Here is an 83934-nt window from a genome sequence, read left to right on the forward strand (position 1 = left end):
GGACAAGGTCAGCGCACCGGACCTGATCTATCCGCACTGGCACCAGGCCAATGCGGTCTCCAGCCGCTTCAGCGAGCCGGACCTCGCCCTGCACCGTCCGGCCAGGTGACCGGCGAGCAGTGCCGTAGCGCCTCTTGAGGAGCCGCATGGCACGAAGGGGCGGGTCCCTCCTCGGGAGGATCGCGCACAGCCGACCTACACGTCGTCGGCATGCAGCCGTGTCACACCGGTCGTAGCCTTTTCAAGAGCGCGTCGCTCAGGAACAAGCAAGTGGTGCGACCTGGATACCGGCGTTCGGTCCGTTTACCGGAGTCCCTCGGTGCCGACACGCTCTTCGACCGGTCGGCACGGAGTCCCTCGGTGCCGACACGCTCTTCGACCGGTCGGCGGAACAGCGATGCCGCCCATTCTCTCCAGGAGCAACGCCATGCCCGAGTTCCACCACAACATGTTCGAGCACGAGGGCGTCCGGATCCATTACGTGACCGCAGGCGAACCGCCGTCCAAAGGCGGAGACGACAAAACCGTCGTGCTCATCCACGGCTGGCCCCAGACCTGGTGGCAATGGCGCCACATCATGGAGCCGCTGCACTCCGACGGCTGGTTCGTCGTGGCCCCCGACGTCCGCGGCGCCGGCGGGTCCTCGAAGCCCGAGGGCGGCTACGACAAACAGACGATGGCGGGTGACATCAGGGCGCTGCTGCGTCACCTCGGCGTGCGGAAGCCGATCACCATCGTGAGCCACGACCTCGGGATGCTCGTCGGCTACGCCTACGCCACCCTCTGGCCGGACGAGGTCGAGCGCCTCATGGTCTCGGAAGCCCCCATCCCGGGCACCGAGGGATACGAAAGCGCTGTGGCGACGACCGGCTACAGCAAGAACAGGATCTGGCACTTCCACCTGCACGGAGCCGCGGACAACGCCGCCGAGATGCTCATCGCCGGCCACGAGTTCCCGTACCTGCGCTCGTTCTACGTCAGGCTGAGTGCGAACCCCGACGCCATTTCGCTCGCGGACGCGGAACGCTACGTCGCCGACTACACACAGCCAGGAGCCATGCGGGCGGGCATCGAACTGTTCAGGGCGTTCGAGAAGGACGCCGAGGACAACCGGCGCATCCTGACGGAGAAGGGCAAGATCAAGATGCCCGTGCTGGGACTCGGAGGGACAGCCAGCTTCTTCCTCCCCATAGCGGAGAAGATGCTCTCGGAGGTAGCCGAAAAGGTCACCGTCCGGCCCGTCGAGGACTCGGGCCACTGGTTGGCCGAGGAGCAGCCGGAAAAACTCCTGGAGCGCCTGCGCGAATGGTTCCAGGAGACTGGTGGGTGACGACCTCGACCGGCGGAGGCTGCGGGTGATCGGACTGACCTGCTCCGGATGAGGCGCGCCGGCCGTATCGGCCGTCGGCGATCGGCACACATGCTTCCACGTGCTGCTCGCCGAGACCCGCAACCGTCAGTGGCCTCTACCGCTGCGGCTGTGTGCGGAGCCCGTCGAGGATGAGCGCGAGCATGCGGGGCGACCGGTCCTCGGGGCCGGAAGCGGCACGCCACAGCGCCCCGGTGAGCTGGAGGAAGTCGCCGGGGTCGGCGTCCGTGCGGATGCTTCCGTCCTTCTTGCCGGCGTCGAGCAGCTGGGTGATCGCGGCGATGACCGGCCCGTAACTCTGCTCGCTCATCGCCTGGTGGGCGCCGGGGCTGAGCGCGTCGCCGAGGCCGTGCTTCCTGCGCATCGCTTCGACGAGGTCGGTCGTCCAGTGGCGGAGCGCTTCGAGGGGCGGCATCCCGGCGAGCAGCTCCGGCACGCTGCCGGTGATGCGTTCGACCTCGTCCTGGTAGACGGCGAGGGCGAGTGCCTCGCGCGTGGGGAAGTTGCGGTACAGGGTGCCCGGGCCGACCCCGGCGCGCTGGGCGATCTGATTCATCGACGCGCTGCCGTCCTCCGCGAGCGCCTCGCGGGCGGCCTGGAGGATGCGCGCCCTGTTCTCGCGGGCGTCCGAACGGACCACGGGACCTCACCTTGCTAAGCGGAGAGTTCTCCACTACGTTATGCGGAGACCTCTCCGCTTACTTTAGAGGAGCACTGTGCGCTACATCAAGCTGGGCACCACCGGCCTGGACGTGTCACCGATCGCGATCGGCGCGATGACCTACGGCGAGCCCTACCGGGGCCACCCCGTCTGGTCGAAGGGTGAGGAAGAGGCGCGCCCGCTCATCAAGCACGCGCTGGAGGCGGGGATCAACTTCTTCGACACCGCGAACATGTACTCGAACGGGTCGAGCGAGGAGATCCTCGGCCGGGCGCTCAAGGACTTCGCCGACCGGGACACCGTGGTGATCGCCACCAAGCTGCGCCATCCGATGCGCCCGGGACCGAACGGACGGGGACTGTCGCGTAAGGCGGTCATGACCGAGGTCGACCACTCGCTGCGCCGCCTCGGCACCGACTACATCGACCTCTACCAGATTCACCGCAACGACCACTCCACCCCGTGGGAGGAGACGCTCGAGGCACTCGGCGACCTCGTGAAAGCCGGCAAGGTCCGCTACCTCGGCGCCTCGTCCATGCACGCCTGGGAGTTCGCGAAGGCACTGCACCTGCAGAAGCAGCACGGCTGGGCGCGGTTCGTGTCGATGCAGAACCACTACAACCTCCTCGCCCGGGAGGAGGAGCGGGAGATGATCCCGTTGTGCCTGGACGAGGGTGTCGGCACCCTCGTCTGGTCTCCGCTGGCCCGAGGCCGTCTCGCCCGCGCGTGGGACGACGCCCGCTCGACGGTGCGCTCCGAGACGGACGGCGCGTACGCGGACCTGCTCTACTCGCCCGAGCAGGAGGCTTCCAACCACGCGATCCTCGACGCGGTCGGGCAGGTGGCCGACGCCCACGGCGTCAGCCGTGCACAGGTCGCGCTCGCCTGGCTGCGACGCCGGCCGGTCGTCACCGCGCCGCTGGTCGGCGCCGGCTCGATCCGGCAGATCGACGAGGCCGTTGCCTCCCTCGACATCGAGCTGACCGACGACGAGGTGCGCGCCCTGGAAGCCCCGTACACGCCGCGGTACGACTGGCAGGGCGTCTCGGACGAGGCCGAACTGGAGGCCATCCGCAGGCGCGTCCCCGGCATGTCCCTCTGATGAACCCGGTCGGCAACGGCCGGATCGTCTTCCACACCCTCGGTGCGCGGGCAGTCGTGCTCGCCGGCAGCGTCACGGCGGTCGCCGTCGGAGCCGGCGGAGCCCGCGTCGGCCTCGGCACGCGCCGGTCGGTCACGAGCATCGCACTCGGCACCGCGGGACTGCCGGCCTTCCCCCTCTTCACGGCCGACGCCCTCACCGGCCGGATCCGGAACACCGGCATGCTCGAACGCGCCGTCATCTACCCGGTCACGAGCAGCCGCGCCCTCCCCGGTAGCAGCCTGGCAATCGCCCGACGAGCCGCGGCACCCGTACCGACCGTCCTCGACCCACGAACCACCAGCTGAGGAGACACACATGACACGAGTACTGGTCACCGGAGGAACCGGGTTCATCGGCAGCTGGTGCGTCCTCGCCCTGCTCGACGCCGGCCACACGGTTCGCACCACCGTCCGCGACCTGGGCCGCGAACCGGTGTTGCGCTCCTGGCTGCGCGCGGCCGCGACCTTCGACGACGACCGTCTCACCGTCGTACGCGCCGACCTCGAACACCCCGACGGCTGGGAAGCCGCCGTCGACGACTGCGACTTCGTCCTCCACGTCGCCTCACCCACCTTGCGCCGCACCCCGGCGACCGACGACGAACTTATCGTCCCCGCCCGGGAAGGCGTCCTGCGGGTACTGCGCGCCGCCCGAGATGCGGGCGTCCGGCGCACCGTCCTCACCAGCGCCTTCGGCGCCGTCGGCATCGGACACCCGCAACGCTCGACCCCCTTCACCGAGGAGGACTGGACCAACGTCGATGCCGATATCCCGCCCTACCAGCGCTCGAAAACCGTCGCCGAGCGCGCTGCCTGGCAGTTCGTCAGGGAAGAAGGGGGAGACATGGAACTGGCCGCCGTCCACCCCGTGGGCGTCCTCGGCCCCCTCCTCGGTCCCGACGACCCGCCTTCGCTGCGCCTGGTGCGCAGGATGCTCGAAGGAAAGATGCCCGCCTGCCCGCCTTTCGCCATGGGCTACGTCGACGTCCGCGACGTCGCCGACCTGCACCTGCGCGCCATGACCGATCCGGCAGCCGCCGGCGAACGCTTCCTCGCCGTGGCGGGGCGAAGCCTGCGCGTCATCGACATCGCCCGCATACTCCGTGACCGCCTGGGCGAACGCGCCGAGAAGGCCCCGACCCGCGAACTGCCCGTCTGGCTCACCCGCGCCCTGGCCACGGTGAACCCGGAACTACGTCTTCTCAAGCACCAACTCGGCCGCGACCTCGACGCCACCGCCGCCAAGGCGGAGAAGCTCCTCGACTGGAAGGCACGCCCCATCGAGGACACGATCGCGGACACAGCCGAAAGCATCCTCAGCCACAGCCTTGGAAAGTGACCGGCCGTGCACCGGACAGCGGGCGGGCGGTGGCGAAGGGGTTTCGGCAGCGGGGTGGCCGGGGGCCGGTGAGCGGTCACCGAGCCCACCGGTTCGGCGGGAGCGGCGGCGATCCGTCCGACGAGCGGTACGGCGACCGGCGCCTCGCCCCCGCCGCCCAGGCCGGGCGTCCACGAGGGCCTCCCGGCCCGCGGCGACGGGGGGACGAGGCAGCGGTGACGGGGCCGGCGTCCGGCGGGACGGCCATCAGTGGTCACCGAGGTACGTCATGTCACCGGGCCCCGCCCCCGCGGATTCGGGTCGTAGGCGGCCTCGGCGGCTATGTCCCGGAGGCACCACGCCGCCGTGAGCAGTTCCCGGTGGGTGGTGTAGAGCGCGTTGACGCCGAAGCGCAGCAGATCGGGGGCCCGCATGTCCGCGATCACGCCGCGGTCGGCGAGCGCCCGGGTCAGGGCGTGGGCGTGGGGGTGGCGCAGGGAGACCTGACTGCCGCGGCGGCCGGGGTCGGAGGGGGTGACGGAGGCGAAACCCAAGGGGGTGAGGAGTTCGTCGGCGCAGCGCAGGAGGAACCCGGTCAGGGACAGGCTCTTGGCGCGGACCTCGGCGAGGTCCACACCGTCGTAGACGGTCAGGGCCGCCTCGAGGGCGAGCAGGGACAGGATCGGGGGAGTGCCGATACGGGCCCGGGCGATGCCGGGGGCGGGGGCGTAGTCCCGGCCCAGCCCGAAGGGGTCGGCGTGCCCGGTCCAGCCCGGCACCGGGGTGCGCAGGTCCCGGTGGTGGCGGTGTGCCACGTACAGGTAGGCCGGGGCGCCGGGGCCTCCGGAGAGGAACTTGTAGCCGCATCCGACGGCGAGATCGACACCGAGGGCGTCGAGTTCGACCGGCAGGGCCCCGGCCGCGTGGCACAGGTCCCACAGGACCAGCGCGCCGGCGCGGTGCGCGTCCTGCGTCACGCCCCGCATGTCGTACAGCTCCCCGGTGCGGAAGTCGACGGGCGAGTAGCTGACGACGGCCACCCGGTCCCCCTCCGTCCTGAGGAAGCCGGACAGGTCGGCCGGCGAAACCCGCAGAACCTCCAGGCCGCGGCGTTCGGCGACGGCGGCGGCCACATAGCGGTCCGTGGGGAAGTGGTCGGGATCGGTGACCAGCAGGGCGCGGTCCGGTCGGAGCGAGGCGGCGGCGTGGAGGGCGGTGTGAAGCTGCACGCTGGTGGAGTCACCCGCCACCGTCTGGCCCGGCGCGGCCCCGATCAGCGCGCCGATGGCGTCGCCCACCCGCAACGGCGCCTCCCACCAGCCATTGCCGTTCCAGGAGCCGATCAGGTCGGTACCCCACTGCCGGGTCACGACGTCGGTGAGGACCGGCGGGACGGCGGCGGGCAGCGGGCCCAGGGAGTTGCCGTCGAGGTAGACGACGTCCGGGGGGAGCAGGAAGCGGTCGCGCAGGTGAGCCAGCGGGTCGTCGGCGTCGAGGCGCGCGGCGACCTCGGTCAGGTCGGTCGTCGGCATGGTGGTCATCGGTGCGCGGGCTCCTCGTGCGCCGGGCCGGGGCACCGGGCGGGGAAGGACGCCGCCATCTCCCGGAGGGTGTCGGCGACGGCACGGGCGCCGGGCGCGCCCGGTTCGATGAGGGTGTAGTGGCCGGTGCCGGGCAGGACGACCGTGGTGAGGTCGCGGTGCACGGCCGCGTAGTCGGTGAACTGGCTGAGGGGGACCTCCTCGTCGGCGGCGCCGTGCAGCAGGACCGTGGGCACCCCGGTGGTGCCGGCGTCGCGGAGCAGGGTCAGGGGGTCGACCTCGGCCATCCGCTCCTCGAAGTGCTCCGCCCCGCCCAGCAGTTGCAGAGCGGCACCGTTGCTGAGGTCGTCGCGGCGGGTGGCGGCGAGGTCGGTGAGGGGGGCCAGGGCGAGCACGCCGGTCGGCAGGGTGCGCGTGTGCCAGCGCGAGCCGGCCGGCAGCAGACCGCGGGCGGCACACCACAGGGCCAGGTGTCCGCCCGAGCAGTGGCCCGCCAGCACGTACGGCCGCCCCTGCGGAAGGGTGTCGACGATCCGGGCGACGTCGTCGAAGGTCTCCGGATAGCCGCCCGCGCCTCCGGAGCGACGGAAGCCGGGCAGCAGGACGTCGAAGCCCTGCTCGGCGAGGTAGGCGGCGAAGGGGGTCAGGTGCATGCGGTCGTAGCGCCAGTAGCCGCCGTGCAGCAGGATCACCAGCGGGGCGCCGGGAGTGTCCGAGGGCCAGGCGTCGTAGACCTGGTGGGGATGGTCGCCGTAGCGGCCGTGCACCGGTGCGAGGACCGGCTTCAGGCTCAGTACCCGCTGCTCCTCCTCGGCCGCGAAGGCGGAGATGACCCTAGATGTCACCGCGCACCTCCCACAGCTCGGGGAAGACCGGGCGGGCGGCGCGCTGCTCCAGCCAGGCCAGTCCCGCGGAGCCCGCGCTGCCGGGCTTCGCGCCCATCGCGCGGCGCACCACCAGGACGTGTTCGAAACGCCAGCGGGTGACGAGCTCGGCGATGTCGGTGAGCAGTTCGCCCAGTGCCAGGTGCGGGTGGTGCTGTGGTCCGGCGTAGATCTCCCGCCACATCTGCACCACCCCGGGGTCGGAAGTGTAGGGGCCGGTCACGTCCCGCTCGCGGACGTGCAGCGGTACGTGCAGACCCTGGCGGTGCAGGAAGGCCAGCACCTCGTCGTAGAGGGTCGGTTCGCGGTAGGTCTCGCCGAGCGCCTCGTGGACGGCCGGGTCGCCCCGGTGTGCGCGCAGCAGGCCGGCGGACTTGTCGCCGAGGAGGAACTCCATGTGCCGGTACATCGCCGACTGGAATCCCGACGCCTTGCCGAACGCGGCCCGGAAACCGTTGAACTGGTACGGCGTCAGCGCGGCGATGGGCGCCCAGGCGCCGTTGAGCGCCGTCAGAGCCCGGCGGCTGCGGACGAGCGCGTCCATGGCCGCGCGCAGATCGTCCTTCGCGAAGGCCACCCGTGCGGTGCGCCACTCGTGCACGATCAAGGTGAACCACAGCTCCATCACCTGGGTGGTGACGAGGAAACCCATCTCGTCCGGCGCGTCGGTGAGCGGGTGCTGCATGGAGTTGAGGACGGAGGCGTGCACATAGCTGTCGTAGGGGCTCGCGCCGGTGAAGGGCTGGGTCAGGACGTCGTCCGTGACCGGCTCGGCGAGAGCGGTCGTGCGGTCGTTCATCGCATCTCCTGTGCTGCGGCCGTGAGGTGGGACGGCCGCGTGAGGGTGCCGCGGATGGCGGGGGAGGGGTTCGGGAACCGGCCGGAGCCGGAGCCGGAGGCGGGGGTCACACGCCGAGGTGGGCTCCGCCGGAGGCGTCGATCCACTGACCGGTCACCCAGCGGGCGTCGTCGCTCGCGACGAAGGAGACCACGTCGGCGATGTCCACGGGCTGGCCGAGCCGGCTGAAGGCGGATGCCTCGGAGTACCTGCGGCGGATCTCCGGGACGGCGAGCGTGGGGTTGATCTCCGTCTCGGTGTAGCCGGGGGCGACGGCGTTGACGGTGATGCCCCGGGGCCCCAGCTCCTGGGCGAGGGCGAGGGTGAGGTAGTCCAGGGCGGCCTTGGTCATGGTGTACGAGACGATGGCGGGGAACGCGACGCGGGTGGCCACGGAGGAGATGTTGATGATCCGACCGCCGTCCCGCAGCCGGTCGAGGCCGCGCTGGACGATGAAGAACGGTGCCTTGGTGTTGATCGCGAACACCCGGTCGTAGTCGGCCTCGGTCACGTCGGCGATGCGGCGCGGGACGGTGATGCCCGCGTTGTTGACGAGGATGTCGAGGCCGCCGTCCAGGCCCCGGTCGGAAAGGACCCGGTCGAAGGCGGACCAGAGGGTGTCGGCGTCGCCGGGCACTCCGAGTTCGGCGTGCACGGCGACGGCGCGGCCTCCGTCGGCCTCGATCTCCTTGACGGTCCGCTCGGCGGCGCTCGCGTCGTGGCCGTAGTGCACGGCCACCAGTGCGCCGTCCTGGGCGAGGCGACGGCTGATGGCCCGGCCGATTCCCCTGCTGCCTCCGGTGACCAGGGCGGTCTTTCCCGCGAGGCGGGCGGTGGTGCTCAACGTGCGTCTCCTTCGGTGCGTGCTGGCGGGGTGTGGTGGTCGTGGGCGGGTGCCCTGAGTCGAACGCCGGGCGGGCGTCATGCGTCGAAGTCGACGACCACCTCGGCGGAGTCCGGCCGTGCCCGGCACACGAGCGTGTAGCCCTCGGCGCGGTCGCGGTCGTCCAGAGCGTGCTGGCGGTCGGCTCGTACCCGTCCGGACAGGACCTTGGCGCGGCAGCTGCCGCACACACCTTCGCGGCAGGCGTACGGCACGTCCGGGTGCGCGCGCAGCAGGGCGTCCAGGATCACCGCGTCCTGCGGTTCGACGGTGGTCCGCCGGCGGACCCCGTCGAGCAAGGCGGTCACACGGCTCGTCCCGGCGGCCGGGGCCGGCCGCCGGGCCGGTGCGGGGCCGGCGGAGGGGGGAGTGGAACCGGAGGTGAACGACTCCCAGCGCACGAGGGCCGGATCGGCACCTCGGCCGTCCAGGAACCGCCGTACGGTGGTGATCATCCCCGGTGGTCCGCACAGGGCGAACGTGGTGTCCCCGGCGGGCTGGGCGCCGATGACGGTGAGCAGGCGGGACAGCTTGCCCGCGTCCACCCGTCCGCGCAACGGCCCGCCGGTGTCCTGCTCGTCGCGGGTGAGGACGTACAGGACGGTGAAGCGGTCGAGGAACATGTCCTTGAGGGCGGCCAGTTCGTCGGCGAGCAGGGCCTGCGCGGCGGTCGGGACGGAGTGGAGGAGGGACACCCGGCAGGTGGCGTCCCGGCGCAGGGCGTCGGCGGCCAGCGCGGCCAGCGGGGTGATGCCGGAGCCGCCGGCGATCAGGACGTGGTGGGCGCCGGGCAGCTCGGGCAGGGCGAAGTGGCCCGCGGGGGCGGACAGTTCGAGCCGGTCGCCGGGTGCGAGACGGCGGACCGCGTGGGCCCCGAATCCGTCCGGGGCACCGCGTTTGATCACCAGGCGGAGGGCCGAGGTGTCGTGCGGGGGCGGGCACAGCGAGTAGGCGCGGCGCAGTTCGCCGTCGGCGCGGCGGTGGCGTACGACGACGTGCCGGCCGGGCTGGTGGGCGAAGACCTCGCGCAGGCCGGCGGGCACCTCCAGGGTGACGGCCACGGCGTCCGAGGTCAGATGGCACACTTCGCTGACCGTGGCGGGGTGCCAGCGGGTACGCGTGCCCCGGCGCACGCCCCGTTCGGCGGACGTCTCCTGCCCGGCGGGCGGTGGGGTGGCGGTGGTGTTCACGGTGTGCCTCACAGCGCGGTCAGGTGGGGGAAGGGTTCGCGGCACACCGTGCACCACAGCACCGACTGGCAGCGGGACGGGCCGAAGGGGCTGTGCGGCCGGGTGGCGCGCGAACCGCAGTGCGGGCAGGCGACGGCGCCCAGCTCCACGGCGACCGGGCCGCCGCCCGCCGCGGGCACCGGCGGGGCGATGCCGTGGGCGGCGAGGGTGCGCAGTCCGCGAGGGGTGATGCGGTCGGTCGTCCAGGGCGGGGACAGCACCTGCCGCACCCGGCCGTCCGGGTGGCCGCAGTCGGCCAGGACCCCGCGGACGGCGGCGGTCATCGCGGGCAGTGCGGGGCAGCCCAGGTAGGTGGGGGTGATCTCCACCTCCAGGATCCCGTCGGGCCCCGGACCGACGGAGCCCACCACCCCCAGGTCGCCGAGGCCGATCACGGGCAGTTCGGGATCGGGCAGCGCCTCCACCCGCCTGCGTACCTCCTCCGCGGCGAGGGGCGCCGCGGCCCGTGCGGTGTCGTTCACCAGGTTCCCCCGGGGAACTGCCGGCGCACCGACTGCAGTTCCCCGATCAGATCGGTGAACTCCTCGGTGTGCAGACCCGAACGGCCGCCCCGGGCCCGCCAGGAGGGGACGGGCACGGTGAGCCCCGCCCCGGTGACGACCTCGGTGACGCGCTGCTCCCACACCGGGCGCAGTGGCGCGGGCGAGGGCACCGTGCCGGCGGCGGCCAGGCGCCGCACGAGGTCGTCCTCGTCGAAGAGTTCGGCGGTGTAGGGCCACACCCGCTCCAGCCCCCGCTGCATCCGGCGCGCGCTCTCGGCCGTGCCGCCGCCCAGCCGGCGGACCCAGCGGTCGGCGTGCAGCCGGTGGAAGGCGACCTCCTTGACCGCCCGCGCGCCGAAGGCGGCGAGTTCGCGGTCCGGGCAGCCGGCGAGAGCCTCGTAGTGCAGGGACGCGTAGTGGGTGTACGCGAGCTGGCGGGCGACGGTCACCGCGAAGTCGCCGTTGGGCAGCTCTGTCAGCAGGGTGTTGGTGAAGTCGCGCTCGTGGCGGGTGAACGCGAGGTCGTCCTCGGTGCGGCCGGTCCCGTCGAGCCGCCCGGCGAGGGTCAGGAGGGTGCGGGCGTGGCCGATCAGGTCCAGGGCGATGTTGGACAGGGCCAGGTCTTCCTCGATCATGGGCGCGCGTGTGATCCACTGGCACAGCCGCTGCCCGAGCACGAGGGCGTCGTCACCCAGGCGCAGCAGGTAGGTGGCGAGGCCGGTGTCCGCCGGGGCGTGTGGGGCGCGGGCCGGGCGACCGGGTGCGCCCACCCCGGGGGTGGCACCGGGCGAGGCCGGTTCCGGCCGGTGGTCCGCCGCGCGGTCCACCCGCTCGTCACTGGTCGTGGTCACCTTCCGACCCCTCCTCGGTCAGCGGCGGGAAGTGTTCGGGATACCGGTACGGCTTGCCGTGGGTGCCCGCGAAGTACGGGTCGCGTTCGTCCGGGGAGACCGCGTGCACGGCGTCCGAACGCACCACCCACAGCGACAGCGGGTCGCCGCGGCGCGTGTACAGGTCGCGGGCGACCGCCAGCGCCGCGTCCGGACCGGCGGCGCGCACCGAGCCCACGTGCTGGTGGGCCAGGCCCCGCCGGGCCCGCAGGAAGACCTCCCAGGACGCGGGCGCGCCCTCGTCGCGGTTCATGCGCGTTCCTCCTGCGCCTGTCGGGGGACCGCCGGGCCGGAGGCGTCCGCGGACGCACCCGCCTCCTCACGGGCGGCGTACGCGGTGGCGGCCTCCCGTACCCAGGCGCCGTCCTCGTGCGCGGTCCTTCGGTGGTCGATGCGGCGGCGCGCCCAGTGGGTGTCGTCGCCCAGGGCCGTGCGGTAGGTGTCCCAGTCGATGGGGGTGAAGTCGTAGTGGCCGCGTTCCTCGTTCCAGCGGATGGCCGGGTCGGGCAGCGTCAGGCCCAGGCGCTCGGCCTGCGGGACGCACTGGTCGACGAAGCGCTGGCGCAGTTCGTCGTTGGTGTGGCGCTTGATCCCCCAGGCCATCGCGCGGCGGGAGACGGCGGCCCCGAGCGCGGCGGTCCGGGCGTCGGCCCCGCCCGCCTCGGTGTCGGGCGGGCCGAACATCAGCGCCACGGCCGGCAGCCACCAGCGGTCCACCGCGTCCTGCGCCATCGCCTTCTGCTCGGGCGTGCCCTCGCACAGCGCCCGCATCAGGTCGTACCCCTGGCGCACGTGGAAGGCCTCCTCCTGGCAGACGCGGCGCATCGCCCGCGCGTACGGTCCGTAGGAGGTGCGGCACAGGGGGGCCTGGTTGATGACGGCGGCGCCGTCGGTCAGCCAGGCGATGGCTCCGGTGTCCGCCCAGGTCAGCGCCGGGTGGTTGAAGGTGGCCGAGGCGCGCTGGCGGCCCAGGTGCAGGGCGTCGAGCAGGTCGGCGCGGTCCACGCCCAGGGTCTCGGCGGCGGAGTACAGGTACAGGCCGTGGCCGGCCTCGTCCTGGACCTTGGCGATGAGCACCGACTTGCGGTGCAGCGACGGGGCCCGGGTCAGCCATGCTCCCTCGGGCTGCATGCCGATGATCTCGGAGTGGGCGTGCTGGGCGATCTGACGGATCAGCATGCGGCGGTAACCGTCGGGCATCCAGTCGCGCGGCTCGATCGTCCCGCCCTGGGCTATCAGCGCCTCGAAGCGCGTGAGCGGCTCCTCCTGCCCGGCCTCCCCGGTGACGGCCGTCGGCGCGCTCACCCGGCACCGCCCGTGCGAGCGAGGTTCGCCGCGACGGTGGGGCGCACGGGGCGTCCCGCCGCGGACCGGACCCGTACCGGCTGCCTGGGCACGTGCATCACTCCCTGGTTCGGGGCCCGCCCGGTGCGTCCCACAGCAGCACGGAACGCACCGGGCGGAGCAGGTGTCTTCGTCCCGGTAAGGAGGCCGGGCGGGCGGCCCCGCTATCCCTGCCGCCCGCGACTCGACGCGTGACAAAGCTCACGGGCGCCCCGGGGAGTGCGGGCGGCCGCGACCGCCTCTTGAGGGGGTGACAGTCCAGTCCGCACGACGGCGGCCGGCATGCCGCGGCGAAAGGGGAACCCATGAGCACCATCAGGGAGTTGCTGGTCGAACTCACCGGCACCGCCGAGTACGCGGACGCGGTCGGCGACGACGTCGACCTCGCCGCCAGCGGCATCGACTCCGGTGACCTGGTGCGTCTGGTGCTGCTCGTCGAGCAGCGCCTCGGTGTGGAGATCACGGCGGAGGACATGGAGAAGCTGCACACGATCGCCGACTACGAGCGGTTCGTGGCCGAGCGCTCCGCCGCCGGTGCCGCCGGCGGTGCGTGATGTGGCTGACGCAGCTGCTGGAGCGCAACCGGCAGTGCTTCCCCGACCGGACCGCGCTGGTGGACGAGCAACGCAGCGTCACCTGGGCGGAGTTCCACGACCGCACGGCCGAACTCGCCCACGGCCTCGCGGAGCTGGGCATCGGGCGCGGTGACCGGGTGGCCGTGCTGTCCAAGGACCGCATCGAGGTCCTGGAGAGCTACTTCGCGCTCGCGCGTCTGGGCGCGCTGTTCGTCCCGCTGAACCACAGCCTGGCCGAGCCCGAGGTCGCCGGCATCGTCGAGCGCGTCGGCGCGGTGGCGGTGCTCGGCGAGTCGGACCTGCTGGACCGCCACACCCGGCTGCCGGAGTCGGTGCGCGTCCGGATGGCGCTGGACAAGCCCGCCTTCGCGGCGCTGGGCACCCTGGCGCCCGAGCGGGAGCTGCCGCAGGTCGCCGACACCGACCCGGTCGCCGTACTGCACACCTCGGCGACCACAGGACAGGCCAAGGGCGTCACCGTCGACAGCGGCTCGTTCCGGGCGATCGCCCTGGGCTGGCTGGTCATGGCCCGGCCCGGCGACGACATCGTCATGGTCAACTGCTGCCCGCTGTACCACGGCAGCATGGTCGTCTCGCTCACGTACATGGCGGCCGGCGCCACCGTCGTGCTGATGCCCGGCTTCACCCCGCAGCGGGCGCTGACCGCGGTGGAACGCCACCACGCCACACACATGTGGTTGGTCCCGCAGATGCTGCGGTTCATGCTCCAGGCCAAGGCCGCGCAGCGCACCGATCTCTCCTCGCTGCGGGAGATCCTCTACGGCGCCGCGCCCATGCCGCTGGACGTGTACGCCGAGGCGGTGGAGCGGCTGGGCTGCGGCTTCCGGCAGGTGTACGGCATGACCGAGGTCGGCGGCCCCTTCGTCACCCTCGGCCCCGACGAGCACCCCGCTCCCGGGGACGTCACCGCCCGCATCCCCTGCGGGCGGGTCGTGCCGGGCATGTCGGCCCGCGCCGTCGACCGGGACGGACGGGAGGTACCGCGCGGCGAGATCGGCGAGATCGTGGTGCGCGGGCCCGGCGTCATGCAGGGCTACTGGAACGACCCGCGGGCCACCCGCGAGATCACCCTCGACGGCTGGATCAGGACGGGCGACCTCGGTTTCGTCGACGACGAGGGCCGCATCAGCCTGGTGGACCGGACCAAGGACGTCATCATCCGCGCGGGCCAGAACGTCTACCCGTCGGAGATCGAACGTGCCCTGATGACCCACCCGGCCGTCCACGACGCGGCGGTCGTCGGCACGCCCGACGAGGACTACGGCGAGGTGCCGCTGGCCTACGTCGTCCCGGAGCCGGGCGCGGACGTGAGCCCGGCCGAGCTGCTGGGCCACGTCGCCCGGCTGCTCGCGCCCTACAAACGCCCGCGGTACGTGGAACTCATCGAGCAGGTGCCGCGCAACCCCGCCGGGAAGATCATCAAGAAGTTGCTGCGGGGCTGACGGTGGGCGGCGGTGCGCGGAGCGCGGCCCCTTGACCGGCCCCGGCGGGTCCGCCCGGGGCCGGGGCGCGGACCTCGGCGGGCCGGGGTCTTACGGCCGTACGGCCCCCGGCGTTCCCGCCGCGGCGTCCGGCTCCCTTCACGGCCGGCGGCCCGGGGCCTGCGCCGCCGACGCCGGGCGCCTGCCCGCGGCCTTCGCCGCCCTGGCCCGGCTGCGCCCCCTGCCGGCCGCCGCCGGGCTGGGCCTCGGACTCGCCCATGTCGGTGAGCCGCGGTTGGGGCCGGGCGGCCCGGCGGAGGCGTCCGCGGCGGCGTCGATGGCGCCACGCCGCCGCCGGGAGTTCCTGGCCGGGCGGCAGGCCGCCCGCCGCGCCCTGCGCGCGGTGGGCGCGGACTGCGGCGAGATTCCCCGCGCGGGTCGCCTGCCGGTGTTCCCGCCCGGACGGGCGGCGTCGATCTCGCACAGTGCCGGGATCGCCGTCGCCGTGGCCCGTGCGCCGGGGCAGAACGCTCCGCTCGGCTGCGACCTGGAGCTGCGGCCGCTGCCGGCCGGCGCGACACGGCTGGTGCTGCGCGCGGACGAGGAACGGCTGGTGGACACCGCTGCCGGACCGGAGGACACGCCCTGGCCGCTGACGGCCCTGTTCTCGGCCAAGGAGGCGGCGTGGAAGGCGCTGTACCCCGCGGTGGGGCAGGCCACGGCCCCGTCGATGAGGACGCTGCGGGACCTGCGGGCCAGGCCGGAGGGCGAGGAGCTGTGGATCGGTCTGCGCGCGGATCCCGCGTACACGGTGCGGGTGCGCGCGCTGCCCGTCGGCGCGGGCGTGTTCAGTTACGTGGTGGGCTGGGCCGACGCCGCGCCCGCACCGGCCGACGGCATGGGCGACGCGGCCGATTAGGGGCCGCCGGGACCGCTCGCGCCCGGGAAACGTCCGCCACGGGGACACCCGCCGCCCGCCGGAGCGGATCACCCGCGCACACGTGTCCCCTGCCGGCCCGGCTCGCCGACCGTCCGACCGTCCGACCGTCCGACCGTCCGACCGACAAGGACCGCCTCCCGGCAGCCTCGTCGACGCGCGCCCGTGATCGTGCGCGCTCGCCTCCGCCCAGCCGGTGGGCCGGGCCGATGCCCTGGAGGGCGAGGGCGGTGGGCCGGGCCGATTTCCTGGAGGGCGAGGGCACGAAGGCAGCCGTGCCGCGTCCACACAGAGCGCGGCCCACGTCGCCGTCGTAGCCCGTGGTCCCGCCGCGGCTGACGACCCGGCCCCCGCTGTCGAACAGGTACGGGGACACGGGCACGGTGTCGCGGCCCCGGCGCTCCGGCCCGACGCGCGGGACGCGGGGCTCGCCGAGTACGTCCCGGACGCGCCGGCGACGGCGCGGGCGCCGCTCACCCACCGACTCGTGGCCCCCTCGTCCCAGGTGTCCGGCAGCCGGCCCCGTGGCCGACCGCGTGCCCCCCCTCGGCCATCCGGCGCCGCCCGGACGGGTGGTGGTCGACGCGCGTCGCCCCCACCTCCACCGCGACCTGCCCGCGCCGACGGGTGGGACGTCCACCACGTCGGTGCGGGAGGCGCCGGCGGACTCAGGCGGGCGGAGGGGCGCGCGGGCGGCGGGCCGGTGCCGGTCACGAGCTCGTGCGGCCGTCGACTCGGTACCTCGGGGCGCGCAGGGCCTTGGCGACCGTTTCGCCGATGCGGGCGATCGGCTCCGGCTCGGTCATCTCGTAGTGACCGCACGGCACTTGGTGGTCGTGAAGGGTGCCGTCGACGTACGGGCGCCAGCCGTCGGCCTTGCCGGGCTGCACCGCGAGGTCGCCGGAGAACTCCGTGGCCGGTTCCTGGGCCGCGCTGAAGAACAGCACGTCACCGCGGAAGCGACCAGGGGCGAACTGCGGTGCGATGCGCAGGTTGTTGCGCATGACGGCGGCGATGGCGGCGGCCTCCGCGCGCGTGACGGGGGAACCGGCCGGATCGGCGGCCAGGGCGGCTTCGATGCGGTCCAGGACCGACTCCACCTCCGGCGCGGCCCCGGGCGCCAGGGGCAGGCCGGCGACCCGCGACAGCAGGGCGGCGACCTGTCGTTCGGCCGTCTCGGGGTCGTAGGTGGTGCCGTGGGGCTGGGGCGCGTCGAGCATGGCGAGGAGTTCGACCCGTTCACCGGCCTCCTGGAGGGCGCAGGCCATGGCGTGTGCGACAAACCCTCCGTAGGACCAGCCCAGCAGCCGGTAGGGACCGTGCGGCTGTACCCCGCGCACCAGGTCGAGGTAGGCGCCGACCATGGCGGCGGCGTCGGTCGCGGGCGGCCGGGTGCCGTCCAGCCCCAGGGCCTGGACGCCGTAGACGGGCTGGTCGCCGCCCAGGTGGGGCAGCAGGCCCGTGTAGCGCCAGGACACGCCCGCCCCGGGGTGGAGGCAGAACAGCGGGGTGGCGGTGCCCTCCGTGCGCAGGGGCAGCAGCGGGCCCAGCGCGGTGGCGGGGGCGGCGTTCGGCGCCGTGCCCGCCGGTTCCTCGGTGAGCAGGCCGGCGACCGTGGGAGCGGCCATCAGCTTCGCGGCGGGGACGTCGAGGACGCCCGTCTGGCGCAAGCGGCCGGCCAGCAGCACGGCGCGCATCGAGTCGCCGCCCAGGTCGAAGAAGTTGTCGTGCACGCCGATGCCGCCGATGCCGAGCGTCTCCTCCCACACCCGGGTGACCGCCTCCTCGCGCGCGGAGCGCGGCGGCACGTGCTCCGTCGTCAGCCGGGGACGCGGGGCGAGGGCACTGGCGGCCGGCGCAGCGGCCGGGCCGTCGGGCGCCGGGGCGTCCCTGCGGACGCCGGGGGCGTCGATCCAGTGGCGGTGGCGTTCGAAGGCGTACGGCGGCAGCGGCACCGCGCGGGCGGTGCCCGGCACCGGTGGAAGGGCGGCGTCCACGCCCGCGCACCACAGCCGGCCCAGGGCCTCGGCCAGGACGAAGGAGTCGGCCGCCTGGGCCTTGGCGTGCCGCATGGTGGTCACCGTCACCGGTGTCTCGCCGGCGAGCCGGCTGCCGGCCAGCTTGGTCAGCGTGTCCCCGGGGCCGATCTCCACCAGGACGGGGTGCAGGCGCTCCCACAGGGCGGCGATGCCGTCGGCGAAGCGCACGGTGCGCCGGGTGTGGTCGAGCCAGTGCTGTACGGAGGTGGCCTGCGCGTCGGTGATCCAGGCGCCGGTGACGTTGGTGACGTAGGGGATGCGCGGCGGACGCAGCGTGACCTGCCGCAGGTGGTTCGCGAAGGCAGGCAGCACGGGATCCAGGACGTGGGAGTGGGCCGCGACGGGAATGCGCAGGCGGCGGAAGGGCGTCCCCCGGCGGGCGAGGCCGGCCTCGAAGCGTTCGACGGCGTCGAGGTGCCCGGCGACGGTGCACGCGGTGGGGCCGTTGACCGCGGTCAGGGACAACTGCTCGTCGAGCAGCGGCAGGACCTCCTCCGCCGGCGCGGCGACGCCGGTCGTGGCGCCGCCCGCGGAGCTGATCAGCCGGATCCGTTCGGTGACCAGCGGCAGCATCTCCTCCAGGTCGATCACCCCGGCCAGGCAGGCCGCCGTGTACTCGCCCAGGGAGTGGCCGATGAGGGCGTCCGGGCGCACGCCTGCCTCCATCAGCGTGCGGGCCAGCGCGTACTCGGTCACCACCAGGCCCAGGAGGGCGTCGGTGTCGTCGGCCGGCCGGCGTTCGACCAGCGTGCCGCGCAGATCGCCGCCGAGGACGGGCCGCAGGATGCGCGCGCACTCGTCGACGGTGTCGCGGTAGACGGCGTGCTCGCGGTAGAGCTCCGCCCCCATGCCCGCGTACTGGGTGCCGCCGCCCGGCAGCAGGAACGCCACCCGGGCCGGGTCGTCGCCCACCGGCGGGGTGACGGGCGCGGCGGTGCGCAGGGCCGCCACGGCCTCCTCGCGGGAGGCCGCCGTGACGGTGAGGCGGTGGCGCAGCGCGGGCCGCTCGGCGCGCAGGGAGTACGCGACGTCGTCCAGACGCAGGCCGGGACGGCGCTCCAGGTGCCGGGCCAGGGCGTCGGCCTGGCCGCGCAGCGCGCCGGCGGTGCGTGCGGAGACCGGCAGCACCAGGCGGCGGCCGTCTTCGGCCGGGCGGGACGCGGCGGGGGCGGCCGGCGGGGCCTCCTCCAGGATGACGTGGGCGTTGGTGCCGCCGATGCCGAAGGCGGAGACGGCGGCGCGGCGCGGGTGGCCGCGCTCGGGCCAGTCCTCCAGGGACGTGGGCACCCGGAAGGGGCTGGAGTCGAAGTCGATGAGCGGGTTGGGCCGGTCGAAGTGCAGGCTCGGCGGGATCTGCCGGTGCTCCAGGGCCAGCACGGCCTTGATGAGCCCGGCGATGCCGGCCGCCGCTCCCAGGTGGCCGATGTTGGTCTTCACCGACCCCAGGGCGCAGAAGCCCCGCTGGTCGGTGCTGTGCCGGAAGGCCTCGGTGAGCGCCGCCACCTCGATCGGATCGCCGAGCTTGGTGGCGGTGCCGTGCGCCTCGACCAGGCCGATGGTGTCCGCGTCGACCATCGCCTCGGCCTGGGCCGCGAGGATGACCTCGGTCTGCCCGGCGGCGCTGGGCGCGCTGAAGCCGACCTTGCGGCGCCCGTCGTTGTTGACGGCGCTGCCGCGGATGACGGCGCGGACGCGGTCGCCGTCGGCGAGTGCGTCCTCCAGGCGCTTGAGGACGACGGCACCCACGCCGTCGCCGGAGGAGGTGCCGGCGGCGTCGGCGGCGAACGCGCGGCAGTGGCCGTCGGGGGAGAAGGGCCCGTCGGGCACGTGCCGGTAGCCCAGGGCGGCGGAGGGGTTGAGGGAGACCGCGGCCGCCAGCGCGGTGTCGCAGCGGTGGTCCAGCAGGTCCTGGCAGGCGGTGTGCACGGCGACCAGCGCGGTGGAGCAGGCCGTCTGCAGCGACACGCTCGGGCCGGTCAGGCCCAGTTCGTAGGAGACGCGGGTGGCGAGCGTGCCCAGGGAGTTGGCGGTGGCCGCGTGCACGAGGGCGACCGAACCGGGCTGCCCGGCGAAGCGGGGATGGACGTGGGCGGGGTAATAGCGGCTGTCGCCGCTGCCCGCGTACACACCGAACGCCCCGTTCGTACGTCCCTCGCCCAGACAGCCGGCGTCCTCCAGGGCGTGGTAGGCCGTCTCCAGCAGCAGCCGCTGCTGCGGATCGACGACGGCCGCCTCGGCGGGGCTGTAGCCGAAGAAGCCGGAGTCGAAGCGGTCCATGCCCTCCACGACGGACGCCATGCGCACCAGCGAGGGGTCGTCGAGGTCGCGCGGATCGCCGCCCGCGGCGAGGAACTCCTCGTCGCCGACCGGGCGCACCGACTCCCGGCCGGCCGCCAGGTTCTCCCAGAAGGCGTCCAGGTCGTCGGCCCCGGGGAAGCGGCCCGCCATGCCGATCACGGCGACGGCGGGGACGTCCTCGTCGTGCGCTGCGGGGGTGTCATGCATGGCCGCGGTCCTTTCCGTGCCGTGCGGTGCGGCGGGCACGTGCCGCACGCTGCCGTTGTGCTTGTTCCTTGGCGCGGTCCAGGCCGCTGGGCGCCGGTTCGGCGGGCCGTGCCGCGCCGGGGCCGGCTGCCCGGCCGGCGTCTGTTCCCGGCTCCGGTGACGGCTCGGCGACGGCGGGGCCGGTGCGGGCCGCCAGGTGGCGGGCCAGGTCGCGCACGGTGGGGTGGGCGAACAGGTCCACGACCGTCAGATCGGTGCCGAAGGCGCTGTTGACCGCGCTCTGGGCGGTGACCAGCAACAGCGAGTTGCCGCCCAGGTCGAAGAAGTTCTCGTCCCGTCCCACCCGGTCGCGGCCCAGCACGCCGCACCACACCTCGGCGAGCCTGCCCTCCAGCTGCCGCACGTCCTCGCCCGGACCGCCCGCCTCCCGGCGCCCGGTGGCACCGGCCGAGCGCAGCACCCAGTCGTCACCCAGGCCCGCGGCGAGGGCGGCGTCGGCGGCCGCACGGTACAGGGCGCCGAGGTCGGTGCCGTCCGAGAGGCCCACGCGCGCGACCGGCCGGCGAACCTGGCGGGCGGGTGCCGCCACGTGACTGCGCACCCACGGGGCGGTGCGGTCGGCGCCGATGAGCAGGTGCGGCTCGTCCAGCGCACGGGCGAGATCGAAGGAGCGCAGCGCGGCGGGCACGTCCAGCAGCCGGTAGCCGCGGGCCTCGGTGAGCGCGGCGAGCCGGTAGCCGCGGCTCACGCCCCGCTCCCGCCACATGCTCCAGGCCAGGGACTGCGCGGGCAGCCCGAGGCGGCGGCGGTGCAGGGCGAGGGCGTCGAGGTAGGCGTTGGCGGCGGCGTAGGCGGCGTTCATGGCACCGCCGAAGTACCCGTTCACCGAGGAGAAGGTGACGAAGGAGGCGACCGGGTGGTCGGCGGTCAGCCTGTGCAGCGTCCACGCGCCCTGCGCCTTCGCCGCCAGCGCCTGCCGCCAGGTCTCGCCGTCCAGCTCGCCGACCGGGCGTTCGACGAGCGCTCCGGCCAGATGCAGCACCGAGGTCAGCTCAACGCCCCACGCCTGGGCGGCCGCGTCCACCGCGGCGCGCACCTGCCGCTCGTCGGTGACGTCGGCGCACGCGTAGCGGACCTCGCCCAGCTCGCTCAGCCGCCGCAGCAGCTCGCCGCGCTCCGGTGCGCCCGCCCCGGTGGCCAGTGCGTCCTCGGGGGTGCGGCCCAGGATCAGCAGGCGGGTGCCGGGCGCGCGCAGCAGGTGGGCCGCGACCTCGCCGCCGACACCGCCCAGTCCGCCGGTGAGGAGTGTGAAGCCGTCGCCGGGCCGCTGCCGGACGGGCGCCGGCGTGTCGGGCAGCGGGGCGAGCCGGCGTACGTAGCGGTGCCCGCCGCGGTAGGCCACCTCCGCGCCCTCGGCGGCCGCTCCCGCCTCGGCCAGCAGCAGCGGCAGCCGGTCCTCGCCGTCGTCCGGCGGGAGGTCGAGGTGGGTGGCGCGCAGCCGGCCCAGCTCCTCGCCGAGGGACTTCAGCAGGGCGCCCGCCATGGCCCGTTCCGGGCGGGGCCGGTCCTCGGCGCGCACGCCCTGGGCGCCCGCCGTCACATACACCAGGTCGACGGGCTGCCGCCGCTCGGGCCGGGCGGCGAGGGCACGCGCGAGGGCGAGCAGGGACAGGGCGCCGGTGTCCTCGTACGGTGGCGTGCCTGTGTCGTCCCCGGGGGCCAGGCCGCCGAGGTGCAGGACGGCGTCGACCGGCCGCTGGTCGCGTTCCAACTGCTCCAGCAGGGTGGTGAGGTCGCTCTCCTCGCCGGTCCGCAGCCGGTAGCGTGCGGCGTCGAGCCGGGCGTACGAGGCCGCGTCGGTGGCCAGGGTGCACCGCCCGCCGGCGGAGCGCAGCGCGTCCGCGACCCGCCCGGCGAGCCGCTGGACGTCCGGGTCGCCGCCCGTCAGGACGAGGGTGTGCCGGCCGGGTGCCGTCTCGCGGAGTGTGCCGGGCCGCGCGCGCTGCCACACCGGGCGCAGGAACCAGTCGGGCACGGTGGCGGCGGTACCCAGCACGAGCTGGGCGGCGCGCACCTCCTCGTCGAAGGCGCCGGCCTCGAAGCTCTTGCGCAGCCTGGTGCGCTGGATCTTGCCGATCTCCGTCTTGGGGATCGCGTCCTGGGGGACGGGGACGAGGAAGGCGGGGCTGACGCCGATCTCCCGCGTCACCTTGCCCGCGATCTCCCGCAGCGCGGCGGCCGTGTCGCCCGCCGCGGCCTCGGGGGAGAGGTGGAGGAACAGGGCCAGTTCGTCGGTGGTCGCCGAGGGGTCGGAGCGCACCGCGACCGCGGCGGTGAAACTGCGCACCACGTGCGGCAGTTCCTCGACGCAGGCCTCGATCTCGTGGCTGTAGTGGTTGACACCGTTGACGATGATGACGTCCTTGGCGCGGCCGGTGATGTACAGCTCGCCCTCGCGCAGGAACGCCAGGTCGCCGGTGTCGAACCAGCCGTCCTCGGTGAACGCCTCGGCGTTCGCAGCCGGGTTGTCGTGGTAGCCGCCGGTCACGGAGGTGCCGCGCACCTGGAGGCGGCCGGCGTCGCCCTCGGCGAGCACCGTCCCGGCGTCGTCGACGACGCGCATGGCGAAGCCGGGGTAGGGGCGGCCGCAGCTGACGAACGTGCCCTCGCCGGGGCCGGGTTCGCCGGGCAGCACGGCGTCCGTGACCACCGAGCAGGTCTCGGACATGCCCCAGCCGGGGTGCATCACGTCCTGTGGCAGGCGGAAGGGCTTGAGCGTGTGCAGGAAGCGGCGGGCCGCTGCGGCCACGACGACCTCGCCGGCGTTCATCACCAGACGCATCGGCGACAGGTCCCAGGTGCGGTCGGCGAAGCGGTCGGCCTGCTCGGCTAGCAGGCCGAAGGCGAAGTTGGGCGCCCAGGTGACGGTGACGCGGTGGCGGTCGGCGAGGTCCATCCAGCGCAGCGGGTCCTGGAGGATCCAGGAGGTGGGTGCGTGGATCTGGCGGCAGCCCAGGTACACGTCCCGCAGGTGGAACATCACCACGCCGGTGACGTGGTCGAGCGGGATCCAGTTCAAGGAGACGTCCGCGGCGCCGAGCCCGTTCATCTGCTCGGTGGCGGCCGAGCGGGTCAGCACGTTGCGGTGGGTGAGCCGCACCGCCTTGGGCAGACCGGTGCTGCCGGACGTCATCAGCATCAGGATGAGGTCGTCGGGCCGGGCAGGGTACCAGTCGCGGTCCTCGGCCGCCTCGCGCAGCTCCTCGGCCGTGGTCAGCCGCAGCCCGGGCCAGTTCTGCCGGGCGGCCAGCTCGCGCAGGCCCGTCTCACGGTCGGCGGAGCACACGATCCAGGGCCGGCCGAGCATCCGCCAGATGCCCTCCAGCTTGGTCAGCGCCGCCGAAGGCGTGCCGTAGGAAGCGGGCACGGTCAGCGGGACGGCGACGAAGCCGCCCAGGATGCAGCCCCACAGCACGGCCAGGAAGTCCTCGGTGGCGTCGCACTGGAGGATGACCTGGTCGCCGGGGCGCAGTCCGGCCTCGCGCAGTCCGGCCAGGACCCGGGAGGCCTCGGGGATGAGGGAGGCGTAACTGCGCCGGTGCTCGCTGCCGTCGGCGTGGACGTGGACGATGTCGCCCTGTCCCAGCTCGGCGGCGCGGCGCAGGGCCTGCGCCCAGTCGGAGACGGACGGCTCGGCGAGCGCGGGCCCCTCGCTGAGCGCCGGCACGGCGGACGACGCTCCCGTGCCGGCGGTGCCGTCCGCGCAGGCCGCGGTCGCGGTGCGATCGGGCAGACCGGCGTGGCGTCGGCCCAGTTCCTCGGGGACGTCCTCCGTCGTCACCTCGGCGGCGGTCACCCCGGGCAGGCGGGTCAGGCGGTCCTGCCAGGCGGCGGCCGAGGCGCGGTCGACGGCGGGCAGGGCCCGGAGCGCGTCGGTGTCCAGCGTGCCGTCCTCACCGAAGGGCAGGGCGTTGACGGCCGTGACGCGGACGCCGTCGCGGCCCGCGCGCCGCAGGACCTCCTCGACGCGTTCCACCGCGTCCGCGCGTCCCGGCACCACGAACAGGCGCGGCACCCGGCCGTCGGGGGCCGGCAGGGCCCGGGCGTCACGGATGCCGGGCACGGACAGCGCCGCCGCCTCCACCTCCGTGACCGCGACCGCCGGCGGCGCGGGGGCGCGCTCGGGTACCGCGGCCAACTGCCCCACGCGCACACCGGGATCGGCGCTCACCGCGCGCAGGACGTCGTGCAGGGCGCGGGCGAACGCCTCGGCGGTGGACGCGTCGTACAGATCGGTGGCGTACTCGATGTGCAGGGCGAGGCCGTCGGGGGCGCCTTCGCCGGTGTGCCGTTCCAGGACGTCGACGAAGAGGTCGAACTTGGCGGTGCCGTTCGCGGTCGGCCGCAACCGGGCCCGCTGCCCGTCCAGTTCGAGGAGGGCCGGTTCGTTGTTCTGCAGGGCCAGCATCACCTGGAACAGCGGGTGCCGGCCGGCGCGGCGGGGCGGGTTGAGCTCGTCCACCAGCCGGTCGAAGGGCAGGTCCTGGTGGTCCAGGGCGGCCAGGTCGGCGGTGCGCAGCCGGGCGAGCAGATCGCGGAAGGCGGGGTCGCCGGAGGTGTCGGCGCGCAGGACCACGGTGTTGGTGATCAGCCCGATCAGGTGGTCCAGAGCAGGCTCGGTGCGGCCCGCGACCGGGGTGCCCAGGACGACGTCCTCACCCGCGCCGCAGCGGGTGAGCAGGGAGCTGACGGCGGCGTGCAGCACCATGAACAGGCTGGCGCCCTCGCGGTCGGCCAAGGCCAGCAGGTCACGGTGGAGGGCGGCGTCCACGACCGTCTCCACGTGCGCGCCGGTGCCGCGCGGCACCTCGGGGCGCGGCCGGTCGCCGGGCAGGCTGCACTCTTCGGGCAGGCCGGCCAGGGCCGTGCGCCAGTGGGCGGTCAGCCGCTCCAGCCGGCCCGTGCCGTCCGGGGCGGGCGCGAGCAGGGCGCGCTGCCACAGGGCGTAGTCGGCGTACTGCACCGGCAGCGGATCCCAGTCGGGTGCGCGGCCGGCACGGCGGGCCGCGTAGGCGGCGCTCAGGTCCTCGGCGAAGGGCCGCAGGGACCAGCCGTCGGCCGCGCTGTGGTGCAGCAGGAGCAGCAGCGTACGGTCGTCCGCCGGGCCCAGCAGCCAGGCGGCCAGCGGGCCTTCCGCGCTCAGGTCGAAGCGGTGGCGCATGGCCGCGCGGACGTGGGCGGCGCTCTCCGCGGCCGGGCAGTCGATACGGCGCAGAGGCGGCCGCAGCGCGCCGGGCGCCAGGACGCGCTGGTGGGGAGCCCCGTCGTGCACGGCGAACACCGTCCGCAGACTCTCGTGGCGGTCGGCCAGATCGCCGAGCGCGGCCTCCAGGGCGTCGGCGTCGAGACCGGCGGGCGGCCTCACCACGAGCGGGATGTTGTACGTGGCGGCCTGCTCGTCGAGGCGGTCGAGGAACCACATGCGCTCCTGCGCGAAGGACAGCGGCACGCGGTCGGGACGGACGGCGGCGCCCAGGACCGGCCGCGGCAGGGCGTCGACGGAGTGGGCGGCCAGCCGGGCGGCGAGGGCAGCCGGGGTCGGTGTCTCGAACAGGGCGGTGATGGGGATCTCCGCGCCGGTGTCGTGCCGCAGACGGGCCAGCAGGCGGGTGGCGAGCAGCGAGTCACCGCCGAGGTCGAAGAAGTTCACGTCGGTGCCCACGGTGTCGCGGGGCAGCTTCAGCACGTCCTCGAACAGGGCGCACATCAGGGCCTGGTGCGGGGTCGCGGGGCGGGTGCCGGAGGCGGCGGCGGTGAAGTCCGGTTCGGGCAGCGCCCGCACGTCGAGCTTGCCGTTGGCGGTCAGCGGCAGGGCGTCGACGGTGACGCAGGCGGCCGGGACCATGTGCTCGGGCAGGCGGGCGGCGGCGTGGGCGCGCAGCTCGGCCGGCTCGGCGGGCGTGCCGCCCGCGGTGAGGACGTAGGCGACGAGCTGCTGGGCGCCGTTGCCGGCGCGGCGGCTGATCACCGCGGCCCGGGCCACCCCGGGGTGGGTGGCGAGGACGGCCTCGATCTCGCCCGGCTCGACGCGGAAACCCCGGATCTGCACCTGGGCGTCGGCACGGCCGAGGTAGTCGAGGGTGCCGTCCGGGCGGCGCCGCGCCAGGTCGCCGGAGCGGTACATCCGGGCGCCGGGCGGGCCGAACGGGTCGTCGAGGAAGCGCTCGGCGGTCAGCTCGGGCCGGTGCAGGTACCCGGCGGCCACCCCGGCGCCGGAGACGTACATCTCGCCGCTCGCCCCGGGCGGCACCGGGCGCCCCTCGGCGTCGAGGAGGTGGACGCGCAGGTCGGACAAGGGCCGGCCGATGACGCTGCCACGGCGTGGGTCGTCCAGGTCCGCCCGGGTGAGGCGGTGGTGGGTGACGTGCACGGTGGTCTCGGTGATGCCGTACATGTTCACGAGCGCCGGGCGGTCCAGGCCGTGCCGGTCGGCCCAGGGGCGCAGCCGCGCCGGACGCAGGGCCTCGCCGCCGAACACGACGTGGCGCAGCGCCCCGCTGTCGCCGCCGCGTTCGAGGTCGGCGTCGATCAGCTGCTCGAACGCGGACGGTGTCTGGCTGAGGACGGTCACGCCCTCGCGGTGCAGCAGCTCCAGGAAGTCGCGGGGGGAGCGGCTGACGGCGTAGGGGACGACGACGACCCTGCCGCCGTGCAGCAGGGCGCCCCACATCTCCCAGACGGAGAAGTCGAAGGCGTAGGAGTGGAACAGCGTCCAGACGTCGTCGGGACCAAAGGCGAAGTGCTCCGCGGCGGCGGCGAACAGGCGCACGACGTTGGCGTGCGGCACCGGAACCCCCTTGGGGCGGCCGGTGGAGCCGGAGGTGTGGATGATGTACGCGATGTCGGCGGGGCTCGTCGGCCCGTGCCGGTCGGCGTCGGTCAGGTCGCCGGCGGGGCGGTCGGCGAGGTCCGCCGTCACCCGCGGGTCGTCCAGGAGCACCGCGGGGACCGACGCGCCGGCGAGGTGGGCGTGGGCGCGCTCGGTGACCAGGGCGACCGGGGCCGCGTCCTCGACGACCAGCCGCAGCCGCTCGGCCGGGTGCCCGGGATCCAGGGGAAGGTAGGCGGCACCGGTCTTGAGGACGGCGAGCAGAGCGGGCAGCAGCCGTACCCCGCGCTCCAGGGCCAGGGCCACCACCCGGCCCGGACCCGCGCCGCGCTCGGTCAGCAGCCGGGCCAGCCGGTTGGCCTCGGCGTTGAGCCCTGCGTAGGTGAGGTGCAGGTCGCCGCAGGTCACGGCGGTCCGCCCGGGGACGGCGGCCGCCTGCTCCTCGAACAGCTGCGTGAGGGTGCGCTCGACCGGATACGTGCGGACGGGCGTGTCGCGGGGGTGCTCGCCCGGCAGCAGGACGTCCAGCTCCCCCAGCGCGGTCGCCGGCGCCGCCTCGGTCAGCCGGCGCAGGACGGTGAGGAACCGCTCGCGGTGCAGGGCGAGTTCGTCGTCCTCGTACAGGGCGGGGTTGGCGTCGAAGGCCAGCCACAGGCCGCCCGCCTCGGCGCCGGGCCGCACCGAGATCTGCAGGTCCTCCACCGCTCCGCCGGACAGATGGTGCCAGGTGGTGGGGTGGCCGTCGAAGACGGGTGACTCGTCGAACGGGACGATGTTCAGCACCGGTCCGTACAGCCGGCGGCCGGTGCCCAGCAGCCCCAGGTCGCGGCGCAGGTACTCACCCCGGTAGGCCTGGTGGCGGCGCAGGGTGCGCAGCTCCTCGGCGACACTCCGGGCGAACTGGGCGAGCGGCGTTTCCGGGGCGGCGGCCACCCGCAGGGGCAGGACGTCGGAGGCGGTGCCCGGGGTGCGCAGTGCGGCGCTGCCCAGACGGCTCATCGTGGCCAGGCCCAGCACCAGGTCCTGGCTGCCGGTCATGCGGTGCAGGTACACGGCGGTGGCGGCGGCCAGCAGGTCGGTGCGGGCGACCCCGAGCCGGGAGGCCGCCTGGTCCAGAGCCCGCACCTGCGGCGGCGTCAGCTCGGCGGTGCTGCGCAGGAACGGAGCGGTGGGGGGCGCCGTGCGCGAGGTGAGCCGCGCGGGTTCGGGCAGCCCTGCCAGGCGTTCGGCCCAATGAGCGCGGTCACGGGTGTGGCGTTCGCCGGCGCGGTAGGCCGCCTCTTCCTCCTGGAGCCGGTTCACCGGTGCGAAGGTGGCGGCGCCCGGCTCACGGCCCGCGGCGAGCGCGTTGTAGGTCTCGGCCAGGCGCCGTCCCAGGAGCTTGTAGCTGTAGCCGTCGAGCAGGATGTGGTGGGCCCTCAGCAGCCAGATGTACCGGTCGGGCGCCAGCGTCAGCAGGGCGTGCGAGAACAGCGGGCCCTTCTCCAGGTCGACCGGGGTCGCCAGGTCCGCGCGGATCCAGTCCCAGGCGGCCGTCGAGGGGTCCTCGGCGTCACGGACGTCGACGTGGTGCAGGGGCCAGTCGTCGGGGTCCGCGGCGCGCCGGCAGCGGGGGCCGTCCTCGGTGTCGACGAAACGCAGGGCGAAGGTGTCCGCCTCGGCGACCGTGCGGCGCAGCGCGGTCTCGAACAAGCCCGCGTCGAGCGGCCCGTGGATCTCCACCGCCTCACCGGTGTTGTACGCGGCGCTGTCCGACGCGAGCCGCCCGGCGTACCAGAGACCCTCCTGGGCCCCGGACAGCGGACGCCGCTCGTCCTGCTGGAGTGACATAGCACAACCCTCACGTGGCAAGCCGTAATGTCCCGGCCGGCGACGGCACGACCGGATCGGAGTGGTGCGGCCACCGCTTCGTGCCGCCCTCGCGTGTGGGTACGCGCCGGGCCGGTCCACCAAGCGGAAAAGGCAGGCCGCACGCCGGGGGCCTGGCGAACACGCACCCTGGCCCCGGTTCTACGGCACATCACGGTGCGCCACCGCACTCGGCACGGTCAAGACGGCACCGGTCCACGAGCGGCATTCCAGGGAATTCCCCAGAGAACGTCGAGCCAGGGAGTGCACGCACGACCCCAACTTCTAGGGAATTCACGCAACTTCGCCTTCCGAAGGTCTCCCGGGTGGATTCGGGGACGACGCGCGGTGCACTCTCGGACGCGACTCCCCGACGCCCGCGGCCACGGACCGGTGACAGGCCGTGCCGCCCGCGGGACCCCCATTGGACGATCGAGAAGAGGGCTGCCCTCATGCACCGTGCGCTGTGTCCGGTCGAGACGCTCTACGTGGGCCAGCGAAGCAGGGCCGTGCTGTCCTGCACCCTGCGCGGACGCGTCGACATCGAGGCGCTGACCGCCGCGTTCCGCGCCGTGACGCAGGCCAACCCGACCCTGCGCTCCCGTATAGTGGCGGACGGCACCGGCCATGCGCTGGCTCTGCTCGACGAGACCGAGCGGCCCCGCCTGGAGACCCGCACCGGAGATCCGGCCGAGGCCTACGCGACGGAGCTGAACAGGCCCCTCCCGGTGGGCGGCCCGCTGTCGCGCGCGGTCCTGGTCAGCGCACCGGACGGCACGGACCACCTGTTCGTCCTGGTGGTGGACCACACGGTGACCGACGGCCACAGCAGCATCACGCTGCACAACACCCTGTGGGACTACTACCGGTCGCTCGTCACCGACGGGCAGGCACGGACCGTCCCGGCCGACGCGGCGGACGCCCCGGACTGGCCCGAGCCCGTCAGCACACTGCTCCCCCCGGCCGACGAGGCGGACACCGCCGCCTACCTCGACGCCCGCGTCACGCGGACCAAGCGGCACCCGGTCGAGCTGGTGCCCTACGACGCGGCACACACCCACGGCCAGGCGCCGGCCGCCGGGGCGGGGGAGGGGCACATCGAGGTGTGCCGGCTCACCCTGGACACCGAACACACCACGCGCCTGCGTGAGAGGGCGCGGCAGGCCGGCGTGTCCGTGCACGCGCTCATCGCCGCGGCCCTGCTGACCACGGCCCGACGGCGCCTCGAGGGCGAGGGCTCCCGCACCCTCGGCTGCCTGTCCCCCGTCGACCTGCGCTCCCGGCTGACGCCACCGCTGCCGGCGTCCGCCATGGTGCCGGCGGTCACCACGCACCTGCAGACCCTGGAGGTGGCCGCCACCTCCGACCCGCTGGAGCTGGCGCGTACCGTCCACGCCCGGGTGAGCGACTTCATCGCCGGCGGCGGTCACTTCCACGAGATGCGCATCACCCCCGAGATCCCCCGCAATCCCGCGCTCCAGCTGGCCACGGTGATCGTCACCAACATGGGTGTCGTCCCGGGACCCCGCCTGCCCGGCGACCTGCGGGTGGTCGACGTCCGCCTGGTGCCCGCCCGCGAGCACTACTTCCCGCAGGCCGGCCGCAGCCCCGTCATGGCGTGCGTGGTCTCCTTCGAAGGCCGCCTGGCCATCGAGTTCCCGCACTACACCGCCTGCTTCAGCCCGTCCTTCATGCGGGCCTTCCGCGACGAGGTGCTCGACGGCCTCCTCGCCTTCGCGTCCGCGGCCCGGCGCGAGCCCGCCACCGCCGACGCGGGCTGAACGCCACCCGCACTCCCTCAAACGCCCGTCGCCTCAAGGAGTCCTCCTGCGACATGTCCACCGTCAGCGAACTCGCCTCCCCCCTGACGCTGCTGCCGCGCGCCCAGTCGGGCGACGAGCACGCCATGAACCACCTGCTGAACCACATCACGCCCTACGTCAACCGGATCTGCCGGTCCATCACCCGCGACGACGCGGCCGACGCCACCCAGGAGGCACTGCTGGCCATCTACCGCGGGCTGGGCCAGCTGCGCGAACCGGTGGCCTTCTACGGGTGGGTGCGCGCGGTGACGGTCCGCGAGGCCGTGCGCACCGCCAAACGCTTCGGCGAGGAACAGACCTGCGGGCAGGTCGAGTCGCAGCAACAGGCGAACCCGCTGGACGCGGTGCACATCAGCGATGTCCTCGAACGTCTGTCGCGGGCGCACCGGCAGGTCCTGACCCTGCGCGCCTACGGTCTGAACGAGGAGGAGATCGCGGAGGTGCTCGCGCTGCCCGTGGGCACGGTACGGTCCCGCCTCTTCCGCGCCCGCCGCCGCTTCCAGGAGGCCTGGCAGCCCTCGGCGGCGTGAGCCGAGGGGAGGACGGTGCCCGGGAGCAGGGGACGGCCGCACCGCTCCGCCCGGAGGCCGCCGCGCCCTGCTCCCACGGCGACCTCCTGGGAGCGGCCGGGCGCGGCACCCCCGAGGGCGGTCGCGGGCGGCCGTACCGCGAGGGCCGTGGCGTTCCTGACACCACGGCCCTCGTCCAGGGCGACTGCCGCGCTCAGGACTTGACGCGGTCCGGCCGTACGCGTGGCGGCCACTGGCCGGCGGCGAACATCCCGAGCGCGTGCGCACGAGAGACCAGCGCGGGCCGGTTGGGGGTGTCGAACCTCCGCAGCATCTGACCGATGCGGTACTCGATGCCCTGGCGGCTCAAGTACAGGCGGGAGGCCAGCTGCACCGTCGATTCGCCGCGCGCCACCCCCTCCAGTACCTGCGCGTCGAGAGCGCTGAGCACAGGTGTGTCGCCGGCCGCCGGGGCTTCGTCCTGCTGCGGTGCGGGAGACGTAGGTGTGGGGGCGCCGGCGAGGCTGCGAAGAAGAACGACGACGCCGGACGTCTCACCGGACAGGCCGTGCACGGCGATGCCGGTGATGTCGGCCCGGAAGAGTCCGCCGGCACCGTCCTTGCCCATGACCTTCTCGGTGAACCGGGGCCGGCGGCCCGAGGAGAGAGCGAGGAACCGTTCCCGCAGTCGGGCGGGTGCCGGTGAGTGCAGAAGGTCGAGGAGGCGGTACCCGCGTATCTCTTCCGAGCCGAGGCCGAAGTGCCGGGCGAACTCCGGCTCCGCGGCCGTGATGACGAGGTCGTCGGACAGAGGGCGGGCCGTGCAGACGGCACGCGACGCGGGAGCGGGGCGTGAGCTGTTCGTGAGCGGGGCGCGGCGCAGGGGAGGGGCCGGGTGTGCGGTGGAGTGGTGCTTGCGGGGCGAGGCGTCTGGGAAACTCGTGGTCGCCACGGACGTACCGTCCTTTTGCTGCGCGTAGTGGGGGTGGGTGTGGGGTGCGGGACGGACCGGTGCGTAGGTGCCGGGGTGTCGGCGGGCGTCCGGCGCACAGGCGGGCCACCGCGTCGGCGGCCGCGGTCTGCTGTTCCGCGTGAGGGTGGCCCGGTGGGCGTGTGCGGATGGTCCTGGACGGCTGGTCACGGGGAGCGGATGCGCCCGACGAGGACGGGCCGACGGCCGGATAACGTTGTCACGGCCACTCGGTCTCGCCAGGTGGCATGCAGACCGGCCGTGGACCGGGTGTGGCGAGCCGTGGGACGGGTCTTCGCGTTGAGCCCGGTCGGGCGTGGCGCGGCACGGAGACCTCCATGAGACGAGTTGGGGGAATCGCGTCAGGACGGCACCTTCGAGGCTAAGGGGCGGCAACCCCCTTGGCAAGGGTTTGCCAGATGACCTGTGTCTCGTGCCAACTCCCATGTGCGGGACCGTCGTTGCAGTGGAGCACGCCCACCCCTCGGCCGCTCACTGCACAGCAACACGCCTACTGACCAGGCGAATTGCTGCCCGGTTATCGCCTTGCCGCCCCTCAATGGGATTCGTAAAGTGTTGACAACTCCAGATCTCCGAACGAACGGGCCGAGGGGCGGAGGTCTGGCATGCGTCACGGGAGCAGAGGTGGGAGATGCTCGAGCAGCCGCACTTCGGCCGTCGGCTCAAGAGGCTCCGGCTGGAGCGAGGCCTGAGCCAGGCAGGGCTCGTCGGCGACGGCATGTCGACGGGGTACCTGTCGCGCCTGGAGTCGGGGGAGCGCCGGCCCACCGAACGCGCCACGGCGTATCTCGCCGAGCGGCTGGGCGTTGACGCGTCCGCCCTTACCGCCCCTTCACCCCAGCGGTCCCTCACCCGCGAACTGGCGGCCGTGTTGTCGGCGCCGTCCGGCACCTACGACCTCGCGGCCCTCGGCCGGGCGGTCGACGAGGACGCCGACGACGATCCCGCCGCCCGCTGGCAGGCCCTGTGGTTGCTGAGCCGCGCGGCCGGCCGTCTCGGCGACTACCCGCAGGAGCGCGGGCACCTGTTGCAACTCCTCGAACTGAGCGAGCTGTTGGAGGTACCCGAACTGCGCGTGCGGTCATACGTGCAGTACGCCCGTTGCCTGCGCGCCCTGGGTGACATGTGCACGGCAGAGCCGGCTGCCGCCCAGGCGTACTCCCTCGCGCGCGCCGAGGAACTGTCCGTGTCCGACACCACGGCTGCCCTCATGGTGCTGATCGGCATCGAGGTCGAGCTGGGCAGGCTGGACGCTGCCGCGCGGCACGTCGACGAACTCGAGCGGGACTGGCTGCCCGTGGCCGCACCGGCACAGGCGGCCGAGGGGTGGTGGACCGTCGCCATGGTCCGCAACCGCCAGGGCGACCACGACTCCGCCCGGACCGGACTGGAAACGGCCCTGCGACTCCTCGAGGGCAAGGACGACCTGACCCTCTGGATCCGGCTCCGGGCCGCAGCCGCCGCCGCCGCGCTGGAGATGTCACCGCCCCGGCCGGCCGCGGCAGAGCGCTGGCTCACCGAGGCCGCGTCCGTCGTGGACCTGATCGGCACGCCGGTCCAGGTCCAGGAGCTGCGCGCACTGCAGGCCCACCTGGCCTTCCACCGGGGCCGGACGGACGAGGCCCGCGCGATCAGCGGCACACTGCTGGCCGAGGAGGACCTGCGCCTGCCCTACCGCGACCGGGTACGGCTGTCGGTCCTGTACGGCCGCCTGATGATCCTGTCCGGCCGTGTCGACGAGGGCATCGACCTCCTCCAGCGGCTCGGCCATCAGGCGGCGGAGTCCCAGAACCTGGACCTGGCCGCACATGTCTGGCAGTCCTTGGCCCAGACCCTGGCGGACCTGCGCCTCCCGCACACGGCGGCCGGCGCCGACACCACACCTCAGCCATCCGGTCAAGACGACAGCGCACGCCCGTGACGCGGCCCACCACCGGCCCCTTCAGCGGAACGCCGGTCGCGGTTCGGACCGCGGTGCCCGCGCCGCGCTCCCCAGCGGTCGGCGGTTCCCGCGTCGCCGGCCCGAGGCGGCCGTTACGGCCGAGACCGACGTGTCCGAGCCGGCAGCCGGTAGCCGGCAGCCGGTAGCCGGTGAGCGGGCTAACGGCTCCGACTGGCGGCGTTCCGCCGGCGACGTCTGCGCTCACGCTGCTGGCTCGTCTGACAAGTTGGATGAGGGGACTGCGATGCGGCAGTGCATGCCGCTTCCTGGGCGGCCACGACCTCATCGCCGTGCTCGAAGGCCCAGGCGCCGACAGCGTCGATGGGCGCCAGCAAGGTCCGGCCCAGAGCGGTGAATACGAGGACGTGTGGCGCATGCGACCGCCCGTCTTCGACGGACGGCCACTGGCCGTGCCGGTCTGCGGGGACGATGAGACGGCCCTCCTCGTGCGTGTACGCCAGTTGGTGCGGGACGTGGGCTGTGACCCCGTGGCCGGCGGCGGTCTCGAGCGTGCGGGACTCCTGGAAGCGACCGCCGCGCTGTTCATCGCCCTGTGGGTCGGTGAAGGGGCGGATGCGCAAGCGATCGCACCTCCGCTGGACTATGCGGCCGGACCGAGCCACCGGGAAACGGAAGGTGGCACGGGCTGACCGGGCGTTGTCAGAGGCATCGGGCACACTGCGCCGTATGAACCTGGTGACCGCACACGACTACGCCTGGATCCGGACCTCGCCGCTCTTCCGCCACATGATGGGGAGCGGGTACACCTTGACACTGATTCGGGGGCGGAGCCCGCAGGAGGTGCTGCGTGCGCTGGAGGCGGAACCGCGCGGCACCGGGGAGGGCACGGCCGGGCTGATCGCGGCGGATGACGCTCACCGTGCCGGGGTGGATCACGACTACTGGGACGAGTCCTACGTCGCCGGCGCCTTCAAGGCCACTGGCGAGAAGGGCGACTGGACAGTTGTCCTCGGCTTCGACGGTGGCCTTGGGATGCCGTGCGCCGAGACGCTGTCGGAGGGCGGCAGGGTCGTGGCGCACTCGAGCAACGGCGGCAAGCCCATCCACCTCTTCCACTGGTTCGAGGACGGTGAGCTCCGTACGGCGTTCGAAGGCCCCTCGGCGCGCGACGGCAGCAGCCCCGATGAACTGGTCCCCTTGTTGCGGGAAGTCGGCTTTCCGCTGACTCCCGGAGGAGAACACGACGAGAACGCCCCGGACGTCGACGGGAAGGCGGCGGTTCTCGCTCTCGCCGAGAGACTCACCGGCATACGTGTCACCGAACCCCTGCTCCAGGACGCCACGTACGAACTGGGACTCGTCCCCGAACAGCCCGCCGAGGAGTGGACCGGCCTGGTCGTCGACATCACCGATGCCCACGGAGAGCGTCTGCACAGGGAATGGACCTACGAGGAGATCGCGGCGGCTTCCGACCGCGCACGAGCGGAGGCGAACGCGCCGGTCGAGATCACCTACGACGAGCCTCTCGCCAAGGATCGTTCGGAACACGAGACGGGTGAGTAGCGACGGCCGCGTTGGGGACCCTACGGGCCTGGTCAGCGGGCCGGTCCGGGGGCGACACGAGGGGGCGCTGTTGCCGGCACCCGGCGTCAGCGGTCCGCCCACCTCGCCCCCGACGACGCGCTGTGGGCGCCGCTGGACCGGGCCGGCGCCGAGCACGTCCCGCCGCGCCCCGGGCACCGTCGCCGGGCGCGTGGCCGCGGACCCCCAGGCGTGACGAGCCCCGGCACCCTCGGCTCGCGGTACGACCCTGGCTGCGGCTACAGGCTGACCGGGTCGAGGAGTTGGGGGCCGTTGTTGCGGACGTTGTTGACAGCCGTGGAGACCGGGCGGGCCTCCAGGTGTCCGTCGGCGGGCCGGCCGAGGAGAGACCGCAGCTCGTCGGGGTCCTGATGCGCGGGGTCGAGCCAGGCCTCGTAGTGGTCCTCGGTGAGGGCGAGGGGCATGCGCGGATGCACGCGGCCGGCCGCGTCGGTGGCCTCGGTGGTGATGATGGTGCAGGTCGTCAGCCAGGCGGCCGGGTCGTCGTCCTGGCCGACGGCCGGATCGCGCCAGTACGCGTACAGCCCGGCCAGCGCCATCACCTGGTCGTCCGCGGGGTGGATGAAGTACGGCTGCTTGCGCACCTTGCCGGTGACCGGGTCCTTTTCCGGCTGCCACTCGTAGAAGCCGTCCGCCGGGAGCAGGCAGCGGCGTGTGCGGAACGCACGGCGGTAGGCCGGCTTCTCGTGCACGGTCTCCACCCGGGCGTTGATCATCCGCGCGCCGATCTTCGGGTCCTTCGCCCAGGACGGCACCAGGCCCCAGCGCAGCGGCCGCAGCTGCCGCACCGGTGCCGCGGCGCCGCCCTCGTCGCGCGGGGCGCGTTCCAGGACGGCCCACACCTCGTCGGTCGGCGCGACGTTCCAGCTCGGCGTGAGCGCCTCCGTCGTAGGCCACTGGGTGGCATGGAACAGCTGCGCCAGGTCCTGCGGGCTGCGGGTGGCAACGTATCGACCGCACATGCGACCACTCTCTCAAGAGTCCGGCCGCTCGACGAGGCACCGCGCGCCGGTCCGAGGTCAGCGCGGCCCCCGTACCAGACCGCGCCGTACCGACGGCGTCGGTTGCGGCGACCGCGCCTGTTCCAGGCGGGTGTAGTAGTCGGTGCTGCCCGGTCCCCTCGGGCTCGAGAACGAACGGACACTGCATCCCGGCGTCCCCAGGCGGGCGACGCGGTGACCGGGGTCATGTTGGTGGCAGGCCCATGTCCGTCATGCCGCCGCCCGTGAGGTTGGGCGCCAGCAGGGGCAGCCAGAAGACACCGATCGCGAGGGCGAGCGAGGCCAGTCCCACGGCGCGGGCGAGGAGACGGCCCCGTGGCAGGCGTTTCTCCGCGGTGATGACGGCGGCGAGGCCCACCGTGGCCCACAGGTTCATCACACCGAACGCGGTGAGCAGCAGCATCAGGGACCAGCAGCAGCCCAGGCAGAACGCTCCGTGATGGGCCCCGGCGCGCAGGTGGCGGGCGGGGCCGCGGTACGACGCGTAGTACAGCAGCGAACCGACCAGTGAGCGGCACCGGGTGAGACAGACGTCCTTGAGGGGGGTGAGCTGGTAGGCACCGCTGAGGGCGAAGACGGCGGCGGCCACCGCCGTCCCCGCGGTGGGATGAGCGGTCGCCACCCGTGCCGCCCCGGCGGCCAGCGCGTACGCCGGCAGTCCGGCGGCCGCCCAGACCAGCAGGTAACCGGCGGTGAACGCGATCAGGCGCGGCGTCCGGCGCGCGGGCGCGGTCCGCGCGTACAGCGAGGCGACCGGTGCCGTGGCCGGCAGCATCATCGCGGCCATCATGATCGTCCACGTGCCCAGGAAGGCGGGCAGCTCGCCGGCCGAGGTCCCCGCTCCCATGTCACCCCGGCGCAGTGCCGTCCACGTCCAGGCCGCCGCCGTGGCCGCCGCGAGGAGGACCGCTCCCGTACGGGCCGTGGGGCGCCGGGCCGCCGTCGCGGGCCGCGTCACGCCGACCACGAGAAGGGCGCCGAGTGGGCGTTGTGGCCGGTGAAGTCCCAGGAGCGGCCGTGCACGCCGTGGCCGACGGCCCGTGTCGACCTGGCGACGGTCAGCGTGCTGTTCGCCGGGTGGAACACGCCGGACAGTTTCATCACCGGACCGTCGTCGCCGAACTGCGGGGCGACCTGGTCCTCGATCTCGATGTGGATGGCGTCCGCCACCCGCACGGTGTGCCGGCGGCCGTCGTCGCGGAAGTCGATGGGTGCGCGTTCGACGCCGAGCACCTCGGCGACGAGAGGCACGAGCGCCGCCATCGGTCCGCCCGCCTGCCCGGAGAACACCTTGCCCAGCGCCTCCGCCTGGCCGTCGTCGGCCGAAGCGTCGACGTACAGCGCCACCTGCCAGCCGCCGTCGGCCATCACGCGCGGCGCGTCGGCGAAGACGACCACGTTGCGGTCGGAGACGTCCACGCCGTCGACCTCACCCTGTGCGACGTGGAACGCGAACGTCACCTGACAGCGCTCGTTGTCGGCAGGGGCGGTCAGGCCCGAGGTCGTGCAGGGGCACACGGTGTCGCAGTTGCAGCTTTCGAAGTAGGTACCGGTCACGTTCCACGCCATTTCCGTACTCCCGCCCGGTCCACCCGCCGGCAGTACGAAGTGACGCCCACCCGACGGGGCGCGAGGCCCGGCGCGGGCGTCGGCCTGGTGCGACGCTCGCGCTCAGGAGGAATTCGGGGCCGCGGACACCGCCACGCGTCCGCCGGCCGCAGGGTCGGTGTCGGGATGACCTCTCGGCCGACACGGCCGCCCGACTGCTCTCCAGGCTAGTCCCCGCCCCAGCACCCCGCTCGTCACGCGCCGTGGCGCCACGCCCGGCGAGGAGACCCCGGTGCCTTCACGCCATCCGACGCGCTGTCCGCCACGGAGCATGACCCATGCCCGCCACCACTGCCGCGCACCGCCCGGGAGGGCCGGGGCCTCGGGGCTCCTCGCACGAAAGGCGTCGCGACCTGGCCCTCTCCAGCCAGGACGAGCGGCACCGCCGGGGTCTTCCGCGTCTCGTCCCCCTGCGAACGGGAGAACGACGCGGCTTCTCCCGGCCACCGGTAGGTCCCGGCCGAAAGAGGGCCTCGATCCCGCGGGCGCCTCCGGACTCGCCCGTGTGCTCGAGGACTGTGCGCCGCACGTCACGCCCTCGTCGGGGCCGGTACGGCCATGCTCCGACCGGTAACGTGCCGGGACGGTTTTCCCACGGGGTTCCGCGTCCCCCGGCTTTGGCGGAAACAAGCTGTTGCCGCCCCGACGCGCGCCCAGCAGCCTGGAAGGCGCGGGAGCGCTCCCACGTCCCGCGCCCCCCACGACCCCCCAACGAAACGACACCCAACCCCCACAGGAAGAACCCCGTCATGCATTGTCATGAGCATGCACAACGTACGGCCGGCCGTCGCGTGACGCTCGTCCTGAGCACCCTCGTCGCGGTCCTGGTCAGCCTGATCACCTGGGGCGGCGGCACCGCCTCCGCGCACGGTTCGGTGATCGACCCCGCCTCCCGCAACTACGGCTGCTGGCAGCGTTGGGGCAGCGACTTCCAGAACCCGGCCATGGCGCAGCAGGACCCCATGTGCTGGCAGGCGTGGCAGGCCAACCCCAACGCCATGTGGAACTGGAACGGCCTGTACCGCAACGGTTCCGCCGGTAACTTCCAGGCCGTCATCCCCGACGGGCAGCTGTGCAGCGGCGGCCACACCGAGAGTGGCCGCTACGACTCCCTGGACACCGTCGGCCCCTGGAAGACCACGGACATCGGCGCCAACTTCACCGTGCACCTGTACGACCAGGCCAGCCATGGCGCGGACTACTTCCTCGTCTACGTCACCCGGCAGGGCTTCGACCCCACCACCCAGCCGCTGACCTGGAAGGACCTGCAACTGGTCGCCCGCACGGGGAAGTACGCGCCCAGCCAGAACTACTCGATCCCCGTGAGCACGTCCGGCTACAGCGGCCGCCACGTCGTCTACACGATCTGGCAGGCGTCGCACATGGACCAGACGTACTTCCTGTGCAGTGACGTGAACTTCCGCTGACCCGGGCGTCACCGGTTCGCCCCACCCGATCGGACCCGGCCCGGCCAGACCGGGCCGGGTCCGCCGCCGCCCGGGCCCGCCAGCGACGGGGCCCGCCCAGCGACCGGCCCCGCCGACCGGACCCCCCGACCGGCGGCATGCACTCTCAGGCGGTTCGGGAGCGCTCCCAATCGATCGATCGGGTGCCGGCCCCCGCCTCCCTCCCCTTCCCCTCCCCCTTCCCCCCTCCTCCGGAGACGTACATGCCCTCTCAGCCCGCGCGATGCCCTCGATGGGTGCGCACCCCCTGGGCGGTGGCCGCGGCGATCCTCGCGCCGGTGGTGTCCCTCCTCGTCGCGGTGCCCGCCAGCGGCAGCAGCACCGGCACCGCCGCCGGTTGCCGGGTCGACTACTCCGTCAACAAGTGGTCCGGCGGCTACACCGCGCAGATACGCGTCACCAACCTGGGTGCCGCACTGAGCGCCTGGCGGCTCACCTGGACCTACGGCGGTGACCAGCACGTCACCTCCGCGTGGAACGCCACCGTCACCCAGACGGGCCGCTCCGTGACCGCGGTCGGCACGGACTGGAACGCCGCTCTGCCCAGCGGCGCCGGCACCGAGTTCGGCCTGCAGGGGACCTGGCAGTCCGCCGACCCCGCGCCCACCGACTTCAGTCTCAACGGCGTGCCCTGCGGAGACGACGGCACCACACCGCCCACCACCCCTCCCCCCACCCAGCCACCCGCCGACTGCGGCAACGCCGTGCTGTGCAGCGGCTTCGAGGACCAGACCGGCCCCTCCCCGTCCGGTGACTGGCGCTTCACCGCGCCGGACTGCCAGGGCTCGGGCACGGCCGCCGTCGACACGGCTGTCGCCCACGGCGGCACCAGGTCACTGCGGGTGGACGGGCGCGCCGGTTACTGCAACCACGCCTTCGTCGCCGCCACCACCGACCTGTCGTCGGTCGGCCCGGTGCTGTACGTCCGCCTGTGGGTCCGGCACGTCAGCGCGCTGCCCTCCTCCCACGTCACCTTCGTGTCGATGCCGGACACCTCCCAGGGCGGCCGGGCGCTCCGGGTCGGCGGTCAGAACGGCGCGCTCCAGTGGAACCGGGAGGGCGACGACGCCACGCTTCCCGCCCAGAGTCCGGCCGGGGTGGCGCTGAGCAGGCCGCTGCCGACGGGGAGCTGGCAGTGCCTGCGGTTCGCCGTGGACACCTCCGCGCCCAAGCTGGACACCTGGCTGGGCGACGAACAGGTGCCCGGACTGCACGTCGACGGCGTACCGACGCAGGACGTCGACCAGCAGTGGCTCTCCCGCACCACCCCGCCCCGGCCGACCGCCCTGCGGCTGGGCTGGGAGAGCTACGGAACCGGCGACGACACCCTGTGGTTTGACGACGTGGCCGTCGGCTCGTCGCCGATCGGCTGCTGAGTCAGGCGCCGGGCGTCGTGTCCCTCTGACGCGGGACGACCAGGACGGCGCCGCCAACCACGACCAGGTCGATGGCCACCCCCGCCGTCTCGGGGGTGGTCAACCCCCGGCCTGACCTCCTGACGCGGTGTCTCATGCCGAAAGCCCCGCCTCTGACGGTTCGTCAGAGGCGGGGCTTTCCCGTTGGAGCGCCGGGCAGGCCTTGCACCTGCATTTCCCCGCAGGAAGCGGGGCGTCTTTCCTTGGACCACCGACGCGTTGAGCTCTGTCCGCTTGTGGCGGCGGGCTCAAGATCACTCTACCCCATTGCGCGGGGCGTTCGGTTCCGCGGCGGAACTCTCCGTGCCGTCGGCGGCGATGCCGCGGATCTTCCACTGGAGGACGGTCGCGCCGACCACCAGAGCACTGCGCGCGCAGAGAGGGCACGCTTCCTCCGGGTGGCAGGCTGGTGGCACGGCGGTGCCACGCACCGTCGGCAGGGGCCGCGACCCTGTGCCGTCCCACCCGGGTGACCTGTGAAGACACCGGGCGCAACGGTGATACGCGAGACGGCTGGCACGGCGGGCCGAAAAACCTCTTCTGCCTCCCGCGCCCTGTGTGTTGGCCTGAGGACCATGAGACGTGGGACGAGGGTGATGACGACGGCCGTGGCCGGCTTGTTCGCCGCCGCCGCTGTGGCGGCGGCGCCACCGTCCGCGGCACGGGCCGGCAACGGCTGTGCCGAGCTGGACGTCTGCTTCTACAAGACGGCGGACGACTGGGCACAGGGGCGGCCGACGGGTTCCTACCGGGGGGTGACACGGTTCCCGCAGGAGCTGGGACCGGACGCCTACGGCGCCTACGCGGTCTACAGCGGCCTCAACGAGGAGAGGGCGATCCTGCACATGACCACTGCGGGCGACGGCCGCTCGTACGGCGTCTGCCTGGCCCCCTCCGAGCAGCGGGTGCTCCAGCCGGACACCGTGAGCACGGTCTACATCGACGGCAAGGCGGGCTGCTGAGGGTGGGCTCCGGTGCGTCCGCGCGAGGGGACGGATTCCGGCCGCCCGGCCCCGCCGGACGCCGGACGTGACCCTGCGAAGACCCATGCCCGGGGACCTTCCGGAAGCGCACCGGCGGCTGTTGGAGGAGCTGCGGCGGCTCAAGGGCCGCCACGGCTGGACCTTCGCCCAGCTCGCCCGGAAGACGGGCTACAGCGCGACCTCCTGGTACCGCTACCTGTCCGGCCGGACGATGCCGCCGTGGGAGGCCGTGGACGCCCTCGGACGTCTCGCCGCACAGGAGAACGGCCGGCTCCGGGCACTGTGGGAGGTGGCCGCGGCCCGGGAACAGGAGCCGGGACCGGCGCGGCTTCCGGACCGGGGCGAGGAGGCCGCACCGGTCGGCGCGGCCCCTCGTCGGCGATCCCGGACCACCATGCTCGGCGCTCTGCTGGGGACGGCGCTGCTGCTGGCCTCGTCGCTGGCTCTGCTGAGTCCCTGGGACGGCGCTGGTCGCACGGCGTCCCGTGACCTGTCCCCTCAGGGGGCGCCGTCCGGTGAGCCCGAGTGACCCTGGCCGCTGCCCGCCGCGACCGGGACGGCACCCGGCGTGCCCTGTCGCGGCGACGGCTGCCGGGGCCGGGACCCCTACCGGCTCGGCTGCGACCGGGGCGGTGTGCCGGTGCACGCGCTCAGCGCCGGGCACCACACGCTCACGCTCTGGTACAGCCCGCTCTGCCGTGCCGTGTGGGCCGAGGTGGTTCCCGGCGCCGGCACTTCACGGCTCACCGTCTCCACCGACAGCCGGGCGACGAGCGCGCCCGCCGGTGAGGCGCGCACCGGCATGCTGGGCGCGACGCCCGGCCGGGCCAGGGGGAGCGTGAACCTGCCCGGCCGTCAACTCGGTGTCGGCGCCCGCACCTCCTGGGTGGTGGATCAATGACCGCCCCGGCAGACGTGCAACGTGGTCGTGTCGGTACGCAGCGGGCGGAAACGCCCTTCGTCGTACACCTCGTAGACACCCGCGCCGGTACGGCGCAGAGGCAGGGCGTACCGCTCGCCGGCGTACACCGTCCACGGCTGCCGGTAAATCAGCCTCGTGCCCGCGAAGCCGAAGGTCTGGGCCCCGGCGACCCCGTCCGCGACCAGGCCGTGGTTGCTCTGCCAGACACGCGTGGCCTCACGGGTACGGGCGTCGTAGCGGCAGGTGACCAAAGCCCGGGGAAGATAACCGTCCGCCCACAGCACGGACTGCCACAGGCCGACGAGATCACTGCGCGGATGCCCGCGGGCGTCGAGCAGTCCCTCGTCCCGCCAGTCGTCGCCGAGGGCGCCGCGGCCGGAGACGTACGACGCCGTCGGCCGGTCGGCGGCACTCGCCGGCACGGACGCCAGGAGGGCCGATACGGCCAGGACGAGCGCCACGCGCAGCAGATGCGGTCCTCCGGCGACCTCCATGTCCCGCCCCTACCCGGCGGCGAGAAATGGCAAGCCATGCACTTCTGCGGCGAGAACCGGTGACCGTACCGTCGGCTCGGCGTGCAGTGCGCGGCGGACAGGGCGGGACGGGCGATGGGGAAGTGGCGGGAGCTACCGCACGAGCTGGAACCTGATGTGCGGGCCTTGGTGGACCGACTGCGGGAGATGAAGGACGACAGCGGACAGAGCCTCGCGGCGCTGGCCGGGAGGACGCCGTACAGCAAGTCGGCCTGGGAACGGTACCTCAACGGCAGGAAGCTGCCGCCCCGGGAAGCCGTCGAGGCGCTGGGCCGGCTGACGGGCCGCGACATCGCACCCCTGACAGCCCTGTGGGAACTGGCGGAGCAGGCGTGGAACCGGCCGCGCCCGCCCGGCCCGGAAGCGGATCCCGGCGGACAGCCGGCGGCCGAGGCGGTGGAGCCGCCCGCCCGGCCCGCGCGCCGGAGGTCACCGGGCGCACGGCTGGCCGGTCTCCTCGTCGTCTCGGCCGCGGTGGCCGTCGGAGCGGCGGCCATCCCGGCCGCAGGCGGTCACGACGCCGGCCCGCACCGGAAACCCGGCACCACGGAGACATCGACGACCGCAGCGGAAGCCGATGTGGACACGCAGTGCTTCGCGGACGGCTGCGCCGGCCTCGACCCGAAGGACACCGGGTGTGCGGGTGACGCCTGGACCTCGGCCCTGGCCCGGGTGGGCCGGGTGTACGTCGAACTGCGCTACAGCAACGCGTGCCGGGCCGCCTGGGGCCGCATCAGCTGGGGTCGTCCCGGCGACGTGGCGGAGGTGGTCCCGGCGCGCGGCAGGTCCCTGCGGGAGCGGGTGCACTACGACACCGACGTGTACACCGCCATGATCCCCGCGTCCGACCCCTCCCGGGCGAAGGCCTGCACGCAACTGACCTCCGGCCGCCACGGCTGCACTCGGCCGGGCGGGCAACGGCACCTGCTGGAGCCCCCCGAGCCGTCGGCACCCGCCCCGCCCCGCCGGACCCCCGCCCACTCCGGCTGAGCGGACCGAACGGACACGTGCCGCCGTGAAGGCGCGCTCCGGGTGATGAGAGGGCCGGATGGCGGCGTGTACCGGAGACAGCCCGGATGAGGCGGACGCGAACACCTCACCCGCCCACTGCCGAGGCGGGCGCGGGCGCAGCCGGTCCCGACCAGGGCGGCCTTCACGGCCTTGAACCTGTGGCAGGCTCGGGCAGCCCTGCTCGGAGGCGGACAGCAGTCCGTCCCCACGGTGTGCCGTGGGGACGACTCGGCAGGCTCTGGGACAGGGAGAATGCAACCGTGTCCCAGGCCGGCTGCTCGGGCGACGGCCGGGTCGACAGCGCCCTCCAGCCGGGCGAAGGTGACCGCTCGGCCCACGATGGCGGCACTCTCGACCGCGGGTGGCCGGACCGATGAAACGGCCGGCGGGCCTGGGTCCCGACAGGATGACCGGCGTCCCTGACCCCTGGCGATCCGGGATCACCACACCGCTGCGCGGCGGGTGGACACGGTCAGCGACGCGGTCCCCTCCCTCGGCCGGCCGAGGGAGGGCCGGGGAGGGGACCTCCGGGGATCAGGCCGTGTCGTAGTGCCAGTCCCCGCAGTCGAAGATCTCGCCGGTACTCGCGTGCCCGAAGCAGGCTATGTAGGCGACGTCGACACCCTCACCGATCGAGTAGTTCTTCGTCACCGGGCTTCCGCTGTAGCCGTTGGAGTTCCAGACCCAGCCCTCGTCGTGCCAGGAACCGTTGTAGTAGTACTGAAGGTCCCCGACGGTCGACTTTCCGTCCGAGGCGTAGTCGTGCACGGTGAAGTACTCGCCGTCGGACGTGAAGTTCACCTCCGAGGCACAGGTCGTCGCGCACACCGATCCGCTCGCCAACGCCGGTCCGGCGGTGATCAGCGTGGCCGCCGTGGCCAGACCGAGCGTGCCGAGGACCATGCCTGCCCTCGTCCGCATTCCCTTCCCCATTGCTTCCCCCTCCTGTCGAGGTCCGTCTGCTGACGGGAGCCACCATGCGCGCCGATCCGGCTACCGCGACACAGGCTTTCGCCAGGTGGCGACTTCGTGGGACGTCCCAGCTTGTGAGCTGCGAAGACGCATGTCTCACCGACGGCCGTGCGGGACGACGCCCGTCGATGACACCCGCGATCCCCGGCCGATCACGCCGGCTTCGCCCTCCCGGCGGGCGTAACGCGGCTCCACCTCCTCAGGCACGGTGCCGTCGTACTCGCCGCAGCACCCACCCAGGCAGGGAGCGCGCTCGACTGCCGGTGCCGGCGCTGTACGTCTGACCGGCTGGCCGGCCAGCCCTCGCGACCCGGACTACCGGCGTGCCAAGGCCGGGCCGCCGGCTCGGTAACCCGCTGAGGGAGCCGGCATCCGGCTCGTTCACCCGCACCCGTCAGGTCCGCGGGCGATCACTTACCAGCGGCTCGTCCGCTGGTGTGGGCCTGTAGCGGCGTGATCGCCAGGCCGTGTCCGTACTCACGGGCCATGTCCATGGGGGTGGGGCCGGGTGGGTCTGCGAGTTCCGGATCAGCCCCGAAGGCCGGCAACACGGCCGTGGTGCGCACCGTCAACGGCTGACCGCTCTGCAGGGAAGCATCACCCTCCACGTCGATCGCGTGCGTCAGCAGGGTCACGTCGCCGAAGACCTCGTCGGGATCACCACCAGCAGGCCGGCGACCGGGCCAGGGCCTCGGTGTCCGCCTGCTCGACCGTTTCATGCGCGGGTGTCCTTTTCCGGACCACGAGGTCGTCCTTGGCTGTGCCTGGCTCGGGGCCGGGTCGGCTTCGAGGGCTCGCCGGCCGTTGCCGGTGACGGGCCTCAACGTCTTCATTTGTGATCGCGCAGGAAGGCAGGGATCTCGTCGCGGGTCGGGTAGTTCGGCAGGGGGGCCGGCTTGTCCCGAAGGAACGCGGTGATGACGGCGGCGGCTCGGTCGTTGTTGTCGTCCAGGCCGTTCCACATGTGGTGTCCGACTCCGGGCATGTACTGCGTGCGCTGGATGGCGGGGTCATTGGCAAGGACGGCGGTCTCCCATTGACGGATCTGGGAGGAGCATTCGGCGATCATCAGCATCGCGGGGGTCCGGGACTGCCTCAGTTGTGAGGCGATGGAGGGTGAGTCCTTGACCGTCTGCTGGATGCGGAGGCTGGCGGCGGGGCTGAAGGAGAAGTTCTGTGCGGTGTCCTCGGCGGGGATGCGGTGCGCGTCACGGGCGCAGTACGCGGATGCGGTGTCGCTGCCGAGGTCCGCGGCGGTGAAGGCGTTGTCGCCTTCGGCCTGTCCGATCAGTCCGGTGCCGGGGCTGAGGAGTCCGAGTCGCATGAGGCCGAATGCCACGGCGTACCGGGGGACGTGTGTCGATCGCGGTCCGGTCCGGGCCGGCGCGAGTCCGCGTGCGGATTTTCGGCCCTTGTGCCCCGTGATGTGTGCGGAGGGGCCGTCCATGGGGCCGGGCTCGGCGATGATCGCCCGGTGCAGGCGTGCGGCGACGCTCGGGTCGGTCAGGGCTCGGGTGAGCACGGCCCCGCCCGAGGAGAAGCCGAGGATGTCGACCTTGCCTTTGTTCAGGCGGTCGATGAAGGCGGCAAGGTCGCTGACCGGCCTGGAGATCGTGTACTGGCCCATGGGGAGCAGATCGCTGCGTCCGCCGCCGGCCTGTTCGTAGGCGTAGACGTCGTAGCCCTGGCGGGCCAGGAGTTGCAGGAACCGGTGGTCGAGTACCGAGATGCCACGGACCGGTCCGCCGTTGAGGTACACGAGCGGGATGGGATGCCGGGGGCTGGGGTGCGCGGGCGGGTAGTGGTACACCGCGACCCGGCTGCCCGTGCTCAGGCTCCAGTGCTGCGTGGTCACGAAGGGCAGCGCGGGCGGGTACCGCCGGGCCGTCGGCACGGTCGGGATGCAGACCGATGCCGTCAGCGCCGCCGCGACAGCCACCGGCAGGAACGGCACGAGCCGCGCCGGCCACGTGCGGCGCCGACTCCGCCACGTCGCGAGGACAGCCCCGACTCCAAGGGTCGTCAACCATGCGGCGAGCCCCGAGCCTGCCCCGTCTGTGAGGGTGATCAGCGCGAGAAAGACGACGACCAGCATCACGACGGCGGCCAGGGCCAGCAGTAAGCGTCCGGTGAAGCGGACGAGACGTATGGCGGATGTGGGCATAGCGGACCTCCAACAGTTTCAGAACGTCGTTTCAAAACGACGTTACCAAAGAGGGTAGGCTGCTGACCGTGGGTAGGCCGAGAACAAACGACGAGGCCGTCAAAGAGCGGCTTGTGGAGTGCGCGACCGAGATGCTCGCCAGCCGTCCGCGGGAGTCGCTCACGGTCCGCGCCGTGGCCGCCGCTGCCGAGGCGTCGACGACGGCGGTGTATTCCTTGTTCGGTGGTAAGGACGGACTGATCGGTGCGGTGCGCGACAGAGCTGTCGCCGGCCTGTTCCAGGACCTGTCGGCGGCGCAGACCTCCGCGGACCCTCTCGCCGACCTCTACGCCCTGGCCGTCGCCTATCGTCGTTGGGGGCGCGGACACAGCCACCTGTACACGGTGCTGTTCGGTGGTGTGCAGTCCTTCGACCCGTCGGGGGAGGTCGGTGCCGTTGACCCGATCCGTCCGCTCCTCGCGGCGATCGATCGCGCGTTGGCGGTGTCTGTCCTCGCCGGCGACGCGACGGCGATCGCCCTGTCTATCTGGGCCACCCTGCACGGGCTCGTGACTCTTGAACTGGCTGGGGCTCTCGACGCCGCCACGGCCGAGGCCGCATTCCGATCGGCGATTCACGCCACGTTGCGCGGGTGGGCGACCCCGGCGGTGTTCCGCAGCCTTCGCGAAACCGAACTCGCTCCCTGACAGGATCAGGGCCGGTCATCCGGGCCTGCCCGGTCCTGGCGCGGGCGGGGTGCGTGGTCGGTGAAGACAGGCATGCCAAGGTCGATCAGCCGTGGCCGACCATCGGTTGGAGATCGCTTCAGGCTGTTGAGCTTGGCCATCGCAGCGTCGAAACTGACCTGGAGTCCCTCGACCTCGCCGAGCCAGCCGTTGGCGCGGGACTCGCGGATGCGTTCGAGGCTTACAAGCAGCGCAACGCCGTCGAACGGTGCATCAACCGACTCAAGCGGTGGCGCGGCCTGGCCATGCGAACCGACAAGCTCGCCATCGTCTACCAGGCAGCACTCCACCTCGCCGCCATCCTCATCTGGGCCCGGGTCGCGTAATTGGAGAGGCACACCCTCAGGCCAGCGTGACAACATGCGGCAATGGCTTTCCGACACCCCGACGGCGACTACACGATCACCGCGATGTACTCCGTGCCCGATGACGCCTGGTACTTGGAACTGGACCTTGCCAGGCACGGGAGGTGCAGATCTCTTCGTCGACCTGGTGCATGAACCAGCGCATGACCTCAGGGGAACTTCCCCGATGCGGCTGAGGCCTGAACTCGTTGAGATCATTTACCAAATCCGTCAGGAGCACATGGGCGCCGTAGACGATGACACCTTCCCTCATGTCCTGGCGGAGGTGCGTGCCACGGTCCTCGAGGCAGACCTCCCTGCTGTTCTAGAGGCCGCCTTCGGGCGGAATCCTGACGGCACCACCATGGACCATCCGCAAGCGCCCCGGCCAGCGGATAGTCAAGGAGACAGGGCCTAGGCCGACTGGGGGCCGCACCGTGGCCCGGCGAGTCGCTCGGTAGTCCGGTCGACACCTCAGTGCTGCTCACCACGACATCCAACCGCCCCCATCCCACGCCCGCCAGCGACTACCTACGCGATCAGTCACCATCGGGGGTCAGTCACCAGTGGGCATGGAAGCTCAGTCGTGCGGCGTGAGTGGGGACCGCAGGCCGAGCCACTGCTCGGCGCCCCAGGCGTGGAACCGCTCCACCTTGGTGAAACCCAGCTTCGCTGCGAGGCGCATCGAGGCGACGTTGGCGGTCTGGGTGTGGAGCACTACCGGCTCGCCGGGAAGGGCGCCGTCGAACCAGTCGAGTGCCGCTGTGCAGGCCTCGGTGGCATACCCGGATCCCCAGGCGTGCGGCAGGAACAGGTAGCCGAGATCCACCTTCCCCGCAGCAGCGGGGCGACCGTCCTCCGGTGCTCTCCGGAGCAGGATCTGGCCGATCATCGCCCCGTCGAGTTCGACGACGAAACTGCCGGGCCGCCGCCCGGGCACCTCGGGCATCTCGCGCTCCAGCTCGTCACGCGGCCGGGGACCGCCAAGGTAGGTGTGCACCTCCGGCGAGGCGTACAGATCGATGAACGCCGCTCGGTCCCGGGCATCGGGTTCACGGAGCACGAGACGCTCGGTCTTGATCGGGGAAGGCGGCCAGACGACGGGTCCCAGTTCACTCATACCGGCCAACCAATCAGCAGGCCCGGCGACGATCAAGGTTCGCGGACCGATCAAGCCAACAACCCGAGCTTCGCCTGCACCGCCGGGCTGTGCCGGCCCGATCCGATCCACCCGCCAGTCACCAGGCATCGCCGAACCACCGTCCCGCTGGCCCGCACACCGGACCCGCTGCCCCGCCGGCACAGGACCACGGCCTTCGTACTGCGGGCCGAGGCTGCCGTTCGGCCGCAGGCTGCCGTTCGGCCGCCTCAGGCTGCCGTTCGGCCGCGACTGAGCGCCCCCGCCACCTCGCTGACACCGCTGGCGAATAGGGCAGTTGTGTCCACGGGACCTACGGGGGCATGAGGAAGGCTGTGCCGGTCGGCACTCGTCGGTGAACGGGGCCGGCTTGCGCAGCCTGTTGGCCCGGCGCTCCTTGGGTGCGAGTACGGGGTTGTCCTGGGCCGATAGGTGCCGTGGCGGTGCGTCAGGGAGTGCGGGAGGTGCGGGCCTTGTTCGAGGGCTTTGAGACCAGGCGGGTTCAGGTCGGTGAAGCGTCGATTTTCGTTCGCTACGGCGGGGAAGGGCCGCCGGTGGTGCTGCTGCACGGCCACCCTCGGACATCTGCGACCTGGCATCGCGTCGCCCCGCTCCTCGTCCGACAAGGTTTCACGGTGGTCTGTCCTGATCTGCGGGGGTACGGCCGGTCCACCGGTCCCGCGCCCACCGCGGACCACGCGGGATTCTCCAAGCGGGCTGTCGCTGGTGACGTGGTGGAGGTGATGCGCTCCCTCGGCCATACCCGGTTCGCGCTAGCCGGGCACGACCGCGGAGGCAGTGTCGCGCTGCGTCTTGCACTCGATCATCCCGACGCGGTCTCGCGGCTGGCGCTGATCGACTGTCTGCCCCTCACGGAGCACTTGTCCCGCATCACGACGGAGTTCGCCACGCAGTGGTGGCACTGGTTCTTCTTCGCCCAGCCGGACATTCCCGAGCGGGTCATCAACGCCGATCCGGACAGCTGGTACCGCGGTGACCCCCAGAGCATGGGGCAGGAGAACTATGACGAGTGGCGCGCGGCCACGAGAAACCCCGACGTGGTGCGGGCGATGCTGGAGGACTACCGGGCCGGTCTCACCATCGACCGGCGGCACGAGGAGGACGACCGCGCGGCCGGGACACGGATCCAGTGCCCGGCACTGATCCTCTGGTCGCTCCGGGACGACCTCGAGGACCTGTACGGGGACCCGGTGAAGATCTGGCGGCAGTGGGCACCGGACGTACGCGGCTACGGCATCGACTCCGGGCATCACGTGGCCGAAGAGGCTCCTGAAGCACTCGCCTCTTCCCTTGCGGACTTCCTCGCCGGACGACCTCGGTGAGAAACCTCCGGGCCGCCTCCCGCAGGGCACCGTAGGGAAGTTGGATCCGCAGCGCCGACGCCGACCAGTGGCGCCAGGAAGTGCGAAAGATCCTCCAAGGACTCGAAAGACCCACTGATCACCAACCGTGACCGCTTCACGGAAAGCGAGCCAGAACCGCCCAACGGGAACAGGCTGCCGTTCGGTTCGGCGTGACTCTCGGCGCAGTGTGTGATCGCCGTCGTCGCGTGTGCCGAAGGCGCTGCCGGCCATCACCCGGCGCATGCGCGGCCAGACGGCTGCTCGGCGGCGCACACCGACCGAAGCAGGGTTCGGTCGGTGTGCGCAGCACGCCCCGCATCGCCCTGTTCCACACCATCCAGCGCAGCCCGGCGTGGTCAAAGGCACGCCGTGCAAAAGGCTTTGACGCATGACCGGTTGTTCACCCATGGTGAGCCCGGTATCCGGGTCGGCCGGACCCCGGTCACCGTGACGCAGTAAGGAAAACGTGGATGATCGTCATATCAGCCGCTTCAGGCGCTTTCGGTCGGCTGGTCATTGATCAGTTGCTGACCCGATGCCCGCCTGCTCGCGTCGTAGCGGCGGTGCGTGATCCCGGTAAAGCCACGGATCTCGCCGCTCGCGGAATCCAGGTCCGCGTGGGTGATTACAACGTGCCGGCCACGCTGAGCGACGCGTTCGAGGGAGCCGACCGATTGCTGCTGATCTCCTCTCCGGAACTGCACCCCACCCGTCGCGCGGAACAGCACCGAGCGGCCATCGACGCGGCCCGCTCGGCCGGCGTCGGCTCGATCGTCTACACCAGCTTCCTTGGCGCCGACACCCAGGCCGACGGCGTGACCGCAGCACACCACACCACCGAGCGCATCCTGGCCGCGAGCGGTCTGCCCCATCTGGTGCTGCGTCACCCCTTCTACAGTGAGGCGTTCCTCAACGAGAGCCTGCGCACCGCCGTCGCCTCGGGGCAACTCGTCGACGGCACCGGTGGACGTGGCCTCAACACCGCCCTGCGCGCCGATCTCGCCGAGGCCGCCGCCCGCGTCCTCACCGAAGACGCCCATCTCGGCCGTGCCTACGACTTCACCGGCAGCCTGTGGACCTACAGCCAACTCGCCGACGCCCTCAGCCGCGTCTCCGGCAGGTCCGTCGTCACCCGGGACCGGCTCGACCGCGCATCCGGTGCCCAGGGCTGGCTCGAGGACCAGGTCCGGGCCGGCGCACTGGAACGGCAGACCGACGACCTCCAGAACGTTCTCGGACGTCCCACCACCACCCTCGACCAGGCCGTCAAAGCGATCATCACCCGCCCCGCCCTTCCAGGCGCCGGCCCCGCGCCGGAGTAACCGCTGGTGACGATGTGGCGGCGCCAACTCCTGCCGTCGACCCCCGTCTCCTACCGGGCCGGGCGCCCGCAGATCCTGTCGCCACCGTCCGTCCGTACCCGCCGCCAGCATCTGCTCCTGCGCGCCCGTGCCGCCTGCCCCGCCGCTGCCCTCCCTGTGCCCCGGGCCGGCGAGCTGCCGGCAAGCCGACCGCGCCGCGCCCCGGCACCCGGCCCGAGCCACCGCGCCCCTCCTGGTCCGCTGCCGGGCCTGCTGCCCGGCCCCGGGGCCATCGGCGTCCCGGGCGGGCGAGGCCGGCCGGTCGGCCCCAGAGGCGTGGGCACCGGGACGACCGGCGCTGCGCCCTCGGACAGCGACAGCGGCGGGCCCTCTACGGTGACGTGAAGGCGGCCGTGCCATACCTCTGCTCCTTCGGCACCCCACCCGGCGACATACCGCTGCTTCTCCGGCACCCCACCCGGTGACAGGCGGGGCCCGAAAATTCCCTGGACCGTCCGGCCCGGCCCGGCCATCATCCTCAGGTGACCACCTACCTCCAGTCCGAGCGTCTGACTCTGCGCCCCTTCGTCGCCGCCGACGCGGACCTGCTGATCGAGTTGGACAGCGACCCGGCGGTGATGCGCTACCTGACCGGCGGCGCTCCGACCCCGCCTGAGGAGGTCCGCGACCTCGTCATCCCGAGCATCCTCGCCGGCTACGAGCGCTGGGACCACGACCTCGGCCTCTTCGCCGCGCACGAGAAGGACGGCGGCGCGTTCGCCGGCTGGTTCTGTCTGCGGCCACTGCGCAGCGGCCCGCGTGAGGAGGCCGAGCTCGGCTACCGCCTGCGCCGGGCGGCCTGGGGACGGGGCTACGCCACGGAGGTCTCGCAGGCGCTGCTGGCGAAGGGGTTCGCCGAGCTCGGCATCCGCATGGTCTGGGCCGAGACGATGACCGTGAATCGCCCTTCGCGCAACGTCATGGAGAAGCTCGGGATGACGCTCGCCGCGAGCATCCCCACGCCGGACGACATGATCGCGGTTGAGGGTTCCGAGCACGGGGGAGTGCGGTACGAGATCACGAAGGAGGAATGGGAGCGGCGGCAGGCGCAGGCGGTGTGAGGCGCGGCACCCGTGGATGTGAAGTCATCAGCCTGCGCGGCCCTGTCTCATCGTGCCCAGTCGGGCACATGAGCGGCCGCGCGACCGTCCGCGTCCACACCGGGACCGGCCGGGACACCGGGGCGGAGTTGTACCAGCGCGACGGGCGCCGCCACTGAGCGGCGGCCAGCCGACCCATCGTGCGGACGACGACTTGTCGCCGCGGCCGACGGTCGGACCTGGCCGGGTGGATCAGGCGCTTTCGGGTTCGACGGCGGGTAGGTGTGCGGAGACGGAGGGACGGGTTCCGTCGCGGAGCCGGCGGGCCCGGGCGACGGCCTCATCGAGTGTCACGGTGATGAGCAGGACGGTGTCCAGACCGAGGATGCCCAGCCGCCACCGCAGGTGCTCGTCCGGCACGGCTATGAGCAGAGCGCCCCCGGCCTCCTGCAGACGCTGCCAGAAAGCCAGCAGGACCGTGATGCCGCTGGAGTCCAGGATGGTGACCGATGAGCTGTCCAGGACCAGGTAGCGGCAGTCGCCGGCCAGCAGGTGCTCACCTGCGGCGCGGACGTCGGCACTGGTGCAGAAATCGACGTCTTGTGGAAGTGCGGCGACCACCAGGTCCTCGCTGCGGTCGATCAGATGCAGCACGGCCTTCCCCCCTTCCTCCCTCTCGCACCACGACTGTCGCGGACCACGCTACCCACCAGGCTAGCCAGCCGGCGAAGTGGCTGTGACAGGGCCACCATCAGCGTCAGCGACCGTGTACGGTTCCCCGGACAGCTCATCAGACCGCCGCACGGGATGTCTCTTGCCGCACCGGGAATGAGCGGCGGGCCGGTGTGGTTGAACCAGGCGTGCTGGTGAAGGGGACAGTGTCCCCGGGCCTCATCCATCGCATGCGAGGACGATCGTCCGGCTGAAGCCTCGCATTGCCTTTCGCCGCGTAGGCGCCCGCCCTTCACCATCACACCCCTTCGGGGGTTCCGCCCCGGCCGGCTCGCTGGCCGGGGCTCACTCGCTTGAGGGCACGATGCCCAGAGCCGTGTCCGGCCGACACGCACGCACGGCGGCGCTTGGCTTCAGGGCGCGTCGAGGCCCCTTCTCGCTCGTGGCGGGGCGGCACCGGTCGTTCTTCTTCGCGGCCCAGCAGCCGCCGACGTGGACGTTGCCACCATCGCTGCCGGCGCCGGCGCCTACGCCGATGCCCGTGGCAAGACGCGGGTGCGACCGGCAGTTCCGCGCGCGGGAGAGGGCGTTGCCGCGACCTGTGGTGGTGCGGCGTCTTCTCGCGCTGGACGAGGCCGCTTCAGGCGATGCATGTCCGGATCACCGTGCAGTCTGCGGGGGTTCATGTGCGGACGATGTGGCGTTGGCCGGCCGTGGCGGAGGAGTCGGACCACATCGAACCTGCCCGGCGGCGTTCCGCGCCAGGTCCGGGCGATCCGCCCCCGGCCAGCGCGACGAGGAATGGATGAGCATCGCCCGCCGGCGGCCCTGGCCTGGCCTGGCCGTCGACCGCACGGTGCGGGCACAGGCCCCGACCGTGCCCGCACCGCACCCCCGGGGAGCCCGCGGACGCCGTCGGCACAGCGCTCCCGGGCCGCCGGACCGGCGCACCGTGGTTGGGCCCACCGGTCCGGCAGTCCCACCAAGGCTCCGAGCGCTCGGGGGAAGGTCAGGGTCTTCGCACGGCTCGCGGGCCAGGAGCCAGGGCTGGCCCGACTCGCGGAGCTTCTTGAGGAAGGCGTCGGCGCCGGGGATCGGGACGCCCTCGTGGACGAGCACACCGTCCATCTCGGCGAGCCACGACGCGATCGGCTTGCGGTCTGCCACGTGCTGCGTTTCCCGGCGTATGTACGGCCCCGCACGGGCTGGGGGCGCCGGAACCACGGCGTACCGGCGCCCCCAGCCTGGTCAGACCTGGCTGATCCGTACCCCGTCGATCACCCAGTACCAGTTGTTGCCGCCGGTGTAGCGGAAGCGGACGCGGGCGGAGGTGGCGCCGGCCAGCACCTGGAGGGTGACGGTCTCGGTACGGGAGGGGACGTCCGCCGTGTACGTCCTGACGCTCACCGCGGCGGCGCCGTCGTAGGAGATGAGGACCCAGCCCTTCTGCGGGGCCTCCTGCCGGTAGAACGTCGTGTACGTCAGGGTGGCGCTGCGGCCGCCGGTGACCGGGTACGCCGGGCTGATCAGGATGGAGTCGAAGGTGCCGGTGACGGTCCTGTCGCTCCACTCGTCGCCGTCGGCGACCGCGAAGACGTTCCGGGCGCGGACGTTGCACTCACGGTTCTGGTCGCGCTGGGCCTGGGTCCAAACCGGCTCTCCGCGTGACGCCACCCACGAGAGGCACGTCACGTCCTAAGCGGGATCGTAGAGCCGCACAGCGTCTGACGCTCAGGAATGCACCACAATGACCGATTTTGGGCATTTTCTACGCCCTTGGGTAGTAGGTCACATTCTTGCTTCCCCTTCTCGCGGTCGCTAACCATGTTTCTCGTCGCCGCGAGCAGCGGGTCGGGCCGGGCGGGATCGCCGGGGCCGCCCTTGTTCGCCGCGTTGTGCGGGGCCTCGCCCCGACGCCCGACAGGCCGCGACCGGATGATCCGGCCGGCGCCTCAAAGACGTCCCGTAGGAGACCCCCCATGACCGCGATCACCGCTGCCTCCCGCCTCGCCCGTCTGCGCAACCTGGCCGTCACCGGCCTGGTCACCACCGGCGCCGCGGCCGCGGCCCTGACGCTGACGCCGGCCACCGCGCACGCCGCCGAGGCCCCCAAGGCCGCCCCCGCCATCGCCTCCAAGGCCGGCGGCCCCGCCGGTGCCAAGGGTGCCGCGAACAACCTCGACGGCTGGATCAAGCAGTCCCTGGCCATCATGAAGGCCAAGGGCATCCCGGGCACCTACGAGGGCCTGCACCGCAACATCATGCGCGAGTCCAGCGGCAACCCCAACGCCCAGAACAACTACGATGTCAACGCCAAGAACGGCGTCCCCTCCAAGGGCCTGCTCCAGGTCATCGACCCCACGTTCAAGGCATTCCACGTCGCCGGCACCGCCAACAGCTCCACCGACCCGGTCGCCAACATCACCGCCGCCGCCAACTACGCCGCCCACCGCTACGGCTCCATCGACAATGTCAACTCCGCGTACTGAGCCACCCGGCGTTCGTCACCCGTCCGGACCGAGTTCCGCGTACAGCGTCTCCAGCAGTTCCCCGCCCTCGGGCGTGCCAGGGTCGGCGGGGAACTCGTAGCCGGCCGTCACGCCACAGGTGGCCCAGTCCCCGGCCGGGACGAAGGTCACGCTTACTGTCACGGTCACCGCCCAGCTCTCCGGCGCCCGGGTTCCCGGAGTCACGGTCGCCCACGCCGAAGCGGGCACCCACGGCGAGCCCGGCGAGCACGGGCAGGTCACCACCGGTCCGGACGGCACCGCTGACTGGGAGTTCACCGCGACACCAAGGGCACGGCCACCGTCCGCGCCACCGACGTGGACCCGCCCGGCTCCGATCTGAAGATCCTTGACCCCCGCGACAGCAGGGCGGCCGCATGAGCCCAGGCAAGCGTCACAACTCGCCTGACCCATGCGGCCCTTCTGGTGTCCCGGGTAGATCGCGCCCCCCAGGCCTACGACTGTGCCGGCCGCACCACCGCTTGGGCGACGATGACCCTTTCACCGTCGAGAATGACCGCAGGGCCTTCGTGCAGTTCGTAGCCGAGAGCTGTCGCTTCGCTCACACGATGACAGGACGCGGCGTCGTCCGGGCCGGTCAGGACTCGGTGGACAGACAGTCGGGGGCGCTCACGAGGCCGCGGGCCTGAGGTCGGCCGGGGGTATGTCGGGCAGGAGACGACTGAGGTCGAAGACGAGGGGATTCAGATCGGCCGCCATGAGGAGCAGCGACAGCGGCTGTGCGCGCAGTCCGGTCACGGTCGCCCGGCGCTCCGGGCCGCTGGTGGTGGGGGTGAAGAGGAGGTGGAGGCCGGCGACGTCCATGAAGGACGTGTGGGTCAGGTCCCACTGCAGGTCGGTCACCTGAGGCGGCAGCGCGTCGACCGCGGCGCGCAGCGGGGGCAGGGTGTTGAAGTCGATCTCTCCGCAGAGGGAGATACGTGCGAAGGTGCCGTCGGTCGTGGTGGTGATGTTCATGCGGGCGTGCCCCCTTCCGGGGGTCGGTGAGCCCAAAGACGAAGCACCCCCTTGAGGGGTGTACGACGATGGCGGGGGCCGGGTGCCCGGGGTGGGGGCAACGCCCGAACTCCCCAAAGACCGGCACCCGGAGATGCCGGCCGGTCTCGTTGTCTTCCCCCACCGTCACACAGACACCCTCGCTGCCACGACTGCCCGCACGAGAATTTCCTGTGAAGCCCGCCACGGCCCAGGCCGACGGAACCGGCCCCGGCAGAGTAGAGCAACAGCGCAGACCTGCTGCCTTCCCGACAGGCGGCCGGCACCTGCTGCCGCGCGCACGCGGGCACCGGGGGGTACCACCTGCTTGTCGTCTCGGTCGTCTGCTGAAACGACCGGGTGAGCCTGACGCACGACGGGGCTTCGGGACGCGCGGCCACTTCACCCGGGTCACAACTCCCCGGATGCAGTACGACCTTCCGGACCGGGACCTGGACGGCTGGTCCCTCTCCGACGAACACGTCCGGAAATTGAGCCAATACCCGAGATCGGACAGCAGAAGTTCAGCAGTTCGAGCATCAGTGGCTCTGCGCGTTGTCGGACCCGGCACTGGTGGTGGCTGGGTGCGGCGTCACGGGGAAGCGGTGCGGCGGGCGTAGGCGCGGGCGGCGCGCGCGCGGTCGCCGCAGCGGGTGGAACACCAGTGGCGGCGGCCGTAGCGGAGTAGGTAGCGGTTGCAGGGGGCGGAGCCGCAGGCGGTGAGGCGGCCCGCGTCGGGGCCTGTGAGCAGGTCGGCAGCGTCAGCGGCGAGGGTGGCCAGGGCGTGGTCCACGATTGCGGTGGTCGGGTGGGGGGTGGACCGGTAGGGGCCGGTTTTGTCGTCCCACTGCAGCAACGGGGCGGTGGGGACGCGGGTCATCGCGTCGTTGACGGCCCGGACCGCGGCGGGGAGGGCGGTCAGACCTTCGGCGCGGGCGGCGAACAGTGACCTGATCTGTTCGCGCAGCGAGCGCAACTGTGTCGCGCACATCTCCCGCATACCGGCGTCGACCGGTGCGAGACCGCGTTCGGTCAGCCAGTGGTTCGCCTGCTCGGGAGTGCCCAGGAGGTCGACCGTGTGCCCGCCCGTCAGCGCGATGGCGCTGTTGGCGAGGGCGAGAGAGAGGTGCTCTTCCTCGCCTTGAGCGGGCGGCAGGCCGGGCTGGTCGATCAAGGGCTCCTTCATGTTCCTCATGGTACGGCTTGCTCCCATCCGTGAGAAGCGGCTACCGTCACATCACGGTTAAAAGACTCTCATCCGTGAGGTGCTGTATGTCTTCTCTTCCCGCGACGACCGACCCGTTTCCCGTCCGGGTCTTCGGCGGCCCGACCGCCCTCTTCGAGTACGGCGGCCTGCGCTTCCTGACCGACCCGACCTTCGACGCCCCGGGCGACTACGCCCGTCCCGACGGCCGGTTCCTGACCAAGACTGCTCCCTCCAGCGGGGCCCCCGCCGATCTCGGCCCCATCGACGTGGTTCTGCTCTCGCACGACGAGCATCCGGACAACCTCGACACCTCCGGCCGGGCCCTACTCGCCGACCTCCCGCTCACCCTCACCACCCCCGGCGGCGGACAGCGCCTCGGGGGCAGGGCCAAGGGCCTGTCCGACTGGGAATCCATCGAGCTGAACCGCCCCGACGGCGGCACGGTCACCGTGACCGGCGTCCCCGCCATCCACGGCCCCGGCCCGCGTGAGGAGGTGGAGCCGGTTACCGGACAGGTCGTCGGCTTCGTTCTCACCGGAGAGGATCTGCCGACCGTCTACGTCAGCGGCGACAACGCCTCCCTCGACGTGGTCAAGGAGATCGCCGAGCGCTTCGTCCCCGTCGACACCGCCCTCCTCTTCGCCGGCGCCCCCCGCTTCCCCGAACTTTTCGACAACCGGCTGATCGTCCTGAACAGCGCCCAGGCTGCTGAAGCCGCCCAACTCCTCGGTGCCCGCCGCGTGGTCCCCGTCCACTACGACAGCTGGGCCCACTTCACCGAAGGCCGCGACGAACTGACCGCCGCCTTCACCGCCGCCGGTCTGGCCGACCGCCTCGACTGGGGCCGGCGAGACTGAGTTCCAGCGCATGAAGCGCCAGCGGCAAGACTCCACGCCGCTCACAGCGGGGTTCCGGCGGCTCGCGCCTCATCCAGCACTCTGAGACCCTGATCGTCTGGGCCGCCATCACCCTCATGACCAGGCGCCTCGCCCGAAAAGGTGCCACCCCCAGCCGGCCGGGGAGACCAGCACCGCAAGGCGGCCGCGTCATCCGGGCGCTGAAAGGCCTTCAGGGAAGGTGAGTGAACGAAGGTCAGCGTCCAGTATGCGAATCAATTCACCCACCCGCCCACCGCCAGCTGGTGCCGCTGGGAAGCGTTTGAGTACGTCCACGACGACCGGTGTCGCACGCTGCACCGCTCGCTCAACGTGTTCGGCACCAATGCCCGCATGGTTGCCATCGACCAGTTCGGCGGCTCTGGCTGCGTGAGCGCCGGCTCCGAGGATGTGCTTGACCTGGGTGGCCTTGGCCAGCGGATGCAAGTAGGCGGAGCCTGCCGCAGACATCGCGGCGTGAGCTGCCTCACGCGCAGCCGCAGTGTCCGCACTCTTGGCTGCCTTGAGCGCCGCCCACGCTGTGTCGCGCAAGGACTTCCCCCGCTCACCACCCCGAGCGAACTCCCACGCGGCACCGATAGCGTCCCGAGGCCGCGAGTCGTCAGGCTGATCGGCCTCGAACACCTCGAGCACCACTTCTGCGCACGCCGCAGCGAACGCGGTGACCTCACGAAGCTCTTGCTTACTCAGAGCAATCTCGCTCTCATCCCCTGCCATGAGTCCATCCTCGAGCACTGCGGTGAACAGCACGGTGGCAGGGGGACTCGGGCCCGGGCGCGGTCAGGTCTCTACGACCAAGTGGTGCGGGCGTCTGTCGCGTGAGTCGCCGGAGGACCAGCCTCTGGTCGGCGGCGTTCGCCTGGGGGTGGTGGGCCGGGTCGCTCAGCGACCGGACGGGGTGTTCCAGCTGGCCAGGAGCGGCAGGACGCGTGCGGTGGGGGAGTCTGGCTCGGTGGTGTAGACGACAAGGCGCTGGTCCGGTTCGTGCGGCGCACAGACGATTTCGATGTTGAAGGACAACGGGCTGGCGGTGGGGTGCTGAATACGTTTGTTCACCGACGCGTAGTCGCGGACCGTGTGATCGTCCCACCATCGTGCGACGTCACGGTCGGTTGTGCGCAGCTCGTCCATGAGCGCGGTGAGGCGGTGGTCGTGCAGGCGGCGGGCGGTTTCGCGGCGCATGGTGGCGACGGTGGCCGAGGCGAAGTCGCACCAGTTGACGATCCTGTCGCGGGCGATGGGGTCTTGGAACATGTACCGGACGAATGACGTGCCCGGCTCCAGTGGGCTGCCCAGGATCTCCGTCAGCAGGGCGTTGCGGGCCAGAACCTCGCCGCGATGGCCGAGCAGCAGCACCGGGACGTGGTCGAGGGTGTGCATCAGGCGCAGCAGCCCCGGGCCGGGATGCTGGACCGTGCGTGGCGTCGCCGGCCGGTGCGGGGTGGCTGCGGGTTACGTCAACAGCGTGACCGAACAGAACTGGGGCGATGCGGTCTTCGCGTTGTCCGGAGGCGTCGACAAGGTGGTCGACAGCGTCGGCGTGTCGATCCTGAGCCAGGCCCTGGCCGCCCTCGCGCCGGGCGGTGAGGTCGCCACCCTCGGCCTGTTCGACGCGGCTGGGGGGCCGTTGGACGGGTACGCCCTGCTCGGCAAGCAGGCGCGCATCCGCGGCGTCGCGGTCGGCAGCGAGGCCATGCACCGCGATCTCGTGCGTCACGTCGAGACCCATGACATCCACCCGGTGATCGACCGCCGGATCGACTTCCTCGACGCCCCGGCCGCGTACACGGCTCAGACCTCGGGCGGACTGTTCGGCAAGATCGTCATCGAACTCGACTGAGTCTGCCGACGCCGACACGGCACACGCAGAACCGAGCACCCGAGGATGGTGTGGCCGGCGACGTCGTTCATCCCGGACAGCTGCGAAGCCCCTGACCTGCCCTGCATCGCGTCCACTCCCTCGCGGCGATGCGCACGCCGATGCGCTTGGCTCGAAAACGACCCCGAGTAGGGCGAACACGCCGCGCCCGCTGTCGCGCACCGACCCGTTAGGAGAACACTGTTCTGTTGTTAAGGAAACATGGTTGCGTTAGGGTGGCTGCGGGCCCGGCTTGAAAGAGCCGCTCGCCTGCACTCACCTGTTTCCGGCCGGGCGTCCACGGACGCGAGCCGCCGGATCGATGCGACGGAGCACACCATGTCCCTTGTCTTCCTCGTCACCGGAGCCGGCCGCGGCCTGGGGCGGGAGATCGTCACGGCAGCACTGGAGGCCGGCCACCGGGTGGTGGCCGGCGCCCGTTCGACGCATGCCCTGGACGACCTGGCCGCCCGGTTCGAGGACCGCCTCACCGTCGTCCCCCTGGACGTCACCGACAGCCGGCAGGCGGAGGAAGCGGTGCGGAGCGCGCTCACCTCCTACGGCAGACTCGACGTGCTGGTCAACAACGCCGGCTACGCGAACGTGGCCTCGATCGAGGACGTGGAGCCCGAGGACTTCCAGGCCCAGGTGGACACCAACCTGTTCGGCGTCTTCCGCCTCACCCGCGCCGCACTGCCGGTGATGCGCGAGCAGCGTTCCGGCCACATCATCCAGATCTCGTCGGTCGGCGGCCGGCTCGCGACACCCGGACTGGCCGCATACCAGTCCGCCAAGTGGGCCGTCGGGGGATTCTCCTCGGTGCTGGCCCAGGAAGTCGCCCCGCTGGGCATCAAGGTCACCGTCCTGGAGCCCGGGGGAATGGCCACCGAGTGGGCGGGCTCGTCGATGAAGGTGGCGCCGGTGCGCCCGGAGTACGCGCCGACGGTGGGAGCCACGGCGGGCATGCACGGTTCCGGCCTCACTCACGCCAGCGACCCGGCGAAGGTCGCCCGCCTTCTCCTGGAGGTCGTCGCGCAGGACCAGCCGCCGCTGCGCCTGCTGGTAGGCGCGGACGCGTACCGCTACGCGACCGACGCCACCCGCGCTCTGCTCGCCGAGGACGAGCGCAACCGGCCCCTGAGCGAGTCCACCACCGCCGACGACGCGACCGAGGAGCAGCTCGATCCCCTGGGCGGCACGACCCGCTGAGCCGGACCGGGAGCATACCCCCGCGCCTGCGCCTTCCCGGCCGTCCCGAGGCCGGCCGAGACGGCGCACACGTCAGCGCCGGGGCGCGAAGGCCTGCCGGCACAGGAGACGCCGCTACGCGGAGGCCATCCTTCCGGTCCGGATGGCCGCAGCGCCCACGGCGCGACGATCCGTGCGTACGCCATCCACGCCATCGCAGAAGCTCCCCGACGCCAAGGTGATCCGCTACGGCGCAGCCGGTCACCGCTTCCTGTTCCAGCAGCCGGATGACTCCGCCCACGAGGCCATCCGGTTCCCCTCCACCTGGTCTCCCGCGCGGCTGCGTCAGCCACTACCGGTCACCTCACGACGCCGGCGTACGTTGGAAGCGAGCCAGGCCGGCGAGACGGCGAGGACAGCCGTCCCGGTGCCGGGCGTCCTTGTCGTCCCACCGTGCCCAGCACACGCGGTGCTGACCGGCCGCCCCAGCCGCAGTCGAAGAACCCCCTGGTCCGCGACGCCCGGCGCCTGCGCACGGTCGACGCGCCCGCGAACACGGCCGCGCTGACTGCGGCGGCCCCGCCGAGGCCGGGCGGGCGGTCTGCCGGCCGAGGCCGTCCGCCGGGCCTCGGCCCACAGGCGCAACCGGCGGAATCGCGGTGTTGGTCCTCGTCGCCGAGGAACACCCGGCGTTCCGCCCCGCATCGCGTGGATGCCGTCCTGCCCTGGGGCACGCCGCCGCCGGTGGACGTGCCCGGGAGGACCCTGGTGCGCGAGCCGTGAACGCGGACATATCCGGCCGTCGCCGTCGGGGCGGAACATACTCAGGCGTGCTCGGCACCGATCAGCTCCGCGGCCCGCTCGGCCACCGCGAGCACCGTCGGGTTGGGGTTGATCACAGCAGGACAGGCTCGCGCAACAGGAACGGCAGCGCCAGGAGGAGGAACGCACTGCCGCCGAGGACCGGCAGAGGAGGCCGCCGAGCGAGCAGTACCCGCCGATGGTCGAGCACAATCCGCCGCCGCCCGCGAAGAGGACGTGGTGGCAGCCCTGGTGACGCAGGACATGACCCCCGGCGCACCCAGCCGCCGCGCTGGAGTGGATCCAGCACAACGTGCACTGGGACCGGCCCGGGAAGAAGCCCGCGCGCGAGTGCAACCAGACCGACCGCTGGTGGCGCAGCTACTGCTCGATGTCGGCGTGAACCCCGCGCCGCCGCAGCCGGATTGCGAGGAACTCCATCTCCGTCAAGGTCCCCACCAGGCCGTCGTGGCTCAGCTCCCGAGCCAGCTCACGAGCGCGTGACAACGAGGCCGCCGAGATCTCCCGGAGAACCTTCAAGGCCGGGACGAGATGGGGATCTGGACCGACCAGCCGGAGCCTGACGGGGCCGTGCGCTGCGAGCAGGGCCCCCCGGACATCATCAGGCGCTGGTCCCCGACGAGCGTGTTCGCACATGTACGTGCCGCACGATCCGCAAGAGAACTCCGAGTCCCACCACAACTCATCGTGAAGGAGGAACTGGTTCACCTGTCGCACCGCTGTGCTGCCACACGCGCATCGCGATGTGATCTTCGCTGTCTGACCGCGTTCGCCGCCCTGCACGATCCCGCCTCCCGCACCTACTACGACAAGTGCCGGAGGCCCGCGGAAACACCCACACAGGCTCGTCTCCGTCTCGTCCGCCACCGCATCAGCGTCCTGTTCGCCATGCTCCGCGACGGCGCCTTCTACGAATCCCGGCCTTCAGCGGCGGTCAGTTGGACTCCGAGGGGATCCGCCAGCAGCACCACGCGATCGGCCCCGGGGTCGTACCCGAGCACCGGGTTCCCCCGGTCGCCTTCTCCGGTCATCAGCACAGGCCTGCCCAGCCGACGCCCGATCGTGCCGAGCAGACCGCACAGGACGTCCACACCTTCTTGGCCCTGCAACTCCCGGAGATCGACATCGAAGTCGATCTCCCCGGCCGACATCGGCCAGAAGTTCACCTGCACATCCGCGACACGCCAGACCTTCAGCAGGGTTGAGACCGCGTCAGTGGGCCGTGACAGCACCTCCCGCGCCGAGGGCAAAGACATGCGAACGCAGCCTTCCGAGTACTCCCACGTCCACCCGTTCGACCCGGCCAGGTCGAACACCGCCTGCCAGTCATCGACCGAGGTGTCGGTCACGGACACATCAGGCAGAGCACCCAACAGGTCAGGGTCGAAGAAGTTCCTGACGTCGTCCCACAGCAGATCCGGCATGTCGCCATGCTGCCCGCCGGCCCGACCAGACGCAGCTCGATTACTGGACGAACCACATAGAGGCACCCCCCATGTTCCACCCCCGTGGCAGTTCCGCGCCGCAGAAGACGCAGAAGAAGCCCTCCTCCCACACGATGCCGAGTTCCCGGCAGAAGCGGCAGCGGGCGGCACCTGTCTCCGCACTCCCGTGGCCGGTTGAGAGAGAGCAGCCCCTTGATGTGCGCGCGGTGTCGACCAACGCTTAATGACTTGACCCGGTCCGTACGGTGTTCGAGTGAAGGACACTCTGATCAACGAACTCCGCACCGCGTATGACACCCAACTCCGTGGTGTCACCCCGCCTGGCGGCAGCGCCCGCGTCGAGCAGGACGGCCCGTTGACCCGTGTCGTCGGTTGGCACCGCGGCTTCGTCACGGGCCCACGAGACCTCGGCGTGTGCGGGGAAGAACTCGACACGCTCATAGCGCGGCAGCGTGACTTCTACGCTGCTCGTGGTGAGGCGGTCGAATGGAAGACTCGCGCCCACGATCTCCCCGCCGACCTCACCGATCGGCTCACCGCGGCCGGCTTCGTGGCCGAGGACAGCGAGACCGTGCTCATCGGCCGGTCCGCAGACCTTGCCGCCGACCCCGTCCTGCCCGACGGCGTGACCCTCCGCCGTGTCACCGCCCGTTCGGACCTCCAACGCGTCGCCGCTATGGAGAGCACCGTCTGGGGCGAGGACTGGAGCTGGCTGGCCGACGACCTGGCTGCCCGGATCGAGAGCGCCCCGGAGAACACCATCGTCCTCGTCGCCGAGGCAGGCACCGAAGTCGTCTGCGCCGCCTGGCTGGTGTTCAAGGACGGCGCCGACTTCGGCGGCCTCTGGGGCGGCTCAACGCTGGAGGAATGGCGCGGACAGGGCATCTACCGGGCCATGGTCGCCCACCGCGCCCAGCTCGCTGCTGCCCGCGACGTCCCCTACGTGTACGTCGATGCCTCGGCCGACAGCGCCCCGATCCTCACTCGGCTTGGCCTCCACGCGGTCACCACGACGACGCCGTATGTCTGGTCGCCGTGAGCTGAGCCGGCCTTCGCCGGCTCCTCGGCTCGGGCTCGGGTGCTGACGAGGCGGTGGGAGTCGGTGCCGGTCTCGATGATGGTGCCGTTGAAGGCCAGGCGGTCGACGATGGCTGCGCAGAGGCGAGGGTCGGTGAAGGTCTTGGTGCAGGCGCCGAAGGACTCGTTGGACGTGGTGGCGACGCTGTTCTTCTCCTTGGCCGACGGCGCTCCTCGGGTGAGCGGCAGACACCTCACCGTCTCCCCGGCAATGGCGCGGTGCCATCTCGTGCCGAGGCGGAGCCCCGGTCCCGTCCGCCCCAGGCGCCGTCCGGGCCGGGGCGGCGGATGGCGTTGCATGCGGTGATCGCCCCCTGCGGCGAGCACCACACCCGCATACGCGTCGGTCTGTCCCCGGGAAAGCCGGGGCGGACGATGCGCCATGGGCGAGGCCCGCGGCGCACCCGTGACCAGGGCCGACGAGACGATCGCGTCACCTAGACCACCGCGCCGGAAGCCTGTGCGTGGCTGCTCTCAGTCCCCATGAGCGCTCTCCAACCTCCTCCCGCAGGCGGCACGCCCGGAGGAACCGGGGAACGGGCCGAGCCCGACACACCCGCGGCCACCGCGGCACCGACGCACACCACGCACACCACGCACACGACGCCCCGACGTCCTGCCCCGGGCTGCGGGGCAGGGCCACGGCCGGACCGTCATGCCCCGGCGAGCCGCCGGGGCAGACGCCGACCGTGGCACGTTCCATCGACTTGTCGCACGCGCGGCTGCCGACGGGTGCCACCGCCGCGCTCGTCGGCTCCCGCGAGCCCTGTGGCCGAACACGTCATCCCCTGCGTGAGGTGTGAAGGGCGCCCCCGGCGGCTGCCCGCCCGCTACCGCTCCCGCGGGCGGACGGACATGATGACGGCGAGGCGTTGCGGGCGGCAGCCGGGATCTGCTCTGCCGAGGTCACTTGGTCGCGCCCTGCGCGAAGCCGTTGTAGATGTAGCGCTGGAGGAAGAGGAAGACGACGAGCGTCGGGGCGATCACGAGGATCGTGCCGGCCGAGATGTCCTCCCAGTGCGCGCCGAAGGGGCCCTTGAAGCGGAAGAGGGCGGTGGAGATGGTTCCCAGGTCCTCCGACGGCATGTACAGGAAGGGGATGTAGAAGTCGTTGTACACGGTGATCCCCTTGATGATCACGACCGTGGCGATCGCCGGTTTGAGCAGCGGCAGGATGATCTTCCAGTAGATGGTGAGGGAGTTCGCCCCGTCCAGGCGTGCGGCCTCGTCCAGGGAGACGGGGATGCCGCGGATGAACTGCAGGAAGATGTAGATCGAGACGATGTCCGTGCCCATGTAGAGCAGGATCGGCGCCCAGAGGCTGTTGAACAGGCCGAAGCTGTTGACCACTTGGAAGGTCGCGACCTGGGTGGTCACGCCGGGCACCAAGGTGGCGATCAGGAAGAGCGCCATGACCGGCTTCTTCGCGCGGAAGTCGAAGCGGTCGATGGCGTACGCGGTCATCGACCCGATGATCACGGTGCCGGTGATCGAGAACAGCAGGATGACCGTGGTGTTGAAGAAGGCGGACAGCATCTTGCCGTCGGTGAACGCCGTCACGTAGTTGTCGAGGTTCAGCCAGTCGTCCGGCAGGGACAGCGGGCCGCCGTCGGTGACTTCCCCGGAGGTCTTGAGGGAGGTGAGGAAGACGACGACGAGCGGGACGAGGACGACCAGTGACGCGACGATCAGCGACAGATAGGTCAGGGCCGGTGCGAGGCGGCGCCGGGTGGGCAGCGGCGTGGTCATACGAGGTCCACCTTCTCGTCGGGCACGAGGCGGCGCTGGATCCAGGTGATCAGCAGGATGATCAGGAGCAGGACGACGGCGGCGGCCGAGGCCAGGCCGGTCTTGTTGAACTGGAAGGCGAGTTTGACCGTCTGGATGACGAACGTCGTGGTGCCGGTCGCGCCGCCGGTCATGATGTAGGGGATCTCGAAGACCGACAGGGACCCGGAGATCGCCAGGATGACGCTCAGGCTGACCACCGGGCGGATGCTCGGGGCGATGATGTGCCGGAACTGCTGCAGGCGTGTGGCTCCGTCCAGCTGTGCCGCCTCGTACAGTTCACCGGGGATCGACTGGATGGCGCCCAGGAACAGGACGAAGTTCAGCCCGGTGAAGCGCCAGACGGACACTCCCGCGAGGGAGGTGTTGGCGGACCGAGGATCGCCCAGCCAGGCGTGGTCGGAGCCGGCGCCGAACCAGGACAGCACCGAGTCGAGCGTGCCGCCGTCCTGGAAGAAGTACAGGAAGACGAAGCCGATGGCCACGCCGTTGATCAGGTAGGGGAAGAACAGGATCCCCTTGAAGAGGTTGCGGAACCGCAGGTCGAAGCTGAGCACGGTCGCGAAGTAGAGGGCGATCGCTATCTGCACCGCCGAGGCGGCGAGGTAGTAGAAGCTGACGAAGAACACCCGGAACAGCTCGGGGCGGGTGAAGATCTGTTCGTAGTTGTCGAGGCCCGTGAAGCGGCGGTCCGGGCTGACACCGTCCCAGTCGGTGAAGCTGTAGTAGATCATGTTCCCGACCGGCACGTAGGTGAACGTGATCAGCAGGGCCAGGGGGACGGCCAGGAAGAGCCATGGGGTGAGCCGGCGCAACAGGCTCCCGTCCCGGTGTCCGCCGCCCGGGACGGGCGTGCGGGCTGGGGCGACGCTGCGTGGCACCTTGGCAGGTGCCGTATGGGTCGTATCGGTCATACCGGACCTTTCGTCTTCGCGGATACGCACCGGCCGCCGGGTCCCGTCCTGCGTGGACGGGGCCGCGGTCGTGGTCGGCGAGGGTGGGGGAAGGGGTGCGCCGGTCAGGAGCCGGCGGTCCCGGCTGCCTCGTCCCACCGCTTGTTCAGGTCCGCGAAGTAGCCGTCCAGGCTGCCCTTCTGGGCGCCGCGGGCGAGGTCGATCAACTTCTGGCGGTAGTCGGGCTTGTTCAGACCGATCTCGGCGGCGTTGTCGATCGTGTTGACCTCGCCGGTCCTGGTCTCCGACCGCTCCACGAAGCTGACATCGTTGTCAGTGAAGTCCTTGAGGGTGCTCGGCATGGGAGCGGTCCTGGCGGCCGGTACGGCGCCCTCCTTGGCCGAGTAGCCGGACTTGTCGGTGAACCAGTCGATCCAGGCACGGGCGGCCGCCTTGTGCGAGGAGTGGATGTTCACCGCCTGCTGGTAGTCGGAGGCGAGGACGGCGCAGTACTTCCCGCCCTTCTGTACCGGAAAGGGCATGAAGCCGATGTCGGCCGGGTTCCTGCCCGCCTTCTTCGCCGCGTCCTGCATCTGGGTGATGGCCCACGAGCCGAGCTGCATGGTGGCGACCTCGCCCTGGGCGATCATGCCCTTGGACGCCTCCCAGTTGGTCGTGCTGGGGTCCTTCTCGGAGAGGCCTCCCTTGACGATGTCGTAGAGCAGGGAGTCGATCGTGTTCAGCTCGCCGCCCTTCTTCCAGGGGGACACCGCGCCGGCGAGCCGGTCACCGGCCTTGGCGTCGCAGGTGACGGAGCCGATGTTGTTGCTCCAGGCGGTCAGTGGCCAGCCGTCCTTGAAGTTCGTGTAGTAGGGCAGGGCGTCCGTCTTCGCCTTGACGGCCTGGAGGTCGGCGAGGAACTCCTGCGGGGTTGCGGGCCACTTGGTGACGCCGGCCTTCTTCCAGACGGCCTTGTTGTAGACGAAGCCGTTGGCGGTGCCGAACTGGGCGATGCCGTAGACCTTGCCGCCGACGTCGGTCTTGTCGCTGAAGCGGTATTTGGCGCTCAGTTCGGCGGTGGTGCCGAGCGGGGCGAAGAACTTCGGGTAGTCGTTCTTGGCGACGGAGGCCGGGATCATCAGGACGTCGCCGTAGTCGTCGGTGTTCATCCGGATCTTGACCTCGCCCTCGTAGTCCGTGAGGGCCTCGAACCTCACCTTGACCTTGGGATAGGTCTTGTTGAACTCGGCGGCGTACCGGGCCATGGTCCCGTTCTGCACGAGGTCGGTACGGGCGGTCAGCACCTTGATCGTGCCTGACGCGTCGGCCGGGTCGGCGGGTGCCTTGGCGATCTCGCCGGAGGCCGTGCCCCCGCCCCCGCATCCGGCGGCGCTCAGTATCGCGGTCGCCACGAGCGCTCCCGTGAATGTCCTCTTCGTTGTCATGTGCCCAGCTCCTTCAGCATCGCGGCTCAGCTCTGCGGGTGGGATGTCGGCACTATGTCAGCCGGCAGTTAACCGGTAAAGCTCAGATTTCCTGGGTGATGCTCAATCGTTACCATCGCATCCGCTGCGCTGGCTCCACGTGCTGTTTTCCGGTGCCTTGCCTACGGCTACGTAGGTAGACCGGTTTATGGACATGGTCCTGATCAGCGGGTTAGGTTGTCCGCCGTTGTCCGTCGACCGGTCCGCGTCAGGCGATTGGAGCCGCACTATGAAGGACGTCACCCAGCTCACCGACGGCTGGTGTCTGCGTCACGGGGAGGGATTGCTGGAGGCCAGGGTTCCCGGCTGCGTCCACACCGATCTGCTGGCCGCTCGGGTCATCCCCGATCCCTACCTCGGTCGCAACGAGACCGACGTCGCCTGGGTGGGGCGCCGCGCCTGGACGTACGTCCGGCACCTCGATCACGACAGCGCGCACGAGCGCACGGATCTGGTCTTCGAGGGGCTCGACACGGCCGCGTACCTCACGCTCGGGGGCCGGCCCCTCGGCACCACGCGCAACATGCACCGCACCTACCGGTTCGACGTCACCGGGCGCACCGGCGAACTGGAGGTCCGGTTCGCCTCCGCGTACGACGAGGCCGCGGCCGTTCGCGCCGTGACGGGGGAGCGGCCCAACGTCTATCCCGAGCCGTCCCAGTACATCCGCAAGATGGCCTGCAACTTCGGCTGGGACTGGGGGCCCACGCTCGTGACCGCGGGTATCTGGCGGCCGGTCCGGCTGGAGCACTGGTCCACCGCGCGGCTGGCCGAAGTGCGCCCCTCGGTCACCGTGGCCGAGGGGACCGGCCGGGTCGAGGTGCGCCTGCGGGTCGAGCGCACCGCACCAGGAAGAGGCCGGACCCTGCGTGCCCGGGCGGAAGTGGCCGGTGTGCACGCCGAGGCCGAGCTGAGCGGCGACGAGGCGGTCCTGCGTCTGGACGTACCCGCCCCCCGCCTTTGGTGGCCGCGCGGCTACGGCGACCAGCCCCTGTACGACCTTCAGGTCACCCTCGGCGACGCGACCGGCCCGCTCGACACCTGGCGGCGGCGGATCGGGTTCCGCACGATCGAACTCGACCGTTCACCCGACGAGCACGGCACCGCCTTCACCCTGGTCGTCAACGGCGTCCGGATCTTCGCCCGCGGTGTCAACTGGATCCCCGACGACGCCTTCCCCTCCCGGGTGACGCCCCAGCGCTACCGCGCCCGCCTCGCCCAGGCCGCCGGGGCCAACGTCGACCTTGTCCGGGTGTGGGGCGGAGGGATCTACGAGGACGGCGCCTTCTACGACGCCTGCGACGAACTGGGCCTGATGGTCTGGCAGGACTTCCTGTTCGCCTGTTCCGCCTATCCGGAGGAGCAGCCGCTGCGCGGTGAGGTCGAGGCCGAGGCTCGCGACAACGTTGTCCGGCTGATGCCGCATCCGTCGCTCGTGCTGTGGAACGGCAACAACGAGAACCTGTGGGGCTTCCGTGACTGGGACTGGGAGGCACCGCTCGCGGGCGACTCCTGGGGGGAGGGGTACTACCTCGGTCTGCTGCCCCGCATCGTCGCCGAGCTCGACCCGACCCGCCCCTACACCGCGGGCAGTCCCTGGTCTGGCTCCTGGGACCACCACCCCAACGATCCCGCCCACGGCACCCACCACTCCTGGGAGGTGTGGAACCGCCAGGACTACGCCGAGTACCGGGCGAGCGTGCCCCGTTTCGTCGCCGAGTTCGGCTGGCAGGCGCCGCCCGCCCTGGCCACCCTGCGCCGCGCCCTGCCCGGTGAGGACCTCGCCCCCGATTCGCCCGGGATGCTCCACCACCAGAAGGCCGAGGACGGCAACGGCAAGCTGAACCGCGGCGTCACGCGGCACTTCCGGCTGCCCGAGGACGACTTCGACCGCTGGCACTACCTCACCCAGCTCGTGCAGGCCCGTGCGGTCGCGGAGGGCATCGAGCACTGGCGCTCGCACTGGCCGGTGTGCGCCGGCACGATCGTCTGGCAGCTCAACGACTGCTGGCCGGTCTCTTCCTGGTCCGCGATCGACGGCGACGGCCGCCCCAAGCCGCTCCTCCACGAGCTGCGCCGCGTCTACGCCGACCGGCTGCTGACCCTGCGACCCGACGCCGGGAGCCTGGTTCTCGCCGTGATCAACCAGGCCGCCACGCCCTGGCGGACCTCGGTGACCCTGCGGCGGATGCAGGCCGACGGCACCACGGTCGCCGAGACCGTCGTCGAGGCGTCGGCCGAGCCGCGCTCCGTGGCCCGGATCGCCGTCCCCCCGGCCCTCACACCGGACGAGCGGTCCGCGAAGGAGTTCCTGGTGGCCGACGCCCGCTCGGACGGCGACGAGGGCGGCGAGGCCCTGCGTGCACTGCACTTCCCGGTGCGGGACGAGGAGTTCGCCCACCCCCGCCCGGTCTATGACGTCACTGTGGAGCCGGTGCCAGGGCAGGGGGATAGAGTCGACGTCGTGGTGAGCGCCCATACCCTTGTCAGAGACCTCCTGCTCCAGCCCGACCGGCTCGACCCGGCCGCCTCCTGCGACAGCGGCCGTCAGACCCTGCTGCCCGGCGAGCGCACGCGCATCCGGCTCAGCGGCTGCGGCTCCGTCACGACCGACGCCGTGCGAGCCGCCCTGTTCTGCGTGGACATGGTGTGAGCAGCTCACCGGAACGCGTCACCATCAAGGACGTCGCGGCTCGCGCCGGGGTGTCCAAGGGAGCGGTGTCGCTGGCGTTCAACCACAAGCCCGGTGTCTCCGAGGCCACCCGTGAGCGGATCTTCGCGGTGGCCAGGGAACTGGGCTGGGCCCCCAGCGCCACCGCCCGCAGCCTGTCCAGCCGGCGGGTCGACATCGTCGGGCTCGCCCTGTGCCGCCCCGCCCGGCTGCTCGGCCTGGAGCCGTTCTACATGGACTTCATATCCGGCATCGAGAGCGTCCTGGCGGAGCGCTCCTGCTCGCTGCTGCTGCGGCTGGTGCGCGACCTCGACGAGGAGATCGCGCTCTACAAGGAGTGGTGGAGAGGCCGGATGATCGCCGGCGCCATCCTGGTCGACTTCCGCCAGGACGATCCCCGGGTGCCCTCCCTGCAGGGTCTGGGCATGCCCGCGGTCGCCGTCGGTCACCCGTCCCTCACGGGCCCTTTCCCCGCGGTGTGGACGGACGACGCGTCCGCGGTCACGGAGGCCGTCCGCTACCTCGCGGCGCTCGGTCATCGACGCATCGCCCGGGTGGGCGGGCCCCACGACCTGGGCCACAGCGCCATCCGGGCGCGTGCCTTCGCCGACACGGTCCAGGAACTGGGCCTGGAGGAGGCGCGGCAGATCGGCACCGGTTTCGACGAGAAGGAGGGCGCGCGCGCCACCCGGACCCTGCTGCTCGCCGCCGACCGGCCCACGGCCATCGTCTACGACAACGACATCATGGCGGTCGCGGGAGCGGGCGTGGCCGCGGAGATGGGGCTCACCGTCCCCGACGACCTGTCGCTGCTCGCGTGGGACGACTCGCAGCTGTGCCGGATCACTCATCCGACGCTGTCGGCCATGAGCCATGACGTGCACCACTTCGGCGCCGAGGTGGCGCGGGTGCTGTTCGACGTCGTCGCCGGCACGCACACGGGCGGGCACCAGGTGCCGACGCCGTCACTGATCCCGCGCGGCTCCACCGCGCCGGCGCCGGGAGCGGGCCCGTCCTGACGATGATCGAGGGCCGCGTCCCCGTGGACGCGGCCCTCAGGTATACCGGGGAGCGTGTCAGCTCCTCGCGCAGGCCGCGCCGTTGAGACTGAAGGCGGCCGGGACGCCGTTGGTGCCGTTGGCCGAGGAGCCGTTGAAGCCGAAGCTGACGGTGCCACCGGCCGGTATCGTCTCCGTCCAGGACTCGTCGGTCACCCGGACCTCACTGCCCTGCTGCACGGCCTTGGCGTTCCAGACCGAGTTGAGCCGCTGGCCACCGGGGAAGGCGAAGGCGAGCTGCCAGCCCTTGACGGTGGTCGTGCCGGTGTTGCGGATGGTGACGTCCGCGTTGAACCAGTTGCCCCAGTCGCTCAGGCGGTAGTCGACCGCGCAACTGCCGCCGGGCGAGCCGGGGTCGGTGAAGACGGTGGCCTCCTTGGCGGTCTGCCGGATGCCGTTGGGGCCGGTGAAGATCCGCTGCCCCCAGGCGGTGAGCCGGGAGGCGTCGAAGTCGGTCGCCATGTCCAGGTACTCGACGCCGCCGCCGTTGCCGCTCCAGGACCAGCCGAGGTAGCCCACGCCCGACTGCTGGGCGGTGGACATGATGGCGTCCTCGTCCGGGTCGCCGTCGGAGTGCATGTTGCCGAATTCCCCGACGACGATGGGAAGGTGCTGCGAGGTGAACCGGGAAAGGTAGCTCTGGACCTTCTCGGCGGTGTTGAACACGCCGTACATATGGATCGAGAACACGGTGTTGTGTTCGGGATCGGAGGCGAATACCTCCGGCGCGTGGTCGCGCATGGTGAAGGACCAGTCCTGACCCCAGTTGGGGGCGTCCACCATGAGCATGTGGTGGAATCCGGCGGCTCGCATGCGGGCGATGGCGTTCTCGGTGTCGGAAGTCCAGGCCGAGAAACCGGAATTCCCGTACGGCTCGTTGCCGATGTTCAGGATGACGTACTTTTCCTGACCCTGCACCGCGTCCTTGACGCTGGTCCAGTAGTCGACGGCGCGCGAGAGGGAGACGGCCCCGTCCTGTTCGCCGTAGCCGGTGGTGTCGTGTGCCTCCAGGACGCAGACGAGCCGGTTCTGCCTGCACTGAGCCACGACGGCCGAGACGTCGGCGGTGTCGTTACTGGTCCAGCGGTCACCGGTGGCGAGGACGACGCGCACGGAGTTGGCGCCCAGCGCCTTGATGTCCTTCAACGCCTGCGCCGTCCTGGTGGGGTACCAGGCGTGGGCGTGGTTCACGCCGCGCAGGACGAACTCCTTGCCGTTCGCGTCCAGCAGTCGCCCGTCGGTGACGTGGAACCCCGCCGCGGCCTGGGTGTCCGCCTGAGCCGGGGCCGGTGCGGCCAGTACCGAAGCCGCCAGGGCCAGCAACGCGCCCGCCGCGGTGGCCAGTTTCCTTCTCATCCACTGCTCCCAAGAAGATGGTGCGTGCCGCCGACGCGAGTCGCGCCGGCGCGCGCAGCACTGCTATTCAGTGTGTGACCGAACCACCGGCACGCGTCGACCCCGGCGGCGCGCCGGAAGACGTAAGAGCGAAATGCGCGAGCCGATGTGACATTCCGCCGCCCGGAGGGTGATCAGCGGCTCACCGGTCGGCGGGACGTTCAATCGCCAATGGAGACCATTCACCGAACTCGCCACGGATAACGGCGGCTTGGTCGAGCCTCACGATCGGCGACTGGGAGAGAGGCTAGGGCGAATGGTCCGCCCGTTCAACCGTGACGACCAAACCGGTTAAGTTTAGTTCGAGTTCAGTCGTGAGCCCGCTGGGCGCCGACCTCCCGGTCCCCGGTGGTGGCCCCGAACACCGTTCCTTCGCGCGACACGGCGACCCTTTGCCCGGCCGGCACATCGGCGGACGCCGCCCCGACGCCGACGGCGGCACCGGTGGAGGGGCAGTGACCCGGTGCGCCAACGTCGGTTGCTTCCTCACCCGTCGGTGCGGGCAGCGGTGGACGCGCGTTCAACCCCCGAGCGTGGTCGCGCCGGGGAACTGCGTCGCCGCGTTTCCCTACCTCAGGTCTGTGCGGTGGCACGGGCCGAGGCGGCGGCCGCCGCGCCGATGAGCCCGGCGTCCCGGGCCGGTTCCGCCGGTACGATCGCCAGGTCAGGACGGCCTCCGCACGGGAGAGGCGCCGCGTTCCCGGACACCGCGGTCCCGGCCCCAGGTCACCCGGATGGCCCACCAGCGCAGGCGACAACCAGTTGACGACTTCTCGCTGACGTCAGCGGATGGCCCATCCCGAACGCACCGCAGAGCTGCGCCGGGTGATTACTGGGCGGTGTAGCCGCCGTCGACGGGGAGCGCGACGCCGACGACGAAGCCGGCGCCGGGGCTGCACAGCCACAGGACGGCCTGGGCCATCTCCTCAGGTGTGCCGAGCCGGCCCATGGGCTGGTTGGCTTCGGCTTCGGCGCGGTCGAGTTCTCCCTTGGCGATCATGTCGCTGACCATGGGGGTGTCGATGGTGCCGGGGCAGATGGCGTTGATGCGGATGCCGCGCGGGGCGTATTCGAGTGCGGCGCTGGTGGTCAGGCCGATCACGCCGTGCTTGGAGGAGTGGTAGGAGGCGCGGCCGGGCAGGCCGACGAGGCCACCGAGGGAGGAGCAGTTGACGATGGCGCCGCCGCCTTGGGCGCGCATGTGCCGCAGTTCGTGCTTCATGGACGCCCACACACCGCGCAGGTTGATGGCGTGGACGCGGTCGAACTGGTCCGCGCCTTCGTCGGCGGCGTCGGCGGGTGGGATCTGGATGCCGGCGTTGTTGTAGGCCATGTCGAGACGGCCGAACGTGGCCACCGTGCGGTCGACGGCCGCGGCGACCTGGTCCTCGTCGGTGACGTCGCAGACCAGGGCGAGGGCCTGGTGCCCGGCGTCGGTGAGGTCCCTGGCCGCTTCGTGCACCGCGGCTTCTTTGACGTCGGCGAGGGCAACGGCGGCGCCGGAGGTGGCGAAGGCGCGGGCGACGGCCAGGCCCATGCCGGAGCCGGCGCCGGTGACGAAGGCGACCTGGCCGGTGAAGTCGTAGGTGGGGTTCACGGGGTTTTCTCCTTGAACGGGGTGTCAGATATCCGGACGGATTCAGGACGGCGTCGACGTGGCTTCGGTGGTCTGCGTGGTGCCGGTATCTGAGCGTCGGGGTTGTTCCGGGTGACGTTCCGGGTCGTCCCCCGCTGGGCGGCGGTGGCCAGGGCGATCAGCGGCAGCAGGGTCAGGCCCGTGAAGAGGGCGCCGATCAGCGCGGGGCCGGTCACGCCGAGCGAGGAGGCCAGGGCCCGGCCGGCAAGCGCGGAGCCGGCGGCGATGCCGGTGTTGTGGGCGGATGTGGTCAGCGACGAGGTCAGGGTGGGCGCGTCACCGGGGAAGCGGACCGCGAGGGCGGTGACGACCAAGTTGATCGTGAACCCGGTCAGGGCCATCAGGAAGATCAGGGTGACGGCAGCTGCCGGAGTGGTGGACAGCGGGATCAGCGCGAGCAGGGCCGGCGCGGTCGCCGGGATCGTCGTGGCCATCGGGCGCCGGTCGCTCAACCGGCCGCCGATCGCGCGGTGCCGCCCAGCGCGCCGGCGCCGAAGGCGACCAGGACCAGCGGCACGGCCCCGGCCGGGATGCCGGCCCGGTCGGTCAGCAGCGGGGTGATGTACGTGTAGGTCGCGAGCACCCCGCCCATGATCAGGACGGCTGCGGCCGGCGCCGGCCACAGACGGCCCTGGCGCAGCGCCCGGATCCCGCCGCGGACGGACACCTGTGCGCGCCGCGGGGTGCGGGGCAGGAAGCGTCCGATGACGGCGGCGGCCAGGGCGGCAAGGGCGGCCAGGACCCAGAACAGTCCGCGCCGGCCGGTGACGTGTCCTGTCTGGGAGCCGGCGGGGACGCCGACGACGTTGGCCAGGGTCAGGCCGCCCGACATCACGCTCACGGCCCGGGTGGCGTTCGCCGGTCCGGCGGCGGTGGCTGATCGTTGCAGGCCGTCATGGGACGGATCAGGACAGCGCGGAGGAAGGTGTGAAGCACGGGCTTGTCTTTCCACACTCCGCTGGGTCGGATGAGCTGCCGGGCCGCGCACGCGGCAGTACCGGGGATGGGCGCTGGAAGGACAGGGTGGCGCGGCGCCGGGCTTCAGTCGGTGGCCGGGGCGGCGGCGTACTCCTCGTCGGTGACGGGGGTCAGCCAGTGCACGAGGGCGTGGTCGTCGTCGCCCTCGTTGATGGCCACATGCACCATCAGCCGGTTCGGGGCGGCGCCGTGCCAGTGCTCCTCGTCGGCCTCGAACAGGACGCGGTCGCCGGGGCGGATGACCTCCACTGGTCCGCCGCGGCGCTGGCACAGGCCGACGCCCTCGGTGACGAAGACGGTCTGGCCGAGCGGGTGGCGGTGCCAGTGGGTGCGGGCGCCGGGCATGAAGTGCACCAGCGACGCGGTGACCCGGGACGGCTCGGGCGCGGCGGCGACGGCGTCGATGTAGACGTCGCCGGTGAACCAGTCAGCCGGCCCCTTGACGGTGTCGATCGAGCTGCGGGTGATCTGCACGAAAAGCTCCTTGTAAGGGTGGCGGGGTAAGGGCAGGCAGGTCAGGGCTTGAGGAGTGTCTTGACGGCGCGGCGCTCGTCCATGGCCCGGTAGCCTTCCGCGACCTCGCCCAGGGGCAGGGTGAGGTCGAAGACCTGGCCAGGGTCGATCGCGCCGGTCAGGACCCGGTCGATGAGGCCGGGCAGGTAGCGGCGTACGGGGGCGGGGCCGCCGCGCAGGCCGACGTGGGAGAAGAACAGCTCCTGCCCGTCGACGGCGACGTCGTGGGGGACACCGACGAAGCCGACGTTGCCGCCGGGCCGGGCCGAGTGCAGGGCCTGGCTCATGGCCTCGGCGGTGCCGACGCACTCCAGCACGCTGTCCGCGCCGATCCCGCCGGTCAGCTCCTTGATCCGCTCGACGCCCTCCTCGCCGCGCTCGGTGACGATGTCGGTGGCGCCGAACTCCCGGGCCAGCTTCTGCCGGGGCTCGTGCCGGGACATGGCGATGATCCGTTCCGCGCCCATCTCCTTCGCGGCGATCACCCCGCACAGGCCGACCGCGCCGTCTCCGACGACCACGGCCGTCGAGCCGGGCCCGACCTCGGCGGCCTCGGCGGCGTACCAGCCGGTGCCCATCACGTCGGAGACGGCCAGCAGACCGGGCCAGAACTTCTCGTCCGGCACCTCGTCGGTGGCGACCAGGGTGCCCTGGGCGTCGGGGATGCGCACGTACTCGGCCTGGCAGGTCGACATGAACTCGCGGCGCAGGCAGGCCGACTGGAAGCCGTTGCGGCAGTTCGCGCACGTGTTGTCGGAGGTCGCGAAGGAGCCGACGACGAACTGGCCCGGCCTCACCGAGGTGACCGCGGAGCCGACCTCCTCCACGAAGCCGACGTACTCGTGGCCCATCGGGTGCGGGTCACCGATCGGCTCGGCACCGCGGTAGGGCCACAGGTCCGAGCCGCACACGCAGGTCACAGCCGTGCGGATGACGGCGTCGGTCGGCTTGAGGATCTTCGCGTCCTCCACGGTCTCGAAGCGGACGTCGCCGGGGGCGTAGATCATTGCTCCGCGCATGGGAGAGGTTCCTTTGCTTGCCGAGGCGTGCGGTCCCGGATGTCCGGGCCGTCGCCGAGTGCGGGGCCAGATGCAAGATCCCGTCGTGATGACCGGGCGGAAAGCACCACGTCATCCAGGTAACCCGCGCTTCGCACCCGTAGCCAGACACCATCAAGGGGTGTACCGCCAGTACATCCCTGTGGACACGGGCGCGACGTACCGTCGAAAGCGTGGACAACCAGGCAGAGGTCCGCGAGTTCCTCACCTCGCGGCGAGCGAAGATCACCCCTGAGCAGGCCGGCCTGCCCTCCGGGAACCGCCGGCGCGTGCCGGGCCTGCGCCGCAGCGAGGTCGCCGCCCTGGCCGATGTGAGCGTGGAGTACTACGCCAAGCTCGAGCGCGGCAACCTCGCCGGTGTCTCCCCCGCAGTACTCGAAGCCGTCGCCCGCGCCCTCCAGCTCGACGACGCCGAACGCGCCCACCTGCTCAACCTGGCGCAGGCCGCGGACGGCTCCGACGCACTCACCCGGCCTCGTCGCCGTACCACCCGGACCTGGACCGCACACCGGAGCCTGCAGTGGGTCCTGGACGCCGTCACCGCCGGCCCGGCCTTCGTCCGCAACGGCCGCATGGACCTCCTCGCCACCAACCAGCTCGCCCGCGCCTTCTACGACGACGTCTACGCCACGGCCGGCAACCAGGCCAACCTGGCCCGCTTCCAGTTCCTCGACCCCGCCTCCCGCCGCTTCTACCCCGACTGGGACCAGGCCGCCGACATCGCCGTCGCCATCCTGCGCACCGAGGCCGGCCGCAACCCCCACGACAAAGATCTCCACGACCTCGTCGGCGAACTCTCCACCCGCAGCGACGACTTCCGCACCCGCTGGGGCGCCCACAACGTCCGCCACCACGGCACCGGCACCAAACGCTTCCACCACCACGCCGTCGGCGACCTCACCCTCGCCTACGAAGGCCTGGAAATGGCAGCCGAACCCGGCCTCACCCTCACCGTCTACACCGCCGAACCCGGCTCCCCCTCCGAAGAAGGCCTGCGCCTGCTCGCCTCGTGGGCGGCCAAACCCCAGCCCCTCACACCACACTCCGGCGGCTGACACCGCGCGCCAGGGCAGCGGACCTCCCGCCACTGTGTGAAACCTGATCGAGACGAGCTGGGCAACACCGTGCGCGCCAATCCATTCGGCGGGCCGCCGTACAGCACTCTGGCGGCGGCCTGCTCCGAATCCGCACCACGAATGCGAGGCCGCCGACGACCACGCCCTGGCCGCCCCGGCGCACCGCCCGCAGGACGCGCGCCCCGCGCGCCGCCGCGCCCCGGGAGCCGGTCGACCCCGCCCGCATCGGCCGCCGCGTCGTCCGGCGCCGGGCGGAGGACATGCATGGATGCCGTCGCCGCGGCGGCGGCCCTCGAGGACGCCCGGTTCGATGCCCGGCAGGACGCGCGGCACGCCACCGGGCCGGCCGGCACCGACGGGGCCAGGCATGACTCACGGCCAGCAGCCGGAGATCGTCGCGCGAAGCCTTCCCTCCGCCTGGGGGGATCGAGCTGGGACGCTGCGTGGCTTGCCGATGTTGATCGCGGGGCATGCCGATGTTGATCGCCGTGCCGCCGGGAGTTCGTCGGTCCGCTTGCGCAAGCTTGTCCTGGCCGGCAGTGCCGGGAGCACCGATCGAGCTGCCTGGCGTCGGCTCCTTGACGGCCCCGTCGCCTCGCTGAGCGCTACCCGAGTAGGCCGGTGGCTCGTGCCATTCGTTCGCCCTCCTTGAGCCGGGCGTGCGCCTCCTCACCGAGGAACCGCACCAGGCCGGTCACCACTGTCTCGATCAGGGCCATGGTCGGCACCAGGCTGTCGTAGGGAGAAGGGGCGGACACCTGCGCTGCCAGCACCACCTCGGAGTGAGCGGCGGCGGGCGACAGCCAGGGGTCCGTGAAGAGAACCACCCGGCCGCCCCGTTCGTGGAGGAGCGCGGCGAGTGCCGCTTTGTCGGGCTCGTAGCGCCGGTAGTCGAAGACGACCAGGACGTCGCGGCGCCCCCAGTTCGTCAGCGCGGCGGTCCTTTCGACGGTGCGCTCGGAGAGCACTGAGACGCCGTCGCGCAACTGCATCAGGTGAAGTGCCAGGTACTGGGCGAGGTGGTGTGTGAAGCGGCCGCCGGTCAGGGTGATCCGGCGTTTGGGGTCGCCGAGGAGTTCGACGGCACGCTCCAGGTCGTGCGGGGGCAGTTCGTCGTACGTCTGCGCGAGGGCTGCCGTGAAGATCCGGCGGCCCTGGTGCAGCAGGCTTTCGTCGCCCTCCTGCTCGCTCGCGCCGCGTTCCACGGCCTCGTACAAGGACAGAGGCGAGGCGCTGCGTTCCTCGAGCTCCGCGCGCAGTCCGGCCTGGAAGTCGGGAAAGCCGCGGAAGCCGAAGCGGCCCACGAACCGCAGCACCGTGGGTGCGCTGACGCGGGCGCGCTCGGCCAGCTGAGCCACCGTCTCGAGGCCGGCGGCGGGGTAGTCGGCGAGAAGCACCCTGCCGACCCGGCGCTCCGCGGGGCTGAGCCGGCCCAGCTGCTGGCGGACGCGGTCGGCGAGGTTGCCCTTGGCCATGGAACGGTTCCTTTGCGGGAGGAGAGGTTGATCGACCTTAGCGCTGCGTTCCGGCGCCTGGTTGGTCGGCGTCGATGTCCAGGCGCAGACCCACCAGAGTATGAGGGGTGTGGCCGTCCGCACTGAGCGGACGAAAGCCGTGCGGTTCGGCCAGGGTGACGGTGAAGCGGGGGTTGTCCTCGTACGTGGTCGCCGTGGCGGTGTGCAGTGTGGACGAGGCCAGCGCGCGGGCCGTGCCGCGCAGACTGTAGGGCGCGCCCTCGGTGTTGTCGGGGGAGTGGAAGACATCCGTGTTGGACGGCACCGGATCGTGCGAGGTCGGGGCCAGGGCCCGCTTGCCCGGTGTGGCCACCGTCCCGGCCCCCGGGTCGTAGCTGTCTCCCGATGACAGATAGGTGTAGCGGGCGTTGTGCAGGTGCCAGCCCGCGGGACCTTCGCCCGCGTGGGCCCCGGACAGGTCCAGAAGGCTGACGCCCTGGCTGCCGATCACTTTCACTCGCTCGCGACTGCTGCCGGCGTGGTCCACCACGAGGGCCGTGTCCTCGTCGAGCGCGTAGACGAGGTCGTGGCCGGTGTCCGCAGCCAGCCGCAGCGAGCGGCCCTCGCGCCCTGCGGTACCGGTGTGGGTGTCGACAAGGCCCGAGCGCAAGAAGCCGAAACCGCCCTCGGGGAGGTACCCGAGGACCGCCGGATCGTCGAAGTAGCCTGGGTGGCTGCCGTCGCGCAGCGCCGGGTAGGAGTCGCCGCCAGTGAGCATGTCGGGGCCGGAGGCGATCTGTGCGCCGGCGCTGGAGCCGGCGACGACCGCACCCGCCTTCAGCTTCGCGCGTATCGCGGCGAGCACCTTGGAGTCGGTGTGCCGGTCGCCGTGCAGCAGGGTGGTGACGTACCGGTACTGGTCGCCGCCGCCGAAGAAGAAGCCGGTCATGGAGTCGATCTGCTCGACCACCGCGTCGGACTCGGCGTTGGCCAGGTGGTCCAGGTCCACCGGTATCCACTGGGCGTCGGCGGCACCGTGCTGCCTGAACAGGCCGGCGTAGTAGGCGCCGTTGCATGCGGAGTTGCTGCACGTGGCGGGGTCGTCCGCGTTCGGGTCCTGGCTCGCCGGGACGGAAGCCGCGGTGAGGACGCCGATGCGGGCCCGTCCGGGGCCGCCCGCGCGGCGGATGATCTCGCCGTAGACCTGTGTGTTGTCGTCCTTGAGGCCTCCGCCGACCAGGACGAGTGATCCTCGGCTCGTAGCCGGCGGTCTCAGGGGGACCGAGGCGGGTGCCGGGGCGGCGCCGATCACGGCGAGACACACGGCGAGGCCGGCCGCGCCGGCGCCGCGCCGCATGCCGCGCGACGGGCGGGGAGAGCGCGTGTGAGCGTTCATCGTGGAACTCCTCAGGGGTGTTGGCTCGGTGCCGCGCGCGGCGGCCGGAGAGCTTCCGGTGGTGCGAGGCGTGTGCCTCGTCGTGGGGGGGGGGGCCCGGGGGGGGGCGCCCCCCCCCCCCCGGGGGCCCCCCGGGGGGGGCCGCCCGCCCGG

General features: G+C 72.1%; 72 protein-coding genes and 6 pseudogenes. 32 read left to right on the forward strand and 46 right to left on the reverse strand.

Annotated elements, in window-relative coordinates:
* Positions 1 to 427 precede the first annotated feature (427 nt).
* A complete protein-coding gene (locus tag LG395_RS37925) occupies positions 428 to 1330 on the forward strand; it encodes an alpha/beta fold hydrolase (protein ID WP_225813670.1) in 903 nt (300 codons plus the stop codon).
* A gap of 136 nt (positions 1331 to 1466) precedes the next feature.
* On the opposite strand, the gene LG395_RS37930 is transcribed toward LG395_RS37925, so the two are convergent.
* On the reverse strand, positions 1467 to 2009 hold the full coding sequence (locus tag LG395_RS37930; protein WP_225813673.1) for a TetR/AcrR family transcriptional regulator: 543 nt from the start codon (positions 2007 to 2009) through the stop codon (positions 1467 to 1469).
* Between the two features lie 76 nt (positions 2010 to 2085).
* On the opposite strand from LG395_RS37930, the gene LG395_RS37935 reads away from it, so the two are divergent.
* From LG395_RS37935 to LG395_RS37945, 3 genes are read left to right on the forward strand one after another with little or no spacing between them, the layout of a single operon-like run.
* Positions 2086 to 3132 (forward strand): aldo/keto reductase, encoded by a 1047-nt coding sequence (locus tag LG395_RS37935; RefSeq protein WP_225813675.1) that lies wholly within the window; start codon positions 2086 to 2088, stop codon positions 3130 to 3132.
* Positions 3132 to 3479: a hypothetical protein gene (locus tag LG395_RS37940; protein ID WP_225813677.1), complete on the forward strand. Its 348-nt coding sequence runs from the start codon at positions 3132 to 3134 to the stop codon at positions 3477 to 3479. The genes LG395_RS37935 and LG395_RS37940 overlap by 1 nt, the downstream gene beginning before the upstream one ends.
* 10 nt (positions 3480 to 3489) lie before the next feature.
* Positions 3490 to 4512 (forward strand): SDR family oxidoreductase, encoded by a 1023-nt coding sequence (locus tag LG395_RS37945; protein WP_225813679.1) that lies wholly within the window; start codon positions 3490 to 3492, stop codon positions 4510 to 4512.
* A gap of 266 nt (positions 4513 to 4778) precedes the next feature.
* Here the strand turns inward: LG395_RS37945 and kynU are convergent, their stop codons facing one another.
* The 9 genes from kynU to paaA all read right to left on the reverse strand — a co-directional run bounded on the left by kynU (position 4779) and on the right by paaA (position 12564).
* Complete coding sequence (kynU, locus tag LG395_RS37950) at positions 4779 to 6032, reverse strand: kynureninase (protein WP_225813681.1); 1254 nt, start codon at positions 6030 to 6032, stop codon at positions 4779 to 4781.
* The gene (locus LG395_RS37955) at positions 6029 to 6877 is read right to left on the reverse strand and encodes an alpha/beta hydrolase family protein (protein WP_225813683.1); all 849 of its coding nucleotides are present in this window, start codon (positions 6875 to 6877) and stop codon (positions 6029 to 6031) included. The genes kynU and LG395_RS37955 overlap by 4 nt, the downstream gene beginning before the upstream one ends.
* Complete coding sequence (locus LG395_RS37960) at positions 6867 to 7715, reverse strand: tryptophan 2,3-dioxygenase (protein ID WP_225813685.1); 849 nt, start codon at positions 7713 to 7715, stop codon at positions 6867 to 6869. The genes LG395_RS37955 and LG395_RS37960 overlap by 11 nt, the downstream gene beginning before the upstream one ends.
* 106 nt (positions 7716 to 7821) lie before the next feature.
* On the reverse strand, positions 7822 to 8598 hold the full coding sequence (locus LG395_RS37965) for an SDR family oxidoreductase (protein ID WP_225813686.1): 777 nt from the start codon (positions 8596 to 8598) through the stop codon (positions 7822 to 7824).
* 77 nt (positions 8599 to 8675) lie between these two features.
* Positions 8676 to 9827: a 2Fe-2S iron-sulfur cluster-binding protein gene (locus LG395_RS37970; RefSeq protein ID WP_225813688.1), complete on the reverse strand. Its 1152-nt coding sequence runs from the start codon at positions 9825 to 9827 to the stop codon at positions 8676 to 8678.
* An 8-nt stretch (positions 9828 to 9835) separates the two neighbouring features.
* The gene (gene paaD, locus LG395_RS37975) at positions 9836 to 10348 is read right to left on the reverse strand and encodes a 1,2-phenylacetyl-CoA epoxidase subunit PaaD (protein WP_372463520.1); all 513 of its coding nucleotides are present in this window, start codon (positions 10346 to 10348) and stop codon (positions 9836 to 9838) included.
* The gene (gene paaC / locus LG395_RS37980) at positions 10345 to 11139 is read right to left on the reverse strand and encodes a 1,2-phenylacetyl-CoA epoxidase subunit PaaC (RefSeq protein ID WP_225813797.1); all 795 of its coding nucleotides are present in this window, start codon (positions 11137 to 11139) and stop codon (positions 10345 to 10347) included. The genes paaD and paaC overlap by 4 nt, the downstream gene beginning before the upstream one ends.
* A 64-nt stretch (positions 11140 to 11203) precedes the next feature.
* Positions 11204 to 11512: a 1,2-phenylacetyl-CoA epoxidase subunit B gene (locus tag LG395_RS37985; protein WP_225813693.1), complete on the reverse strand. Its 309-nt coding sequence runs from the start codon at positions 11510 to 11512 to the stop codon at positions 11204 to 11206.
* Positions 11509 to 12564, reverse strand: coding sequence for a 1,2-phenylacetyl-CoA epoxidase subunit PaaA (paaA, locus tag LG395_RS37990; RefSeq protein ID WP_225813695.1), 1056 nt, complete (start codon positions 12562 to 12564; stop codon positions 11509 to 11511). Before paaA ends, LG395_RS37985 begins: the two co-directional genes overlap by 4 nt.
* A 344-nt stretch (positions 12565 to 12908) precedes the next feature.
* On the opposite strand from paaA, the gene LG395_RS37995 reads away from it, so the two are divergent.
* From LG395_RS37995 to LG395_RS38005, 3 genes are read left to right on the forward strand one after another with little or no spacing between them, the layout of a single operon-like run.
* Positions 12909 to 13157, forward strand: coding sequence for an acyl carrier protein (locus LG395_RS37995; protein WP_014669884.1), 249 nt, complete (start codon positions 12909 to 12911; stop codon positions 13155 to 13157).
* Positions 13157 to 14641 (forward strand): class I adenylate-forming enzyme family protein, encoded by a 1485-nt coding sequence (locus tag LG395_RS38000; RefSeq protein WP_225813698.1) that lies wholly within the window; start codon positions 13157 to 13159, stop codon positions 14639 to 14641. The genes LG395_RS37995 and LG395_RS38000 overlap by 1 nt, the downstream gene beginning before the upstream one ends.
* A 31-nt stretch (positions 14642 to 14672) precedes the next feature.
* A complete protein-coding gene (locus LG395_RS38005; protein WP_225813700.1) occupies positions 14673 to 15539 on the forward strand; it encodes a 4'-phosphopantetheinyl transferase superfamily protein in 867 nt (288 codons plus the stop codon).
* A 728-nt stretch (positions 15540 to 16267) separates the two neighbouring features.
* Here the strand turns inward: LG395_RS38005 and LG395_RS38010 are convergent.
* Together LG395_RS38010 and LG395_RS38015 are read right to left on the reverse strand one after the other, a co-directional pair.
* A complete protein-coding gene (locus LG395_RS38010; protein ID WP_225813701.1) occupies positions 16268 to 20101 on the reverse strand; it encodes a type I polyketide synthase in 3834 nt (1277 codons plus the stop codon).
* On the reverse strand, positions 20094 to 28820 hold the full coding sequence (locus tag LG395_RS38015) for a non-ribosomal peptide synthetase (protein WP_225813702.1): 8727 nt from the start codon (positions 28818 to 28820) through the stop codon (positions 20094 to 20096). The genes LG395_RS38010 and LG395_RS38015 overlap by 8 nt, the downstream gene beginning before the upstream one ends.
* A gap of 470 nt (positions 28821 to 29290) precedes the next feature.
* On the opposite strand from LG395_RS38015, the gene LG395_RS38020 reads away from it, so the two are divergent.
* Together LG395_RS38020 and LG395_RS38025 are read left to right on the forward strand one after the other, a co-directional pair.
* Positions 29291 to 30619: a phthiocerol/phthiodiolone dimycocerosyl transferase family protein gene (locus LG395_RS38020; RefSeq protein WP_225813703.1), complete on the forward strand. Its 1329-nt coding sequence runs from the start codon at positions 29291 to 29293 to the stop codon at positions 30617 to 30619.
* Between the two features lie 53 nt (positions 30620 to 30672).
* A complete protein-coding gene (locus tag LG395_RS38025) occupies positions 30673 to 31191 on the forward strand; it encodes an RNA polymerase sigma factor (protein WP_225813704.1) in 519 nt (172 codons plus the stop codon).
* Positions 31192 to 31384: 193 nt separating this feature from the next.
* Here LG395_RS38025 and LG395_RS38030 read toward each other — a convergent pair whose 3' ends face one another.
* Positions 31385 to 32122, reverse strand: a complete 738-nt coding sequence (locus LG395_RS38030) for a PAS domain-containing protein (RefSeq protein WP_225813705.1) — start codon at positions 32120 to 32122, stop codon at positions 31385 to 31387.
* 670 nt (positions 32123 to 32792) lie between these two features.
* Between LG395_RS38030 and LG395_RS38035 the strand changes: the two genes are divergently transcribed.
* Positions 32793 to 34082 (forward strand): helix-turn-helix domain-containing protein, encoded by a 1290-nt coding sequence (locus tag LG395_RS38035; protein ID WP_225813707.1) that lies wholly within the window; start codon positions 32793 to 32795, stop codon positions 34080 to 34082.
* Positions 34083 to 34261: 179 nt separating this feature from the next.
* On the opposite strand, the pseudogene LG395_RS38040 reads toward LG395_RS38035, so the two are convergent.
* A pseudogene (locus LG395_RS38040) lies at positions 34262 to 34456 on the reverse strand (winged helix-turn-helix transcriptional regulator); the annotation flags it as partial.
* Between the two features lie 3 nt (positions 34457 to 34459).
* Between LG395_RS38040 and LG395_RS38045 the strand changes: the two are divergent.
* Together LG395_RS38045 and LG395_RS38050 are read left to right on the forward strand one after the other, a co-directional pair.
* Positions 34460 to 34753 (forward strand): annotated as a pseudogene (locus LG395_RS38045) (NADP oxidoreductase); the annotation flags it as partial.
* A gap of 37 nt (positions 34754 to 34790) precedes the next feature.
* Complete coding sequence (locus LG395_RS38050; protein ID WP_225813709.1) at positions 34791 to 35627, forward strand: DUF6461 domain-containing protein; 837 nt, start codon at positions 34791 to 34793, stop codon at positions 35625 to 35627.
* Between the two features lie 257 nt (positions 35628 to 35884).
* On the opposite strand, the gene LG395_RS38055 is transcribed toward LG395_RS38050, so the two are convergent.
* The 3 genes from LG395_RS38055 to LG395_RS38065 form a co-directional block, all read right to left on the reverse strand.
* On the reverse strand, positions 35885 to 36628 hold the full coding sequence (locus LG395_RS38055) for an SOS response-associated peptidase (RefSeq protein ID WP_225813711.1): 744 nt from the start codon (positions 36626 to 36628) through the stop codon (positions 35885 to 35887).
* 223 nt (positions 36629 to 36851) lie between these two features.
* Complete coding sequence (locus LG395_RS38060) at positions 36852 to 37625, reverse strand: DUF2182 domain-containing protein (RefSeq protein ID WP_225813713.1); 774 nt, start codon at positions 37623 to 37625, stop codon at positions 36852 to 36854.
* Positions 37622 to 38236 carry a DUF1326 domain-containing protein gene (locus LG395_RS38065; RefSeq protein WP_225813714.1) on the reverse strand — a complete coding sequence of 205 codons (615 nt, stop codon included), beginning with the start codon at positions 38234 to 38236 and terminating at the stop codon, positions 37622 to 37624. Before LG395_RS38065 ends, LG395_RS38060 begins: the two co-directional genes overlap by 4 nt.
* A 788-nt stretch (positions 38237 to 39024) precedes the next feature.
* On the opposite strand from LG395_RS38065, the gene LG395_RS38070 reads away from it, so the two are divergent.
* The 5 genes from LG395_RS38070 (at position 39025) to LG395_RS38090 (ending at position 43040) form a co-directional block, all read left to right on the forward strand.
* Positions 39025 to 39702 (forward strand): lytic polysaccharide monooxygenase auxiliary activity family 9 protein, encoded by a 678-nt coding sequence (locus LG395_RS38070; protein ID WP_225813715.1) that lies wholly within the window; start codon positions 39025 to 39027, stop codon positions 39700 to 39702.
* Positions 39703 to 39944: 242 nt separating this feature from the next.
* The gene (locus LG395_RS38075) at positions 39945 to 41117 is read left to right on the forward strand and encodes a cellulose-binding domain-containing protein (RefSeq protein WP_225813716.1); all 1173 of its coding nucleotides are present in this window, start codon (positions 39945 to 39947) and stop codon (positions 41115 to 41117) included.
* Positions 41118 to 41731: 614 nt separating this feature from the next.
* Positions 41732 to 42118 carry a hypothetical protein gene (locus LG395_RS38080; protein ID WP_225813717.1) on the forward strand — a complete coding sequence of 129 codons (387 nt, stop codon included), beginning with the start codon at positions 41732 to 41734 and terminating at the stop codon, positions 42116 to 42118.
* Between the two features lie 85 nt (positions 42119 to 42203).
* Positions 42204 to 42668, forward strand: a complete 465-nt coding sequence (locus tag LG395_RS38085; protein WP_225813719.1) for a helix-turn-helix domain-containing protein — start codon at positions 42204 to 42206, stop codon at positions 42666 to 42668.
* 39 nt (positions 42669 to 42707) lie between these two features.
* A complete protein-coding gene (locus LG395_RS38090) occupies positions 42708 to 43040 on the forward strand; it encodes a DUF2690 domain-containing protein (RefSeq protein ID WP_225813721.1) in 333 nt (110 codons plus the stop codon).
* Here the strand turns inward: LG395_RS38090 and LG395_RS38095 are convergent.
* Complete coding sequence (locus LG395_RS38095) at positions 43034 to 43555, reverse strand: peptidoglycan-binding domain-containing protein (RefSeq protein ID WP_225813723.1); 522 nt, start codon at positions 43553 to 43555, stop codon at positions 43034 to 43036. The two genes, LG395_RS38090 and LG395_RS38095, sit on opposite strands and share 7 nt — an antisense overlap.
* Before the next feature lie 168 nt (positions 43556 to 43723).
* Here LG395_RS38095 and LG395_RS38100 point away from each other — a divergent pair, with 168 nt between their 5' ends.
* Positions 43724 to 44584, forward strand: coding sequence for a helix-turn-helix domain-containing protein (locus LG395_RS38100; protein ID WP_308071484.1), 861 nt, complete (start codon positions 43724 to 43726; stop codon positions 44582 to 44584).
* Positions 44585 to 45139: 555 nt separating this feature from the next.
* Here the strand turns inward: LG395_RS38100 and LG395_RS38105 are convergent.
* The 3 genes from LG395_RS38105 to LG395_RS38115 form a co-directional block, all read right to left on the reverse strand.
* Positions 45140 to 45526 (reverse strand): hypothetical protein, encoded by a 387-nt coding sequence (locus LG395_RS38105; protein WP_225813728.1) that lies wholly within the window; start codon positions 45524 to 45526, stop codon positions 45140 to 45142.
* Between the two features lie 461 nt (positions 45527 to 45987).
* Positions 45988 to 46212, reverse strand: a complete 225-nt coding sequence (locus LG395_RS38110; RefSeq protein ID WP_308071482.1) for a hypothetical protein — start codon at positions 46210 to 46212, stop codon at positions 45988 to 45990.
* Between the two features lie 194 nt (positions 46213 to 46406).
* Positions 46407 to 47741, reverse strand: a complete 1335-nt coding sequence (locus tag LG395_RS38115; protein WP_225813736.1) for an alpha/beta hydrolase — start codon at positions 47739 to 47741, stop codon at positions 46407 to 46409.
* Positions 47742 to 47809: 68 nt separating this feature from the next.
* Between LG395_RS38115 and LG395_RS38120 the strand changes: the two genes are divergently transcribed.
* A complete protein-coding gene (locus LG395_RS38120; RefSeq protein WP_225813737.1) occupies positions 47810 to 48427 on the forward strand; it encodes a TetR/AcrR family transcriptional regulator in 618 nt (205 codons plus the stop codon).
* 215 nt (positions 48428 to 48642) lie between these two features.
* Positions 48643 to 48792, forward strand: a pseudogene (locus tag LG395_RS38125) (IS5/IS1182 family transposase); the annotation flags it as partial.
* Between the two features lie 598 nt (positions 48793 to 49390).
* On the opposite strand, the gene LG395_RS38130 reads toward LG395_RS38125, so the two are convergent.
* Positions 49391 to 49930 carry a GNAT family N-acetyltransferase gene (locus tag LG395_RS38130; RefSeq protein ID WP_225813739.1) on the reverse strand — a complete coding sequence of 180 codons (540 nt, stop codon included), beginning with the start codon at positions 49928 to 49930 and terminating at the stop codon, positions 49391 to 49393.
* 491 nt (positions 49931 to 50421) lie between these two features.
* Here LG395_RS38130 and LG395_RS38135 point away from each other — a divergent pair, with 491 nt between their 5' ends.
* The 3 genes from LG395_RS38135 to LG395_RS38145 all read left to right on the forward strand — a co-directional run bounded on the left by LG395_RS38135 (position 50422) and on the right by LG395_RS38145 (position 53734).
* Complete coding sequence (locus LG395_RS38135) at positions 50422 to 51291, forward strand: alpha/beta fold hydrolase (RefSeq protein ID WP_225813798.1); 870 nt, start codon at positions 50422 to 50424, stop codon at positions 51289 to 51291.
* A gap of 491 nt (positions 51292 to 51782) precedes the next feature.
* Positions 51783 to 52634 carry an NAD(P)H-binding protein gene (locus tag LG395_RS38140; protein ID WP_225813742.1) on the forward strand — a complete coding sequence of 284 codons (852 nt, stop codon included), beginning with the start codon at positions 51783 to 51785 and terminating at the stop codon, positions 52632 to 52634.
* 521 nt (positions 52635 to 53155) lie between these two features.
* Positions 53156 to 53734, forward strand: coding sequence for a GNAT family N-acetyltransferase (locus tag LG395_RS38145; protein ID WP_225813744.1), 579 nt, complete (start codon positions 53156 to 53158; stop codon positions 53732 to 53734).
* 231 nt (positions 53735 to 53965) lie between these two features.
* Here the strand turns inward: LG395_RS38145 and LG395_RS38150 are convergent, their stop codons facing one another.
* From LG395_RS38150 to LG395_RS38165, 4 genes and pseudogenes are all read right to left on the reverse strand, one after another.
* A complete protein-coding gene (locus tag LG395_RS38150) occupies positions 53966 to 54367 on the reverse strand; it encodes an STAS domain-containing protein (protein ID WP_225813746.1) in 402 nt (133 codons plus the stop codon).
* A gap of 363 nt (positions 54368 to 54730) precedes the next feature.
* Positions 54731 to 54922, reverse strand: a complete 192-nt coding sequence (locus LG395_RS41835) for a DUF6233 domain-containing protein (RefSeq protein WP_225813800.1) — start codon at positions 54920 to 54922, stop codon at positions 54731 to 54733.
* 498 nt (positions 54923 to 55420) lie between these two features.
* Positions 55421 to 55552 (reverse strand): annotated as a pseudogene (locus LG395_RS38160) (TIGR01457 family HAD-type hydrolase); the annotation flags it as partial.
* An 81-nt stretch (positions 55553 to 55633) separates the two neighbouring features.
* Positions 55634 to 56059, reverse strand: a complete 426-nt coding sequence (locus LG395_RS38165) for a hypothetical protein (RefSeq protein ID WP_225813748.1) — start codon at positions 56057 to 56059, stop codon at positions 55634 to 55636.
* 305 nt (positions 56060 to 56364) lie between these two features.
* Between LG395_RS38165 and LG395_RS38170 the strand changes: the two genes are divergently transcribed.
* Positions 56365 to 56874, forward strand: coding sequence for a transglycosylase SLT domain-containing protein (locus LG395_RS38170; protein ID WP_225813750.1), 510 nt, complete (start codon positions 56365 to 56367; stop codon positions 56872 to 56874).
* Positions 56875 to 56889: 15 nt separating this feature from the next.
* Here LG395_RS38170 and LG395_RS38175 read toward each other — a convergent pair whose 3' ends face one another.
* From LG395_RS38175 to LG395_RS38190, 4 genes are all read right to left on the reverse strand, one after another.
* Entirely contained in the window at positions 56890 to 57042 is a 153-nt protein-coding gene (locus LG395_RS38175) for a hypothetical protein (protein WP_225813753.1), read from the reverse strand.
* Positions 57043 to 57347: 305 nt separating this feature from the next.
* The gene (locus LG395_RS38180; protein WP_443743019.1) at positions 57348 to 57596 is read right to left on the reverse strand and encodes a DUF1737 domain-containing protein; all 249 of its coding nucleotides are present in this window, start codon (positions 57594 to 57596) and stop codon (positions 57348 to 57350) included.
* Positions 57523 to 57870, reverse strand: coding sequence for an STAS domain-containing protein (locus LG395_RS38185; protein WP_225813755.1), 348 nt, complete (start codon positions 57868 to 57870; stop codon positions 57523 to 57525). The genes LG395_RS38180 and LG395_RS38185 overlap by 74 nt, the downstream gene beginning before the upstream one ends.
* A gap of 610 nt (positions 57871 to 58480) precedes the next feature.
* Positions 58481 to 59074, reverse strand: a complete 594-nt coding sequence (locus LG395_RS38190; protein ID WP_225813757.1) for a CGNR zinc finger domain-containing protein — start codon at positions 59072 to 59074, stop codon at positions 58481 to 58483.
* An 86-nt stretch (positions 59075 to 59160) separates the two neighbouring features.
* Here LG395_RS38190 and LG395_RS38195 point away from each other — a divergent pair, with 86 nt between their 5' ends.
* Positions 59161 to 59952, forward strand: coding sequence for an MBL fold metallo-hydrolase (locus LG395_RS38195; protein ID WP_225813759.1), 792 nt, complete (start codon positions 59161 to 59163; stop codon positions 59950 to 59952).
* Between the two features lie 189 nt (positions 59953 to 60141).
* Here the strand turns inward: LG395_RS38195 and LG395_RS38200 are convergent, their stop codons facing one another.
* A complete protein-coding gene (locus tag LG395_RS38200) occupies positions 60142 to 60741 on the reverse strand; it encodes a putative immunity protein (RefSeq protein ID WP_443743018.1) in 600 nt (199 codons plus the stop codon).
* A 132-nt stretch (positions 60742 to 60873) separates the two neighbouring features.
* Positions 60874 to 61383, reverse strand: a complete 510-nt coding sequence (locus LG395_RS38205) for an MmyB family transcriptional regulator (protein ID WP_225813806.1) — start codon at positions 61381 to 61383, stop codon at positions 60874 to 60876.
* A 73-nt stretch (positions 61384 to 61456) separates the two neighbouring features.
* Here LG395_RS38205 and LG395_RS38210 point away from each other — a divergent pair, with 73 nt between their 5' ends.
* Together LG395_RS38210 and LG395_RS38215 are read left to right on the forward strand one after the other, a co-directional pair.
* On the forward strand, positions 61457 to 61831 hold the full coding sequence (locus tag LG395_RS38210) for a zinc-binding dehydrogenase (RefSeq protein WP_308071483.1): 375 nt from the start codon (positions 61457 to 61459) through the stop codon (positions 61829 to 61831).
* Positions 61832 to 62188: 357 nt separating this feature from the next.
* Positions 62189 to 63058 carry an SDR family NAD(P)-dependent oxidoreductase gene (locus tag LG395_RS38215; RefSeq protein ID WP_225813761.1) on the forward strand — a complete coding sequence of 290 codons (870 nt, stop codon included), beginning with the start codon at positions 62189 to 62191 and terminating at the stop codon, positions 63056 to 63058.
* A 1161-nt stretch (positions 63059 to 64219) separates the two neighbouring features.
* Here LG395_RS38215 and LG395_RS38220 read toward each other — a convergent pair.
* Positions 64220 to 64378: a hypothetical protein gene (locus LG395_RS38220; RefSeq protein ID WP_225813764.1), complete on the reverse strand. Its 159-nt coding sequence runs from the start codon at positions 64376 to 64378 to the stop codon at positions 64220 to 64222.
* 240 nt (positions 64379 to 64618) lie between these two features.
* On the opposite strand from LG395_RS38220, the pseudogene LG395_RS38225 reads away from it, so the two are divergent.
* Positions 64619 to 64780 (forward strand): annotated as a pseudogene (locus LG395_RS38225) (IS110 family transposase); the annotation flags it as partial.
* Here the strand turns inward: LG395_RS38225 and LG395_RS38230 are convergent.
* On the reverse strand, positions 64768 to 65283 hold the full coding sequence (locus LG395_RS38230; RefSeq protein WP_225813766.1) for a hypothetical protein: 516 nt from the start codon (positions 65281 to 65283) through the stop codon (positions 64768 to 64770). The pseudogene LG395_RS38225 and the gene LG395_RS38230 overlap by 13 nt on opposite strands.
* A gap of 274 nt (positions 65284 to 65557) precedes the next feature.
* On the opposite strand from LG395_RS38230, the gene LG395_RS38235 reads away from it, so the two are divergent.
* Positions 65558 to 66343 carry a GNAT family N-acetyltransferase gene (locus LG395_RS38235; RefSeq protein ID WP_225813768.1) on the forward strand — a complete coding sequence of 262 codons (786 nt, stop codon included), beginning with the start codon at positions 65558 to 65560 and terminating at the stop codon, positions 66341 to 66343.
* A gap of 8 nt (positions 66344 to 66351) precedes the next feature.
* Here the strand turns inward: LG395_RS38235 and LG395_RS38240 are convergent.
* From LG395_RS38240 to LG395_RS38255, 4 genes and pseudogenes are all read right to left on the reverse strand, one after another.
* Positions 66352 to 66540 (reverse strand): annotated as a pseudogene (locus LG395_RS38240) (ATP-binding protein); the annotation flags it as partial.
* A gap of 747 nt (positions 66541 to 67287) precedes the next feature.
* On the reverse strand, positions 67288 to 68130 hold the full coding sequence (locus tag LG395_RS38245; RefSeq protein ID WP_225813770.1) for a carbohydrate ABC transporter permease: 843 nt from the start codon (positions 68128 to 68130) through the stop codon (positions 67288 to 67290).
* Complete coding sequence (locus LG395_RS38250) at positions 68127 to 69083, reverse strand: carbohydrate ABC transporter permease (protein WP_225813772.1); 957 nt, start codon at positions 69081 to 69083, stop codon at positions 68127 to 68129. Before LG395_RS38250 ends, LG395_RS38245 begins: the two co-directional genes overlap by 4 nt.
* A 104-nt stretch (positions 69084 to 69187) precedes the next feature.
* Positions 69188 to 70507, reverse strand: a complete 1320-nt coding sequence (locus LG395_RS38255; RefSeq protein WP_225813774.1) for an ABC transporter substrate-binding protein — start codon at positions 70505 to 70507, stop codon at positions 69188 to 69190.
* 268 nt (positions 70508 to 70775) lie between these two features.
* Between LG395_RS38255 and LG395_RS38260 the strand changes: the two genes are divergently transcribed.
* Entirely contained in the window at positions 70776 to 73199 is a 2424-nt protein-coding gene (locus tag LG395_RS38260; RefSeq protein ID WP_225813776.1) for a glycoside hydrolase family 2 protein, read from the forward strand.
* Positions 73196 to 74236: a LacI family DNA-binding transcriptional regulator gene (locus tag LG395_RS38265; RefSeq protein WP_225813778.1), complete on the forward strand. Its 1041-nt coding sequence runs from the start codon at positions 73196 to 73198 to the stop codon at positions 74234 to 74236. Before LG395_RS38260 ends, LG395_RS38265 begins: the two co-directional genes overlap by 4 nt.
* Positions 74237 to 74293: 57 nt before the next feature.
* Here the strand turns inward: LG395_RS38265 and LG395_RS38270 are convergent, their stop codons facing one another.
* From LG395_RS38270 to LG395_RS38295, 6 genes are all read right to left on the reverse strand, one after another.
* The gene (locus tag LG395_RS38270; protein ID WP_225813780.1) at positions 74294 to 75631 is read right to left on the reverse strand and encodes a cellulase family glycosylhydrolase; all 1338 of its coding nucleotides are present in this window, start codon (positions 75629 to 75631) and stop codon (positions 74294 to 74296) included.
* Between the two features lie 868 nt (positions 75632 to 76499).
* A complete protein-coding gene (locus tag LG395_RS38275) occupies positions 76500 to 77267 on the reverse strand; it encodes an SDR family NAD(P)-dependent oxidoreductase (protein ID WP_225813782.1) in 768 nt (255 codons plus the stop codon).
* Positions 77264 to 77740 (reverse strand): MFS transporter, encoded by a 477-nt coding sequence (locus tag LG395_RS38280; RefSeq protein ID WP_263983548.1) that lies wholly within the window; start codon positions 77738 to 77740, stop codon positions 77264 to 77266. The genes LG395_RS38275 and LG395_RS38280 overlap by 4 nt, the downstream gene beginning before the upstream one ends.
* Before the next feature lie 14 nt (positions 77741 to 77754).
* Complete coding sequence (locus LG395_RS38285) at positions 77755 to 78138, reverse strand: MFS transporter (RefSeq protein ID WP_372463521.1); 384 nt, start codon at positions 78136 to 78138, stop codon at positions 77755 to 77757.
* 209 nt (positions 78139 to 78347) lie between these two features.
* Positions 78348 to 78758 carry a (R)-mandelonitrile lyase gene (locus tag LG395_RS38290; protein ID WP_225813788.1) on the reverse strand — a complete coding sequence of 137 codons (411 nt, stop codon included), beginning with the start codon at positions 78756 to 78758 and terminating at the stop codon, positions 78348 to 78350.
* A 41-nt stretch (positions 78759 to 78799) separates the two neighbouring features.
* A complete protein-coding gene (locus LG395_RS38295) occupies positions 78800 to 79816 on the reverse strand; it encodes a zinc-dependent alcohol dehydrogenase family protein (protein ID WP_225813790.1) in 1017 nt (338 codons plus the stop codon).
* Between the two features lie 212 nt (positions 79817 to 80028).
* On the opposite strand from LG395_RS38295, the gene LG395_RS38300 reads away from it, so the two are divergent.
* Positions 80029 to 80910, forward strand: coding sequence for a helix-turn-helix transcriptional regulator (locus tag LG395_RS38300; protein WP_225813792.1), 882 nt, complete (start codon positions 80029 to 80031; stop codon positions 80908 to 80910).
* Positions 80911 to 81536: 626 nt separating this feature from the next.
* Here LG395_RS38300 and LG395_RS38305 read toward each other — a convergent pair.
* A complete protein-coding gene (locus tag LG395_RS38305; protein ID WP_225813794.1) occupies positions 81537 to 82406 on the reverse strand; it encodes a MurR/RpiR family transcriptional regulator in 870 nt (289 codons plus the stop codon).
* A gap of 37 nt (positions 82407 to 82443) precedes the next feature.
* Positions 82444 to 83781: a cyanophycinase gene (locus LG395_RS38310; RefSeq protein WP_225813795.1), complete on the reverse strand. Its 1338-nt coding sequence runs from the start codon at positions 83779 to 83781 to the stop codon at positions 82444 to 82446.
* Between the last annotated feature and the right edge of the window lie 153 nt (positions 83782 to 83934).

Origin of the sequence: Streptomyces spinosus (assembly GCF_020400655.1) — a bacterium.
In the GTDB taxonomy this organism is placed as follows: Bacteria; Actinomycetota; Actinomycetes; order Streptomycetales; family Streptomycetaceae; genus Streptomyces; species Streptomyces argyrophylli.

Bases quoted from the DNA above. Each gene is read 5' to 3' on its own strand.
- LG395_RS37925 (WP_225813670.1), top strand. From the start codon at position 428: ATGCCCGAGTTCCACCACAACATGTTCGAGCACGAGGGCGTCCGGATC.
- LG395_RS37940 (WP_225813677.1), top strand. From the start codon at position 3,132: ATGAACCCGGTCGGCAACGGCCGGATCGTCTTCCACACCCTCGGTGCG.
- LG395_RS37945 (WP_225813679.1), top strand. From the start codon at position 3,490: ATGACACGAGTACTGGTCACCGGAGGAACCGGGTTCATCGGCAGCTGG.
- kynU (WP_225813681.1), bottom strand. From the start codon at position 6,032: ATGACCACCATGCCGACGACCGACCTGACCGAGGTCGCCGCGCGCCTC.
- LG395_RS37960 (WP_225813685.1), bottom strand. From the start codon at position 7,715: ATGAACGACCGCACGACCGCTCTCGCCGAGCCGGTCACGGACGACGTC.
- LG395_RS37985 (WP_225813693.1), bottom strand. From the start codon at position 11,512: ATGAACCGCGACGAGGGCGCGCCCGCGTCCTGGGAGGTCTTCCTGCGG.
- LG395_RS37995 (WP_014669884.1), top strand. From the start codon at position 12,909: ATGAGCACCATCAGGGAGTTGCTGGTCGAACTCACCGGCACCGCCGAG.
- LG395_RS38000 (WP_225813698.1), top strand. From the start codon at position 13,157: ATGTGGCTGACGCAGCTGCTGGAGCGCAACCGGCAGTGCTTCCCCGAC.
- LG395_RS38010 (WP_225813701.1), bottom strand. From the start codon at position 20,101: ATGCATGACACCCCCGCAGCGCACGACGAGGACGTCCCCGCCGTCGCC.
- LG395_RS38015 (WP_225813702.1), bottom strand. From the start codon at position 28,820: ATGTCACTCCAGCAGGACGAGCGGCGTCCGCTGTCCGGGGCCCAGGAG.
- LG395_RS38020 (WP_225813703.1), top strand. From the start codon at position 29,291: ATGCACCGTGCGCTGTGTCCGGTCGAGACGCTCTACGTGGGCCAGCGA.
- LG395_RS38025 (WP_225813704.1), top strand. From the start codon at position 30,673: ATGTCCACCGTCAGCGAACTCGCCTCCCCCCTGACGCTGCTGCCGCGC.
- LG395_RS38035 (WP_225813707.1), top strand. From the start codon at position 32,793: ATGCTCGAGCAGCCGCACTTCGGCCGTCGGCTCAAGAGGCTCCGGCTG.
- LG395_RS38050 (WP_225813709.1), top strand. From the start codon at position 34,791: ATGAACCTGGTGACCGCACACGACTACGCCTGGATCCGGACCTCGCCG.
- LG395_RS38055 (WP_225813711.1), bottom strand. From the start codon at position 36,628: ATGTGCGGTCGATACGTTGCCACCCGCAGCCCGCAGGACCTGGCGCAG.
- LG395_RS38065 (WP_225813714.1), bottom strand. From the start codon at position 38,236: ATGGCGTGGAACGTGACCGGTACCTACTTCGAAAGCTGCAACTGCGAC.
- LG395_RS38070 (WP_225813715.1), top strand. From the start codon at position 39,025: ATGCATTGTCATGAGCATGCACAACGTACGGCCGGCCGTCGCGTGACG.
- LG395_RS38075 (WP_225813716.1), top strand. From the start codon at position 39,945: ATGCCCTCTCAGCCCGCGCGATGCCCTCGATGGGTGCGCACCCCCTGG.
- LG395_RS38080 (WP_225813717.1), top strand. From the start codon at position 41,732: ATGAGACGTGGGACGAGGGTGATGACGACGGCCGTGGCCGGCTTGTTC.
- LG395_RS38085 (WP_225813719.1), top strand. From the start codon at position 42,204: ATGCCCGGGGACCTTCCGGAAGCGCACCGGCGGCTGTTGGAGGAGCTG.
- LG395_RS38095 (WP_225813723.1), bottom strand. From the start codon at position 43,555: ATGGAGGTCGCCGGAGGACCGCATCTGCTGCGCGTGGCGCTCGTCCTG.
- LG395_RS38105 (WP_225813728.1), bottom strand. From the start codon at position 45,526: ATGCGGACGAGGGCAGGCATGGTCCTCGGCACGCTCGGTCTGGCCACG.
- LG395_RS38115 (WP_225813736.1), bottom strand. From the start codon at position 47,741: ATGCCCACATCCGCCATACGTCTCGTCCGCTTCACCGGACGCTTACTG.
- LG395_RS38130 (WP_225813739.1), bottom strand. From the start codon at position 49,930: ATGAGTGAACTGGGACCCGTCGTCTGGCCGCCTTCCCCGATCAAGACC.
- LG395_RS38140 (WP_225813742.1), top strand. From the start codon at position 51,783: ATGATCGTCATATCAGCCGCTTCAGGCGCTTTCGGTCGGCTGGTCATT.
- LG395_RS38170 (WP_225813750.1), top strand. From the start codon at position 56,365: ATGACCGCGATCACCGCTGCCTCCCGCCTCGCCCGTCTGCGCAACCTG.
- LG395_RS38185 (WP_225813755.1), bottom strand. From the start codon at position 57,870: ATGAACATCACCACCACGACCGACGGCACCTTCGCACGTATCTCCCTC.
- LG395_RS38190 (WP_225813757.1), bottom strand. From the start codon at position 59,074: ATGAAGGAGCCCTTGATCGACCAGCCCGGCCTGCCGCCCGCTCAAGGC.
- LG395_RS38195 (WP_225813759.1), top strand. From the start codon at position 59,161: ATGTCTTCTCTTCCCGCGACGACCGACCCGTTTCCCGTCCGGGTCTTC.
- LG395_RS38215 (WP_225813761.1), top strand. From the start codon at position 62,189: ATGTCCCTTGTCTTCCTCGTCACCGGAGCCGGCCGCGGCCTGGGGCGG.
- LG395_RS38230 (WP_225813766.1), bottom strand. From the start codon at position 65,283: ATGCCGGATCTGCTGTGGGACGACGTCAGGAACTTCTTCGACCCTGAC.
- LG395_RS38245 (WP_225813770.1), bottom strand. From the start codon at position 68,130: ATGACCACGCCGCTGCCCACCCGGCGCCGCCTCGCACCGGCCCTGACC.
- LG395_RS38250 (WP_225813772.1), bottom strand. From the start codon at position 69,083: ATGACCGATACGACCCATACGGCACCTGCCAAGGTGCCACGCAGCGTC.
- LG395_RS38255 (WP_225813774.1), bottom strand. From the start codon at position 70,507: ATGACAACGAAGAGGACATTCACGGGAGCGCTCGTGGCGACCGCGATA.
- LG395_RS38260 (WP_225813776.1), top strand. From the start codon at position 70,776: ATGAAGGACGTCACCCAGCTCACCGACGGCTGGTGTCTGCGTCACGGG.
- LG395_RS38270 (WP_225813780.1), bottom strand. From the start codon at position 75,631: ATGAGAAGGAAACTGGCCACCGCGGCGGGCGCGTTGCTGGCCCTGGCG.
- LG395_RS38280 (WP_263983548.1), bottom strand. From the start codon at position 77,740: ATGGCCACGACGATCCCGGCGACCGCGCCGGCCCTGCTCGCGCTGATC.
- LG395_RS38285 (WP_372463521.1), bottom strand. From the start codon at position 78,138: ATGTCGGGCGGCCTGACCCTGGCCAACGTCGTCGGCGTCCCCGCCGGC.
- LG395_RS38295 (WP_225813790.1), bottom strand. From the start codon at position 79,816: ATGCGCGGAGCAATGATCTACGCCCCCGGCGACGTCCGCTTCGAGACC.
- LG395_RS38305 (WP_225813794.1), bottom strand. From the start codon at position 82,406: ATGGCCAAGGGCAACCTCGCCGACCGCGTCCGCCAGCAGCTGGGCCGG.
- LG395_RS38310 (WP_225813795.1), bottom strand. From the start codon at position 83,781: ATGAACGCTCACACGCGCTCTCCCCGCCCGTCGCGCGGCATGCGGCGC.